At 49.8% G+C, this 93600-nt stretch carries 74 protein-coding genes (1 of these 74 only partly in view); 36 read left to right on the top strand and 38 right to left on the bottom strand.

Going from position 1 to position 93600, the window contains the following annotated elements; genetic code table 11:
• Positions 1 to 209 precede the first annotated feature (209 nt).
• The 6 genes from ACR6Z4_RS12715 to ACR6Z4_RS12690 all read left to right on the top strand — a co-directional run bounded on the left by ACR6Z4_RS12715 (position 210) and on the right by ACR6Z4_RS12690 (position 10025).
• The gene (locus ACR6Z4_RS12715) at positions 210 to 1133 is read left to right on the top strand and encodes a chromate resistance protein ChrB domain-containing protein (protein ID WP_479717638.1); all 924 of its coding nucleotides are present in this window, start codon (positions 210 to 212) and stop codon (positions 1131 to 1133) included.
• Positions 1134 to 1199: 66 nt separating this feature from the next.
• Positions 1200 to 2387: a chromate transporter gene (locus tag ACR6Z4_RS12710; RefSeq protein WP_479717637.1), complete on the top strand. Its 1188-nt coding sequence runs from the start codon at positions 1200 to 1202 to the stop codon at positions 2385 to 2387.
• Positions 2388 to 2565: 178 nt separating this feature from the next.
• Positions 2566 to 3945 (top strand): bifunctional folylpolyglutamate synthase/dihydrofolate synthase, encoded by a 1380-nt coding sequence (locus ACR6Z4_RS12705; protein WP_479717650.1) that lies wholly within the window; start codon positions 2566 to 2568, stop codon positions 3943 to 3945.
• A 418-nt stretch (positions 3946 to 4363) separates the two neighbouring features.
• Entirely contained in the window at positions 4364 to 6364 is a 2001-nt protein-coding gene (locus ACR6Z4_RS12700) for an iron uptake porin (protein WP_479717636.1), read from the top strand.
• Positions 6365 to 7181: 817 nt separating this feature from the next.
• Entirely contained in the window at positions 7182 to 9302 is a 2121-nt protein-coding gene (locus tag ACR6Z4_RS12695) for a hypothetical protein (RefSeq protein ID WP_479717635.1), read from the top strand.
• A 552-nt stretch (positions 9303 to 9854) separates the two neighbouring features.
• Positions 9855 to 10025, top strand: a complete 171-nt coding sequence (locus ACR6Z4_RS12690; RefSeq protein WP_479717634.1) for a hypothetical protein — start codon at positions 9855 to 9857, stop codon at positions 10023 to 10025.
• Positions 10026 to 10131: 106 nt separating this feature from the next.
• Here ACR6Z4_RS12690 and gnd read toward each other — a convergent pair whose 3' ends face one another.
• Positions 10132 to 11547, bottom strand: coding sequence for a decarboxylating NADP(+)-dependent phosphogluconate dehydrogenase (gene gnd / locus ACR6Z4_RS12685; RefSeq protein WP_479717633.1), 1416 nt, complete (start codon positions 11545 to 11547; stop codon positions 10132 to 10134).
• A 290-nt stretch (positions 11548 to 11837) separates the two neighbouring features.
• Between gnd and ACR6Z4_RS12680 the strand changes: the two genes are divergently transcribed.
• Both ACR6Z4_RS12680 and ACR6Z4_RS12675 read left to right on the top strand, forming a co-directional pair.
• Positions 11838 to 12143, top strand: coding sequence for a small RNA NsiR4-regulated ssr1528 family protein (locus ACR6Z4_RS12680; RefSeq protein ID WP_479717632.1), 306 nt, complete (start codon positions 11838 to 11840; stop codon positions 12141 to 12143).
• 399 nt (positions 12144 to 12542) lie between these two features.
• Positions 12543 to 12905, top strand: a complete 363-nt coding sequence (locus ACR6Z4_RS12675; RefSeq protein ID WP_479717631.1) for a hypothetical protein — start codon at positions 12543 to 12545, stop codon at positions 12903 to 12905.
• 55 nt (positions 12906 to 12960) lie between these two features.
• Here the strand turns inward: ACR6Z4_RS12675 and ACR6Z4_RS12670 are convergent, their stop codons facing one another.
• Positions 12961 to 13347: a hypothetical protein gene (locus ACR6Z4_RS12670; protein WP_479717630.1), complete on the bottom strand. Its 387-nt coding sequence runs from the start codon at positions 13345 to 13347 to the stop codon at positions 12961 to 12963.
• Between the two features lie 846 nt (positions 13348 to 14193).
• On the opposite strand from ACR6Z4_RS12670, the gene ACR6Z4_RS12665 reads away from it, so the two are divergent.
• Entirely contained in the window at positions 14194 to 17031 is a 2838-nt protein-coding gene (locus ACR6Z4_RS12665) for a sensor histidine kinase (protein ID WP_479717629.1), read from the top strand.
• Here the strand turns inward: ACR6Z4_RS12665 and ACR6Z4_RS12660 are convergent.
• From ACR6Z4_RS12660 to ACR6Z4_RS12650, 3 genes are all read right to left on the bottom strand, one after another.
• Positions 16964 to 17635, bottom strand: a complete 672-nt coding sequence (locus ACR6Z4_RS12660; RefSeq protein WP_479717628.1) for an ABC transporter permease — start codon at positions 17633 to 17635, stop codon at positions 16964 to 16966. The two genes, ACR6Z4_RS12665 and ACR6Z4_RS12660, sit on opposite strands and share 68 nt — an antisense overlap.
• 118 nt (positions 17636 to 17753) lie before the next feature.
• Positions 17754 to 19550, bottom strand: a complete 1797-nt coding sequence (locus ACR6Z4_RS12655; RefSeq protein ID WP_479717627.1) for a pre-peptidase C-terminal domain-containing protein — start codon at positions 19548 to 19550, stop codon at positions 17754 to 17756.
• Between the two features lie 200 nt (positions 19551 to 19750).
• Entirely contained in the window at positions 19751 to 20500 is a 750-nt protein-coding gene (locus tag ACR6Z4_RS12650; RefSeq protein ID WP_479717626.1) for a hypothetical protein, read from the bottom strand.
• A 433-nt stretch (positions 20501 to 20933) separates the two neighbouring features.
• On the opposite strand from ACR6Z4_RS12650, the gene ACR6Z4_RS12645 reads away from it, so the two are divergent.
• The 6 genes from ACR6Z4_RS12645 to ACR6Z4_RS12620 all read left to right on the top strand — a co-directional run bounded on the left by ACR6Z4_RS12645 (position 20934) and on the right by ACR6Z4_RS12620 (position 27495).
• Positions 20934 to 21875, top strand: coding sequence for a hypothetical protein (locus ACR6Z4_RS12645; protein WP_479717625.1), 942 nt, complete (start codon positions 20934 to 20936; stop codon positions 21873 to 21875).
• A 138-nt stretch (positions 21876 to 22013) separates the two neighbouring features.
• Positions 22014 to 23993, top strand: coding sequence for a hypothetical protein (locus ACR6Z4_RS12640; RefSeq protein ID WP_479717624.1), 1980 nt, complete (start codon positions 22014 to 22016; stop codon positions 23991 to 23993).
• 176 nt (positions 23994 to 24169) lie between these two features.
• Positions 24170 to 25261, top strand: coding sequence for a fatty acid desaturase family protein (locus ACR6Z4_RS12635; protein WP_479717623.1), 1092 nt, complete (start codon positions 24170 to 24172; stop codon positions 25259 to 25261).
• Positions 25258 to 25896, top strand: coding sequence for a hypothetical protein (locus tag ACR6Z4_RS12630; protein WP_479717622.1), 639 nt, complete (start codon positions 25258 to 25260; stop codon positions 25894 to 25896). Before ACR6Z4_RS12635 ends, ACR6Z4_RS12630 begins: the two co-directional genes overlap by 4 nt.
• Before the next feature lie 60 nt (positions 25897 to 25956).
• Complete coding sequence (locus ACR6Z4_RS12625; protein WP_479717621.1) at positions 25957 to 26388, top strand: HHL1-like protein; 432 nt, start codon at positions 25957 to 25959, stop codon at positions 26386 to 26388.
• A gap of 267 nt (positions 26389 to 26655) precedes the next feature.
• The gene (locus tag ACR6Z4_RS12620; RefSeq protein WP_479717620.1) at positions 26656 to 27495 is read left to right on the top strand and encodes a sulfite exporter TauE/SafE family protein; all 840 of its coding nucleotides are present in this window, start codon (positions 26656 to 26658) and stop codon (positions 27493 to 27495) included.
• Between the two features lie 71 nt (positions 27496 to 27566).
• Here the strand turns inward: ACR6Z4_RS12620 and clpB are convergent, their stop codons facing one another.
• Positions 27567 to 30257, bottom strand: coding sequence for an ATP-dependent chaperone ClpB (gene clpB / locus ACR6Z4_RS12615; RefSeq protein ID WP_479717619.1), 2691 nt, complete (start codon positions 30255 to 30257; stop codon positions 27567 to 27569).
• 623 nt (positions 30258 to 30880) lie between these two features.
• On the opposite strand from clpB, the gene gvpF reads away from it, so the two are divergent.
• The 5 genes from gvpF (at position 30881) to ACR6Z4_RS12590 (ending at position 35396) form a co-directional block, all read left to right on the top strand.
• Entirely contained in the window at positions 30881 to 31618 is a 738-nt protein-coding gene (gene gvpF, locus ACR6Z4_RS12610) for a gas vesicle protein GvpF (RefSeq protein ID WP_479717618.1), read from the top strand.
• Positions 31619 to 31717: 99 nt separating this feature from the next.
• Positions 31718 to 32524 carry an Rpn family recombination-promoting nuclease/putative transposase gene (locus tag ACR6Z4_RS12605; RefSeq protein ID WP_479717617.1) on the top strand — a complete coding sequence of 269 codons (807 nt, stop codon included), beginning with the start codon at positions 31718 to 31720 and terminating at the stop codon, positions 32522 to 32524.
• Between the two features lie 268 nt (positions 32525 to 32792).
• On the top strand, positions 32793 to 33059 hold the full coding sequence (locus ACR6Z4_RS12600) for a gas vesicle protein GvpG (protein ID WP_479717616.1): 267 nt from the start codon (positions 32793 to 32795) through the stop codon (positions 33057 to 33059).
• A 292-nt stretch (positions 33060 to 33351) separates the two neighbouring features.
• Complete coding sequence (gene acsF, locus ACR6Z4_RS12595) at positions 33352 to 34428, top strand: magnesium-protoporphyrin IX monomethyl ester (oxidative) cyclase (protein WP_479717615.1); 1077 nt, start codon at positions 33352 to 33354, stop codon at positions 34426 to 34428.
• A 203-nt stretch (positions 34429 to 34631) separates the two neighbouring features.
• Positions 34632 to 35396: a hypothetical protein gene (locus ACR6Z4_RS12590; protein ID WP_479717614.1), complete on the top strand. Its 765-nt coding sequence runs from the start codon at positions 34632 to 34634 to the stop codon at positions 35394 to 35396.
• On the opposite strand, the gene cruG is transcribed toward ACR6Z4_RS12590, so the two are convergent.
• Both cruG and cruF read right to left on the bottom strand, forming a co-directional pair.
• Positions 35379 to 36605 (bottom strand): 2'-O-glycosyltransferase CruG, encoded by a 1227-nt coding sequence (cruG, locus tag ACR6Z4_RS12585; protein WP_479717613.1) that lies wholly within the window; start codon positions 36603 to 36605, stop codon positions 35379 to 35381. The genes ACR6Z4_RS12590 and cruG overlap by 18 nt on opposite strands.
• Entirely contained in the window at positions 36605 to 37534 is a 930-nt protein-coding gene (gene cruF, locus ACR6Z4_RS12580; protein ID WP_479717612.1) for a gamma-carotene 1'-hydroxylase CruF, read from the bottom strand. The genes cruG and cruF overlap by 1 nt, the downstream gene beginning before the upstream one ends.
• 685 nt (positions 37535 to 38219) lie before the next feature.
• Between cruF and ACR6Z4_RS12575 the strand changes: the two genes are divergently transcribed.
• Positions 38220 to 39407, top strand: coding sequence for a F420-0:Gamma-glutamyl ligase (locus ACR6Z4_RS12575; protein WP_479717611.1), 1188 nt, complete (start codon positions 38220 to 38222; stop codon positions 39405 to 39407).
• Between the two features lie 211 nt (positions 39408 to 39618).
• Here ACR6Z4_RS12575 and ACR6Z4_RS12570 read toward each other — a convergent pair whose 3' ends face one another.
• Together ACR6Z4_RS12570 and ACR6Z4_RS12565 are read right to left on the bottom strand one after the other, a co-directional pair.
• Positions 39619 to 40416, bottom strand: coding sequence for an MOSC domain-containing protein (locus ACR6Z4_RS12570; RefSeq protein WP_479717610.1), 798 nt, complete (start codon positions 40414 to 40416; stop codon positions 39619 to 39621).
• A gap of 27 nt (positions 40417 to 40443) precedes the next feature.
• Positions 40444 to 41304 (bottom strand): carbohydrate ABC transporter permease, encoded by an 861-nt coding sequence (locus ACR6Z4_RS12565; protein ID WP_479717609.1) that lies wholly within the window; start codon positions 41302 to 41304, stop codon positions 40444 to 40446.
• 356 nt (positions 41305 to 41660) lie between these two features.
• Between ACR6Z4_RS12565 and ACR6Z4_RS12560 the strand changes: the two genes are divergently transcribed.
• On the top strand, positions 41661 to 42356 hold the full coding sequence (locus ACR6Z4_RS12560; protein WP_479717608.1) for an aldehyde oxygenase (deformylating): 696 nt from the start codon (positions 41661 to 41663) through the stop codon (positions 42354 to 42356).
• A gap of 127 nt (positions 42357 to 42483) precedes the next feature.
• On the opposite strand, the gene ACR6Z4_RS12555 is transcribed toward ACR6Z4_RS12560, so the two are convergent.
• Complete coding sequence (locus tag ACR6Z4_RS12555) at positions 42484 to 46041, bottom strand: response regulator (protein ID WP_479717607.1); 3558 nt, start codon at positions 46039 to 46041, stop codon at positions 42484 to 42486.
• Positions 46042 to 46891: 850 nt separating this feature from the next.
• Between ACR6Z4_RS12555 and ACR6Z4_RS12550 the strand changes: the two genes are divergently transcribed.
• Positions 46892 to 47497 (top strand): GNAT family N-acetyltransferase, encoded by a 606-nt coding sequence (locus ACR6Z4_RS12550; RefSeq protein ID WP_479717606.1) that lies wholly within the window; start codon positions 46892 to 46894, stop codon positions 47495 to 47497.
• A gap of 6 nt (positions 47498 to 47503) precedes the next feature.
• Positions 47504 to 48424 (top strand): histone deacetylase family protein, encoded by a 921-nt coding sequence (locus tag ACR6Z4_RS12545; RefSeq protein ID WP_479717605.1) that lies wholly within the window; start codon positions 47504 to 47506, stop codon positions 48422 to 48424.
• A gap of 257 nt (positions 48425 to 48681) precedes the next feature.
• On the opposite strand, the gene ACR6Z4_RS12540 is transcribed toward ACR6Z4_RS12545, so the two are convergent.
• Positions 48682 to 50217, bottom strand: coding sequence for a M16 family metallopeptidase (locus ACR6Z4_RS12540; protein WP_479717649.1), 1536 nt, complete (start codon positions 50215 to 50217; stop codon positions 48682 to 48684).
• Positions 50218 to 50431: 214 nt separating this feature from the next.
• Between ACR6Z4_RS12540 and ACR6Z4_RS12535 the strand changes: the two genes are divergently transcribed.
• The 3 genes from ACR6Z4_RS12535 to cobJ all read left to right on the top strand — a co-directional run bounded on the left by ACR6Z4_RS12535 (position 50432) and on the right by cobJ (position 54494).
• Entirely contained in the window at positions 50432 to 51460 is a 1029-nt protein-coding gene (locus tag ACR6Z4_RS12535; RefSeq protein ID WP_479717648.1) for a permease, read from the top strand.
• Positions 51461 to 51512: 52 nt separating this feature from the next.
• Positions 51513 to 52313 carry a TIGR03943 family putative permease subunit gene (locus ACR6Z4_RS12530; RefSeq protein WP_479717604.1) on the top strand — a complete coding sequence of 267 codons (801 nt, stop codon included), beginning with the start codon at positions 51513 to 51515 and terminating at the stop codon, positions 52311 to 52313.
• Positions 52314 to 52382: 69 nt separating this feature from the next.
• Positions 52383 to 54494 (top strand): precorrin-3B C(17)-methyltransferase, encoded by a 2112-nt coding sequence (gene cobJ / locus ACR6Z4_RS12525; RefSeq protein ID WP_479717603.1) that lies wholly within the window; start codon positions 52383 to 52385, stop codon positions 54492 to 54494.
• A gap of 6 nt (positions 54495 to 54500) precedes the next feature.
• Here cobJ and ACR6Z4_RS12520 read toward each other — a convergent pair whose 3' ends face one another.
• Both ACR6Z4_RS12520 and ACR6Z4_RS12515 read right to left on the bottom strand, forming a co-directional pair.
• Positions 54501 to 57290, bottom strand: coding sequence for a sensor histidine kinase (locus ACR6Z4_RS12520; RefSeq protein ID WP_479717602.1), 2790 nt, complete (start codon positions 57288 to 57290; stop codon positions 54501 to 54503).
• A 188-nt stretch (positions 57291 to 57478) separates the two neighbouring features.
• Positions 57479 to 57649 (bottom strand): hypothetical protein, encoded by a 171-nt coding sequence (locus ACR6Z4_RS12515; RefSeq protein WP_479717601.1) that lies wholly within the window; start codon positions 57647 to 57649, stop codon positions 57479 to 57481.
• A 536-nt stretch (positions 57650 to 58185) separates the two neighbouring features.
• Between ACR6Z4_RS12515 and ACR6Z4_RS12510 the strand changes: the two genes are divergently transcribed.
• Both ACR6Z4_RS12510 and ilvC read left to right on the top strand, forming a co-directional pair.
• Complete coding sequence (locus ACR6Z4_RS12510) at positions 58186 to 59493, top strand: quinone-dependent dihydroorotate dehydrogenase (protein WP_479717600.1); 1308 nt, start codon at positions 58186 to 58188, stop codon at positions 59491 to 59493.
• A gap of 251 nt (positions 59494 to 59744) precedes the next feature.
• On the top strand, positions 59745 to 60740 hold the full coding sequence (gene ilvC / locus ACR6Z4_RS12505; protein ID WP_479717599.1) for a ketol-acid reductoisomerase: 996 nt from the start codon (positions 59745 to 59747) through the stop codon (positions 60738 to 60740).
• Positions 60741 to 60775: 35 nt separating this feature from the next.
• Here ilvC and ACR6Z4_RS12500 read toward each other — a convergent pair whose 3' ends face one another.
• Positions 60776 to 62200 carry an amidase gene (locus tag ACR6Z4_RS12500; RefSeq protein ID WP_479717598.1) on the bottom strand — a complete coding sequence of 475 codons (1425 nt, stop codon included), beginning with the start codon at positions 62198 to 62200 and terminating at the stop codon, positions 60776 to 60778.
• Between the two features lie 143 nt (positions 62201 to 62343).
• A complete protein-coding gene (locus ACR6Z4_RS12495; protein ID WP_479717597.1) occupies positions 62344 to 62730 on the bottom strand; it encodes a CU044_2847 family protein in 387 nt (128 codons plus the stop codon).
• A 263-nt stretch (positions 62731 to 62993) separates the two neighbouring features.
• Between ACR6Z4_RS12495 and ACR6Z4_RS12490 the strand changes: the two genes are divergently transcribed.
• The gene (locus ACR6Z4_RS12490) at positions 62994 to 63170 is read left to right on the top strand and encodes a 50S ribosomal protein L32 (protein WP_479717596.1); all 177 of its coding nucleotides are present in this window, start codon (positions 62994 to 62996) and stop codon (positions 63168 to 63170) included.
• A gap of 433 nt (positions 63171 to 63603) precedes the next feature.
• Positions 63604 to 64200, top strand: a complete 597-nt coding sequence (locus ACR6Z4_RS12485) for a sulfite oxidase-like oxidoreductase (RefSeq protein ID WP_479717595.1) — start codon at positions 63604 to 63606, stop codon at positions 64198 to 64200.
• Between the two features lie 150 nt (positions 64201 to 64350).
• On the opposite strand, the gene ACR6Z4_RS12480 is transcribed toward ACR6Z4_RS12485, so the two are convergent.
• The 8 genes from ACR6Z4_RS12480 to ACR6Z4_RS12445 form a co-directional block, all read right to left on the bottom strand.
• A complete protein-coding gene (locus ACR6Z4_RS12480) occupies positions 64351 to 65748 on the bottom strand; it encodes an aldehyde dehydrogenase (RefSeq protein WP_479717594.1) in 1398 nt (465 codons plus the stop codon).
• A gap of 194 nt (positions 65749 to 65942) precedes the next feature.
• Positions 65943 to 67772 carry a WG repeat-containing protein gene (locus ACR6Z4_RS12475; protein ID WP_479717593.1) on the bottom strand — a complete coding sequence of 610 codons (1830 nt, stop codon included), beginning with the start codon at positions 67770 to 67772 and terminating at the stop codon, positions 65943 to 65945.
• Positions 67773 to 68155: 383 nt separating this feature from the next.
• Positions 68156 to 69541, bottom strand: a complete 1386-nt coding sequence (locus tag ACR6Z4_RS12470) for a TIGR03279 family radical SAM protein (RefSeq protein WP_479717592.1) — start codon at positions 69539 to 69541, stop codon at positions 68156 to 68158.
• 106 nt (positions 69542 to 69647) lie between these two features.
• Positions 69648 to 70535: an undecaprenyl-diphosphate phosphatase gene (locus ACR6Z4_RS12465; protein WP_479717647.1), complete on the bottom strand. Its 888-nt coding sequence runs from the start codon at positions 70533 to 70535 to the stop codon at positions 69648 to 69650.
• Between the two features lie 358 nt (positions 70536 to 70893).
• The gene (gene smpB / locus ACR6Z4_RS12460) at positions 70894 to 71358 is read right to left on the bottom strand and encodes an SsrA-binding protein SmpB (RefSeq protein ID WP_479717591.1); all 465 of its coding nucleotides are present in this window, start codon (positions 71356 to 71358) and stop codon (positions 70894 to 70896) included.
• 190 nt (positions 71359 to 71548) lie between these two features.
• Positions 71549 to 71815 carry a YciI family protein gene (locus ACR6Z4_RS12455; RefSeq protein ID WP_479717590.1) on the bottom strand — a complete coding sequence of 89 codons (267 nt, stop codon included), beginning with the start codon at positions 71813 to 71815 and terminating at the stop codon, positions 71549 to 71551.
• 382 nt (positions 71816 to 72197) lie between these two features.
• Positions 72198 to 72800, bottom strand: coding sequence for a DUF6962 family protein (locus ACR6Z4_RS12450; protein ID WP_479717589.1), 603 nt, complete (start codon positions 72798 to 72800; stop codon positions 72198 to 72200).
• 300 nt (positions 72801 to 73100) lie between these two features.
• A complete protein-coding gene (locus tag ACR6Z4_RS12445) occupies positions 73101 to 73541 on the bottom strand; it encodes a hypothetical protein (RefSeq protein WP_479717588.1) in 441 nt (146 codons plus the stop codon).
• 1085 nt (positions 73542 to 74626) lie between these two features.
• On the opposite strand from ACR6Z4_RS12445, the gene ACR6Z4_RS12440 reads away from it, so the two are divergent.
• Positions 74627 to 75013, top strand: a complete 387-nt coding sequence (locus ACR6Z4_RS12440) for a histidine kinase (RefSeq protein WP_479717587.1) — start codon at positions 74627 to 74629, stop codon at positions 75011 to 75013.
• Positions 75014 to 75137: 124 nt separating this feature from the next.
• On the opposite strand, the gene ACR6Z4_RS12435 is transcribed toward ACR6Z4_RS12440, so the two are convergent.
• The 4 genes from ACR6Z4_RS12435 to gifA form a co-directional block, all read right to left on the bottom strand.
• Positions 75138 to 76370, bottom strand: coding sequence for a glycosyl hydrolase 108 family protein (locus ACR6Z4_RS12435; RefSeq protein WP_479717586.1), 1233 nt, complete (start codon positions 76368 to 76370; stop codon positions 75138 to 75140).
• A gap of 203 nt (positions 76371 to 76573) precedes the next feature.
• Positions 76574 to 77815, bottom strand: coding sequence for a bifunctional ornithine acetyltransferase/N-acetylglutamate synthase (gene argJ / locus ACR6Z4_RS12430; RefSeq protein ID WP_479717585.1), 1242 nt, complete (start codon positions 77813 to 77815; stop codon positions 76574 to 76576).
• Positions 77816 to 78145: 330 nt separating this feature from the next.
• Entirely contained in the window at positions 78146 to 78628 is a 483-nt protein-coding gene (locus tag ACR6Z4_RS12425) for a peptidylprolyl isomerase (protein WP_479717584.1), read from the bottom strand.
• 539 nt (positions 78629 to 79167) lie between these two features.
• Entirely contained in the window at positions 79168 to 79368 is a 201-nt protein-coding gene (gene gifA / locus ACR6Z4_RS12420) for a glutamine synthetase inactivation factor IF7A (protein ID WP_479717583.1), read from the bottom strand.
• A 609-nt stretch (positions 79369 to 79977) separates the two neighbouring features.
• On the opposite strand from gifA, the gene ACR6Z4_RS12415 reads away from it, so the two are divergent.
• The gene (locus ACR6Z4_RS12415) at positions 79978 to 80826 is read left to right on the top strand and encodes an alpha/beta fold hydrolase (RefSeq protein ID WP_479717582.1); all 849 of its coding nucleotides are present in this window, start codon (positions 79978 to 79980) and stop codon (positions 80824 to 80826) included.
• A 104-nt stretch (positions 80827 to 80930) separates the two neighbouring features.
• Here ACR6Z4_RS12415 and ACR6Z4_RS12410 read toward each other — a convergent pair whose 3' ends face one another.
• On the bottom strand, positions 80931 to 81938 hold the full coding sequence (locus ACR6Z4_RS12410; RefSeq protein WP_479717581.1) for an AEC family transporter: 1008 nt from the start codon (positions 81936 to 81938) through the stop codon (positions 80931 to 80933).
• A 19-nt stretch (positions 81939 to 81957) separates the two neighbouring features.
• The gene (locus ACR6Z4_RS12405; protein ID WP_479717580.1) at positions 81958 to 84210 is read right to left on the bottom strand and encodes an IMS domain-containing protein; all 2253 of its coding nucleotides are present in this window, start codon (positions 84208 to 84210) and stop codon (positions 81958 to 81960) included.
• Between the two features lie 623 nt (positions 84211 to 84833).
• On the opposite strand from ACR6Z4_RS12405, the gene pdhA reads away from it, so the two are divergent.
• A complete protein-coding gene (pdhA, locus tag ACR6Z4_RS12400; protein WP_479717579.1) occupies positions 84834 to 85862 on the top strand; it encodes a pyruvate dehydrogenase (acetyl-transferring) E1 component subunit alpha in 1029 nt (342 codons plus the stop codon).
• A 154-nt stretch (positions 85863 to 86016) separates the two neighbouring features.
• Positions 86017 to 86274, top strand: a complete 258-nt coding sequence (locus tag ACR6Z4_RS12395; protein ID WP_479717578.1) for a CRR7 family NDH-1 assembly protein — start codon at positions 86017 to 86019, stop codon at positions 86272 to 86274.
• 144 nt (positions 86275 to 86418) lie between these two features.
• On the opposite strand, the gene ACR6Z4_RS12390 is transcribed toward ACR6Z4_RS12395, so the two are convergent.
• The 8 genes from ACR6Z4_RS12390 to rpaB form a co-directional block, all read right to left on the bottom strand.
• Positions 86419 to 86988 (bottom strand): cytochrome c oxidase assembly factor Coa1 family protein, encoded by a 570-nt coding sequence (locus ACR6Z4_RS12390; RefSeq protein ID WP_479717646.1) that lies wholly within the window; start codon positions 86986 to 86988, stop codon positions 86419 to 86421.
• Between the two features lie 508 nt (positions 86989 to 87496).
• The gene (locus tag ACR6Z4_RS12385) at positions 87497 to 87790 is read right to left on the bottom strand and encodes a DUF2288 domain-containing protein (protein WP_479717577.1); all 294 of its coding nucleotides are present in this window, start codon (positions 87788 to 87790) and stop codon (positions 87497 to 87499) included.
• 49 nt (positions 87791 to 87839) lie between these two features.
• Positions 87840 to 88466 carry a lysophospholipid acyltransferase family protein gene (locus ACR6Z4_RS12380; RefSeq protein WP_479717576.1) on the bottom strand — a complete coding sequence of 209 codons (627 nt, stop codon included), beginning with the start codon at positions 88464 to 88466 and terminating at the stop codon, positions 87840 to 87842.
• A 59-nt stretch (positions 88467 to 88525) separates the two neighbouring features.
• Positions 88526 to 89410, bottom strand: coding sequence for an ACP S-malonyltransferase (gene fabD / locus ACR6Z4_RS12375; protein ID WP_479717645.1), 885 nt, complete (start codon positions 89408 to 89410; stop codon positions 88526 to 88528).
• A 100-nt stretch (positions 89411 to 89510) separates the two neighbouring features.
• Positions 89511 to 90503, bottom strand: a complete 993-nt coding sequence (locus ACR6Z4_RS12370; RefSeq protein ID WP_479717644.1) for a beta-ketoacyl-ACP synthase 3 — start codon at positions 90501 to 90503, stop codon at positions 89511 to 89513.
• Positions 90504 to 90585: 82 nt separating this feature from the next.
• Positions 90586 to 91656, bottom strand: coding sequence for a phosphate acyltransferase PlsX (gene plsX, locus ACR6Z4_RS12365; RefSeq protein ID WP_479717575.1), 1071 nt, complete (start codon positions 91654 to 91656; stop codon positions 90586 to 90588).
• 263 nt (positions 91657 to 91919) lie between these two features.
• Positions 91920 to 92054, bottom strand: coding sequence for a hypothetical protein (locus ACR6Z4_RS12360; RefSeq protein WP_479717574.1), 135 nt, complete (start codon positions 92052 to 92054; stop codon positions 91920 to 91922).
• 107 nt (positions 92055 to 92161) lie between these two features.
• Entirely contained in the window at positions 92162 to 92890 is a 729-nt protein-coding gene (gene rpaB / locus ACR6Z4_RS12355) for a response regulator transcription factor RpaB (protein WP_479717573.1), read from the bottom strand.
• A 197-nt stretch (positions 92891 to 93087) separates the two neighbouring features.
• Here rpaB and radA point away from each other — a divergent pair, with 197 nt between their 5' ends.
• A protein-coding gene (gene radA / locus ACR6Z4_RS12350; protein WP_479717572.1) for a DNA repair protein RadA crosses the window boundary here: on the top strand, positions 93088 to 93600 show its beginning. The gene runs 1089 nt beyond the window's last position; 513 of the gene's 1602 nt are visible here — the first part of the coding sequence; it begins with the start codon at positions 93088 to 93090; the stop codon falls past the right edge of the window.

Here is a 93600-nt window from a genome sequence, read left to right as displayed (position 1 = left end):
TATGAGGATCCTAAGGGTACAAGGTTCTCGGCGTGGCTGATATGAGCTATGAACTGTGGCGTGAGTGCCGCGCGGAGCCTGGTACTCACGCAAAAATCGTCATCTATCCAGTCGCGAAGTGCTATGGGGTGCTTGCCAACACGCAATGCAACAAACATTGCATTTCCTAGTTACACTTGTTACTCTAGCATTGGATTAGAGGTACTGCTTTGGGTTGGATAGTTTTTGCCTATTCATTGCCATCTAAATTGTCTTCCAGTCCCCGAGTTACCTTGTGGCGGCGGTTACGGCGAATTGGAGCGATCGCCATGAGTAGTGTGCAAATTTTGCCGGATCAAGACCACTGTCTTGAAGCGTTTCAGTGGTTGGCGCAAGAGGTGCGGCAAGCCAACGGAGAGGCACTGATTATGCGAGTCGATGGGTTTGAAGGCATGAGTGATCAAAGCATCGTCAAAAAGTTTCGTGAGGTTCGTCAAGAAGACTATGCTGCACTGGAGACGAAGGTAGTGGAATTAGAGAATGCTTTAACATCCCTTGATGGGATAGGTAATGCTGCCCCAATCCGTGAAGCCCTAGAGAAGCTATATAAACAACATGCTGACATTCAGCAGATCGATTTTTTTGATTGTCCTGAACAAGAAAAAATAGCAGTTCGACTCAAGCGCCTGACGAAAGTGCTTCTTCCCAGCATTCCTGTCGTCTCAGTTACCCCTAAAAACATCGAAGACTATCGTCATGCCCAGTGGGTTACGAGACCTCAACCTCATGTCGATCGCTTAGCATGCATTTGGTTCATTCGACGATTTATTAATCCCAGCGCCACAATCCGTTATGCCAGAACTGTTCATGACAATGAAGTGGCTTTTGATATGGATCAAGGTGAATTTCAACATCAAGGGAACTGGTGTACTTTCGAGGTCATGGTGCAATCGTTTGGGTTAGACGATACCGGATTGCAGACCATTAGCGAAATTGTCCACGAAATCGATCTGCGCGATGGCAGCTATCAGCATCCGCAAATTGCGGGTGTTGACACGTTATTACGAGGTTGGTTACTGGCTGGTTTTGCTAACACCGAACTGGAAACCCATGGCATTGCGTTATTTGAGGGGCTATATGCCGCTTCTTTGTAAACCGCTACTCACGCCACCAACTTTACCAGCATCCACAAAAAATCTTCTACCTAAAACACGGGAACGATGAACCCTACGCCTCTCGACACGGATCAACCCTCCTATTCTCTAAACCAACTAACGCAGTATTTTCTAAAACTAGGAACGTTAGGGTTTGGTGGACCGATCGCATTGATTGGCTATATGCATCGCGATCTGGTCGAAGAGCGCCAGTGGATCTCTGAAACGAGCTACCAGGAAGGATTAACGTTAGCTCAGGTGGCTCCTGGGCCCCTGGCAGCTCAATTGGCGTTTTACTTGGGCTACATTCACTACGGCGTTCTAGGATCGGCGTTAGTCGGCATCGCCTTTGTCTTGCCATCATTCGTGATGGTAGTTGCTCTGGGATGGGCATACACCCTCTATGGCGGTCTGAGTTGGATGCAGGCTGTGTTTTACGGAGTAGGCGCAGCAGTGATCGGCATTATTGCTTTGAGTGCTTACAAGCTAACCCGCAAAACCGTTGGCACAGACTGGTTGTTGTGGGCTATTTATCTGGTTAATGCAGCCGCAACGATTGTCACGGAGTCAGAAAGGGTAGAGCTGATTTTAGCAGCAGGGGTGCTGGTCTGGTTGATCAGGTTTCCACCTAAAAAATGGTTGAAATTCAATAGACTCAATGGTTTCATTGGCTTATCCCTGATTCCCCTACTCGCAACCGTTCCGACTGTCACGGTTGGGTTACTCGGACAGATTTTTCTGTTCTTCGCGACCGCAGGTTCATTCGTATTTGGAAGTGGTTTAGCCATCATCCCTTTTTTGTATGGCGGGGTAGTGAAGGACTTTCAATGGCTAGATGCTCAACAGTTTCTTGATGCAGTGGCAGTCGCCATGATTACGCCAGGGCCGGTTGTGATTACGACCGGATTTATTGGGTTCCTGGTAGCAGGATTTTCTGGGGCTTGTGTTGCGGCGATCGCCATGTTTATTCCCTGCTATCTGCTGACCATCATCCCGGCACCTTATTTTAAGAAGCATGGTAAAAATCCTGGGATCTCTGCGTTTGTCAAGGGTGTAACGGTTGCAGCAACCGGAGCGATCGCAGGAGCTGTTGTGGTGCTGGGACGACAATCTCTCCACGATATCCCCACACTGTTGATCGCGCTTATCACCCTGGCTGCGTTGTGGAAATTTGGCAAAAAGCTACCAGAGCCGCTGACTGTGCTGATCGGGGCTACTATTGGTTTAGTTTTATATCCACTGATGTATCCCTAAAATAGACCCTTATTTCCCATCGTTTAATCCAGCGATGAATTGGGTGTGAGAGCCGCGCGCCGCGCGGCTCTCACACCCAATTCATCGCCCACATCAACAGCGCCACCCATCTGACAAATCACTATTGTCGTTAAGTTGCGATCGCATCGTGAAGCATCAACCCGATCACATTGCCCAGATAGAGATTGAAACGATTCTCAATCGCTTTACCCATTTTGGGGTCGAGCTAGGCTTAGAACGCATTGAACGATTGCTAGACAATTTAGGCAATCCCCATCGCCAGGTGCCGATCTTGCATGTTGCCGGAAGTAATGGCAAGGGTTCGGTCTGTGCTTACTTATCCTCGATTTTGACCCAGGCAGGGTATCGCGTCGGACGTTATACCTCGCCGCATTTGATGGATTGGAGTGAACGAATTCATCTGAATGAACAGGCGATCGCTCCGGGTGAATTACTCGCCCTGTTACAAACCGTGATTGCTGCCATTCGCCCCGATCAGCCTTCTCCGACCCAGTTTGAAGTGATTACTGCCGTTGCCTGGTTATATTTTGCTCAGCAACAGGTTGATATTGCCGTGATCGAAGTCGGCTTGGGCGGACGCTTGGATGCTACCAATGTCTGCGATCGCCCGTTGGTCAGTGTGATTACCTCCCTTAGCCGCGAACATTGGCAACGCCTGGGTCCCACCCTGGCAGACATCAGCCGCGAGAAAGCTGGCATTCTCAAACCAGGCTGTCCTGCTGTCATTGCTCCTTTGCCCCCGGAAGCCGAACCTGTAATTCAGCAACGCATCAACGAGTTGGGCTGTCCCGTGATCTACGTCAAACCTGCCCTTGATTTGGGCAATGGTTGGGCGGAGTATCAGGCAGGAGAGGATGAAGCGCGGCAGAGAGTAGTAGAGCCGGAACCTGAAAAGAACAATCCCATCCGCCCTTCACCCCTTCACCTCTCCACTCCTTCAAACTTCAAGTACCCATTGCCATTGCTCGGCGCTCACCAACGGATTAACTCGGCATTGGCGATCGCCACAATTCAGATTCTCCAGGCAAACGGCTGGCAGATCAGCTCAGAAGCAATAGTAGCGGGCATGGCAAAAACCCATTGGCTGGGTCGAATGCAGTGGATGACGTGGGAAGGTCATGAGCTATTAATCGATGGGGCACACAACTCAGCAGGGGCAGCGATGTTGCGCGGTTATGTAGATCAAAGCGATCGCATCACTCGCCCCGTTAACTGGGTCATGGGCATGTTAGAAAACAAAGATCATGCAGAGGTGTTTCAAGCATTGCTGCGTCCCGGCGATCGCTTGTTTGTCGTTCCTGTCCCCGATCATCTGACTGCCGATCCCGCAGCCCTCACCCAACTGGCAGCTGAAATTTGCCCCACTCTCGCCCAGTGTCACCCTTGCGCCGACGTCTTTGCAGGCTTACGGCAAGCCTTTCAACACGCGACAGAGACAGAGCCTCCCGCCACGACAATACTATGCGGATCGTTATATCTACTGGGTTTCTTTTTAAAACAGGCAATCAGTCAGCCCTCATCAGCGGGCATAGAATAGGGAGGGGTAACACGGTTCAGTCGCGCCACGCATCTCATTTGAGTCGGAACTGAGAAATAAGGGACTCGCAATCCAATCAATTCTGGTTTTGGTGTGGCGCGGCGAAGCCGCGCCACACCAAAACCAGAATTTTGTAGACAGCAGGTCTCGTACGGATTTTGTTTGTAGCAAAACTCCGGTTCCTGAGTTAGATTCTCTTTAAAGTAAGGGAGCGATGTGCCGTCGAAGCCGTAACTACTGTTACAAATTCGAAATCTTACGGACATCGGATGGCATCTCTGTATATTTTGGTGGAACAACGCTTGGTGTGCGTCTGTCTCTATACCAAATTTGGCATCGTCATCTGTAAGCATCGCGTTCGTCTGACTTCGGGTTAACAGGTCAGGCGATCGCGATATTTTGAGGAGTGTAAAGAATCATGAAATCTATGCTGTTGTCTGGAAAGACAGCTTTTTCTCTATCCTTGCTGGCTGCTGTGGGTTGGTTAGCCGGTAGTGGCTTGCCTGCACGGGCTGAGACGGTTTCGGCTGCATCTTTAGCCAGCGAAGTCACCGAAACGCCCGTCGAGTTCACCACCAGCGAACTGTTATCCAGTGCTGACGTGCTTGACACTGACCTCATCCAACCCGCTGAGGGCAACCTGCCAATTCCTCAGGATGACCCAGTGGTTTCCTCCGCAGAGGTTGATCCGGTTGCCTTGCCCGATTCTCCTAACCCATCCGCAGTAGAGTCTGAAACAAGCATTGGCAGTGTTGCTGATGCTTCTTTTTTGGGTTCTGAGCCAATGACAGCCGATCCGGCTGAGGTGCAATTTGCCGATACAACTTCGCCTCGGTCTACTGCCAACGTTTTAGAAGCGTTACAAACAGAGGGACAGTTGAGTCGTCGCGCCCCAACAGCGGCACACCCCAGCATGGCGCAGTTGACATCGGTTTCACAACTTTCTGACGTACAACCCACAGACTGGGCATTTCAAGCCCTTCAGTCATTGGTCGAACGCTATGGCTGCATTGCGGGTTATCCCGATGGCACCTTTAGAGGCGATCGCTCTCTCACCCGTTATGAATTTGCGGCTGGCTTAAATGCCTGCATGGATCGAATCAACGAGCTGATCACAACCACGGTGACTGATACCGTAACTCAGGCAGATTTAGATACCCTACAACGACTGCAAGAAGAGTTTGCCGCTGAACTGGCAACTCTGCGGGGTCGGGTAGATGCCCTGGAAGCACGGGTGTCTGAGGTCGAAGCCAATCAATTTTCCACGACGACCAAGTTGTTTGGTCAGGTGGTGGTTGGGCTTCAAGATCGCAACGACAACACGTTTGAGTTTTTCCGTGACGAATTTGAAGACGACGCCAGTGCAAACGTCATTACCAACGTTCAGCTCAACTTAATCACACAATTCGGTCCTCGCAGCATCCTGCTCACCGGCTTACAAGCCGGATCGGGAAGCACGGCAACGGGTAGACCAGCGCTGACTAACTTTGTCGGGCTGGGTTACGAAGGTGACACCGAAAATGATTTTCAGATCAGCGACCTGACATTCCGACAATTGGTTACAGATGACCTGGCGGTGATTATCGGTGCCGTTGGGGTTAGCCCTGTGAACGTCTTCCGGGGTGCCAATCGCGTCGAAAGTGCAGGCTTTGGTCCACTATCTCGGTTTGCTCAGCGCAACCCCATTATTAGCATTGGCGGTGGCAATGGCGGCGTGGGGATTGACTGGCAAATTGCTTCGCGTCTGAGCTTCCAAGGGGTTTACTCAGTGAGTCTGCCCGGAAACCCAATTGATGGGGGCATCTTTGGTGGAGAAAACGGTTCGACGGCGATCGGCGGGCAACTCGTGGTTTCTCCGACCAATAGCGTGGACATTGCCTTTCAATATGTCAACTCTTACTCTCCCTTTGGCGCACTGGGGGCTGGAGTTGGCGATGACCAGTTGGCAGTGATCGACGGCTCCACGTCTAGAGCACCGATGCAGACCCATGCTTTTGGCTCCAGTTTAGAATGGCGCGTCACCTCTGGTTTAACGCTGGGTGGCTGGTTTGGCTATACCACATCTGATCTGTTGGGCGAGTCGGGTTCCGTAGAAACCATCAACTGGATGACGTATCTCAACTTCCCCGACCTGTTCGGTGAAGGCAACCTGGCAGGGCTATATTTTGGGCAGCCGACCCGCATTGTCAATAGCGATCTGCCGGATGGACGCAATATTCCATCGCTGGTCAACGAGGGCAGTCTCACAGGAGATGGTGGACAACCCTCCACAGCCTTGCATTTGGAAGGGTTCTATCGCCTGCAAATCATGGATAACCTGTACATTACGCCCGGTGTCATCGCCATCTTTAATCCCGGTCACAATTCCGACAATGACACCATCGTCATTGGTTCAATCCGAACCACCTTTACTTTCTAAGGATCACAAATTCAATAAAACCCACACGTTTATCTTTGGAGGCGCGGCGTCGCCGCGCCTCCAAAAATAAACCCTCGGTTTTATCAACTCCACGATCTCAAGAATCGTGGATGGATTGCAGGATAGGGGATTTAAAAAACCCAATCCTTTTTGAGAGAGCGATCGCTCCGCGATCGCCGAATTGCAAGAGGGGGTGAAGGGGGCGCTGCCCCCTTCGTGGGAGTTTTTACCCCCATACCCCCTCTATCCGTAAAAGGCTGAAGTTGCCAAGGGTCATATCTGCCCCGTTTGAATCCTTATCTGGCGATCGCATCTTTCGGTGTCAGTTTTTAAGAAGTTTTAGGGAATCCTTTTGCTACTCAGTAATGTGATTATGAAGTTCACTTTTTTCTTGAAAAGAGTAGGAACTTTTACAAATCTCCCGACTTCTACAGTTCAAATGCATTGATTAGAGCCAGTGCTGACCTCGGTCAAACGTGTAACTTACGATTCACTGATGCTCAGTACAGCCCAACCGATCGCACGAAGCAAACAATCCCCTCCCCATCAACCACTGGCAGGAAGGAAATGCAGGGATTTTATCTTTGCTGGAAGGCAATCTTCCGAATCCCTAATTGCCAGAAAGCGGTTGAACCATCAGGACACTGAAAGATAACTGTGGATTTCCATATCATTGCTTTCGGCGATCGCCAGGGATGCTCAGGGTGATTTTGAAACTTTCTGCTTTGTCAAGCTCAAAACGTGAGTCACCCCATCTTTTCCGTATTCATCAACTTCATCCATTTCGTTCTTCATTCACCCTTAGAGGAACCCTCCTATGGTTAGTCGAACAACAAGATTTGTAATTGGTTTGGGTTTATTGGCTGGAAGTCTGGCGATCGCCCCCAGCGCTCGCGCTCAGCTACAGGTAACAGGCGGTAACACAACCGGACAGGCAGCTTTCTTCGTCCCCACCTTGACCCCCCAAGGCAATGTGAGGCTGTTCGACGTGGGCATCAACACCCTCAGAGTGGAAACACCCAATGGAGTCACCACAACCTCTGTTTTCACCCCCAGTGCTGCCAGTTTCTCGGATGCCGATAACAGTGGCACCCCCAACACAGGTGATACAGGAACATTGCAAGGTTCTCTCGCAGGCATTGCCTTTACGTCATCAGGTTCACCAGTAGCCTTTTCGGGTAGACCAACCCTGCTCAACTTCACCCTCAATAGCTTCACCAATAATCTCGGCACGGTAGAAGGCACCCTCCTCCGCCCCGAAGTGCCAGGAACCGCCTCTCTGGTGTTTTTACCGGGTGTAGACAGCGAAACCTTAACCCTTGATTCCAGTGGGTTTGTCGGTGACGGTGGGCAACTCCAACTGGGCAGCTTCTCCGCTGCACTAGACGACGGTGTGATCGCACTGCCCTCTGACTACGGCTTCCGCGATAGTGGTCCTGCGGTTCCTCTACCGTTTACCTCGTTCGTCCGCCGGATTCGCTACGACTTCCGTGGAGAAGATGTGGTAGCAGGGATTGGCAGCGACTTTGATGTCAGCGACAATACCATCCGCTTTGTTGGAACTGCTAATGAAAAGTTCAAGATTCAAAGCGTTGGCACCAGCGGTGAGCAAGAATTCAAGATCGAAGGCGAAATTGGTGCGGTTGATGTCACCATCAATGGACCCTTTGAAGAAGTCGATCAGGAAAACCTCATCGATAGCCTTGCACCTTTAGATGAATACAAAATTGAAGGCGAAGCCACTGGGCTATTCTCCTTCTACAACGCCGGAACCTATGGCTTTAGCAGCCTGTTTGGTTCAGATACCAAATTCGACTTCCGCCAAGACGATGCTCGTTTAGACGGTCGCACCGAGGGAAATACCTCTTTTTACGCCACGGTTGGTCTGTCTGATGATGTCACGTTTGATGACTTCGACAGCTTCAACTTCTCCAGCACTCAGTTCACCATCATTAACACCAGCTCGGCAGTCAACTTTAGTTGCACACTGTGCGGCAGCACCTTGGTGATTGGTCGTCCGATTGTGATTGCGAATGTGCCAGTGACGGTCGGTAGACCCGTCAGAATTGAGCTTGACGATGATGGCAATGTTCGGGGTGGAAACAACGGCAACGGCAATGGCGGCGGACGTTCCAACCGTTCCAACACCTTTAATGCGATCTCGTTGTTTAGCTTTAACTCTGTTAGCTCTGTCAACACTGATCTGTTTACGCTGGTTGGGTCTTCCAACACGGCGTTATTCCAATACGGCTATCTGGTTGGCTATCGCTACAGGGTGTTGAGAGAAGAGTCCTATCGAGGACAGACATTTGTCAACGTCCTGGATGATGATGGCGAGCGCTACTATGTCGTCACGCAGGGTCACGGCAGAGGTCGGGGTCGGGGTCAGCAAGTGGTAGTGGCTTACAGCCAGGTTGGTCCAGCTTGCCGAATTTTCCCTGGTCTAGTAGGGCTGAGAGAAATTTCGGAGGACGAATTAGACGATCTTGATTTTGGCGATGATATCGGATTAGATGATGGCAGCACCGACGACGATACCAGCACCGATGACGATAGCTTGATCGATGATGGTACCGATGACGATGACACCACCATTGATGACGACACCACCATTGATGATGACACCACCGTTGACGATGACACTACCATCGACGATGACACCACCATTGATGATGACACCACCATCGACGATGACACTACTATCGACGATGACACCACCGTTGATGACGGTACTACAGTAGACGATGACACCACCGTTGATGATGACACCAGCGTTGACGATGACACCACCGTTGATGACGGTACTACAGTAGACGATGACACCACCGTTGATGATGGCACCACTGTTGACGATGACACCACCGTTGATGATGGCACCAGCGTTGACGATGACACCACCGGCACGGACGATGGCATCGAAGGACTCCAAGAACTGTAAGTAAGGCGCTTTGCCCTAATTCGCTTCCTTATTGCATGGGCATCTCGTCTACCGTGATATCGATGCAATAAGGTTGCTTACAGCCCACCATTGTTAATTTTAGTTATACATTTGCCTGTGAAACCAAAGGTTTCACAGGCAAATTTTTATACCAATCTTTTATGAAGTTGCGCCAAACTAGAACCCCCTGTGGTTCCTCTTGCCAAGGGGGACGACGACAGTCGGGGGGTTGAATAAGACGCAGCTTCACATTAAATCGGTATCAGTACTGGATTACGGTACTTAACAAACTTGCACACCGCTATATGGTTCTACGCAATCTAGTTAGGACATCAAGGTGGGGTGGGGGCGGTGCCCCCACGCAGGGGTTCCACCCCTGCACCCCGTCCTAACCCTAATGCGTACCGCTATAGATGATCATGGGATGTTAAGAAAATTGAGTAATCCTAAACCTTAGTTACAAGATAGTCATTCCGATCCAATGCTAAGAACAGGGAATGGTAGCTTGAGGGTTATCAATTTAGATACCCAGATATCATCAAGCTACAGCATATGTATAACGACAAATCCAAGAAAGATTGGGTCAGTGCAGCTGTGATTGCGGCACTCGGAGCCGGTGTAGTGACGTCCTTTGCTATTAGTCAAGGGCAACATCCATTAATTGCCATTGGGATCACGGCATTCGCGACAGCGGCAGCTTTAATTGTGGATCAATTCCTGTAAATAAATGCCTGAACCAATCAATGATCTAGTTATTAGAAAAAACGCGCCTTCGGCGCGTTTTTTCTAATAACTGTCAGGGACTATCGTTGCTGATTTGCAGTTTAGACTAGAACCACTCGGCATGGGCAAATTCGCCTCTGGGCTTGTCTACCCGCTCGTAGGTGTGGGCACCAAAGTAATCGCGTTGTGCCTGGGTGAGATTTTGCGGTAGGCGATCGCGACGGTAGCTATCAAAGTAGTCCAACGACGCACTGAAAGCAGGTACAGGAATACCCAATTTAGCAGCCGTACACAGCACTTCCCGCCAGGCACCCTGGCGATCGAGGATGGTTTGTTTGAATTCGGGAGCCAGCAACAAGTTAGGTAGGGCTGGATTTTCATCAAAGGCTTGTTTGATTTTGCCTAAGAACCGTGCCCGGATGATGCAACCGCCTTTCCAGATGCGAGCGCATTCGCCCAAATCGACCCCGGAGTTAAATAATTCCTTAGAGGCTTTGCCAATCAACGCCATACCTTGCGCATAGGAGCAAATCTTAGAACAGTACAGCGCATCTCGCACCATGTTAATGAACGTAGCGGCATCGCCATCATATTTGCCCGAGGGGCCCGTCAACACATGAGAAGCGGCAACCCGTTCTTCTTTGATCGACGACATGATTCGGGCATTGACTGCCGCAATAATCGTGGGGATGCTCACACCCAGATCTAACGCCGTTTCTACCGTCCAGCGGCCGGTACCTTTTTGCCCCGCTGCATCCAAAATTACATCCACCAGGGGCAGATTGGTTTCACTGTCCATCTTGGTGAAGATGTTAGCAGTGATATCAATCAAAAAAGAGTCGAGTTCATCGGTTGTATTCCACTCAGAAAACACGGCGTGGAGCTGGTTGTGGTCGAGTCCCAACGCATTCTTGAGCAGATCATAGGCTTCCGCAATTAGCTGCATGTCGCCATACTCAATGCCATTGTGAACCATTTTGACGTAGTGCCCAGAGCCACCGGGACCGATGTAGGTGACACAGGGGCCATCATCGACCTGTGCTGCAATTTTGGTGACAATGGGTTCGATTTCCTTGTAGCCTGCTTCGGTTCCCCCCGGCATCAAGCTGGGACCATTCAGGGCACCTTCTTCGCCCCCACTGACACCCATGCCCATAAACCGTAGCCCGGTCGATTCTAAATCTTGCACTCGGCGTTCGGTGTCGGTGTAGAGCGAGTTGCCGCCATCAATGATCATGTCATCCGGATCAAGTAACGGTCGGAGTTGATCGATGACTGCATCGACGGGTGCGCCCGCTTTGACCATAATCATGATTTTGCGGGGACGGTCTAGCGACTGGACAAATTCTTCTAGCGAATACGCAGGTTTAACATTTTTGCCTTGGGCGCGGGTTTGGATGAATTTTTCTGTAACTGAAGCGGTGCGGTTATAAACAGCGATAGGGAAACCATTGCGCTCAACATTGAGTGCCAGGTTTTCACCCATAACTGCCAGACCGATGAGACCAAAGCTCTGTGCCATAAAACTATGCCTGCTCTTGCTTAACTGCTGGGTAACGCGATTGCCGTTGATTTGGGGATATGCACTTACGGATATGCACTTACCAGGTTAGATAACTTTTTCGCTGAGGGGGGTAGCCCAAAGATTTTCTTTAGGACTTTGTCAGGGGATCAGTAAGGGATTTCCGTTTATTGCGAGTCCCTTACAGGTAAACTCCAACTCCTTGCCCCCAATCGCGCCCTCTCCATAACCGTTCCAAAGCACTATAAAATACTGAGGTAAGTATTTATAGCTATGGCTGTTGGCTAAATATGGCGACTGATCAGAATTCTGGTTCACAGAGCACGTTGGGTGCAGATGCGATAGATGTTGCGATCGCCCAGGGGATTGATTTTGACAACACTCCTATCCCACAAGAAAAACTTGACCTGTATCACAGCGTGATGGCGTTAGAAGCAGGTCGGCAGCGCAGTGGCGTGTCGAATACCATGCGATCGCGGATTGTCCGCATTGGGGCAAAACATATTCCTCAGGCAGACCTTGACCAAAAGCTAACAGCGGCTGGCTTTGCGCCTTTAAAGGAAAAAGAGATCGCGTTTTACTATGGCGGTAAGTAGGGAATAGAACCTCGTTTGGTTGCCCTTCGACTCCGCTCAGGGCACAGGCTGGTTGAGCGGGGATTTTACCTCCGTCAGTTGTCCTTCGACTCCGCTCAAGGCGCGGGCTGGTTGAGCGGGGATTTTACCTCCGTCAGTTGTCCTTCGACTCCGCTCAGGGCGCGGGCTGGTTGAGCGGAGTCGAAACCAGCGAGAAATTGGTCACCCCACAAATTTCACCTGCCGACCCAGCGCTGAAGTCAGGAATACCTGGGGTAGACGCAGCAATGCGGTCCTGGAGGGTAGGATAAATATAGAGCCAGGGATTTCAGGTTGATCCAATTGCTGACCCAGACCTGCCCGACTCTTTGGCTTCGCTCTCCACGCGCCTTGCTCCCTACCGTTGATGTTATTTAAGAAATGCCTGATTTAACCCCTATATTTGAGTTTTCTCGGTCTCATTGCGTCGCCATTTGTGCCGTTTTAGTCCCCGCGAACCTGATGGCAACGTTACAAACCTTAATCATGGTCGGGGTGCATCGTCCGGCTTCTCAAGTGCAACTGATGGTTTGGGTCTCTAGCTTTTACGCAGGACTGATGATCGCCCATGTGGGCACCTGGCTGATGATCGGGGTAGTCATGCTACCGACTTATATATTGCTGGGGTTGGGCACGACCTGTTTATTCGTCAATATCTGGGCGATCGCTCAAACTGACCAGGTAGAATATTGGCTGAATCGCCTTAAAACCGTTTTATCAACCTACCGTTTCAGGTTGGGCTAAAGCGGAATCTAAGGTTGCCAGGGTGTCTAAACCGCATCACTGAACCGCGATCGCGTCAGGGCGACTGCACTCGATGTAAAGAGAATTCAGATTCTAACGTCGGCAGCTCGATCGGCGCTTGAGCCAGCCTCTCTAAGTCTGCAATTTTGTGCCGCATCCGCTCAACCCGCTCATTTAAGGTTGCCTGTATCCCCTCTGTCCCGGTGGCAATGCACGCTTGACAAACCTCTCCCCAGACGACATCGTGTTCATCACAGAGAACTGCCAACAGCAGTTGGTTTTGGCTCCCCCGGATGGGGAATGAACGGCGATCGCAAATGGTGCAAAAAACAGGCGCATTTCCGATATAGGCACTTTGCTGCCAAACAATTTTCATGGCAATCCCTCTCAGCGCTTCGTGTTCATTCTGTTCTAGTGTTGCAAACACCAAATTTTGCAACATGGGGGTTGGGGGCGAAGCCCTCAAGAAGGGGTGGAACCCCTTCACCCCTTACAAAACTTTCGTTTTGCTGTACTAGCAACCCTTAAGATGCGGGGAATCTCTGCACCCCATCCTCATCAGCCCTGCGATCGCTTCTGATAGACAATCTTACGAAATCTTAAGCCAAAGCCTGACCAATGATCGTCATCAATTTAGCCATACTGGATTGAGGAGTACTACATTTGAAGGTACATCAACCAAGTCCTATGTTGCCGTAGGCAGCAAATTCTTACACAAACGGCATCTACCTAAAGGATCGTGATTTTAGTCAGGGCGAAGGTTTATTTTTGAGAACGTGGCAATGCTGTGTTTTAAGAAGGCGGAGGTCAGAGCCAGGTGGGGTTATAAGTTCTGTTGAAATACGATCTGAATTTTCTTTAACATTAAAGAATAAAGAAGTAGAGTGTTACCCTTTCCCGTCTTTCAGTACAAACCGGCTAAGTATTAAGTTCTAACCATTCAGAAATTTCATTAATCAGGGCTACCTCAACCGTTATTTTGCTATCTTGGCGCGATGGTATGGCGATCGCGTTCCATGCCAATCCAATCAGCAAATACTACTGAGTTTGGGGCAAATTGTCATCTTCTTGCGCGCAGAGAACCCCCAAATCGGTCAACATTGATCCCTTCAACTCCTAAGGATCGTGGATTGAATACAACCGAATTCTTTTTGAGAGAGTCACAGCGGAGCCGTCACTCTCTCGAAAAGACTTACAGGTTCATTCAGCTGTAATCCTCATCTTTGATACAGACCATTTAGGATACTTCCATACAAACCCATCAGATATATCGATCTCGAAGGTTGCTGTGAAAAATCTTCAGTTCCTGGAAAATCTATTTGACCAACATCAGCACGTCCAAAATCAGCTTCAGGCGTTTTTCCAACTGCCCCCAGAGTTATTGTGTGTCTTACAACCCGATGGCATCTTCCGGCTGCTGAGTCCGACATGGGAAACGGTAATGGGCTGGGATGTCAATCTACTGCGAGGGCAAAATTGGTTGCCCTGGGTGCATGAAGAGGATTGGCAAATCAGCCAACATGCGTTGCAATCATTAATCGCTCAAGGTCAGGGAGCTACGGGCACCCTCGAAAATCGGATACACTCTAGCAGCGGCGATCGCACATTGACCTGGTTGCTAAACGTAGGAGACGACGGGCTGATCTATGCGTCTGCGACGCTCCAACCTGAGCAGGTGAGGCAAGCATCACAAACGGTGCAAGCGGCGATTCATGCGAGTGAAGAGAAGTTTCGCCAACTGACCGAAAACAGCCGAGAAGTCTTTTTCATCTACCCACCCGATTATGGCTATCTCATTTACGTTAGCCCTGCTTACGAGAAGGTTTGGGGCCGAACCTGTGCAAGCCTGTACGACCATCCAACCTCCTGGCTGGATGGGGTGCATCCTGATGACTATAACCAGGTTGTCGAGGGTTTGCGCCAGCAAGCCCTCGGTCAAGAATTTGATTGCGAATATCGCATTATTCGCCCCGATGGAGTAGTGCGATGGGTATCTGCCCGAACATTTCTGATTTATAACCCACAGGGTCAAATTTACCGAATTGCCGGAACCGCTGAAGATATTAGCGATCGCAAGCAAGTTGAAGCAGCGCTCAAGCAACAAACCGAGCGAGAACGGTTAGTCATGACCATTTCTCAACGGATTCGGCAATCGCTCAATTTAGACGAAATTTTAGAGACAACCGTCAACCAGGTTCGCCAACTGCTTCAGGTCGATCGGGTGGTGATCTATCGATTTAACCCCGACTGGAGTGGCGAGGTTATTGCCGAATCGGTCAGTGCCGCAGAATTTGAACTGTTGCATGTCACGATCAATGACCCCTGTTTCAAAAGTCAGTGGCATCTTCCCTATCTGCAAGGTCGCATCAGTGCCATCGAAGACATTCACCAGAGCCACATTCAAAAATGCCATGCGGCTTTGCTGATGCAGTTTCAGGTGCGAGCCAATTTGGTAGTCCCGATTTTGCAAGGCGATTTTCTCTGGGGCTTGTTGATTGCCCATCATTGCTCGGCACCTCGACCGTGGCAAGAGTGGGAAACCTCTCTACTCCAGCAATTAGCCAACCAGTTGGCGATCGCCTTACAACAGTCAGGGTTATATCAACAGGTGCAATTGCTCAATGCCACCCTGGAGTCTCAGGTACACGAGCGCACAGCCCAACTTCAGAAAACCCTCGAATTTGAAGCCTTACTCAAACGCATTACCGATAAAGTGCGGGATTCGCTGGACGAACAGCAAATTTTAACCACCGTTGTACATGAATTGTCTACAGGGTTGGATACGTACAGTTGTGATACCGGACTGTATGACCTGGAGCAGGGAATTTCCAACATCATCCATGAATATGTGCGAGATGATTTTCCCCCCGTTGAAGGCGGCACTGTGCAATTTTGCGACTATCCCGACCTCTATCGACAGCTATTGCGAGGTGAAAGTTTGCACTTTTGTTGGATCTATCCCCTGACCAGCGATGTCCGCAAAATTGCCAGCCAATTCACGGTCTTAGTGCAGCCGTTGATCGATGATCAGGGGGTGATTGGCGATCTGTGGCTCTATAAAGCAGGGGTCAGTGGATTTGACAGTTTAGAAATTCGGTTGTTGCGCCAGGTGGCAAACCAATGTGCGATCGCCATTCGACAAGCACGGCTCTACCAGGCGGCGCAAACACAAGTAGAAGAATTGGAGCGGCTGAATAAACTCAAAGATGATTTTCTGAATACGGTTTCCCATGAGCTGCGATCGCCGATGTCTAACATCAAACTGGCAACCGATATTTTGGAAATTTTGTTGACCCAGGCCGGGGTGATCAGCACCGACGATAGCCCCATCAATCGCTACTTTCAAATTCTGCAAGACGAATGCCAGCGAGAAACCCGATTGATCAATGACTTACTTGATCTGGCACGGTTAGATGCCGACACAGAACCCATCTTGTTGTCTACGATTGAGCCGAAGATGTGGATTTCTCATATCGCTGAAATTTTTATGGAACGAACGCGGAGCCAAAATCAACATCTCCAGATCAATATTGCCGATGCCCTACCGATGCTCACGACCGATCTATCCGACCTGGATCGCATCTTAACGGAATTGCTTCACAATGCCTGCAAATACACCCCCGCAGGCGAAAAAATTATCCTCTCCGCTCACCTCTCCTCCCACCGTTCCAATCCTTCTGCCATCACATCTACAGCCCCAAACTCAGCCCCATCCGATCTAGAGCGCACCCGGATGCCTCCCTGGTGTCATCAGCACGAGTTTCCTTTCTATCTCTATGCCAACGATTCTCAGATGGCTGCGCCTGTCTGTCCGCCGTCACCGATGTTACAAATTTGCGTGACCAATACAGGGGTAGAGATTCCAGAAAATGAACGCGATCGCATTTTTGAAAAGTTTTATCGCATTCCCAATAACGACCCCTGGCGGCATGGTGGCACTGGTCTGGGGCTGGCATTGGTGAAAAAGTTGGTCAAACGGTTAGCCGGGACGATCGCCCTCGACAGCATGACCGGACAAACTAGCTTTCAAATTTTTCTGCCGCTTACCCTGACTGCCCCTAACTCAACCGCAGCCAATGAGCCGATTTCTGCACCGCTCTCATCTGAGTCTGTTTATCAGGATTAAGTCTCCATTCCAATGCCAGCAATGCCCCATTCATTGCCAGTGCCAGAACCGAAACAGCGATCGCCCCTGCCCAGATCTTGTCATATCGTCCGGTCTGAGCAATGCCATCAAACAAGAGTGTGCCTAAACCCCCTGCGCCAAACTTTGCCCCGATCGTGGCGATCGCGATCGCCACGATCGCTGACAATCGCAACCCTGCTAAGAAAATTGGCACGATCAAAGGCACCTGAATCTGCCACCAGCGTTGCCACCCATTCATCCCCATGCCTTTGGCAGCTTCTAAAATGGCAGGTTTAATCGACTGCAACCCCACCACCAAACTCCGCACCAAAATCACCTGGGTATATAGCACCATGGCTATGATGACCGACCAGGCATTTAAACCCAAAATCGGCACCAGCAAAATAATTAATGCCAGACTGGGTATGGTGTAGAGAATGCCTAACGTACTCAGCACAGGGACACTGAGCCACGGAAATCGCGTGATCAATAACGCTAAGGGCACCGCCAGCAAAACGGCGATCGCTAACGTCGAGAGCGTCATTTGCAAATGCTCTAAAACCAGCATCCAGACAGCGATCGGGTGTTGGAAAATATAGGTCATCAAACTAGTCCTGAATAGGCTGATTTTTTTGGAACGGCTCACTCCGTGAGCCGCTCCAAAACGATCAGCTCAGTTACATTCTGTTTACGCTAGCAGTTTACGCCAGCAACATTGCCTACTAACTCCGCTGCAAGTTCAAGGTATATTTATTACCGTCTTGATAGGTATAGACGTAGATGAAATAGTTCCCGGCTACCAAAGTCTCTGAAATCGGACTGCTGGAAGTTGGAGAACCTGACCCAGTGTCAACACTTTCGCCACTATCAATCAATCCATTGTTATTGGAATCGTAGTACAGTGTCGCATACGCTGTACCAGAGGCACCAATAATACTGGCACTAAAGTTAGCACCTGCAGCCAGACTGAACTTGTAATAATCAACTTCATCCAGGTCGCCGACATATTCTTGCGCCGAGAAAGTCGTCGGCAATGCACCAATGTTGTAAGGACTGGTTGCTGATCCTGGATCGGTTGCTAGAGTCCCCGCATTCGCAATGGCGTTGAGCGAGAACGTGTACTTGTTAGAGTCTCCACTGGTGGTGACTTCAACAAAATAGGTTCCTTTCGGCATCGTCTGAGAAACGGGGGCGCTGGAGGTTGGAGAGCCAGACCCATAATCAAAATATTCTCCACTTTCCACCAACCCATTGTTGTTGGCATCGTAGTAGAAGTACATATAGGTCGTGGAATCTGACGCCACCATGCTGGCACTGACATCGCTGATTTGATTCAGCGTGAATTTGTAATAATCAACCTTATCCAGCTCGCCCACATAGTCTTTGGCAACAAAATTAGAGGTTGACGGAATGGTGTAAGGACTGGTTGCCGAGCCCGGATCGGTCGGTAGAGTGCCTGCATTGGCAGTGGTGCTGAGATTTAAATTGTATTTGACCGCATCAGAGTAAGTATAGACAGCCAGAAAGTAATTCCCCTTCGGCAATATCCGCGATATAGGATCGCTAGAGCTGGGCGAACCTGAGCCACTTTCAACGTCTTCTCCGCTGTCCACCAAGCCGTTGCCATTGGCATCGTAGTAGAGGGTCATGTAAGCAGACGAGGGTGAGCCTGTGATGCTGGCGTCAAAGTTGCTGATCTGGTTGAGCGAAAACTTGAAGTAATCCACCTCGTCCAGATCGCCCACATAATCTTTGGCATTAAAGCTAGACAGTGCGCCAATGTTATAGGCAGTTGTTGCTTCTCCCGGATCAGTTGTCAAGGTACCAGCGTTGGCAGTCGCCGTCAAACTCAATGTGTAATTAGTTGCTCCAGAATAGCTCGGCTTCACTTCTACAAAATATGTACCTTTGGGCAAAACCAGTGAAACCGGAGAGCTAGAAGAGGACGACGACCCATAGCCACTTTCAAAATATTCGCTGCTCTCGATCAAACCATTGTTGTTGGCATCGTAGTAAAGGTAGATGTAAGCGGTTGAGGAAGACCCCACAATGCTGCCGCTGAAGTTGCTGATCTGATTCAGCGTGAATTTGTAGTAATCGACCTCATCGGTGTCTCCAATCGAATCTTTTTTCGTATAACTCGATAGCACCCCGATATCGGTGGCATTGGGGGTCGTATCATCGGGTGGTAACACCGCAGAAGCCGTCAACTGATACTTGGTATTGCCGCTGATTCTACGGATACGGACATAGTAAGTTCCTTCATCCAGTATCCGCTTAATAATTTCCGATTTGGTGCCCCCTTTGCGCGAGGCTTTCAGGATACGACCTTTGCTATTGAGCAGTTCAAGATTGGCATTAGCAGTGAGATTTTTGAGGTTAAACGAACAACTCCTGCGACCTGTCAACGTGAATTTGAAAATGTCGATTTTGTCGGATTGCCCAACAAAACCCGATCGCTTTTTGGTCCCCGTCAATTTGCCAAGGCTACGAGCACCGCCAAGTGTATTGTCTGACATGCAAAGGCATCTCCCAGATAAATTTATGCGTAAAACATCATAACCAATCCAGGAATATACGCAAAATTACTGTAAAGATTGTGTGAATAATGCCTCTAAGTTAAATTTTTCTCTGGATTGCACGTATTTACACGTAGGATTGTGGATTCATAAAATCTAATTCTGACACCGCTCAATCCAGCCATGAGATGACGCTTTCCTTATTCGCTTGGGGGCGTCAAATAAACGATCATCTCATTCACAGTAGGCTTCAAAGCCTGCAAATGAGGATCATCTGATAAATACAACGTTTCTCCGATCACCGCTGCGTAATCTTCAGCATATTGTTCAGCCGCTCCGGGTTCTGGTTGCATCCGCAATACTAATAAACCGTCGTATTGCTTGAGTGATGTAGTATCTAGCTGAACTGTGCCACCATAATCCCAGCCAAACCCATATAACCGAAAGTCTCCAATCTTCTCTTGCAGCGTTGCCAAAGAGGTTCCGGTACCAATGCCTTCAGGGGTTTTCCAGGCAGACCCAATATCTCGAATTGCCGTCAGTTTAGTACGAGTTGTATCTGTCCAGACGACACTGAACGATTTGTCTACGCCTAGATTAATTCGCGTTCCTGGTTCAGAAAACCCTTCGCCCACCGGCATATCTTCATCCTTTAGACGCTCTTCACCAAACAACTTGGCTAGATCTTGGCGCGTCATGTTGGGCGTAACAGGACCAAACCGCTCCCCCGGAATCACTACCATATCGGAAGGTTCATCGGGATTGGGCGATGTTGTTGTGCCGGACGTTAAGGTAGGTGAGGTCGCCGTTGCGTCAGGTGCACTGGATATAGTCGCTGTAGGCGACCCTGTTTCTTCTGTAGAGTTGGGTAAAGAGGTACTGCATCCTGCCATGAGTAACAGCGTGGCTGTTAGCAAAATGGGCATGGATTTGGGACGCGAGAGGTTCATGACAAATACCTGTAGATCTATGCCAAGACGAAGATGGTTGCCAGGATTTCAGTCTTGCTTCATTTTCAGCCTAGCGATTGTTCAAGAGAACGGCACAGATCGGTGTGCCACTCCTATCCCCATCCTGTAGATCCGAAACCTGGCAGCTCTGTGTAAACCCTTGCCGCAAATTATTTAAAACGCTTTGTATTAGAAGTAGTAGTCCTAACGAGTTTTGTTGTGCCGTGGGTTTCGCCCGCACATCAGTACGTCTAAGGATCGTGCATTTAATCAAGCCCGCATCTTGTCGATAGCCCGACGGCTGCGCTGTCAGGCTTTCCGCAAGAATTACAGGTTAATTCATTTGTAGCCCTCAATATTGCTAAATGCCATCTGCCCTATGGAATGTGTTAGAGCAAAACGTTCAGGTGCATCAAACGTTTGGTTAGTTTGGGTGAAGCTGTCTTTAGTTTTACTGGTCTGTATTTCCAGTCTGGTGGTGTGGGTTTATCCTGCACAGGCTCAAGCAACCTGGCTGCCAACCACGTTTAATCTTAACCAGCGCATCTATATAGATACCCGGCTAAGCAGCAATCCGACTTATCCAGTGCAGTTTCAAACGCTGAACCAGCAACTCCAACAGGCTGAAACTGTTCACCAATTGAAAATTTATGTGGTCGCGGCACAGCAAGGAACAGAGACTCTTGCACCAGATACCAACTGGGCAGTGATAAAACTGGATGATTTAATTGCCCGTTGGCAAAGTCATCCTAATTTCCCTAAAGACAATTATTTGGTGATCGTTTGGGTGCGTCGCACTGACGATGTCAACAAAGGTTGGGTGGCGGCGAATGGGGGTAATCGACTGCAAACGTGGGGGTTAACCGGACAGCGTTTTTCAGATCCAAACGGGCCTGTAATTTCGGCGTTGCGGCAACATATGCCAACCGATCCAGAAGGGGCGATCGCCGCAATTGTAAACAACGTCAATCAGGAAATCAGTCAATATCAACAACGGCAACCGCAAGCCGCACCACCGGCTCCTTTACCCACGCCAACGGTACAATCAGTTCCTGTACCCACACAACAAGCCGCACCACCAGTTCCTGTACCCACGCCAACGACACCACCGACTCCTGTACCTACGCGACGAGCCGTTTCACCGCAACAGCAACCCAAGGAACTTCGCGATAAAGTATTGACCTATGCGCCTCCCGGATTGATGGGATTGGGTGCCCTGGGCAGTATCAGTTGGATAACCTGGAACTTCCGTCGCCGTCGTCGGGCAGCCCTCAGCTTAATTCAGCAATGGCAGGAACGACTCAACCACGCCAACGAGTTGTATCTCAAGCTGTATAACGATTATTTTGAATTTCTCAAAATTCAAAGCGACTAGTCGAGCAAATTTCAGGGCGTTACTCGAACTCAGTATGAAGCTGCTGTCACTGACTTTACGGACTTTACAGTGCGATTAGAAGCTGCTAATCAGCGGTTACAACAGGCTCGGTCAGCCGTCGCAAATGCGACTTTTCCATTGACAAATCCATTCCTGCGGGCGATCGCACTGCTGACTACTGAACCTGTAGTGATTACGGGACAGGAATTGCCCTCGGACGTTGCCCAGCTCTTTAGTGGCTTAGTTACCCAAACAACCTATCAACCGGAGCAACTGCTCTCAGTTATGGCAGATCTGTTTGCTCGCACCCATCAGGCATTGCAAACAATTGTCCAGGCTGTAAACGGCATTGATGCCAATCAACAAACCCTGAAAACCCTGTACGACGAGATCAAACACTTACGCTCGACTCTAGACAGACGAAAGTTACCACTTCAGCCCTATATCCCTCGGTTGCAAACGATTCAACAGCAACACCAGGCATTTCAAGCCGTTGTGGTTTGCGATCCTCTGACGGCTTATGCCCAGTCTCAGGTACTGATCGAAACAAGTCAGACCTTAAAAACTGACATGGCGTGGGCACTCAGACTTAAAGAAGAGTTGACGGCAGTGGTGGGGCGAATTCAAACGGTAGTTCTGCGCGTGCAATCGCTCAGGTCTCAAGCGTTGCCCTACCAATATCCCCTGGCTGATGATGAAGCTGCACCACCCACAAACGTATCCGTAACATTGACCCTGAGCGAACCGGGCGGCAATCCTGATCGGTTACTGGCAGATGCCAGCAGCCACCAAAAATCTGGTTTAGTTGCCTTGGCTCAAGCCCAGTTGCAGACAGCACAAGACCATCATGATGCCGCGATCGCATTGATTGAACAGGCAACTCAGCTGATCGATACGGTACTCACCGCAAAGCACTATATCGAACAGCAAGTCCCCATTGTCCGACAAACCTTAGTTGGGTTAAATACAGAAATTGTCCGCGCGATCGCTACGGTCAAGCAGCTACAAACAGACTATCTGCCAATTAATTTTTCAGGTGAACCAGAAAAGTTGCAGTGGGCGCAGGCAGATGCCAAAACCATCGCAGATACAGTGCGCAGCCTTCGCCAAACTTACGATCGCCAGCACTACCTGAACACTCGCACAATTTTAGAACCTCTGGAAGGACAACTCCAAAACCACAGTCAACAGTTACAAACGATCCATACTCGTCTGAATAAACTCCAACGGCTTCGCCACCATAGCCGTCAGCTCACCGCCCAGTGTCAAACGATGATCGCGTCACTGGCAGATAAACTTCAGACCTATACATTTACAACCGCAACGACAACAGATACGCAATATCAACAGCTAAAAATACGTCTTCAACAGCAAATTGATTTGATAACGCCAGCGATCGCCAATTGGGTGATGACGGCGACCCAAGCTGATGAGATATGGACAACGTTGCAGACCATTGATCAAGCCATTGATCAGCACTATACCAACTATCAAGCGGCTCAAGCCGGGGTGAAATCTCTGGAATCCAAAACCCAATCGACTTATCAAGAGATCCACAATCCAGACACTCTCCCCGATACCCAGCAGCAATTCTCTCAACTGGAATCTAAATTACACGCCATACAAGCAGCGATCGCTCAACCCAAATCAAATTGGCAGGATATCCTTGCGCACAGTGAAGCCATGGAAACGGCAATTGGACAACTCCAGACGACTGCCCAGGCAGATAAAGCAGCCGCGACAGCAGCACGATCGGCAATTGATCGGGCGCATCAAGCAATTCGATCAGCCGAGCGTATTTGCACCTCTGGTGTCCACGCTGACCTGTCTGACGCCAATAGGATATTAAACAACGCTAAATCTGAACTTCGCGATCGCCGTTATGCCCAGGCAGAGCATCAAGCGCGCCAGGCGATTCATCTAGCTGATATTGCTGAACGTCAAGCCGAACAGAAGGGTGAAAGAATTCGACAGTACCAAGCCGCTAGCAATCATTTTAGCCCTGGCAATAACCAAAGCCATAGTTATAGTAGTCAGAGCCATAGTCATGAGAGCAACCCTGGTAGTCAGAGCGGGGGCGGCAGTTATGACGATCGCAGTGGTGGTGGGGGATACTAAGATACCTGTTTGGAAGGTTCGTTTTTGGCAGCGCAGCGTTGCTGCGCGACTATAGCTAATTGAAGGGTTCATTAGGACAGGGGGCGGGGGCTGTGCCCCCGCCCCCTGTCCTACCTGACCCTGCGGCTGCTATATCAATAAACGTCTAGATGTTATTTCATTGGTGATCCTACTCTATGAAACGATCGCTGTTCTCTTTCAAGGGCGATCGCCCTTTAGCCTCTGGTTCGGCAGCTGTGGCACTCCGTCAACCTATCCCTGCTCACTGGCAACTGTCCCTGCGGATTATTTTGGAAACGATAGTCGGAATCACCCTGCTTGGGATGATGAGCGTTGTTTTAGAGACAGTGTGGATAGGGCAAGAATGGATGGGGCAAGGATGGATAGGGCGATCGCTCCATCCACTCTTGTTTCACGGTGTGCTGGTGGTTCTTTTAGTACTGCTGCTGCTGGTGCAGGGACTTTGTCTCAATCGTTGTTATTTAGTGGGTCATGAAGCTGTTCATCGGAAGCTTTTTCCTCAACATCTCTGGCTCAACGATTTAATCGGCAGTGTGATGTTGTTGCCGATCCTGGCTCCCCTGACGATTTACCGCAAAATCCATACTTTCCACCACGCATATAACCGGGAAGCAGTCGGTATCTCTACACTCGATACGTTTATCAGCCATCACCCCATCACCCCATCACGCCAGCGGTTGTTCTATGGACTCTGGATCTTCCTGGTTTTTGGTGGGGGCTTTTTTCTGCACACGTTGATTTCGATCGTGCTGTTTCTGCTATTGCCCAGCCGCTGGGGTGAACGGCTCTCTCCCGCGTTTCAAAATTGGACGATGATGGCTCGGTTACGAGCCTGGGCAGAATTTACCGTAGGTGTGGGCTTTCATTTAGGGATCTACAGCCTGTTGGGGCCCTCGATCTGGCTATCGGTTTTAGGGCTGCCGCTGATCATGTTTGCCTGGATCTGGTCAATGTTGCTCTACATCTACCACTACCGCACCAGCGTGGGCACACCCACGTGTTATAACGTGCGATCGCTGACTGCCAATCGATTTTGGCGGTGGCTGATGCTAAACTTCAACGAACACACAACTCACCACTCCAACCCTCAAATTCCCTGGTATTTGCTACCGCAAAAGCGGATTGATTTACCGGAAGCCTATTGTCACAATCAGACCGTCACAACCCTGTGGCAGGCGATCGCTCAACAATTAAAGGGTCCCAATCTGGTAGAATCGCAACGCCTTTCGCAGCAGGTATCAGAATGAAGCTCCGTCGGGCAACTGGCGAGGATGTAGACGCAATTCTGGCAGTCAAAGCACAACTCCCTTTACAGTCAACCACAGCCCAACACGGCGGATTTTTACTGGGTTCTTCGGCAGAGCACTATCAATTTTTTATTCAGTATGGGCAAGTGTTAGTGCTAGAAGGAGCGCAGGACAACGACTTAGTAGGCTTTGCCATTGGCTTAGACGATCAGATGTTGCGGCAAACCGATCTGTGGACGCGTCGCCATGCCGTGCAGTGGCAGGATACCCAGGCGGTGTTCCTGGAATCTCTCAAACTTGCGTATATTGAGCAATTAGCAGTTTTACCGGGGTTATCGTCTAGACACTATGCACCCGCGTTAGCGTTGGCACTTGTGCAACACCTTTTTGCTCACCATGACTGGATTTTGACGACAACCGTTATCCAGCCCGTCTGCAATAGGGCAGTGCTACCGTTGTTAGAACGGGCAGGGGCAAAACGGTTGGGCTGGGTCGAAGAAGACTATCCTACAGTCGGCAAAATCACGTCTGCAATTTATGGTCTGGAGCGATCGCACTGTCAGGCACGGTTTAAAACCTCTCAGCAGCATCTCGTTTGTCGCGTTTCACGCACCTTGCAACAGTTCGTTTTATGAGAGAAGGATTGCGATCAATCTGAGAATGTCATAAACTTTTGTAAAGTACTTAATAAAACTATGGCGTCTAAACCCGGATTTGGTAAATCTCAATCTCAGCCTAAAGTCTCGAAGCGATCGCAAGAACGCGCCAAAGCAGCCAGCCAATACGAAAAAATGAAATCGGATGGGACACCTGATTTTGAGATCTACATCCGGATTCAAGGCAAGAAAAACTGGTATCCAGTAGGCGTTGTTGCTGTCAAACGATCCAGCCAGATCAACCGAGCCATCTTCGACAGTCAGGCGCAACTGCTAGAAGGTGCTTTTCGTCTCTACCCGATCTTACGGAAGCACCAAAACCAACTGGAGTATGGATATCGCCTCAAAGAATTTAAAGATGAGCCAATCCAACTGGCAGAAGCACCCAAATCTATGGGTGGCATAGGGCTACAAGGTGCGATCGCAGGTCTAAAAGATCGATTCTCCTCGCTGATCAAGACCCCCAGTTAACGCAAAACCCAACCTGACTCACCCTTAAAGGTGCATAGGCTTCGCGCCTGGATAGATGACGGGTGTCGTGTGAGAGCCGCGCGGAGCGCGGCTCTCACACGACACCGTACTGAATCAACCCGCACAGCGCTATAAACTACAAAGTGTTGGTAATCAGCCACAAAATTCACAGCGATCGCCAATAATTTGGTTAATAATTGCATACCTAATGTTTAAAAGGCGCGACCTTTCTAAGCATTAGGTTATTTATTTTGTCTAGGTACTTAAATGACTACATTAACCTGGGGTTTACTTGCATCAGGGGGGTTTCTCTCAGGCATTTTGGCAGGGCTGCTCGGCATTGGAGGCGGTACGGTATTGGTGCCGATGCTCGTTGCCTTTGGCTATACGCCTGTTCAAGCGGTCGCCACTAGCAGTCTGGCAATTTTGATTACGTCGATTTCGGGAACGGTGCAAAATTGGCGGATGGGCTTTTTTGATGCCAAACGAATTCTGCCACTGGGATTGCCTGCCTTATTTACAGCCCAGATCGGTGTCTTTTTAGCCGATCGCTTCCCGCCCTATCTGTTGCTGGCAGCCTTCGGAGTGTTACTGCTGTTCAACATTTACCTGGTTCAGCTCAAAAACCGCTTAGTTGCCGCGCAAACGTTAGAGGACGCCTCAACATCTCAGGACGGTCAACCGCCATCCATGTCGTCCCACACTGATGAGCCAGCCAAAAAACCACGTCTCAACCCCATGTGGGCACGCCTGATTACGGGCAGTGCGGCAGGTCTATTAGCCGGTCTGTTTGGCGTAGGTGGCGGTGTGATTATGGTGCCACTGCAAATGTTGTTTTTAGAAGAACCGATCAAGGTTGCCATTCAGACCAGTTTAGGAGTGGTCGTCATGACTGCAATCTCTGCCAGCATCGGTCACACCCTCAGCGGCAATGTGGTTGCCCTGGTTGGGGTGGTGTTGGGGTTAGGAGGGTTGATTGGTGCTCAAGTGAGTACGCGGTTGTTGCCCAAGTTACCAGATGCATGGGTGAGTCGGATTTTTCGGATTTTTCTGGGCACCTTATCTATCTATATTTTCTGGCAAGCCTGGCAATCCTGGGCAACTTAAAAGTCTATCTGAATGGATGGTTCGTGCCCTTCGGGCACGAACCATCCATTCAGCATCCTTAATGTGCGTTATTAGCTATCCGTTAACATCGCTTGTGGTACAGCGGTTGCAGGGGGAATCACCACGGTTGGCTTTTTGGTAAAAACGAGGGCATTGTCGTTCAGATCTATCAAAATCGTATCGCCCTCGACAAAAGTATTGTCCAGGATTTTGGTAGCCAGGGGATTTTCCAATTCCTTCTGAATCGCTCGTTTCAGCGGCCGAGCACCATACACCGGATCGTTGCCGACATCAGCAATAAAGTTTTGAGCCGTCGGGGTCAGTTCCAGGGTCATCTTTTGATCTGCCAATAGCCGATGAATCCGCTGAAGTTGAATGCCAACAATTTGGCGCAATTCTTTCAGGCTAAGGGCATGGAATAGGATAATATCATCGACCCGATTAAGGAATTCAGGACGGAAATGCGATCGCAATGCATTCAACACGCGTTTGCGCATCTCTTCGTATTTAGTATCGTCTCCTGATACGTCTAAAATGTGTTCGCTACCGATATTACTGGTCATGACGACAACGGTATTGCGGAAATCTACCGTGCGTCCCTGCGAATCGGTAATCCTGCCATCATCCAGCACTTGCAATAGGATATTGAATACATCAGGATGGGCTTTTTCTACTTCATCCAACAACAGCACTGCATAGGGATGACGACGAATCGCTTCCGTCAGTTGTCCACCTTCTTCATACCCCACATAGCCAGGAGGGGCACCAATCAATCGGGCAACGGAATGTTTTTCCATATATTCCGACATATCAATGCGCACCATCGTGTCATCCGTATCAAACAGACACTCTGCTAGCGCCCGCGCCAACTCTGTTTTACCAACCCCCGTGGGCCCCATAAACATAAACGAGCCAATGGGACGACCGGGATCTTTCATCCCGGCACGGGCACGCCGAATGGCAGCCGCAACGGCTTCCACCGCTTCTTCTTGACCGACCACCCGTTGATGCAAAAAGCTTTCTAGTTGCAACAACTTTTGCCGCTCTGACTCCAGCAACCGATTGACCGGAATCCCCGTCCACTTGGCAACAATTTCAGCAATATCGGCATCGGTGACCTGTTCGCGTAGTAGAGTGGCACCCTTCGACTGAATTTCCATCAGTCTGCCTTCTTTCACTTCTCGCTCTTGTTGGAGTCGAGGCAGACGCCCATAGCGCAGTTCAGACGCCTTAGCCAGGGCATCAAGGTCGCCCAATTCGCCTTTGCGCTCAGATTGCTCCAGTTGCACCCGCAGTTGATTTTCCTGTTGTTTCAATTCTTTAATGGCGTCGAGTAAGTCTTTTTCGTCTTGCCATTGTTGACTGAGCGTCTGCTGCTTTTCTGAAAGATCGGTAATTTCTTGTTCAATTTTCTCCAGTCGCTCTAGAGACGTGCGCACAACAACAGTGCTGAGCTGTTGACCCTCACGCTCTAGCGACATTTTTTCCATTTTGAGCTGGGTCAGACGCCGATCGATTGTCTCCAGTTCGACAGGCTTGGAGGTAATCTCCATTTTCAGCATGGCAGCCGCTTCATCGACTAAATCGATCGCCTTATCGGGTAAAAAGCGATCGCTAATATATCGATCGGACAGCATTGCCGCCGCCACCAGGGCAGAATCTGAAATCTGCACGCCATGATGCACTTCATACCGCTCTTTCAGACCGCGCAAGATCGAGATCGTATCCTCAACCGTTGGCTGATCCACATACACTTGCTGAAATCGCCGCTCTAGCGCCGGATCTTTTTCAATGTGTTTGCGATATTCATCCAGGGTAGTTGCCCCAATGCAACGCAACTCTCCTCGCGCCAACATGGGTTTCAGCAGGTTGCCAGCGTCCATGGTGCCCTGACTGGCACCGGCACCGACAACGTTATGGACTTCATCGATAAATAAAACAATTTGCCCATCGGACTCAATCACTTCTTTCAACACTGCCCGCAGACGGTTTTCAAATTCGCCGCGATATTTTGCCCCTGCAATTAACGATCCCATATCCAGCGTAATCAGGCGACGATTCTTTAACGATTCCGGGACATCGCCATTGATGATCCGTTGTGCCAACCCTTCAGCGATCGCCGTTTTACCGACACCCGGTTCACCAATCAAAACGGGATTATTTTTTGTCCGGCGCGACAGCACCTGCACCACCCGCCGAATTTCCTCATCTCGCCCAATCACCGGGTCGAGCTTGCCCCCTTTTGCCTGTTCTGTCAGGTCACGTCCATAACGTTCCAGAGCATCATACCGGGCTTCTGGATTTTGGTCGGTAACTTTCTGGCTACCCCGCACCGTTTTGATCGAAGTTTCCAGTTGCTTTGCCTCGACCCCCATACTTTTGAAAATGCGCCGCCCCAGGCGATCATCTTCCGATAATGCCAGCAGCAAATGTTCAACCGAAATATAGTTGTCCTGTAAGGTTTTACGGGCCATTTCTGCCTGATCGAGCAAGGCATCTAGACCACGCCCCAAATATAACTGACCGTCCGAAGCGACTCTGGGCTGTCGGCGGGCAAAGTCTTCTACTTGCTGCTTCAGTCGCGCTGAATCAACGCCCGTCCGGGTTAAAAAGGTGCTGGCGGTGCCTTCTTGCTCTAGCAGAGCGATCGCCACATGCTCTACCTCTAGCTGTTGATGGCGATATTGCCGCGCCACATCTTGGGATTTAACGATCGCTTCCCAGGCTTTTTCAGTAAATTTGCTAGGGTCAGTAGGCTGCATGTTGTCAAAACGTCTCTCAAAACCATATTTCCAAGCGACTTCAGTATAACAAGCCCGCCCAACTCTCTGAGCAACAGAGTTAACCAAACCCGTCACTCAGGATGACAAATTCAATAAAATCCGGGTAGTCCTAAAAAAGTCATGATTTTTTGTGGCGCGGGCGTTGCCCGCGCCACAAAAAATCATGACACAAATCCCACTACCAAAATCTGGACGTTTGGTTTTGCAAGCGCGGCGTCGCCGCGCTTGCAAAACTAAATCGTCGGTTTGATTAAATCCGCGATCCTTATCCCTGATATCGGTGGCAAGGCCTTGGAAGAGGATTAACATGGGGGGTGATCAGACGTGACGCCTCCCCCCTTATCACTCACCTGATTGAGGAATACAAATTCAATAAAACCCAAACGTTCAGTTTTGCAAGCGCGGCGACGCCGCGATTCTAAAACTAAATCGTCGGTTCGATTACATCTACGATCCTTAAGGTTGCTGCTCTGATAGAGAATAGTGAACCGCAAGCCTGCCATTTGCTATTCACCATCAGCCACAGTCATGACTCTGCTCAGCAATGCGACCTCGTCTCCATTTCACCTCATCTACACTATTTGAGATATTAAAGATCACTTATGGGATATGGGCTTTACCTCTATGGAATTTTCCCGCCACCGGGACCTGTTGATTTGGAATTGCAAGGGTTAGACCAACAACCTGTGCAAGCTTATGCCATCGATAGTTTCGTCTTTCTTTATTCCGAAGCGCAGCAAGAGCGCTATCTCGCCAGCCGTCGTAACTTATTAGGTCACGAACGGGTGTTAGAACAAGCCATGGAACAAGGCTTTCGTACCCTGCTACCGCTACAGTTTGGGCTAATTGTGGATACGTGGGAAACCGTTCAGACCCAACTGTTGGAAACCCGTGGAGCTGCTCTCAACACATTGTTTGCCAAACTGGCAGGAAAGCGGGAAGTCGGTATCAAGCTGTTTTGGGATCAAACGTCTGAGCTGGAACTGTTGATGCAAGAAAACGAAACCCTCAGAACTGAACGCGATCGCCTCGAAGGGACGTCTCTCAGCATGGATCAAGTCGTCAAAATTGGGCAATCCATCGAACGTGCGATGGCAGACCGCAAAGAGGGCATCATAGAACTATTCCAGAACACACTCAATCCGCTTGCAGATGAAATTGTCGAGAATGATCTGCTGACCAGCGACATGATTTATAACGCTGCCTATTTGATTCCCTGGGACGATGAACCCCACTTTGGTGAACAGGTCGAAGCGCTTGACCAACAATTCGATAGTCGCCTAAAAATCCGCTACAACAGCTTTACTGCACCCTTTAACTTCGCCCGAATTGAAGAGTAGACCGCTTGCATACTTCTTGAATATTGATCATGGGCAGCACTGAAACCGCTACCGACGAGACTATTCAACCCGTTTCCGATCCCTGCCTCCTGACGTTGCATGTCTTTTGATAATCTCTGTAAACTGCTGGCAGAAAAATATCCACTCCGATTTGCGACGTGGGTTTTGGGTGAAGTGCCTGCCTCAGTTACCGTGCTCAAAACTGAACTCAGCATCGAACCGATTCGCGCTGATTCGGTTACGTTTTTACAAATGGCTGGCAGGATCCTTCATTTGGAGTTTCAAACCACTTGGAACTCTGATCCACCCATGCCACTGCGCCTTTTGGATTACTGGGTTAGACTTCATCGCCTTTATCGCCTACCCATCAGCCAAACCGTTATTGTTTTGCTACCGCCATCTGACAACGTAACCATTGAAAACACGTTTGAACTGGAAACCACTCGTCATAGTTTTCAAGTCATCAAACTGTGGCAACAAGACCCAGAAACCTTTCTCCAAGATCCGGTGCTGTTACCGTTTGCCCCCTTAACTCAAACGAAAGACCCTACAGCATTGTTGACACGGGTTGCGCAGCACGTAGAAGCGATCGCTGAATCCCAAGAACGTCAAGAGGTGTCAGCTTATGTGCAGCTCATGGCAGGGTTAAAGTACGATAAAGATGAGATTCGACGGATTTTTCGGGAGGGAATTATGCGGGAATCTTTAATTTACCAAGAGATTTTGCAAGAGGGCAGGCAAGAGGGCAGGCAAGAGGGTAGGCAAGAGGGCAGGCAAGAGGGTAGACAAGAAGGGATTGAAGAAGTTGCGCTGAAAATGCTACTCAAAAATATCCCGATTGAAGCGATCGCCGAACTGACAGGACTGACCCTTGCACAACTACAACAGCTTCAGTCTCAACTTTAAGACTGATTTCAATAGAACTTAGATGAAGAGGTTTTGAAGGCTTAGGATTACAAATTAATTAAAATCCGGACGTTCATTTTTGGCAGCGCGGCTCCGCCGCGTTTCCAAAAATAAACTTCGGTTTTATTAAATCCACGATCCTTAGACAGCCTCAAGCAACGATAAACCTGTTCAGCTGTATCGGCTGTATTGGACAACCCAACGCCTTCCCCCGTACCGCACTAGCTACACCCAGCACCCGATCCCAACCCCCTACCTGATCAACATTATGATTATTGACTTTCTCCTATCCCCCGTTCTTGCGCCGATCAATGGCATCAGTTGGATTGCCGAAAAAATTCTGGATCAAGCAGAAGGTGAACTGGACGAAAAAGAGAATTTAGGCAAACGTTTATTAGCCTTGCAACTGGCGTTTGATATGGGCGATATCCCGGAAGAAGAATTTGAAATCCAGGAAGAAGAGCTATTGATGGCAATTCAAGCTATGGAAGAAGCAGAGAAACAAGCCCGACTAGAAGCCCAGCTAGAAGGATAGTCCTTAAAAAGCACTAAGTTTTAGGGATGCGGGCGACGCCCGCATCCCTAAAACTTAGTGCCATGAATCCCACTCTCAATAATTCATGTTGTGTTGTGTAACGTCGTGTTGCAAGTCTTAACATAAAGACGTATTGCGGTACCCTGCTACCTTGGTAGACTGAAGAACGTGAAATCATAACTTTTACAGTTTCAACTTAGCCTGGGCTGTGTTGTTTTGAGATACATGAAGCTGTATCTTCGAGCAGCGCTGCGATTTGGGTCAGTCACTAATAAACAGAGTACGAGTACCGATGGTAGATTCCCTGAAGAAACCGGAATTTCAAGAACTGCGACCGGGCATTAAGATCCCGGCACAGGAAACAATCCTTACTCCCCGTTTCTACACCACCGACTTTGACGAGATGGAGAAAATGGACATCTCCGTCAATGAGGATGAGTTGCAAGCACTGTTGGAAGAGTTTCGGACAGATTACAACCGCCATCACTTTGTTCGCGATGAAGAGTTCCAAAATTCTTGGGAACACATCGATGGTGAGACCCGACGGGTATTTGTCGAGTTTTTAGAGCGCTCTTGCACCGCCGAATTTTCAGGATTTCTCCTCTATAAAGAGCTCGGTCGCAGGCTCAAAAACAAGAATCCGCTTTTGGCAGAGAGTTTTAACCTGATGTCTCGTGATGAAGCTCGCCATGCGGGTTTCCTCAACAAGGCGTTGTCTGATTTCAATTTGTCGCTCGACCTGGGCTTCTTGACCAAGAGTCGTAAGTACACTTTCTTTAAGCCCAAGTTTATTTTCTACGCGACGTATCTATCTGAAAAGATTGGATACTGGCGTTACATCACGATCTATCGCCATCTTGAATCCCATCCCGAAAATCGCATCTACCCGATCTTCCGGTTCTTCGAAAACTGGTGTCAAGACGAAAATCGTCATGGCGATTTCTTTGACGCGGTAATGCGGGCACAGCCTAAGTTCTTGAATGACTGGAAGGCACGCCTGTGGAGCCGATTCTTCTTGCTATCGGTGTTTGCCACCATGTATTTGAATGACCTGCAACGGTCTGCTTTCTATGCATCGATTGGTCTGGATGCGCGTGACTATGATATTTATGTCATCCAAAAAACCAATGAAACCTCTGCTAAGGTTTTCCCGGTAGTGTTGAATGTCGATCATCCAAAATTCTTTGAGTTGTTGGATGCAGCCGTTGAGAGCAATCAAAAAATTGCGGCGATCGCCAATTCTAAGGCTCCGAAGTTTATCCAATTCTTCCAGAAGCTGCCCCACATTACTGCGATCGCAGTAGATCTGATCCGTCTCTATCTAATGAAACCCATCAACACAGAGATATTGCAGGGCAAGGTTCGTTAATTTTCGTTTCACCCCTCAGGTACAGCGGTTCTGCGTTGCAGAGCCGCTTTTTTAGGGATTAAGGTAGCACCGAGACGCGACCCATTTTGCTGTGGCGCTTCGCGTCTGAATCGATTACGGTGGTTGTGTGAGAGTCGCGCTCTGTGCGGTTCTCGCACAACCACCTGGACTTCACGCCATTGAGACTTGCTATAAATACTGTGATGATGCTTTGGGGTTTACCGATCGCCACCGCTGTGATGGACATACCTGCACACACTCAGGTTTTACAAGAACCGCAGCCAATTTCAGCAGACGCGATCGCCTCTGATACCAGCAATTTATTCTCCCAATCGCTTACTCCTCCGTCCCCCTCGCCCCCAACGCCTGCCGAACAACTCGATCTAGATCCCGCCATCATCGACAGCAGCCCCGTCTTACAACGCTGGTTAGACGGCATCCCCGATGTCCAATCCGAAATTCGCCATGATCCCAGCTTTCGCACCCGGTTGCGGTTGGGGTATTCCCATTTTCCGTCCCAGGACGAAGCGGGGGGATGGCATGTCGGCATCGAAGATGTCTTCATCGGGCGCACCGGGATCACCCTCAGTGGCGATTACCAAACCACGTTTGATGGCGATCTAGAAGCTTATGGTGCCGATATTCGGTACTACACATTGCCGTTAGGGCACTACGTCAATATTGCCCCTGTCGTGGGCTATCGGCATATTCACATCGAAGACCAAACCACAAAGGGGATCAATCTCGGCGCACGACTCATGCTCTCTCTGTCACGCAGCGGAGCTGCTGATATTGCCCTGACCCATACCTGGACGGCTCCCGGCTCAGAGGCAGAGGTTAGCACTACCACCTTATCGTTTGGCTATGCCATCACCGACCACTTGAGATTGGCGACCGACTTCCAACGCCAGGCAGCAAAGCAAGGGTCTGACAGGCGCTTAGGGGTGTCGCTAGAGTGGATGTTTTGAAGTGTAGGTACGTCCACGCCATTGAGTAGGCGATCGCAGGGAAGATAGGATAATTCGCAAGACTGCCAGGGGATCAGCCAGGGGTGACAGCCAAAACAACCCAGAGAGTTTGGCTGATGTCAGATCATAGGAAGGAGCGATCGCTCCTAGCAGGGCAACCCGAATCAATACCAGACCCAGATTGACAGCCAAGGCGATGAACAGGGTTGGAAAACGATTGCCAGCCAACACAGCCATACCCAACAGCGGCAGCAATAACAGCGGCAGCGCTTGAGTCGCTATCAGAAAACCAGCATCGCCCCACTTTTGCGCAACCGAACAGGCATCTTTTAGGTCGAGCGATCGCCCCCATTCTGTCCAGGTTTCCTTAGCCCCTTCGTACATTCTGACTTTTAACAGCCGAGAGCCATCCCAGAAACCCACGTTAGCGCCATAACTGGCAGCATAGCGGGCAAGCGTCACGTCATCACAAAAGGAATGGCGGGCACTGCTATAGCCACCCAGATCTGCCAGAAGCGAGCGGCGGCACAGAAAACATTGACCATTTGCCATGACTCGTTCGGCACCTTCGGCGGCAGCACCGACGGGTCCAAAGCGATAGAGCAGGGTAATCAAAAGAGCCGGTTGCAGGAGCAATTCTCCCGGATAGCGGAGGATAAATCGCGGAGCCAGTGAAACCAGGTCGTAGCCTTTGTCGGTAGCCGCTTGCACCAGGCTGGCAACCAGTTCCGGTTGGGGCTGGGTATCGGCATCGATCCCCAAAATCCATTCGCTGTGTTCAGAACTCTGGAGAAATCCGGTGTGCAATGCCCAGGGACGACCGACCCAACCTGATGGCAGTGGATCATCGGTAATCAGGCGAAAGCGGGGATCACGGGACTGAAACTCTTTGACTACATCAACCGTGCCATCTTGCGATCGGCTGTCAACCACCAGAATTTCTCGAACCTCATAGCTTTGTCGAGTCAACCCTTCCAGGCAAGGTCGCAGCCGATGGGCTTCATTCAGCGTCGGAACCAGAACGCTAACGTTGCCAAATGAACGGAGAGAAGAGGGTTGCCGCCGTAACGGCGGAATGCGACGGGGACCCCGCAGCAAACGAGAGACTAATAAGGCGATCGCAGGCAGTTGAATGACTAATGTCACGACAGCGATCGCCCCTATCCCCAGTTGCACCGGAGCCTGAGCCAGGTTTAATACCGCTAGCATCACTGAATCGTCACTCCGACCGGAGTTTTAACCAACTCGATCAGGGTAGTCGCCACAGGAGCGCTGGCACTCGTCTTGGCTCTCGACCAACACAACACCGCTGGAATCACACCCAGAACCACACCCAGCAAGACGGGTACCCAAATCCCTGCCGCCAAACTCATGATGGTAGCAAAGGCAAAGTTACCCAGATAGATTGCCAGAGGCAGATTGAGTTGCTCACCGTGCAGTTGGAACGAGCGCTTTGCCCAACATATGGCAGCGACCGTCATAAACACAGCACCCGTGCCCATCCAACCGGCAAAGTTTTGGTAAGGCATGCCAAAAAATGCACCCGGTTGGTGCCAATACCAAAACGGCATGGCGGTTTGGCTCATAGCGGGATCAAGGACAAAATCCCACGAGGTCAGCAATAACGCCCCTAGCGCGATCGCCGCAATGTGTTTCAAGCCGCTGACCAGTTTAGCCGCAGGTAGAGTTGCTACCGATGCGCCTAAACCCAGACCCGAGCGTGCCAGCAAATAGGACGATAAGCCTAGATAGAACCAGGACAGTGGAATGGTAAACGGCACTAAATCTGCAATCTTGTAGCCCAAACCGCTGAGATAGCTATAGTGCCCGAAGGGAAAACCAATGCTCGTACCCATTAATTCGCTACTGAGCGATAAGCCCACAGCTGGAATCATGAAGGTTAACCAGCGCCACATGCCCAGCGTTCGATAGGCATAAATCGCAACGGCGATCGCCCCCAGTAAAATATAAGCGACCCCGCCCCCTGCCATACTCCAGGTAAAAAGAGTCTGTCCGAAGGGAAGCACTGTCAGAAACTCTGGATGGGGCATCACCAGGAGTAAACCTGCCAACCCAAACCCCATCGACACCAGATGACCTACCAAACAAAAACGCTCAACCGCAAGCAGTTGCTTCATGCCAGACTCCGCAGAAGGTAACGCTAAACGCGCCCATGACTTTACAAAAAGTTAAAAACCAATGAGAGAATGGTAACGCGGAAAAATAAGATTTGTAAATTTTATTGAGCGAATTCTTTGAGAAATATCAACTTAACAAGATTTCCAATAGGCTGCGAAGCTGATGTACCACTGGGTTCTAGACTGACAAGAGAGTCAAAAGAATCTGCCTTTTGAAAGGTCGGAGATTTCAGATCATCGAGCGTTGACGTTGGAACGTGTGACGTTGTCACACTGCCCAAACCAGATGCCCGGATTTTATTGACCTCGCGATCCTTAAGAATGGGAATTGGACAACGTCGATGATTTGCTGTAGGGGCAAACGGCCGTTCGCCCCTACAAACGATTCAATCGTCAATCTGATTCAATCCCCGATCGCAAAAATCGCAAGTCATGACCCTGTCATTCTTTTTGGGAAAGCGACGGCTCCGCCGTCGCTTTCCCAAAAAGAATTAGGTTTTATAAAATCTTCGATCCTAAGATAGGCTGTGTTTTGGGTTGCTCTAGTCATCTCAAGGTTACCCCTACCCTTTTCGGAATCGGGAGGTTTTCTGGGTTGGGCACGCGTCCCTGCCCTTACCCTACCTTGATAGCAGCAGCAATAACAAAATATCCTCAAATTAACGAGACGTAGTGAGTGTAGGTTGTGGGCATCATCTGGATTATCGTCGGAGTCATTCTCTTGCTTGGGTTAGCCGTCTTGGCGATAGAACTGCAATATCGTCGTCGTCCCGGTAATGCGCTGGAACTGACGGCGGGAGAATGGAACTTGGAGGTTTATGAACCTCACCAATATCTGCTGGTCGGAGAACTGGAGTTACAAAACCAGACCAAGCGGTTAGAAATCATGGTGCCTGAGGTTTCGGCAGAGGTGAAATTGCTGTCCAAAGCCTCTTTAGAAGGTGTCACCACCAAACTTCAGATCCTGCCCAGACATCCCGATGCCATGGCAAGACCTGATGGGTATTGGGTCGGCTACATCGTCAAAGTGGGTAAAACGACCCGCCTGGAAATTTCAGTGGCGATTAAAGGCACTGACCTGTCGCCGCTTCAGGCTGCCTGGATTAAGGTGAACTATGTCACCTATGGTCCCCAAGGTCGCATTCCCAAGGTTCGCCATGTGATTGTGCCGTTGAGTTTTCCTGCCGCAGATGACTCAGCTCGCTGGCGTCCGACCAGTAATGCCGATCTGCTGCCAATTCGTACCCATCTGCTCAGCCATCTTGACGACACGGTAGAAGTAATCCAGCGGTATGTGGTGCCCAAATCACAACCAGGAGATATTGTCACCATTGGCGAAACTCCAGTAGCTCTGATGCAAGGACGATTTCACCATCCGTCCGAAATCAAACCAGGATGGGTCGCTCGACGCATTTGCTATTACTTTATGCCCACATCGAGTCTGGCAACCGCGTGTGGAATGCAAACCTTAGTCAATATTGTCGGACCCGTCCGGGTGGTGTTTGCCTTTGTGGTCGGGGCGATCGCCAAGAAATTCTTGGGTAAACCGGGTGTCTTTTACCAACTGGCTGGCGACCAAGCCCGGTTGATTGATGACGTAACGGGCACACTGCCCCCCTACGATCAGTTCATCGTCTTGGGTCCAGAGAACCCTCAAGATGTGGTCAATCGGATTAAACGAGCCACTGGATTATCAGCGGCGATCGTGGATGTTAATGATTTGAAAGCCGTTAAAATTCTGGCAGCCAGTCCCGGCATATCGTCCAGCTTTTTGGAAGAAGCCTTGATCAGTAACCCTGCTGGAAACGCCGACGAACAAACGCCCATCGTTTTGATTCGCCCGACCGAACCCACGCTCAACGCCAGAGCCTAGTACACCTACCTAAAAGTTTTAGAGGGGGTGGAGGAGGTAAAACCCTCTCTTGGGGGCGCAGCCCCCAAACCCCCATGTTGCAAAATTTCGTGTTTGCAACACTAGCGTTCAGGTTAATTTTTTGCCTGAAACCGTCAAAGTTTTGGGTGGCGCGGGCGTTGCCCGCGCCACCCAAAACTTTGATATGAATACTACTACCGGAACATTAAGCCTACGCCAGAATTTCCACGGGGTCGCCCACCGTCAACACTCCTGAGCCTGCATGAAGTAAATTCTGTCCAAACAAAATATTGCCATCTCGTAAGCGATATTGCGCCAGAGTGGGTAAGGGTTCTTTGCCTGGAATCCCCGTCGTTTGATCCACCGTTGGAATCACACAGCGAGCGCAGGGCTTAACCACATGAAACACGACTGAGCCAATGCGGATTTGTCGCCACGTATCTTCGGCAAAGGCATCACAACCCGACACGACGAAATTAGGACGAAATCGATTCATCGGTAATGGTGTTGCCAAGCGGCTATTGAGATCCTGTAACGACGCTTCGGAGATCAACAAAAACGGGAAGGCATCGGCAAAACTGACGCGATCGCCCACCCCTGAAATAGCATAATTGGGATCTACCGGACGCACCGTTTCATCTGCCATATACACCAACTGGCACGCCAACCCCAAAAACTGACTCAACCACTCTGCCGCTGCTGCACCTGCCGACACTGCCGTACACTGGTCGCGCCACACCTGTACCGACAGCGAAGCTGCCGTTTCTACAAGCGACGAAATCACCAGCGTCGTCATGGCTGGAGCATTCAACACTAACCGATCGGGATACCATTGCACCTGAATCAAAGCCATCTTGGGATGTTGCCGTTGGGTCAAAAATTTACCCGACTCATCGACTACCATCCAGCGGCGATCGCCCTCTAACCCCGTTCTTTCAACCTTTGCCGTCTGTAACGAAATTCCTGCCGCCGACTTCAGCGGATAGACGTTTAACTGCGTTAGCTGCATATGCGACATCCCTGTAGTCTCCCTAACTCAATTTTTAATTCCCGTTGTAGCAATTCCTCGAATGAACTGGCGTTGACCCACTAAAAACAGCAAAACTACAGGGATCGTGGCAATCACAACAGCGGCCATGAGCACCGACCAATCATTGGTAAATTGCTCCTGAAACTCTGCTAACGCCAGTTGCACCGTTCTTAACTCTGGGCGGGTGGTAAATACCAGTGGTTTAAATAAATCATTCCATTCCCCAATAAACGTAAACAAAAACAAGGTGATGAGTGCCGGACGGGCTAACGGCAACATCACTCGCCAGAGAATTTGAAAGCGATTGGCTCCATCTAACGCTGCTGCCTCTTCCAGTTCTATTGGAATTGTCTGAAAATATTGACGCAGCAGAAAAATGCCAAAGCCACTGGCTGCGGTCGGCAAAATTAAAGCAGCATAGGTGTTAATCAGATGCCCCCACTTCAACACCAGGAAAATCGGGATCACCAGGAGCTGAAACGGAATCACCAGAGTACTGAGTAACACCAGCAATAGGGTTTGCCGTCCCCAAAACTGAAATCGTGCCAATGCATAACCCGCCAACGCTGAGGTGATCACCTGGAAAGCCGTCACAGCCAGTGCTACCAGGGTGGAGTTGGCAAAAGCAATGAGAAAATGACCCCGTGCCCAAGCCGCCTGGTAGTTTTCCCAGGTCAAGTGCTCTGTAGAGTTTTCACTCAGGTTTCCGGGGACACTCACCGAGGTCAGGAAAACAGTAATCAGAGGGAACAAGACTAACCCTGCCCCCCCAAACAACACGCCAATATTCAACCAGCGGAGGAGAGCAGCGATCGCCTCTCTTCGCCATAATCGTAAAAGGAAGGGGGGTTTCAGATCGATTGACATCTACATTGCGTTAGCTTATAGATTAGGGATCATCAGCCAGCGGAACGCGGAGCGTTAAAGCAAAAGTGCAACCTCTGTCTTGTATTTTTCAGAGACTCAGCTTCCTGACGGGCAAATTATATCTACCAAAATCTATCCATGCCATTTATCACAACACAATCAATAACCTAACCCTATACCTTTTCGGGGTTAGACTGGTTGAATTCTGATTGGCAAGTTATTGTAAATTTCTGCGCGAAACTAGTAGGGTAGAAATTGGGAATGATCAAGTTATGTGTACTTATTTTTCTAGTTTGACAAACTTGGGATGAGTAGCAGACTGATCCATCTTCACAAGTTTAGGAGACAACTGACATATGCCGCAGCTTGAGGTCACACCAGAGATCGACTTTCAGACCGAGACCTATAAGGATGCGTACAGCCGGATCAACGCTATCGTCATCGAAGGTGAAGAAGAAGCTAACGATAACTATATTCGATTGGCAGACCTCTTGCCGGAGTGCAAAGAGCAATTGCTGGCTCTAGCGAAAATGGAAAGCCGCCACAAAAAAGGATTTCAGGCATGTGGACGCAATCTAGCTGTGATCCCAGATATGGATTTTTCCCGCGAATTCTTCGCAGATCTGCACCGCAATTTCCAGGAAGCAGCGGCTCAGGGTCGCGTTGTGACATGCTTACTGATCCAATCTCTGATTATTGAGTGCTTTGCGATTTCTGCTTACAACATCTATATCCCCGTTGCCGATGACTTTGCTCGCAAAATCACAGAGGGTGTTGTCAAAGACGAGTACATGCATCTCAATTTTGGTGAAGAATGGCTCAAAGCAAACTTTGAAACAGCTAAACGAGAATTGGAAGACGCAAACCGCGAGAACTTACCTGTCATTTGGCGGATGCTGAACCAGGTCGAAACAGATGCCAAGGTATTGGGCATGGAAAAAGAAGCCCTGGTTGAAGATTTTATGATTAGCTATGGTGAAGCACTGAGTAACATCGGCTTTACAACTCGCGACATTATGAGAATGTCTGCGTATGGCTTAGCCGCTGCTTAACCCGGCATATAATTTGCACGTTTTTATTGTGAGGGTGTGTTGCGATCGCAACACACCCTCAATTATTTTGATTATTCTGTACCGCTTTATGGGAGTCGCGCTCTGCGCGACTCCCATCCCATGGGTGCTATGTACCGGGGTTCGGAGAACCTGTCAGGGGCATCTCAGGCGTAATATCGTCTTCGATGCTGCTGGCATCGGTGTGAATGGAAAAGGTCAGAACCGTTTCATCTACCCCTTTCAACGCCAGGGGGCTAAATTTGGTAATGGTGTCCTGGTCAAGATAATCCGCGACCGCCGCAGATACCAATATGGTGCTGGGTTCTGCGGCTTCTTGAATCCGCGCCGCAATATTAACGCTGGGTCCGATCGCTGTATAGTCTGCCCGTTCAGCACTACCAAACATCCCCACAACAGCTGTTCCCTGGTGGATACCGCAGCGGAACTGAACTTTGCTGATGCCTTGTGATTGCCAGCGTTCGTTTAACTTGTCCAAAGAGCGATACATCTGTCGAGCGGCAGCGATCGCCCGTCTGACCTGCTCATTGGGGCTGATCTCTTCGGGCGCACCAAAGATTGCCAAAATTGCATCGCCCATAAATTTATCGACCGTGCCCCCATTCTCAAAAATGGCATGGGTCATTTCGGTCAGATATTCATTCAGCAACTCTGCCACTCGGCGCGATCGCAATGTATTGGAAAGCTGGGTAAAGCCTACAATATCGCTGAATAGGATCGTCACCATTCGCGGTTCTGGGCGTAGGTCAAGGGATAGATTGCCTTTCGACGCTTTCAGCACCAACGAGGGTGGTAAGAAGCGTTTGAGTACCGATTCTGTCAGGTAACTGTTGAGTTCAGCAACCTTCCGTTCGCTTGCCTTCAGTGACAAAAGATTACGAACTTCTGCCAGCAATTCGCGATCGTTAAAGGGTTTAGAAAGATAGGCATCTGCTCCCTTCTCTACCCCTTCTATGCGGGTTTCTTCATCCGCTTTTGCCGTAAGCAACACGATCGGAGTACCCTGGATATCTTCCTGGTTGCGCACCATCAAGATCAGTTCAAGCCCAGACACGACCGGCATCATCAAATCAGTCACGATCAGCTGAGGCCGGTGCGCCATAGCCAGTTGAAAGCCTTCTTCCCCATTTCGCGCCAAAACGATCTGATATCCCATGCGGCGCAACACGCTGGCAACATAGGTACGCAGGTCGGGGTTATCATCCACTACCAGGATTTTCTCAGTCCGCTCGATGACTTTTTCGGCAATTTCAGCGATCGCAGGCACGCCTATGATCGGCGGCAAGTCAGACAGATCTGCCGAGACCGCTTGCTGCGGCTCGGCTTCAATATCCGCCAGTTCAACCGAGGCACGGCTGCCCTCGATTTCAGCAGGGATTTCGATCACCTGGCTACTGGGTAAGTGGGTGGTGCCAGTTTGCAGCCACACCGTGAATGTGGTGCCCTCACCGTAGTTAGAATCCACAGACACCTTACCACCGTGCAAATCCACCAGTTCTTTAACCAATGCCAACCCCAAGCCACTGCCTTCATGGCTACGGCTGGCAGAGCTATCGGCCTGGCGAAAGCGCTCAAACAGGTAAGGAATTTGGTCAGGACGAATGCCCAACCCCGTATCTTTAACCTTGAGTAAGCAATGGTCTCCGATATGTTGCAAACTCACGACGATACTGCCGCCCGCTGTCGTAAATTTCATCGCGTTCGACAACAGGTTATAGAGAACTTTGTCGAACTTTTCTAAATCAAGATATACAGGCGGACAGTCGAACAATTCTGTCAGCAAGGTAATTTGCTTGCGCTCGCAGTACGGCCGGAACGCATCGACAATTTGGGTGACAAAGTCGATCAAATTACAGGGGCGGAAATTGGGTTGCATCCGTCGGGCATCCAACCGTTGCAAGTCAAGCAACTGGTTGACCAGCCGCAACAGCCGCCGAGAATTGCGCAGGGCAATCACCGATTGGTCATACGACAGACCTTGCTGCTGCGAAACAGCAGACTCTAGCGGTCCAATATTGAGGGTAAGGGGGGTACGGAATTCGTGGGAAACATTTTGGAAGAATTCGGTTTTTTGCCGATCCAGCTCCAGCAGTTTTTCGGCTTGTTGTCGGGTTTTTTGATACAGACGAGATTGCTGCACCGCGATCGCGGCTTGAGCTGCCACAGCCTGGGCTAACTCAACTTCTTCGGGTTCCCAACGGCGAGACTGACGGATCTGACGCAAAGAGATGCTACCAATAATTTTGCCATCGTACAGCAACGGCACAACCAGCAACGCCCGAGCAGGCGATCGCAAGGGCAAGTCTAAAATATTCATCTCCGGATGATCGCCCAGATCATCGATCACCACAGGCAACTGGGTCAGCAATAACCGCTGTAAGACTGGGTTGCCGTCGATGGGGACTAAGGATTGGGGCAATTGATGGCGGTGGATGGTGACGCCATCTTCGACCATTGTCACCGTCCGATCGAATTCGGGAGCCAGGGCATCGGTCAGCCCGTCCTGGTCGCCATCATTAGACGCATCGTGTAAGCCCACACACTGGACAAACTCATCGTCTTCTGTCCACAGCGACAGGGCGCAACCATCGGCATAGAGAGCCTGACCCAATTTTTGAGTGATCGCCGCAAAAATTTCTTGAGGGTCAAGGCTAGAGCGAATGGCAGCGGTAATCGTGTTCACCAGGGTTTCTCGGCGAGCCAGCGATCGCACCTGCTCATAGGCACGCGCCTGCGACAGCGCCAAGGCTGCCTGGTCAGCCACCATAACAACCAACTGCACCTCATCATCTTGCCAATCGCGAGATTGTCCATATTGGTGCAGGGCTAACACCGCCATCAGCTCTTGTTGCCAAATCAAAGGTACAACCAGGCTAGAGGCAATATTGGCTTGCTGGTAAGCCTGACAGCGGGCAGCACCCGTATCGGGGTTTTCAATAATACGAGGATCATTGCAAACGTCGTGGATCACCTGCACTTCCCAGGTTTCCCAGATCGTGTGCGCCAGTTGATCGAGATTGGGTTGGGCGATCGCCTCATCCGTAGCTACTGCGGATTCGTTGATGGGTGCTGTGTAGATAAATAGCTCATCCTGAAGATGATCGTCCTGAACGGGACGAAGCAAACAACAATCGACCTCAAAAGTATGCCCTACGGTTTCCACAATGGTTTGCAGAATTTGCCGATAATTTAGGGCACTGCGAATGGTATTGGTCACAGCATTCAGCAGCGACTCTTGCCGCAGAGTGCGGCGCAGCTCATGCGTCCTGGCTTTGAGGACATTATGCGTATCCACAGCCTGACGGACGACCGCCTTTAGCTCATCGTCGTCCCACGGCTTTGTAACATATTTAAATACTTTGCCAGAGTTGATCGCTTCGACCAGATCTCCGACATCGGTATAGCCCGTTAAGATAATCCGAATAATATCGGGATACTGAGTTGCCGTCAGACTCAAGAACTCAGTCCCGCTCATAGACGGCATCCGCTGGTCAGAAATAATGACCGCGACATCGCCTTCGTTTGCCAAAATTTCCAGTGCAGCAGGCCCGCTCTCGGCACGCAACACCTTAAACTCTCGGTGGAATGTGCGATAGAGCAGGTCTAAATTGTCTGGCTCGTCATCAACGACCAGGATTTTAGGTTTGCTGTGATCTGGGGATGTCATGCACCGCTCTCCTGATGCAGGGGCAGTTAGATGAAAAATAACCGTATGTCTTCTGAATAACCAGTCTACTGAGGAGCTGATTGAGTGAGTTGTAGGTCAACACCCTGCTCGTCCTTCTGTCCATCGCTCAGTTTACTGCGATCGCTCCGATACAGGAGTTATTTTTGGCAGCGCACCCCATTTCATCCAATATTACAGCCCTATCGTAGTGGGTGTTTCCAGTGAATGTACGTTGACACAATCAAAGGCATTGCCAATTGGCTCTGCTTTCTCTGGAGACGTCCCTTTTAATCGTAGGTGCAAGCTTAACTATAAATGAATTGTGGATGAATGGTAGTAAGAGGATGTGTGACGAAAGTTGCTAAATCAAGGCTTAAGCCCTGAAACCAGTCAATTGACGACTTAACCTGACCAAAACTTTAAGAGATAACGACAAACGCTCATAAAGAGTTCATAGATGGGTACCTATCGGGAGGCACAGTATTTCCCGGCGGGGATATACCCCCTGAGGATCACCAATTCAATAAAACCGGGACGGTTATTTGTGGAAGCGCGGCGATGCTGTGCTTCTGCAAATGAATCTGCGGTTTTATGAAATTCACAATCCTAATCATTCAAGAGATAAAAATAATTTATCAATTGACCAAAATGTGTTAGTTTTGCATCACACAAAGTACAGAGTGCCCACTTTTGGACTGTGATTGAACTCACCGACGAATGGGCGGGTGAACGTAGCAATAGTTATTGCTACAACCAGAGTGTGATGATCTACTGACACTCTTTCATCCTAATACAGTCGCCAGTTGTAGGTCTCAGGACTAAAATGAAGGGCATTCCCTCTGCCACCACTATGTCTACATCCCCTTCAGGATTTTTTCCGCCTGATGCCGCGTATGGGCAGCCAGGTTGGCGATCGCTTGCCAGTTCTACCTTAACCATTCGTCCTGCATGTCAACCGGATATCACCCGTCTTTCAGACGTATTAGCCAGTAGTTTTCATCGCAAAGATGGTTGGCTGGGCTGGCTGTATCCTCTGCTGCAAATGGGGATTTATGAAGATCTGCGAATGCGATTACGGTTTAGCCCCAAGCATTATGCCTGCCTGGTAGCGACAATTGGTGAGGATGAGGCGGTTGTAGGCACCGTTGAAGTGGGAATTCGGAATGCGAGTGTCTGGTCTAGCCAAGCGGCATCGTGTCTGTATATCTCTAACCTTGCCGTTCAGTCAGACTATCGTCGTCACGGCATTGCTCAGCGATTGTTAGCCGCCTGTGATCAGTTAGCGTTGGAGTGGGGCTATCCAGATCTCTACCTGCATGTTTTGGAAAATAACCACACAGCTCGACGCTTATATCATCGAGCAGGGTACAAGCTCTGCCGAGTCGAAGCAGGGTTTGGCTTCTGGCTCTGGGGACAGCCCAAACAATATTTTTTGTGCAAAAAGTTACATTCTTAGACCCCGATGGTTGCAATTTTTTATAGCCCTGAATTTTTAGAGCACGATACGGGTGGCTATCATCCCGAAAATCCGGGTCGCTTAACCGCGATTATTGAGGCATTGCAAGCGACCCCCTGGGCAGAACAATTAGACTGGCGATCGCCCACTCCGGTTAACCAACAAGGCGATCGCGTTCTAGAAGCGATTAGCACAGTACATCCCCCGCGCTATATTGCAACGGTGCAGAACGTTGCCCAGAGTGGTGGCGGTCATGCTGACCCCGATACTCCGATTTCGGCGCGTAGCTATGATGTGGCAGTGTTGGCAGCAAGCACCTGGCTAGAAGGGGTAGATCATGTCTTGCAGACCCAAAACCCTGCATTTGTGTTGGCACGTCCTCCAGGGCACCATGCGATGCCCAATCGGGCGATGGGGTTTTGCTTGTTTTCCAATGCGGCGATCGCGGCTCACTATGCGCTGGAGCAAGCAGGGGTGAACCGAGTCGCAATTTTAGATTGGGATGTGCATCACGGCAATGGCACACAGGCGATCGTCGAAAACCACCCACAAATTGCCTATTGTTCCTTACACGAAGCGCACAATTACCCAGGTACGGGTGCCGCTGATGAACATGGCAAATTTGACAACGTGCTCAATTTTCCAATGCCCGCAGGTAGCACGCTGACCCACTATCAACCTATTTTTGAGCAACAGATTTTACCGTTTTTGCAAACCTTCCAGCCCGATCTGTTGATTGTGAGTGCAGGTTATGACGCCACCAAAGCCGATTTTTTGTCTCATATCTGTCTGGAACCCGGAGATTACGGCGTTTTCACAGAGTATTGCTTGCAAGTGACCCGTAAGATTTTATTTGGCTTAGAAGGCGGGTATGACTTTAAAGCGCTCGGTCAATCGGTTGTGGCAACGTTAGAACGCTGTTTATAGCCCGACGCAATCGAGTCAATACAATTTACCTTATGCTTCTCAGCGAGTAGCACTGTACAGAAATTCTCAATGGCATGAAACACAGGTTGGCGAGAGAGCCGCGCTCTGCGCGGCTCTCTCGCCAACCGTCATCTATCCAGGTGTGAAGCGTTGTAGAATCGCTCTCTTGAACGTACTTGAGGGCGGAGGCACAGCCTCCGCCCTCAAGCATCCTAAACCCCTTCAGCGGCAACAGGTCACCCGAAACTCGATTCTTCCTATTCCAGGGGCAGCAGGCGTCCGATCGTTAATTTATTCGGCTGGAAGAGATCTTGAGCAATCCGTTGCACATCGGCAGGCGTGACGGCTTCAATGTCCTTCAATTGTTCAAATAAATTGCGCCAATCTCCGGTCGCGGCTTCGTATTCAGGCAATAGCCCTGCCATACCGTCGTTAGAATCTAATGTTCTCAACACGCTGGCACGGGACTGTGTCTTCACCCGATCCAACTCTTCCGTCGGCACCTGTTCTGTTTTCAATTTTTCTAATTCTGCATTTAAAGCCGTCGCAATGTCTTCAACCGTGTGTCCCGGAGCCGTAAGGGCATAAATCATCATCAGTGTCGGATAGCGATCGCCCGGAAAGCCACTGGCAACATTGACATTGAGGGCAATCTGCTGTTGCTCGACCAAACTTTGATATAGACGAGACGTGCGACCCCCCACCAATAGCGACGCAATAATGTCGTAAATCACCCGTTCTGGATCGTTGATCGCGGGAATTTGGTAGCCTTCCAGATACCAGGGCTGAGTGGGTAACCGCAGGGTGACATCGCGGGGTGCCGTTTGTTCGGGGGGTGAAACGTCTAAGGTTGGAGCCTGAGACCGACTTTGATAACGACCGAAATAGGCTTCTGCTAACCGTTTTACTTTTCTAGGATTTACATCACCAACCACGGACACAATAATCCGGTCTGGGGTGTAATAGGTGTCATAAAAGTCCTGGATATCTTGGCGCGTCAGATTTTGAATATCGTCTGCATACCCGATCGTGGGACGACCATAGGGATGTCCGGGGAACGCAGTTTTCAGAAATTCCTCGATCATCTTACCGATTGGGGAATTGTCCGTACGCATCCGCCGCTCTTCTAAAATCACGTCTTTCTCTTCATAAAATTCGCGGAAGACAGGTTCTAAAAAGCGTTCAGATTCCAACGACATCCACAGTTCTAATTTGTTCGACGGAAAACTATAGAAATATCGGGTTGCATCCAGAGATGTAGTGGCGTTTAGACCAACGCCTCCGGCTTGCTCGACAATCTGACCCATCTCATTTTGTTTGACGTACTGAGATGCCTGTTGTCGGACAAAATCAAATTGCTGCTGAAGCTTTTCTACATCCGCCGTTTGTCCTGCGGTTTTGGCGACCTGAATTTGGTCATACAACTCGTCTAACTGATCGAGCAATAGTTTTTCGGCTTGATAGTTGATCGTTCCGATTTGCTGAGTTCCCTTAAATGCCAGATGTTCGAGGAAGTGAGCGGCTCCAGTCTTGCCTGGGGCTTCGTAGGCAGCACCCACATCGACATAGGTCATGAACGAGATCACGGGTGCTTCGTGTCGTTCCAAGACGATGAACCGCATCCCATTGCTGAGGGTAAACTCGGTCACTTGATTGATCACGCGATCGAGGTAGGGTTGGATGGAAGAGGCGGGGGCATCGGGCGGAGCAAATTGGGCAGAGGCGATCGCCTGGGGCATTCCCCACCACAGCACTAGTACCATCACGACCATAGACAGCACTCGCTGAGCCATCTGCCGTGTCGCAGAGATTGCCGCTTGAACAGTTTGAGCGTGACGAGAAGCCAAACAACCAAAGTACAGCATGGAAAAACAGCACCGAGAAATACCACACACCAGCATACTCCGGGATCGCTACTTCAGGCGGATTCCGGTAGAATGGCGGGAATGCTGATTGCAGATTTTCGCACGGGCGATCGCTTCTCATACACATCTGTTAGTTGCCGATATGAACTCGCTGAATAATGCTCTGACGCTGTTTTTCAGCCTCCTGGTAGAAGCTATGCCCTTCTTGTTATTGGGGGTTTTGTTTTCTAGCCTGTTGTTGCTATTTGTCGATGAGCGTAAACTAATTGCCGCAGTTCCCCGCAACCCGATTTTGGCGGCATTTGCCGGAAGTTTAATTGGCTGCTTATTTCCCGTTTGTGAATGTGGCAATGTGCCCGTTGCCCGTCGCTTGTTAATGCAAGGCGCGCCTAGCGCTATGGCGATCGGGTTTTTATTAGCCGCTCCGACCGTGAATCCGATTGTATTTTGGGCAACCTGGACTGCCTTTCGCGATCAACCTGAATTGGTGTTTATGCGCGTCGGCTTTTCCTTGCTGATCGCCACGATCATTGGTTGGATTTTTAGTACTCAGGCAGATCTGCGCCCCCTATTACAGCCAGCCATTGCTCGCGCCATGCCTGCACCTGCTCAATCGCAGCCAAAACGTACGGCAACCGAGGACACGTCTCCTCTGCTACAATCCGGTACCTTTTTGCTGGGGCAACCCGGACAGCAACTGCGGTTAGATGGGGGCTTACAAAATTCCCTATTAATCGCCAACCCCATCTTGTCTAGACCCTGGGGCGATCGCCTGCAACTGGTGCTGGATAACGTGGTCAATGAAATGCGAGAACTGGGTGGTGTTTTGATTTTGGGAACGGCGATCGCTGCCATCGTTCAGGTTGCCATTCCTCGCGAACTGGTGCTGAGCCTGGGACAAGGGCAAATTACCTCTGTCTTAGCCATGATGATGTTGGCATGGGTCGTTTCTATATGCTCAACAGTCGATTCCTTTTTTGCTCTGTCCTTTGCCTCCACCTTTACCAGTGGTGCATTGCTTGCATTTCTGGTATTCGGACCGATGATTGATGTCAAAAATATCAGTCTGTTGCTGTCCATTTTCAAAGGCAGAGCCATTTTTTACCTGTTTGCCCTGGCAGGACAATTAACGTTTTTGCTATCGTTGCTCGTCAATTTATACATCAGCTAGAGTGTGCGGCGGCGTCCTGTTTATCCGTTTCCCTCATACCCCTTGATTGCCAATGTCTACCAGAATTCGTTCGACTGCCTCTCGCCGCTCTCGTCCAGCAAAACCAGGAGCCTGGTTGATTTGGCTAGACATTGCCGCTGTGATGGCTTGGGGAGCCTTATTACTGAAATATTGGCTAACAGGCAAAATTAATATTCTCTTGCATCCCGATTATGTTTGGTTGGCGATCGCCGCTGGCATATTTCTCATCGCTCTGGGGATTTTGAAGAGTGGGCAGATCCTATTCCTCAGCCGTCGGGCAAAACAAAATCCTTTGCCCGATATGCAGCACATGAATATATTTCCGCTGGGCTGGGGCAGTGCGCTATTGCTGATCGCGGCTTGTGTTGGGTTGCAATTTACACCCGAACCGTTTGGCAGCCAGGTTGCCCTGGATCGGGGTGTGACAGATACCCTGTCGATGACGCGATCGCGACCGCAAGCGTTTCGGGGGAACGTTCGCCCCGAAGACCGATCGATTGTGGAATGGGTACGGACGCTCAGCGTTTATCCTGAACCGGATGCCTACGCCGGACAAACGGTAAAAGTAGACGGATTTGTCATCCACCGTCCCGACTTATCCGATAATTACCTGGTGATTTCTCGTTTTGTGATTACCTGTTGTGCTGCCGATACGTATCCAGTGGGTCTGCCTGTGAAACTGGCGCAGAGCCGATCGGCTTATCCACCCGATGCCTGGTTTCGGGTAGAAGGAGAAATGATCACCGAAACACTGGATGGGCAACGCCAACTGGTCATCCAGGCGAAATCACTCACTACCATTCCCGAACCCGAAAATCCCTACGAGTATTGAACTAATTTTTTTGGGAACTGGCGTTTTCCCGTAGGGAAAACGCCAGTTCCCCCATTCAACGAGGTATCAATGTCTGTGTTACAAGAGTTTCAGCCGATTGTGGCGATCGCCACTACCGTTGCAGGTGCCAAAACCCTCAGTCCCCTGTGCCAATCCGCAGATGCTGTTCTTTGGGTGCCAGAGGCGATCGCCGCACAACTTCAGGCTGAACCATTGCCCCTTCGCCATATCCAGGTCTTCACAGGATCGTTGCGAGACCATCTGGCAAGCCTTTGGGGACATCCTCGAAGTTTTGTCTTTAATTTAGCCACGGGCGCAGTTGTGCGGCTGATTGCACCCTTGCTAAGCGACAAAGCCAGCGATCCCGCCGTGGTGGTTGTGGATGAACCCGGACAGGTAGTGATTAGCCTCTGCGGTGGACATCAGGGCGGAGCCGATCGCCTGACCCGTGCGATCGCCCTCCAACTCGGTGCTACCCCCATCCTCACAGGTGCCAGCAATGCCCTCGGCTTACCGGGGATCGATGTTATTGGAACGCCCTTTGGCTGGACAAAAGGTACAGGAGATTGGACAGCTGTGAGCAGTGCGATCGCCCGTCAAGCAACAGTGCAGGTGATCCAGGAAGCAGGCTCTACCCTGTGGCAACAGCATTTGCCCTCGCACCACTCATTTCATTTTGAGCCTCAGCAGCCGGGAGCAGGCATTGGGGATCAAGGGTTCGAGCAAGACTTAAAACTAGAAGAATCGGTCAAAGCAGTCGTCTGGATCAGTCCCTTTGACCGGACGCCTTCTATTCCCCACGTTTCCGACGCTTCATCCCCTCATCTCTCCATCTCCTCTCTCCCCCAGGTGCAATGGCATCCGCGAGTTCTGTGGGTGGGGATTGGGTGCGAACGCGGGACGCCTCGACAGGTGATTGAAGCCGCGATTCAACACGTCTTCCAGTCTCATCATTTAGCCGAAGGAGCGATCGCCGGCATTGCCACCATCGATCTCAAAGCCGATGAAGTCGGATTGGTAGAATTTTGTCGCGATCGCCATTTTCCCTTAGTCTGCTTTCCTGCCGAACTCCTCAAAACCGTCTCCGTCCCCAATCCTTCAGCCCTAGTTGAAACCGAAGTGGGGACACCCAGCGTGGCAGAAGCCGCTGCCATTCTGGCTGGCAAAGGTCAGAAATTAGGAATTAGTCAGGGTTTGGAAAATAAAATACCTGTGCCAGGAGAGAACCCACCAGAAACCTCTCCCTTCACCCCTCCATCCTCTTCACCTCCCTCACCTCCCCCATCCCCCTCATCTCCCTTACCTCCCTCATCTCCCTCACCTCCCCCCTCCCTACTGGTCTCGAAACACATCCATCGCCTCGACGGACAACCTGGAGCCGTAACCGTTGCCGTTGCATTAGCAGAGCAAGAGTATATTGAGCGGACAGGGCAACTTTGGTTAGTGGGCACAGGACCAGGAGCCTTGAACCAGATCACCCCGGCAGCTCAAATGGCGATCGCCCAGGCAGATGTTGTCATTGGCTATTCCCTGTATGTCGATCTGGTGCGACCGTTGCTTCGTTCAGGGCAAATTGTGGAAGCGTCACCGATTACGCAAGAACGTCAGCGCGCCCAACGAGCGATCGCCCTGGCAGAGTGGGGCTTAACCGTCACGGTCATTTCATCGGGCGACTGTGGCATCTATGGCATGGCAGGGTTGGTGCTGGAAGAATTGCAAGCAACGGGATGGGATGGCAATAGTCCTCACGTCCAGGTCTTTCCTGGGATCAGCGCCCTACAAGCCGGTGCGTCACGAGTGGGCGCACCTTTGATGCATGACTTTTGTGCCATTAGCCTGAGCAATTTACTCACCCCCTGGGAGGTGATTGAAAAACGGCTATATGCAGCGGCGCAAGCCGACTTTGTTACCGCACTCTACAACCCCAAATCCCAAACTCGCACCGAACAAATTGCGATCGCTCAACAAATTTTTCTTAAATATCGTGATCCCAGCACTCCAGTTGCTATCATCCATGCTGCCTATCGCCAGGAAGAAACCATTATCCTGACCACGTTGGCTGAGTGTCTGGAAAGTCCGATTGATATGCTGACGACGGTGATCATCGGCAACCAAAGCACCCGACTGCACGACCAGTGGATGATCACACCCAGGGGATATTTAGGGTTTGGCAACATTTAGCAATGCTTATTTCTGTGGACGGGATGGTGGAGTAGCTGCCGCAATGGGAATCACCAGGCGACTGAGAATACGTCCATCTTCTAACCGGAATAGATTGAATTCCCCGCCCATCTGCTGCATCAAGACCTGACACATCGAAAGATGCAACCCAGGTGGATGATCGAGTGCAGACGGTGCCAGCAAATCTTCGGTACGACCGATATGCAGTTCTTCTAACAGACGAGGCTCGATCACACCGTTGTCAGTGATAGATAGCTCCAGCCAGCGCGCATCCAAAGGGCGACACCAGATATCTAAGCGGCTGCCAGCTGCCGAACGGTGACAGGCAGTGGTCAGCAATTCGTGTAAAACAAATTCAATTTTGGCAATGTCGCCCCCAATATTGACACTGGCATCGTTATGAACTTGAGTCCACAGCTGGCGTTGCTTGATCAAACCTTCAACCCGTTCCAGCGATCGCTTTAACAGACTAGCCAGGGGGATCGTTTCATAATCCGTTTGCACCTGCCATTGTTCTTGGCGTAACACAGGCGCAAGGGTCGATAAAATGCCGCCCAGTTGTCGCAGCGTTTGATGATAACGCATACTTGCCAGGGCATCTTTTTGATGGCTCAGCTCATTCAGCTGCTTCACGCCAATGCCCAGGGTGCGATAGGTTTCTTCCAGGCGACGGTTTTTATACCAGTTGAGTAGTTCTAACGTCCGTTTTTGAGTGGCTAACGTTTCAGCAAGGGTAAGGTAGCGCCGCGACCAGGCGAGTTGATTGACCAGAATGCTGAAAGTATTGAGTTGCCGTTCATGCCAATACCGTTCTAAGCGATCGGCAACAATCACCATTCCGGTTGGCTCATGGTCGGGTGCAGTTCGCAATGCCATCACTAGAATTTGCCCAATATCCACACCACTCAACCATTGGCGGGTATCGACCGGGACATCATCGATGCTAACGGGCAACAGTCCATCGGTTTGTAATGCCCACTGAATCAGGGTATCGCTATGCACCGGAATGACAATATCGGTCGTGACCGCAAATTTATTATTGCTGACAATCGGAGACACAATTCGAGCGGCTTGCCGTCCGGGTTGCCACAGCACCAGCGTTGCCATCGGCACTTGCATCACTTGAGTGATGTGTTGCATAGCAGATCGCTCTAACCCTTCCAGGTCATGAATCTGCTGCATCGTCGTCAGACCCCATTGAATGGTCTGAATCAGTTTTTGTTGTTGTTCCGCTTGCCGTTGCAATTGCCACTGGTGCAAAATCACGCCAATTTGCTGGCTGACAATGCGCAAAATATCTCGCTCAGCCCGGTTCCAGGCACGGGGTGATTCATGCCCGACCACCATAATGCCTTCGATCGCATGACCAATGTTGGTACTACAGACTAAAAGCGATCGCACACCCACATCTAGCAACACTTGCCGCCAGGCCATCAGCTTCAAGTCTTCTTCCAGATTTTCAACCGATACCGCCTCAGTGCTGCGTTCTAGCATTTGCCAGTCCACACCGTTCAAGCCATCCAGCGCAGTTGGAATAGGACGACGGTGAGAGGGTTGTGTCTGATAACAAATCTCAAACTTTTCACTATCCTGGTCATACAGTAATAGGATCAGGCGCTCTGCACCCAACCGCGCACATAGACGTTCGGATACTTTTTTGAGGGTTGTATTCCAATCGTCATCGCTGTAAATCGCTTTGGAAACCTCAGCCGTTAAGCTTTGATCTTGCTTAACGTTGTGAATCGCTTCCTCCATTTCTTCTAACGGAGCCGTTAACGCAACCAGGTGGGCAGCGCCTTTGATATAGTCCTTTTCTTCTTCCGTCCAGATCCGAGGCTCTGTGCCCTCAACCGCTAAAAAGCCCAACAGTTCTTCGTGAAATAAAATCGGAGCTGCCATTAGCGATCGCGATCCCAGTTGCATCATCAGCCGCCCCGTCATATCCGCTTTCAGGGAGCTATGGGCTTCTCCAATGGAAACCAGCTGATCGGCAGCTAGTGCCTGATAAAAACTATTAACTTCTTGAGCGGTAATTCCAGAGGATTGCTGGACTGACTCTATGCGCCCGCCACTCATCGTGCTGACGCGTCGCCAAAAATAGCGCCGTTGCGGCTCAAACCAATAGATATTAGTGCGATCGGGGTTAACAAAGCGATGGGTTTCATCCACAATCGCTTCTAGTCGTTGCTTTAAGGTGGGGAGCGATCGCAACTTGGTCAACAACGCCAAAAACGGTTCGGCAGGACGCTTGGTCATTTGCCGTTGTTGTTCTTGCTCCAGCTGATAGAGCGCCGCTGCCAATCCCCCTAAGACTGTTGACAGTCGAGCTTTTTCTTCCGAATGCGGTGAGATTCCCCACAGCATCGAACCCAACAACGTTACGCCAAAGCATTGATCCTTATGGCGAATGGGAAAAATTACCGTTCCTTGAATATTGAGTTTTTGAGCCGCCTTACGCCAATCGCCTGCTCGCGTTTCTTCACGCAAATCCGGCACCCCCAGAGGTCGCTGCTGAATCACCACTTGCTCTAGCAAATCTCCGGGGTTGAGTACGATGCGTTGCTTCAGGATAGAGACTTCGCCTTCCGGGGTAAACCCACCCTTACCAAACAATCGATGTTCTAGCCGATCGTAAAGACCGATCCAAATCAGCGCATAGTCAAATTCTGTTTGCAGATAGCTAAGGGTAATTTCGATCAGCGCATCAGCACTCTCCCCTTCACGCAGAGCCTGAAGAGTCCGTCCCAGAGCAACCACTTGTTTTTCATGAGTTGATGGCTCCTTTTGCGCCCCCATCTTATCTGGCTCCTGCTTTACACAGGCTGCTTATAGTTTTCATTTAACAAAAAGATGCAAGCTAGTGAGTTTGTCTTAGCGTGTTTCAGTAAATTACCCTGCAATCAACAATCATAGTCTCTCAAATTAGAGAAACCGAAATACCGTTTCGAGACTCGCCCTCTGCGTTAGAGAGCAGTAGCACGGGGCTACGCCTCAGTCACATTCGCAATACTCGATTGTATCGTTGTAAATTTGCTCCGCTGCTCTTTAAGATGGGCGTAGACCGACACTACCCTGAACTGTATTTGTAAATCGCCCGAACTGGTGCGATCGCCATGATTGTTAACTTTCGGCGGCTCGGTAGAATTTCCCTCCATGCTTAGTATTACTTAGGATGCCCTGGCGAGACCACACTGCTAACGAACAAATTCGGATTGCTGTTGACTAGCGCTTTGTCAAGGATTTTCTGCCGGGTGCTGTGCCGCGCTTTGCGCGGCACAGCACCCGTTTTAACCGTCCATTTTTACTGGACAGACCACCAATACGATTCAGACCCTGAAGCCCCACGTTGAGTATTAGCAACTGAACACAAACGTAAGCCCCAAAATTTGGCAATATCAGGATAAATCTTAACCAAATGTAAATTGCTTTATAGCTTTAGATTTCGCCAACTCTCTACAGCAATGCTCAATCAGGCGTGAAAGCGCCCGCCCTGCGGGCGGGCGCTTTCATGCCTGATCATTTTTACGAATCAAATAGGATCGCTATACATTAAGAAGCGATCTGAGGAGTTGATATTGCGCGCCCTGTGGGCGCGCAATATCAACTCCTCAGATCGCTTTAAAAATCGCTTTAAAATTGGGATCAGATTGCTTCTTCGTGAGACGTTCCCTTTACTAACCGCTTAAGACCCTTGGATATTTATCAAACCGTTATTCGTCCGCTCCTGTTTTCCGGCTTGAATGCTGATCCCGAATGGCTTCAGCAGCAGTCCATTCAGTTCTTACATCGGCTCGATCGCACGCAACATCAACCCTCTGGACGATGGTATGGCGATCGCTTACGCCATTCCTGTAGTTATAGTCATCCATCTTTACAACAAAGCTTATGGGGTATGGACTGGCATAATCCCGTTGGATTAGCCGCCGGATTTGATAAAGATGGGTTGGCATCAGGGGTCTGGTCGTTGCTCGGGTTTGGCTTTGCCGAGTTGGGAACTGTGACTCTGCATGCACAACCGGGAAATCCCAAACCTCGCCTATTTCGCCTGCTGGAGGATCGGGCTGCTTTAAACCGGATGGGGTTTAACAATCAAGGGGCGGAGGCGTTAGCAGAGCGATTGCGGCAGCGGTGGGGTGGGGTGGGGGATGAAGAGGTGAAGAGATGGGGAGGTGAAGGGGATGAAGGGGTGAAGAGATGGGGAGATGGGGGTGATGGGCGTCGCCGTGAGCGTAGTCGAACGGGAGGTGAGGATGATGGGGGAGATGGGCTTTGCCGTGAGCGTAGTCGAACGGGAGATGGGGGAGGATTAAATGGCTTTGACCGGAGAATTCCGTTGGGGATCAATTTGGGCAAGTCTAAGATCACGTCACTAGAGACGGCAGCAGAGGATTATTTGGGCAGTTTTCGCTTGCTAAAAAATCTGGGGGACTATTTTGTGGTGAATGTGTCCTCGCCTAATACCCCAGGATTGCGATCGCTGCAATCGTCTGACCAACTCGATCGCATTTTGGCGCTCTTGCAGCACGAAAATCAGGCACGAAAACCGTTACTGGTTAAAATTGCTCCCGATTTAGAGTGGGAGGCGATCGCTGCTGTCCTTGAGCTAGCTCAAACTTACCAATTGGCAGGCATCATAGCCACTAATACCACCATTAGCCGCGCAGGGTTGCGCACCCAAATCACCCCTATTACAGGTAAACCTATTGTTGACGAATCGGGGGGGATTAGTGGCGCTCCCTTGCAACAGCGTTCTACTGAAATCATTCGTTTCATCTATCGGGAAACCCAGGGAAAATTACCCATTATCGGTGTGGGTGGCATTTTCAATAGCGATGATGCCTGGGAAAAAATTACGGCTGGCGCTAGTTTGATTCAGGTCTATACTGGCTGGATCTACGAGGGACCCTGGATGGTGCGCCGGATTTTAGCCGGACTGGCAGAGAAGCTCGACGAACAGGGGTTGAGCAGTATTGCAGACGCCGTTGGAACAAAGAATTAAAGCCGTAAGCATAGACTTCTTGTAGATTAGTTTGGGCGAGGGGCAAAGCTCCCGCCCAAACTAATCTCAAAAACTTAACTTGAACAAAGTCTGATGTACAGATAGAACGCTATCATCGCTGGGGAACGGCTAATTCTTGGCAACGTTAACTCGGTTAATTCTTAAGCTCCCTTCCATTCCAGCAGGACCCGATCTTTTGGTAGAATCAAGAGCTTGCACAAAATCAATCGCTTGCTGGATGGAGAGGTGTTATGGCTCGGATGTACTACGACGCGGATGCAAATCTTGACCTTTTAGCCGGGAAGACTGTTGCCATTATTGGTTACGGTTCTCAAGGTCACGCGCATGCCCTGAACTTAAAAGATAGTGGCGTGAACGTGATTGTTGGCCTCTATCCCGGTAGCAAATCGGCAGCAAAAGCCGAAGCCTCAGGATTAACGGTCAAATCTGTTGCAGATGCAGCGGCAGCAGCCGATTTTATTATGATCTTGCTGCCCGACGAAGTACAAAAAACGGTTTACAAAAATGAGATTGAACCGCACCTGACCGAAGGTAAAGTGCTGGCATTTGCTCACGGCTTTAACATTCACTTTGCTCAGGTTGTTCCTCCCAGCAATGTCGATGTCGTCATGGTTGCGCCCAAGGGGCCCGGACATTTGGTCAGACGCACCTACGAACAGGGCGAAGGCGTTCCTTGTTTGTTTGCTGTCTATCAAAATGCCTCAGGTCAAGCACGCGATCGCGCTATGGCATATGCCAAAGGGGTTGGTGGTACCCGTGCCGGAATTTTGGAAACCACGTTCCGGGAAGAAACTGAAACTGACCTGTTTGGAGAACAAGTAGTGCTCTGCGGTGGGTTGAGTGCCCTGATCAAATCTGGATTCGACACGTTGGTAGAAGCCGGATATCAACCCGAACTTGCTTATTTTGAATGTCTTCACGAAGTCAAACTCATCGTAGACCTGGTGGTCGAAGGGGGGTTGGCAAAAATGCGTGACAGCATCTCAAATACCGCCGAGTATGGCGATTACACCCGGGGTCCGCGCATCGTCACTGATGAAACCCGCGCCGAAATGAAGAAAATTCTCAGCGAAATTCAGTCGGGTCAATTTGCCCGTGAATTTGTCCTGGAAAATATGTCAGGCAAGGCTGGTTTCACTGCTATGCGTCGTCGTGAAGCAGAGCACCCGATCGAAGAAGTCGGGAAGGATCTGCGCGCCATGTTTAGCTGGCTGAAAAAAGCCTAAGTCATCTGCAAAAGCGGCACTGTGTGCCGCTTTTGCTATGGCATGGCGATCGCCGGTCGGCGATCGCGTTTTGTTTGTGCCTCTTCCAGTCGTGCCGCTAACGATAACAACGTTTCTTCGGCGGCTGGACGTCCGACTAACTGCACTCCAACAGGCAATCCAGTCGTATCAAAGCCTGTCGGGAACGCGATCACAGGTTGCCCGGTGGCATTAAACGGTGGACAGGGAGCAATCCAGTTGACAATGTTCTCGAAGATCTTTTTGGGCGGCAATTTTGCCCATTCGCCCACCCGAATCGTGGGATGCATATAGGTTGGCAAAACCAACACATCAAAACGGTCGAGTTGGGTAATCAGTCTGCGAGCGATCGCCTGGACTTGACCCACAGCTCGTAAATAATCGCCCCCCGACCGTCGCCGCGATCGCCGCAATAACCAGCGATTAAATTTCCCCATAAAAAAGCCAGGAACCCCCAGATCAGATCCCGCTTGCCAAACTACAGCAAACGGATCGACCAGATCTGTCAGGTTAATCTCAATTTCCTCTACGTCGTGCCCCATGCTTTCGAGTAACCGCACCGTATCCAACACCGCTTTTTCACACACCGGGTGAAACCGTCCGGCAGGGGCTAGGGCACTGAGAAAGGCGACCCGCAAGCTACCGGGCGATCGCTCCGTTGCCGCTAAAAAAGAAGGATTTGGATCGGGAAGCCAATAGGGATCGCCAATCACATAGCCGGACATAACATCGAGTAGAGCAGCAGCATCTGCGACGGTATGGGCTAAGGGTCCATCCGTTGCAAGACCGCTGAGTTTGTCTCCGGTAGGTGCGTTGGAAATCCGACCCCGCGAGGGTTTGATGCCTACCAGACCACAACAAAAAGCAGGCCCTCGAATCGAACCACCCCCATCGGTGCCCTGAGCGATCGCACACAAACCAGCGGCGACCGAAGCAGCGGCTCCACCACTCGATCCGCCGGGAGTATAATCAGGATTCCAGGGATTCCGTGCTGGGGGAAAGCCCTTAGGTTCGGTATAAGGCGTAGATCCCAACTCTGGCGTCGAGGTTTTACCCAACATGACAAACCCGGCATCTCGGATGCGCGACACAACGCCATCATCTGATTCAGCAATGCGATCCTTTAAAACTTTGATGCCATACGAACAGGGCACCCCTTCGATTGGCGTCAGATCTTTGATCGAAATTGGCACCCCAAAAAACGGGGGTAGTTCTCCGTGATCGATCTGTACGTTAGTGCCGCCACTGAGCTGCTCAGTTTTTGCCTTGGCATCTGCGATCGCCTGATCTGCCATGACTGTAAAGTAGCTATTCAGCGTCGGATTAATGTGCTGAATGCGATCGAGATAAAGCTGCGTTAGTTCTAGCGGCGAAATTTCTTTCTGACGAATCAATCGGGCTTGTTCTAACGCAGACGTGAACGCGAGATCAGTAGAATCCATTAGTTGTGAGGAGGAATTGACTCAAAAGAATTGAAAGTAGGAGCACTGATTGAAACCAAAATGGCAAAGCACAGAGTGCCCACCCTCGCTCTTGCTTCACCCTACAACTTCTCCAACCCAATCTGAAACAGCCTGCTGACAGATCAGGAATTGTCTGTCTCCCCAGTCCGTTCCGAAAAATCGCACTCGACAATCACTTTAATATTGCAACCTGCGGTTCCTGTTGCAATATAAGGAACGCCCCCAACTCCTGAGACATTCACACCAAATTCCAACGAGACTTTTTTGACATTGGCAAACGCTGCATCTTCAAAGGCTTTGAGCGTATATTTCGTGTAAGTCTTGATCGTATTTTCAATCAAGTCGAAACTTTTGGGAATTTGTTTGACAAGAGTTCCTCCTTTAGCCGTACGTCCAGTTTCTTCTGAATTGGCTGGAGTTGCTGGAGTCGCTGGAGCTTCCGTATCTTCGACTGGCTCAACGTAAATAATGGTATTTTCGTCCACTTGTATCGGTTGTAGTTGGCGCATCAGATGACCCTGTCAATTTTCAATTAGCTCATTCATTGTGCCCAAACTCCGTCCACCTTGGAAACTGAAGGGTTGACATGATGCAATTTCAGGGTCATCACCCCCTGGGTCAGGCGGCTTGAACCATCGCAGTCCTAGATTATTTCCGATGTGCGCTTCTCTCCTAAATAAATATTTAGCCAGGTTGTGCATGGGGATGCTGATAGATCGGGTTTAGATGCGTTACTATAGAAAGGTTGTGAAAATTTTCAACAGATACGGCTATGGCGGTCCCCAAGAAGAAAACTTCCAGTGCAAAGCGTGATCAACGCCGTGCTACATGGAGAAGAAAAGCAGCTCTACAAGCTCAGAGAGCTCTCTCTCTAGGCAAATCAGTTTTGACTGGACGTTCTAAGAGCTTTATCTATCCAGAGAAAGACGAAGCTGACGACGACGAATAGATTGATTCAAAGACTCACTACTTCAAGATTCCTCAGTCAGGTTTAGGTTGTTCATTGGTTAGAAGCACGTTATGGTTCTATCCAGCCAATCACCGAGGATAATCTAAATATGTTTAATGTGTTAAAAACAGAGGGGTAACATTGCTACCCCTCTGTTTTTGATAGCTTGACACACTCAAGTGATGGATTGAAAAGCGGCGCTCTGCGCACTAGGATTGTTTCTAGGATCGTGGATTTAATAAAACTGAAGATTTATCTTTGGAAGCGCGGCTCCGCCGTGCTTCCAAAGATAAACGTCCGGGTTTTAATTAATTTGTGATCCCTGGTACACCACATTAAAAGTTTTAGAGGGAGTGAAGGGAGTTTCACCCCTTCCTGGAGGCGCAGTCTCCATATTGCAAGATTTAGTGTTTGCACTACTAGGAGGTCTAGGGTGGGAAAATTCTTTCACAAACCCGGTTCTGACTTACAAGATCGGGTGCCCCCTGGTCAACATCTAACCAATGGATTTCCAGTTTTAACTTATGGGCAAACGCCGGTCATTAATTTGCCAGAGTGGCAATTTAAAGTTTCGGGTTTAGCGGAACCTGTGACGCTGAGCTGGGCTGACTTTATGGCAATGCCGCAGAGCAACTTCACTGCCGATTTTCACTGTGTCACGACCTGGTCGAAGCTCGATGTTCAGTGGACAGGGGTTAAGGTGACGGATTTTATGCGTCACATTCAGGTGAACCCCAACGCAGTGCATGTCATGCAGCATTGCTATGGTGGCTACACAACCAATATTGCGATGGAAGATTTTCTGCGAGACGAAAATTTCTTTGCCCATACTCTCTTTGGCGAGCCTCTCCCAGCCGATCATGGAGGACCGATGCGATTGGTCGTTCCTCATCTGTACGCCTGGAAAAGTGCGAAATGGATTAATGGATTGGAATTTTTAGATCACCCCGATTTAGGATTTTGGGAGCGCAATGGCTATCATCATCGGGGTGAACCCTGGGCAGAAGAACGGTACAGTAGCCGCTTTTAGAGCAGGGTTGAGCATCCTTAGGATCGCAAATGAAATAACCTATAATTCTTTTTGAGAGAGCGACGGCGGAGCCGTCGCTCTCTCAAAAAGAATTGGGTTTTATTAAATCCACGATCCTTAGACAATTATTGGGTGAATTGCATCATGGCATCACCCCATGATCTTTTTTAACCAGGCTAGCTTGCTGTCATAGGGCGCATACCGCAGCGGTAGATCTAACCAGAAAGAGCGAGACAACACACTTTTTTGGTGGGAGAAGACTGTAAATCCGGCTTTACCGTGATAGCTGCCCATGCCACTCTGCCCTACGCCACCAAAGGGTAAATCGGGTACAGCTAAATGCATCAGGGTGTCGTTGATGCAGACCCCTCCGGAAGAGGTTGCCTGGAGAATACGGTTTTGAAATTGAGTGTTTTGGGAAAAGATATACAGGGCTAGCGGTTTCGCGTGATTGTTAATTAACGCGATCGCCTCTTCTACTTGACTGTATTCAAGCACCGGCAAAATAGGACCAAAAATTTCTGATTGCATTACCGGATCATCCCAGGACACCTGATCGATAACGGTAGGTGCGATGTAACGGGTACCTGGATCGGTCTCTCCACCCACCAACCGATTGCCGTTCTGCAAGAGTTCACAGAGTCGTGAGAAGTGGCGATCGCTGATAATACGTCCATAATCTGGACTGGTTGCCGGATCGTCGCCATAGAATTCGCGGATCGTCGTGGCGATCGCCTGCATCAGAGCAGGTTTGATGCGCCGATCGACCAGCAAATAATCGGGTGCAACACAGGTCTGCCCAGCATTGAGAAATTTTCCCCAGACAATGCGCTTAGCGGTGACTGCCAGATCAATCTGAGTATCCACAATGCACGGGCTTTTGCCACCCAACTCTAACGTAACCGGCGTCAGATGCTGGGCAGCCGCAGCCATCACCACTTTGCCAACGGCTGCCCCACCCGTATAGAAAATGTGGTCGAATTTTTCGTTGAGCAAGGCTTGACTGACTTCAACACCCCCTTCAATCACATGGATGTAGGCAGGGTCGAAGGTTTTGGCAATCAGATCGGCTAAGACACGAGAGGTTGCAGGCGATAGTTCCGAGGGTTTCAGCAAAGCACAATTCCCCGCCGCGATCGCCCCCACCAGAGGGCCAATCATCAGAGAAAAGGGATAATTCCATGCGCCGATGATCAACACAGCACCCAACGGTTCGGCATAAATTTTGGCAGTCGCAGGCAATTGGGTAGCAGGAACGGACACTGTTTGCGGCTTCATCCAACTGCGGAGATGCTTGATGGCATAGGTGATCTCTTCAACCACACTGATCTCAGCCAGATAGGCTTCAAATGCAGGTTTCTTTAGATCCGCATCCAGAGCCGTAATGATTGCTGCTTCATGCTCTTTCAATGCCTGCTTCAGCCGTTTCAATTGAGCTAACCGAAACTCAAATCCTTTAGTCTCGCCTGTATTAAAAAATTGGCGTTGCCGAGCGATCGCCGACGGCACATCTATCTGATCAATATTGGAAGGCGATAGTTGCACCATATTTAAACCTGATTAAAGAGGTGAAATTGAGGATAGGGAGCCATATTTCTAGATTAAGAGATATCCGCTTTTCTAGACCGTTCTCGTTAAGACATGGTGAATCGTGTCGTTACCCAAACGCTACGCCCTTAACAGATTGGTTAGCTCCGACACAAAATCCGTCAGAATCAGGAGGGTTTAGCTAAAGGGATCGTTCAAGCGATCTCTTCCCCCAAATATCCCCAATCATTGCCGACTTTGACAGCCGCTAGCCCACCATGCAATGACCCGGCATCCTCAAACTGAAGATCGACAATGAAAGCGCCAGTCTTATCGATAAATCCCCATTTATTGCCGACCTTGACTGCTGCTAACCCTTCTGAAAACGGATAGGCATCGTCAAACTGGAGGGCAATCACAATCGCCCCTGTTTTATCGATATAGCCATATTTTTCATTGTTTCTGACCAGCGCCAGATCTTCCGTAAAGCTGAAGGTGTCATCAAACTGCGGCGTAATTTTCAGTTCACCCGAATGATCAATATAACCGTATCGACCATCGACCCGAACTCGCGCCAACCCTTCACTGAAGGTGTGTGCCACATCAAATTTTGCCGGGATCACGACTTTCCCAGTTTTATCAATAAAACCATACTTATCTTGAATGGTGACGCGGGCTAACCCTTCGCCAAATTCATCCGCTGTATCAAATTGGGGCGCAATCACCACCTTGCCTCGTTTATTGATATAGCCATAGCGATGATCAATTTCCACCCCTGCCATATTTTCAGAAAAGCTGGGAGCCGCACTTTCAAACTGGGGGCGAATAATAAAATTGCCCATACGATCGATATAGCCATAGCGATGATCAATCTCTACCCGTGCTAACCCCTCAGCGAAGGTGTTAGCGCTGTCAAATTGGGGTTTGATCACCAATCGACCTTCCGTGTTGATGTAGCCCCAGCGATGGTCGATCGCCAGACGAGCTAGCCCTCCTGAAAATTGATACGCCCCTTCTCGAAAAATGCTCACCGGGTCAAACTCTAAGGCAGGTGGAATGGCTGGCAATCCTCGTTTGTTGATGAACCCTAGTTTTTGATCGACGACAACGGCGGCTAACCCTTCGGAAAAGTTGCGGGCAAAGCTGAATTGAGGGTTGATCAAAATGCCGTAGGACGGTGGCTTTGCTTCTTGTAAGAGAATATTGAAGCTCTCGATCGCAGCCGCACGGGAATTATCAGAAACAGGCAGATCATTCAGCACTTTAGTCACAGATTGATAGCGCTGACTGGGATCTTGGCAGATCATTTGATCGATGATTTTGGAAAGCTCTGGGCTGGCGATCGCCTGGTCATGCCATTGCACATCTTTTGTATCGGGATGGCGCGGTAACTGGTTGGGCAGATAACCCGTCAGGGCTTGCACTGCCATCATACCAACCGCATAAATATCGCTGGATATTTCGGGATGCCCCTGCAATTGCTCGGGAGCCATATAGCCCGGCGTACCCACCATTTTAGTGAACGTGACATCGCCTTGAGGATTGATCATCAAATGACGAATAGTTTTGATGCCACCAAAGTCTATTAACTCTAATTTTTTATCTTTCCAACGGCGGATCAAATTTTCGGGTTTGATGTCTTGATGAATCACCCCATGGCGATGAATGACTTCTAGAATTTCTAAAATTTCGCGCAATAGAACAATGACGGCTTTCTCATCCCAGCGATCGCCGAGTGTGAACGCCTGCCGTAGATCATGACCATCAATTAACTCTTGAACTAAATAAAACTCGCCATTTTGTTCAAGATGGGCATAGACGCTGGGAATTTGATCGTGATCACCCAATTCCGACAGAACAACGGACTCTGCCTCAAACAGCTTTCTGGCTTTTTCCAGCACTGAGGGGAGTTTGGACAAAGGCTGAAGCCTCTTGACGACGCATTTGGGTCTACCACGCCGATACGTATCTTCTGCCAGATAGGTTTTGCCCAATCCACCCCGTCCTAATTCACGAATCGTCTCGTAACGTCCGCCTACTAGCATTCACCTTCCCCAGAATAGCGGCGATCTATGAATTTTTTTCGAAACTGTCTATAGCGCTCGCGCCTGGATAGGTTGCGGTTTTTGTTTTAGAGCCGCGCTCCGCACGGCTCTAAAACACCACCTTGTAGGTTATGCAATTAGAGAATTGCTATATACCAAAGCTATCCGGTCTAGTAGACAGAAGATCTTGGCGATCGCATCCTGTTCCATTATGCCCACCCTTTTCACCCATCTCCCAGAGGTTTGATAAGTTTTGAATTTAACGTAAGGGAATGATAAAGCTTGGGGTGTCAGCCCTCTATGCAACCCGCTCTTCATCGCATTTCACGCCTGGATAGATTGCAGTTGTCGTTTGAGAGAGCGACGGCAAAGCCGTCGCTCTCTCAAACAGGATTAAGGTTCGTTGCGCCCTGATTTATCTGACTAAAATCAGCGGGGGGGAGTTGCACACAGACGGTGATCAAGTCTTCAATGCTGTTCAAAATCCAGATATTCGTATCCAGATTCTGTGACAGATCGGCAACGGTCGTATCATCCAAAAATCGGGTATCCCCATGTCTCAACATCAACGAGGGTAGCAGCAGACCATCACCCAAGTCTTGCCCTGCTAGCACCTGTTGCAAGTCTTGCCCGGTTAACAGCCCCGTGACGGTAATCTCTTGCCCCCAATAGTGGCTGCACGATGCCCTGAGTTTAACCTCCAATCCTTTGACCTGATTTAATCGCTGAACAATCGGTTGAAACGCTTGTTCCACCGCATTGCCCACCACCCATGTCAGGGTTCGAGGCGGTGACACGGTGTCAGGTAAGGTTTTGGCGATCGCTCGAAATTGTTTGAGAAATTGACGGATAGAACCGACCCCATTGCCAATTTGAGGATAGTCTTCATAATGCGATTCTGGAGGCAGGTCTCGTCCTGCAATCAAAAACCACTCGTCGGCTAACCAGGCAAACGTTGTCCCCAATGTCTGCCGGAATTTTGTGGCTAACGCCTGCACTTGATCGATCACTTCCTGAGCTTTCTCTGGAGTCACCGGCACAAGCTCATCTTCACTGGGGCGAAAGCGTGTCAGCCCCACCGGAACCACGGCAACAGAAGCTACGGCAGGCACATCCCCGCGATGAAATTTAGCCAGATCGAGCAACGTTTGTTGCAAATACTCCCCATCGTTAATACCGGGGCATAACACAACCTGCGCGTGGATTTGTAAACGATGGGTTTGAAACCAGCTGAGTTGCTCCAGCAATTGTCCGGCGCGGGGATTTTTGAGCAGACGGCCGCGGACATCGGGGTCAGTAGCATGGACGGAGACATAGAGAGGGGAAAGCCGCATTTGAGCAATGCGATCCCATTCTCGTTGGCTGAGATTGGTGAGCGTCAGGTAACTGCCGTAGAGAAAACTGAGGCGATAGTCATCATCTTTCAGATAAAGCGTTTGCCGCATACCGGGCGGTTGCTGGTCAATAAAGCAAAAAGGGCAGCGATTGTTGCATTGCTTCAAGCCATCAAATAGCGCTGTTTCAAACTCTAAACCCAGATCTTCGTCGTAGTCTTTCTCAATTTCGATGTGGTGGGTTTTGCCCTCTGCATCTAGAACTTCTAGATTGAGTAAATCGTCAGCACAGAGAAATTGATAGTCAATTAAGTCACGCGGGATCTGGTCGTTAATCGAGACGATGCGATCGCCCAGGGTAAAACCAATTTCCTCAGCGATGGAGTTGGGAATGACGCGACTGACAACAGCTGGACGAATAGAAGACTCACTCATACGTTCATATTTTACGTCCAAAGTCCTGGCATTGCCCAAGGAAAGCATCGGCGTTGGGGATTTGCAAACCAACCACAACGTCGATGCTGGGTGAATTTCTACACGCCTAAATGTTGCTAACGCGGTGGGTGGCGATCGCCAATAAAATCGCAATGCCAAAACCCAATCGATACCAAACAAAAATCCAGGTGTTATGTTTTTGCAAATAGCGCAACAACCAGGCGATCGCAACGTAAGACGAAATTAAGGCAGCAATCACACCCACCACAATCGGCAAGATGCCTGCACTCCCTAAACCAGACTCCAGCAAATCAGGAATCTCAGCCAATCCAGCAATTGTGATGGCAGGAATGCCCAGCAAGAAAGAGAAACGAGCCGCTGCCCCGCGCTCCATTCCCATAAATAACCCAGCCGTTAAGGTTGAGCCAGAGCGAGACACACCGGGAACAAGCGCCAAGGTCTGAGCCAACCCCATCAAAATGCCATCCTGGGTGCCCAGTTGGTCGTACCCCCGTTTGCGTTTGCCCAGATATTCTGCAATGGCCAGCAACAAAGACATAACGATTGAGGCAATGGCGATCGCTGCCATACTGCGGAGTGGCGATCGGTCAAAATCGGGAATAAACAGCTTGATCAACACCCCAAAAAATAAGATTGGCAAGGTTCCTAAAATGATCCCTACGCCAATCCGAAAATCAGTGGATTGATAGTCTTTGGTGAGAAATGCTTTTAAGGTTCCCGTAATTACCTGTACCAGATCTTGCCAGAAGTACCAGATAATGGCGGCAATGCTGCCGAGCTGGATGACTGCCGTAAACGAAACGCCCGGATCACCCCAGCCCAAGATCACCGGAACCGCCTTGAGATGAGCCGTACTGCTGATCGGCAAAAATTCCGTTAGTCCCTGGACAATCCCTAAGACTATTGCCTGAAACACGTTGAGCGAGGCTTCGACCGATGCAGTGGTCGGGTCGGTAGTCGCCGCTGCCAGCATTGTCCCAAGTCGATCTATCAGCGAAAATTCAAGGGGACTGACCATTAAAGTACTTACCAACCAACTCACAGGGGGGATTCCTCCATTTAACTCAATCCATTTTCCCAACAGACTATTAGCCTGCGTCAAATCGGTGACAACTGACGCTCAGCCCACCATTGGGTTGTAATCTGTATTCCTGCTACAGCCTAGACGGTCGTGCCGAGCTAGGCAAGATTAATATTTTTTTATTGCAAAAGCTTTATATAGCCGCCAAAGAGCTAGTGGTCTGTAATTAACAATTGACGGTTAAAACGGGTGATGCGCCGCGCTTCGCGCGGCGCATCACCCGTCAGAAAATACTTGAGGCTTCGTAACCCTAATAGTTTTTTATGGCTCGTTCAATCTCACGGTTGGCTTGCTTACGCTTCAAGTCTTCGCGTTTGTCATGCAGCTTTTTGCCCTTTACCAGCCCGAGTGTGACTTTTACCCATCCCTTTTTAAAGTGCAAATTTAAGGGCACCAGGGTTAACCCTTGCTGCTCGACTTTGCCAATTAACTTGCGAATTTCGTCCGCATGCAGCAAAAGCTTACGGGTGCGGCGTGGCTCATGGTTAAACACTTGACTGGCAGTTTGATGGGGTGAGACATGCACGTTGTGGAGCCAGACTTCGCCGCCACGCACGAGGGCAAAGCCATCTCTCAGGTTTACCTTACCCTGCCGAATTGACTTCACCTCAGTCCCTCTTAGCTCAATACCTGCTTCAAAGGTTTCTAAGATTTCGTATTCAAATCGTGCTTGACGATTATCGCTGATAATTTTGTAGCCGTTACTGTCGCTCATGGTAGTCAGGGGTCAGGGGTCAAGAGAATTAGGGCAGGGGAATTAGGACGAAGGAATTGCGATTTGGGGATGAGAACTGAGGAATTGTGATTTGGAAGGCTGAGATGACAGCCGATCTCACCCGGTGGCAAGGGGATGAAACGACGTAGTGTTAGCGTAACCTATAGAATCGATCTGTCTGGGTGTGGATTTACTCAATGACGATTCGCCATTCGTGTAATTCATAAGAAACACAACCATTTTGGATAAGTGGGTCACGGGCAACGATCGCCTTTGCCTCTTCCAGATCGCTGGCTTGAAATAACAACATGCCACCTCCTCTTTCCGCCCAATACCCAGTTTTTGCCTGATATCCTTTGGCAATCAGTTCTTCTACATAGGCTTTGTGGGCAGATACAGACTGGTCGAAGATGGGTTTTTCTACAATACCTTTTTCGATTTTGACAAACCAAGGCATGAATTGACGTCCTTCAACTCAATATAGAAAGCGATATTTAGTACGGCTTTTCACCCCTAAGGATGACAAATTAACCAACACCCGAGGATTTATGTTTGGCAGCGCCGCGACGCGGCGCTGCCAAACATAAATCCTCGGTTTGATTAAATCCACGATCTCAGATCTGGAAACAAGGGGGTAGGGGGTTATATCCCCAGACAGGGAGCATTGCCCCTGCACCCCAATTCCAACCCCAGTTGTGACGAAGTGTACTAAGACTATCGTGAATCGTGTTTGAGTGAGAAAGGGAAGATGAGCAGGAAAAATTAACGTCAAAATAATATGTCTTGCACGACGCATTCAGCAGCAGGACATAGCGGTGCCATGTGTGGAAGCAGCCGAGCTATTCGCGATCTTTCAGCAAGCGGGCACTGCGAAAAAACAGATAGAGTGCGCCCATCTGGATCAGGTGGTAGGCGGTGTCGGGGTTGAGAAATGCTAGGGAAAATTGCCCCCACAAAAAGCTGGCAGCAATACCGGATAGGACTACAGCGGCGATCGCCCAGACCAGGCAGGGGTTGCGATGATGACGGGCAACGTGAATGTGCAACATCAACACCATGAGAATGGCAGAAAAATAATCTGCGATCGCATAGAAAAAGTGACGTTGGGTTGTCGTTAGATAGAAATACAGCAGTAATTTAAGCCCGATGACAACAAACCATATCGGTTGCGATCGCCTGGAGATACAACTCACCACCGTTCCTAGCCATGCAAAAGCACCCGATAGCCCGATCGCATACAGGGTACATTGCCACAGCAATGCGGTCATTGCCGCTGGCAACGCCAAGGCTAAGCCATGATATGTACCGCCTGCGATCGCGGCGACCCCAACCGCAGCAAAACCAAGTGCCCACCATCGCACAGACTGCTGACGACGTTGTACCAACAGCACCGAAAACAGCCATGCTTCTAGAGCGATCGCATAGTCCGTTAGCATTGTCATTGGTTCAGAAATGATCATGCATTCGTCCAATGCAAACGCCACTATTTAGAGCCTATCTGGGAAATTATTTTTTTGGACAAGGGTTTAACCATCACCCTTCACGTTCCCTCAAGACGGTTAGAGGTTGGCGATCGCCAGACAACCTTAGGAATGGGATTAAATAACTCCGATGATTTGTTGTACGGGCGAACGGCCGTTCGCCCCTCCAAACGATTCCATATCCGATCTTATTTAATCCACGATTCTTAGGGAAATACTCCGCTGAGCAGGATACTTGCGCCAAAATACGGCTCTAAATCTTCACCCTTCCTGCGTTACATCATCCCCACTAAACACCGCAAACACCTGACGGCAAAAATGCTTGAGCTTTTCTCCTCGATCGGGCGTGGGGCAGACCGACCCCACAAAATCCCAACTGTCGATCGTAGACAATTGCCATTGCTTGCCCGTGTGGTTAAACCCGGCTAGCTCAATGCCAATCGCCCGATGACAGTCCGTCACAGCATCCGTGTGAAACCGAATTTGAATCAAAATGCTCCGGCTCTGGAGCGAACGACTCCACCCCGGAAAATGAAACCCCAAATCAATCGAGTCTGGGTCAACCAACTCAGTTGTATCGCGATCGTTTGCCCAGGGTTTTAGATCCGCCTTAGCATCAGGAAACTCAGATTTGAACAGGTTGACAATCGTAGCAACTTTGGTAGCAATTTCAAAATTTTTGACCTGTTCAGCAGCATTCACGCGGTAACTCCTTAAGACTGATTAAAAAGAGATGTGTTAAATCAGGATGACGAATTACGTAAAACCAAGTCTGTTGAATGAGAAGGGCTGCTCCGTCGTCGGTCTAACTCCTTTTCACTCAAAACACAGCCGATCATTTGGGATTGTGAATTTCATAAAACCCCTTTCTTGTTGAAAAAGTGATGGGTTCATTAAGCTGTGATCCTTAGAACCTATAGAGAAAGGGTAAGAGGGAGGCTAGGCTCCGTGCCCAAAGGGTATGAAATATCAATGTCTAGATGGGCTCTTAACTCACAATCACCAGGAAATGAGCACCTGAGTCAGTCAAAGCAAAGATCTGACTGAAAACTATCTGACAAACGATTAAATTAATTGAATAAACGTTCAGTCGAAATGTCTCAATATAGCGGTACCCACTTGGGTTGAGTACGGGGTGTGGGGGTGGAACCCCCACGCAGGGGGCGGTGCCCCCTGCACCCCCTGTACTTAATCAACCTGCATATTGCTATATACCTTCGATATGCTTTGTCGAAGTTGCAAAACCATTGTGCTGTTTAAGGATCACAGATTTAATAAAATCAAAGATTTAGTTTCAGTTGGGCAGCGACACTGCCCGTCTGAAACTAAACGTCTGGATTTTATATAATGTGTGACCCTAAATTACTCTGCCTCTAGAGAAACACCTTAAGCAGGGGCATCCTCCGCACACGACCCCGTTATTCCTCAGAATGGAACAGGGTAGTCTTAGAAGATGCAGCACGATGAATTGGATGATCATATTGGTTCATATTAGTAAACCTTCTGAAAAAATCAGTCAAGTTTGCTAACTTCTCAAATTCCTCTCTGCGTCTGTTAAATAAATGAACAGACATCATTACATACCTCATCGTCAGGCAGTGCAAGCCTTTGGCGCACACTGCCAAATCATAGATAATTTATTTTATCTAGAGGCTTTCCAGCCCAAATGAAACCTTGTCCACGTTGCGTAGGGGCTATAGCCCTAACCCCCCTGTGTTTTAACATCTGCCTTTGATTGTGATCCGATGTCAGTATGACCAGGGTTTTGTCGTCAGGAGTTTTAGTTCATGTCTAGCGTCCCGTGCCACATTATCGTCGAAGACAACCCCGCTATCATTTATGCCAGCAGAAACGGTATTCCTGATAAGGTGTTGCCCCTACTCCAGCGTTTTTTAGAAACGTTTTGGCAAGAAAGAGACACCTCGGGTGAATACTGTGACACGCCCGAATGTTTGGTCGCCCAAATTATTGTTCGGTTTGGCTTCGAGATTTGCGAAGACGACTATTCCAACCTCAGAGTTGGCATTCATTACAACCCCGATGCCAAGTATTTATATCTGATTACCGCTGCACGTAACCTGCAAGTTTGGATACCAGAAGCAGCCTATCGCCAAGACCCGAGTTTGGGCATTAAAGGCTGTCGCGAGTTAGTTCTCAATACGGTGCAATCCTGAACCGCAGACCCAGTGGGTGTTGAGCATGGCTGAATAGCAAAAGATTCCGGATGTTGTGAGGGAGCCGCGCAGAGCGCGGCTCCCTCACAACACCTTGTACGTTACACAATGCTCCGGCGATCGCTCAGGCAATATTTGAAATATATCTCATCAGATCATTGTCACGGTTGAGCCAACCTTGCAAAAAGACGCGTTGGCTGGGATCCTGGCTGACCCGGTTATAGCGGTAGTTAATTCGCCCCTGCACGTAGCGACGTGCGGTTGCACTCGTGTTCGATCGCTCTAAAGCAGCGCGGGTCATCGGACCAAACGCACCATCCGGCGTTAACCCCAACGTTTCTTGCAAAAACATGGTGGCACCGCCGACGCCAAAATTCACCGCTGTATCAAAATGGGCGATCGCCAATGCCCGCGTCATTAACGCCGCCTGAGACGGACTCCAGTAGCGATTTTGGTAAATATCTAAGACTTCCGCATCGGTGATGTAGAGAACCGCACGAGTGGGCAACCCTTTGCTTCGGCGATACTCGTCATACACCGTCTGGATAACCCCTTTATTCGTAGCACCACCATAATCATTGGGGTTGTTGGAGTAGCCACCTTCCCATCGCAAGGTAAAGCGTAACGCTTCATCGAAGTGGTTGCCACTGGGTGAGGGTGTCGGCGAGGGACTGGGACGAGGCGTTGGGGTCGGGGTTGGGGTGGGTGCCGGACTGGGTGAAGGGCTAAGATTACCTACTGAGGTAAGAATGAAGCTAGCCGCTCTGGGAGACACCTCATTAGGATTAAATCCATATCTCAGCGCAAAGGCTCGGTAAGCGGCATTGGTGGTGGTGCCCCATCTGCCATCGGCAGTGCCCGCAGAAAAACCTAAACGGTTGAGTGCCGTCTGAATCGGCGTTACCAGACTGGAATAGTTTTGTATAGAAGTAATCGAATAAGCAACTGAGCCACTGGCGATCGCCTGAAGGGTCAGGCTAGACGATGCCGATGCCGCATAGCTTGAGGGTGTAGGAGCTGGCGTAGGGCTGGGTGAGGGTCGAGATGGCGTAGGACTGGGTAAAGGTTGGGGTGTAGGTTGGGGCGTAAAGGTAGGGCTGGGCGTCGCAGTTGTCGGTAACGCATCTAACAGCATCTTTGCCGCTCTGGGCGAGACTTGTCCGGATTCAAACCGATAGCGTTTGGCAAATGCAGTATAAGCATCACTAACATCTCGGCTCCAGGTGCCGTTGACGGTTCCGGCAGAATATCCCATGCGATTGAGTGCTGTCTGGATCGCACGAATCAGATCAGGATAATACTGAACGGTCGTAAGAGGATACGCTGTGTTTCCACGAGCAATGGTTTGTAAGTCCATGAGTTGAGGGAAGTTGAACGCTTCTAAAGTTTAGAGTCAACCGATACACTGCTTCAGCCCATAGAATTTTGGCGATCGGGGGTGGGGCAAAGCCCCCAACCGGGTTATCTCAAACGATACTGCCGCAGTCTATAAAACTGAAGGGTTGGTTTGGGCAGAGCCGCAAAGCGGCTCTGCCCAAACCAACGGTCTGAATTTTAAATTCAGGTTGTATATTCTGCATTAATCTTGACGTAGTCATAACTCAGATCACAACCCCAAGCCGTACCCGACCCATGTCCGGCACCTAAATCGACCATCACTAAAACCGTATCAGTTTTTAGATAGTCTCCGGCAGCGGCTTGCTTCATATAAGCACTGGCAGCACTCCGGTCAAAGGTCAGGGGTTGACCGTTTTCCATCAATAAAAATTCGCCGAGTTTCACCCGCAAATTACCTTGATCAAACGCTACACCAGCACGCCCAGCCGCAGCGGCAATTCGCCCCCAGTTGGGGTCGCGCCCAAAAACAGCCGACTTGAATAACGATGAGCCAGCAATAGTGCGGGCAACCTGACGGGCAGCAGCATCGTTGGGGGCACCCGACACCTGGATTTCTAGCAAGCAAGTAGCACCTTCACCATCTCGGGCGATCGCCTTCGCCATGTGGATGCAAACCTCTGTTAACATCGCTTCTAGCTTTTCCGCCTCAGCGCCCATCTCTGTGATCGCAGGCGTGCGCGACTCTCCATTCGCCAGAGCAATCAGGCTGTCGTTGGTACTCGTATCGCCATCTACCGTAATCTGGTTGAAACTTTTATCGGCTGCCCGACCCAGCATTTCTTGCCAGAGATGAGGTGAAATGGCAGCATCACAGGTGACAAATGCCAACAGCGTTGCCATGTTGGGGTGGATCATCCCCGACCCCTTACAAATGCCGCCAATCCGCACCGGACGACCACTAATCGTGGCTTCCAGGGCAATGGTCTTTGGCACCAGATCTGTGGTCATAATTGCCGTTGAAGCCGCATCCGACCCCGCTTCTGATAGGGATGCAATCAGTTTAGGGATGCCCGATCGCAAGGCATCCATGCGAATGCGCTGCCCAATCACCCCCGTGGAAGCCACCAAGATAGATTCGGATGAGACTGCCAGGGCATCTGCAACCAACTGGGCACTTTCTAAAGCATCAGCCCAGCCCTGAGCACCTGTTGCCGCGTTAGCCTGACCGGCATTACACAAAACGGCACGGGCAGTTGCTTTTGCCTGAAGCCGTTGACGGCAATAGTCTACACAAGCCGCTTTCACCTGACTGGTGGTAAAAACTCCAGCGGCGATCGCCTCTACGTCCGATACAATTAACGCCAAATCTGGCGCACCCGATGGCTTCAAGCCTGCCGCAATCCCTGCCGCTTTAAACCCCTTCGGAGCCGTCACCCCACCCGAAATTTCCTGCCAATCTGCCATTCAGTTCTCCCTGAAACACTAGTAGACTCAATCAAAATTTTTACAACGGGGTGCAGGAGGAAACCCCTGCATGGGGGCGGTGCCCCCACCCCCCATGTTGCAAAATTTAGTAGTTGCAACACTAGCTGTTAGCTATTGACCACTTGCTAATAGCTATTAGCTATTAGCTATTAGCGGTTCACCCGTCCCCAAAGATTGTGAATTTAATCAAACCGACGATCGACTTTGGGAAGTGCAGCAACGCCACACTTCCGAAAATGAACGTTCGGGATTGAGTTAATTGATGATCCTAAGTTTTGGCTGACAACCTGAACGCGGCTACCCAAACTCTTATGCTTCCACCTTGACCGACAAAATCTTGTCGCCTTTGCGAATAGCCTGCACAACTGCAACGTCTTCAGTCTTACCAAAGGCAGCATACTGACCATCGAGAAACGGAGTTGCGTCCAGCGTAATAAAAAACTGGCTGGTCGCACTGTTGGGGTCGTTCGTTCTCGCCATCGAGATCACACCTGCGGTGTCATGTTTGACAATGGGTGTTTGACCTCGGCTTAATACACGCCCAACGGTTGCTTCCGCGTCGCCTTCTGCCCAAATTTCCAGTGGAATCGACTTCTCTGAGCCTCCTGTGCCATTGCCTCGGGGATCACCCCCCTGAATAACAAAGCCTGGTTCGACCCGATGAAAGGTTAAGCCGTCATAAAAACCACTGCTGGAAAGCTCTACAAAGTTTTTCACAGTGATTGGAGCTTCCTGATCAGATAACTCCAGATGAATTGTTCCCTTTTCGGTTTCCATAATGACGCGCGTCATGATTGCTCCTCATCTACGTGAAGCCTAGTGTATGCCAATCTTTTAATAGATAGAAACAGCTTTGTAATTGTTAAGGAATACAAATGCATTCAAAGCCCAATTTTTTGGAGTTATAGCAATTGAGTAGAGGGTTAAGACAGTGGGGGTGTGGGGGCTGCGCCCCTAGCTAGGGGCGCAGCCCCTGCACCCCGTTCAACCAGCCTCTCGGCTGCTATAAAACGAGTGCAATATCGTTTTTGCGACAACTTTACAGCAAAAAATAAGAAGGGCATTCTCCTGATTTCAGGAGAATGCCCTTCTTAAAGACAGAGTCAATCAATAGGATTTGGGCTTCGACTCCGCTCAGCCCACGATCTGGCTCAGCCCATGACTCCGCTCAGCCCACGACTTCGCTCAGCCCATGACTTTGCTCAGCCTATGCTTTACTTAGCCCGTAGATCCCGATCATTGAGCGGCGTCGAAACGCGACAACACGGGATTTAGATATTTTCTTTAGCAGATATCTCTATTAGATCGCTATTGCTGTACCAGCACTGCATCTAGCTCAGAGAGGCATGACTGCGATCATAACTGGCGGAGCTAGCACTGGGCTTACCCTGGATTGTGCTCCAGTAGTGAGCCGCGTCATCAGCTGTCAGTCCGACTTCAACAGCAGAACGCCCCAACATAGATTGTTGACGATGCTTGATGGAGTGGTGGTGGCGGTGCATCAGTGCGCGAGCTTGATCTTGAGTAGACATGTCAGGTTCTCCTTGTGAGTGCAGAGGAAGGGTGAAAGGGGGATTGACAAAATATTTAGATATTTAGCGTGGTGGGCTGTGTGTCGGGTACAAATGGAGCCAACCCAGGCACTTAGGATTGAGAGAATCGAGAGATATTTCGAATCTCTACTAACTAATATATCAAAATATTCTGTATCGAAAACTACAAAACCTAGTAGATCATAAAAATTTACGGGATCACTCTCGATAATTAGGCGATCGCCCTTCTGTCCCAACTCAACTGCATTAGGAACGACCATCCTCCATCACCTCGACGGGTTGACTTGCCGCCGGTATCCGCTCGGCAGTAAGCTCTAGCAACAACTGAAACTTGGACATGACTGATTTGACCTATTTTTACAGGTAAAACCGAAGGTTCCACCTACAAAAATATCTTTCAACTGAAACGTGGGCATGACTGGTTTGACATAGGGTTGAACCTGAAACCTTTAGTTTCATCTGTAAAAATATCTCTCAATTCATCCAGGTTGATGGTTGAGAGCCGCGCTCTGCACGGTTCTCAACCGTAATCTATCTCAGGGCAAAGCGTTATAACCGTGTATTTCGTACGACAGAGGAGCACAGGGCGTGGCAGTTACAGAAAATGTACTGGAAGTGGGAAAGCTGAAATGGTTTTATCGGGAAGCACTGCCTGTCAACCCGACCGAAAAACCTCCCGTAGTGCTGCTGCATGGCTTAGTGTCCCAGAGCTATGGTTGGCGGAATACACTACCCGAACTGGCAGATCAAGGGTTCCGGGCGATCGCTCCTGACTGGATCGGCGGTGGATTCTCCTCTAAACCCGATCGCCGTGAATTTGCTTATACTCCCGCTGCCTTTGTTACAGCCTTTGCCGAATTTATCCAAGACCTTCAGATCGATCGATTGTCTTTAGTGGTTCAGGGGTATTTGGGGACGGTGGGCTTACAATATGCCTTGCGCCACCCAGAACGGATTGAACGGCTGGTGATTCTCAATGCTCCGATCACACCTGCGGCTAAAGTCCCCTGGAAAATCCAACAATTTTCGGTTCCTTTTTTAGGCGACGTCGTGACTCAAGACCCACTCCTGGTAGATCGCACCTTAGAAGGTGGAGGCGGTTATCGGGTTGAAGATGATGATTTAGATGTGTATCGTCGCCCCTTTCTCAAGAGTTCTGATGCCGGACGGGCACTGTTGGCAACGGTGAAAAACCTGGATTTATCCACCGTCACCGCTGAGATTCAGGCAGGCTTTGCGACGTGGCAACAGCCCATCCTGGTAGCTTGGGGGATGCGCGATCCCTGGTTACCGATGGCGATCGCCGAGAGCTTCGTCCAATCAGTACCACAAGCAGAATTAAGCAAACTCGAAGAGGTTGGGCACTATCCTCAAGAAGATTGGCACGAAAAAGTCAATGCCGTCTTACTCAACTTTTTACGCAAGCAAATTGTTTAGGGGTTATCCCTGCTTTAGTGTGGCGCGGCTCCGCCGCGCCACACTAAAGCAGGGATAACCAGCTTTTTTTGAGAGAGCCACGGCTCCGCCGTGGCTCTCTGGTTCTAAGCAAACAGCAACAGCCAGAGTGGAATTGTCACCAACAAGGCGATCGTACTTACCACAATGCTGCTGGCAATAATTTCTCGATCCAGCTCATACTCTTCTGCCAAAATCAGCCCTGCAAACGCAGAGGGCATCCCCGACATCAGCACTAATGCCAGCCGGGGATAGGGATCTAAATGAATCAACGTAGTCATTAACCCAACCAAACTGGGCAAAACCAATACCTTCAGTGTTGCCGGGATCATGCCTAACCGTAAGCTCTTCCAACCTTGCAATTGGCTCAACCGCATCCCCATCAAAATCAGAGCAATGGGGATGACGACCCAAATGGAAGTATGTAAACCTGCCTCGACTACTTCTGGAACCGCGATCGCATGCGTCAATATCCCCAATGCAAATGCCCACAACGAGGGAACCGTCAGGACATCTCGAAACTGGAGCCACCAGCGGTTATTTTCTACAGGACGTCCATAAAAGCTAGAAAGAAACACCCCCACGCCATAGGTGCCAAACACATTCTGGGTAATGCTATAAAACACAATCCAACCCAGATAATGCTCATCCACAAACGGCGGCACGACCGCCAAGCCCACAAACCCTGTGTTGCCGAGCATCGACGAGAGAATAAATCCTCCTTTCCAGGCGGCTATTTGCCAGGGTTGACGCTCATCGGGCAGATCTGAGGAGCATTCTAACAGCGGCGCTTCGGCTGCTGGCTCTACTGGTTTACTCGACCGAGTGCTCAATCGATTTAACCCCTGTAAGCAACCCCAGGCGATCGCCAGACCTATTAAAACCGACGCGATCGTTAGAGCCGGGACCAACCCAATCCGACTCGACCAACTCGTTTGTCTAGCTAACGTAAAAACTTGTAACGGCACACCGACCCAATACAACGCCCGTCCTAAGAAACGCGGAAATGCCTTGGGTAGAAATCGAAAAAGAATTACGCCCAACCCCGTCCAAAATAACAGGGGCACATAAGCCTGGAACAGGGTATCGGTCATGCTGGTAAAAACGCTCTATCTACTGCACAACCGCCATATCTTGTACCAGCCATTGGTTATTTTGGCGAATCAGACTGTACTGCACCTGGAGATTATCGTCATAAGAAGACTCAGTATCAATTTGCCCATCGCTGTAGAATTTTGCAGTTTCCGTTACATCTGCAATGACCTCGGCTTCGTCAGGGCTATCAGGCGTCACCGTTACCCCTGTGACCTTCAATGTGTGCTGGTATTCGGCATAGCGATTCTCTGCTTTCGATTCTTCGGCATTACCCCGCCACTGGGACAATACAGGTTCTGCCAAAATAGTAGAAAGCTGATCAATATCGTGGGTTTCACCCATAGCAGCCGCTTTCGCCTGCAACCAGGTTTGAATAATCTCTTGAGCTTTCTGTTCGGTCATGGGTGCCGTCGGATCATCGGCAACGGGTACCGTTCCCCACGACTGCGGCACAGCAGCTAAGCCAGGTTGCAATGTTTGCAGAGATGACGCACCGCCCGATGAGGCTTGAGTCAACTTACTGCCTAAAAACACCAGAAACCCAATCCCCAAAAACCCAACAGCGAACAAGAACAACAGGCGGTCGAGCCGCAGCGATCGCCGCTTACTGCCAAATCGATAGGATGACACCGATCCGGGTTGTGTGACTCGTAAACTGTTAATGCCCTGACCGCGTTTTGAGGTTGAATAAGTCTGAGGCGATCGCCCTGAACGCCCTCCACCCGTTGACATAGCCGCACCTCCATTCAAATTTGCTTCGGGAGATAATTGAGAAACTCGCTCTGCGGCTGGCATATTGCTGTTAGCAGCAACAGTCGCCGTACGAGGTTCTGCTTCTAAAGTCGCGGTTGCCGACGCTGAAGCAGATGCACCTACTCTACCCTGTCCGCCCTGTTCAATTGTGTGTTCGCTGTAGCGGCTTTTGGGTTGATAAGCCGCCGCCGTAGCCCGACCATTGGTGGCAGATTGGGGCATCCGCCAGGGGGTCACCTCTGGCTCATTTGGCAATTCTTCCAGATATGCTTGCACATGCTCATTGGCAAAATAATCTTTCAGAGATGCCCGCTTTTCTACCAAATCCTGAAACTGAGGAAAGACTTCATTTTGCAGCCACTGTTCTGCATACAGGCATAACCCCGGCAATAGATCGGGGGAACCTTGCGAATGCTCTCGAATAAAGGCGATCGACTCATATTCCTGGCTTAGCTCTAAGGCACGGCTGGCTTCTTCCGTTTGCCCCAAAAGCAACGCGCAAATTGCCTGCTCTAAATGAACATCCTGACGACTGCCCAACCGTGCCAGCATCAGCTTTGCCCGCCGAATTAACGCCGGTTGTTCTTCCGCAAACCCTCTTGCCAGCAACGCATACACCGTTAAATACGTCGCCACAGCTGAAGGACGACGAGATTCTACTTCAAAGATCGACTGCTGTTCGGCAGCTGTTAGATAGCTGCGCAATTGTTGGATAAATCGAAGGAAGTCATCAACACTCAAGCCCGACTGATCCTCGCCATTGCCATCGATGCCGCCTCGGTCTTGCAGCATCTCTTGCAACAAGAGCAAGCCCCTTTGGCGCTCGCTGACACGTTCGTCGGACAATGCCAGCAGTTCTAAAATCCGATAGGGTCGAAGCTTATATAAATCTGCTTGCATTTCTCCCCGGATACTGGCGAACAACCCTTCGTGTAACAACAATTCTTGACCGATTTGCAGCGATTCTGCGGCATTTTCATATTGCGCTTGCTGCCACTGTTCTCGTCCCAGCTCCAGGCACGCCAGCGCCACTGTTAAAACGACATCTGCCAAAACAATATCAGGCTGACCAAACTTACCGTTACCTAGACTGCGGTTACCACTACTGAGGTAGGGGCGTCCTAGCTTTAACACCAGTTCGTATTCACCCAGCTCTAGCAAAATCAGCAATGCGCCGACCAGCTGCTGAGGCTCGATATCAATACTGGGTGTATAGGGATCAATGCCCGTGTCTACGGCAAACGAGGGACTGGGTGTATCTGCCTGACTGTCTGTATAGTCGGTATCCAGCTCGTAGGATTTTGCCAAAAAAGCAGCATCGTAAGCTTGCCGTTGCTCAACATCCGAAAGAACGGCGTATGCCTCGTCTAGTAATTGCTTACGCGCAGTGATGGCTGCCTCAGAATACTCACGACGAGGAAGTTGCAAGGCGCGATCGCGATGAGCCTGCCTGAGCTGCTCAGCAGTCGCCTGAATCGGTAATCCCAAAATCCGGTAGTAATCCAGCGGAACTCGCACAGCCTACTTCCCCAGCAATAATTAATTCATAATTTTATGATTGACTTCACCCTTATACACCCTTCAGGATACTTTTAAAGGTGTAGTTTTACCATAATTAGAAGCATTTGACTTAATTCATCCATTCAGCATAGACAAAATATCGATAAATTTAACCTGATTTTGACAATCTGGAACTTAAGAATTCGAAAATCTTGGGTTAAGGTCTGTCGCTGAGTCCTGCTAAATGCAGCAGATAAGTCTTGCAAGGCTGATTCTGGCGACAATTTTGCTCTATCTAGCAAATTTGTTGTCGGGGAACGGACGCAGGCTCGGCATCCGTAGACACCTCCAGCGATCGCAACATTTCGACATCTTAGGATCGGTCAACCTTAGCCCCTGTCAACAGCTATGCAAGGCAGTAGACCAATCCTGGTGGGGGTCTAAATCCGTGATTACAGGGTTGGGGAAGGTGCGCGACGCGCGCCTTCCCCAACCCTGTAATCGCCCAATTTGACATGCTGCCGTTGCCTGTGTGTGGGTCTGTTGTTAAAGTTCAGGCGAGAGTAGATTTGGGGTCTAAACCCTGTTACCATTGGGGATTGCGTAGCTCATACGCGATCGCAGTGAGGGGATTTATATCGATGGTTCAGGAACGGACACTCCCGGTTTTTCAGGCTTCTTCAGCGTCGATCACGAAAGAGGTAGGGTTACGACTCTACGAAGATATGGTCTTGGGGCGCATGTTCGAAGATAAGTGTGCTGAGATGTACTATCGCGGCAAGATGTTTGGCTTCGTCCACCTCTATAACGGGCAAGAAGCCGTTTCCACTGGCATTGTCAAAGCTTTGCGTCAAGATGATTACGTTTGCAGCACCTACCGCGATCACGTCCACGCACTCAGCTCTGGTGTTCCTGCCCGCGAAGTCATGGCAGAGCTATTTGGCAAAGTAACAGGGTGCAGCAAAGGGCGGGGCGGCTCGATGCACCTGTTTTCATCAGAGCATAATCTTTTGGGTGGATATGCCTTTGTCGCCGAAGGAATTCCCGTCGCGACGGGTGCCGCCTTCCAATCTAAATATCGCAAAGAAGCGCTGGGTGATCCCAATGCTGACCAGGTGACGGTTTGTTTCTTTGGCGATGGTGCAGCAAACAACGGACAGTTTTTTGAATGTCTGAACATGGCTGCACTGTGGAAGCTACCGATCCTCTATGTGGTCGAGAATAACAAGTGGGCGATCGGCATGGCGCACGAACGTGCCACCTCTCAACCGGAAATCTTTAAAAAAGGCGCTGCCTTTGGCATGGCTGGGGTTGAAGTCGATGGCATGGATGTTTTGGCAGTTCATGCGGTTGCAGAAGAAGCGATCGCCCGTGCCCGTGCAGGTGAGGGACCAACCCTAATTGAAGCTCTGACCTATCGGTTTAGAGGTCATTCCCTGGCAGATCCCGACGAGTTGCGCAGCAAAACTGAGAAAGAATTTTGGTTTTCCCGTGACCCGATCAAAAAGCTAGCGGCACACCTGATCGAGCATGAATTGTCTACCGAAGACGAGTTGAAAACCATCAGCCGTCATATCCAGGCGATCGTGGATGATGCGGTGCAGTTTGCTCAAGATAGCCCAGAACCCGATCCGAAAGATTTGTATAAGTACATTTTTGCCAACGATTAAATGCTCAGGATCGTGGATTTAACCAAGACATTTATGTTTGGAAACGCGGCGACGCCGCGTTTCCAAACATAACGTCCGGGTTTTATTTGATTCGTGATCCGGATCCAGTACCGTTTAGGCTGGTAAAGCTCAACCCTCAAAGTCAAAGCCGACCATGTCTAACCCCATCATGTACCGTGAGGATGCGTTTGTTGTTCTGGAAACCAATCAACCAGAGCAATTTCTAACGGCAGACGAGTTGTTAGCAAAATTGCAAGAAATTCTAGCCACCCGACAAGATGATTTGCCAAGGGACTTGCAAAAATTCTCGACGGTAGCAGAGCAAGCTAAATATTTAATGGACAGTTCCTGTGAGCTAGATATGGGTCCCGGAGCCTATCTCCAGTGGTACGTTGTCCGCTTAGAAAAATAAGGTGTCGCACATCAAAACGTGTAGATGGCTATGTCGTCTTACCTGCTTCTAATTTCGTGTTGAGAGAGCGGTGGAGCCGCTCTCTCAACAAGAACGCCACATTTATTTATCTGTGATCCTGAGCAACATCTACCCAAAGTCAATTCATTGGGATTCAAGGAGATTGATTCGGAGTTGCCCATTCTCTGGGGTAACTTCTAACGTTTGGAACGTCCATAACCCTGCACGAAGTTCAGCTAAGACATATAGGCGCGCCCTACCTTTTGGTCCCTTGAGTGGAATCGACAAATTAGCCTCTCCCCTGGAATTACCATAAGTACTTATTGAACCAGACGTGAAGATTCCGTCTGTGATGGGTGAACCGATCAATTCGATGGTACGAGGATCTGTTTGAGCTCTTTGAAGCGCTTGCTGATATGCCCCTGAATTTTCAAATGAGGTACCTATGATCAGCCATGTAGCCAGAAGAAACCCAAAAAATCCGAGGAGTACGGCACCCAGAATGCTACCGATCCGTAGCCAGCTCCTCTTTCGAGCAACGGTTGTAAACCCAGTTGAAAGGGGCACATTAGCAAAGGCAGTTGTGCAGTATGGACAGACCTTGGCATTGAATCGAACTTGTTCTCCACATTCGGTACAGCGCTTCTGAGGAGAAGCAAATTGGAGAACCAGGTAGGCAATCCAGGCACCCACAGGATGTATCCCAAACCACATCCAGTGGGGTGAACGGTTATTTTGCTTGGCAGCTCTGATACCGAGAACAACAGGTAAAACCCAAAGACAAAAGACTGCGACTAAAAAAGTAAGAGTTGATAGAAAAACCATTTGGCTTGAACTTAGAGTTGAGTAATACATGGCACTATTCGGTTAGAAGCAATCACCTGCCATACCCCGATTGCGTAAGGCTATAGTGATTGTTTTGACACCGATCCCTAATGTTGTATAGGGGTGAAGCGCCCGTAATACGACATCCTAAAGGATGAATGCTGCATTTTCAGAGCAATTTATACCAATTTTTAATTTTTATATAGCAATTTAATGGTTCATTAGAACGGGGTACAGAGATGGAACCCCTGTCCGGGGACACAGCCCCACGCTCTTGTCCTATAGAATCCTTCGTCTGCCCTATAAAGCTAAGCTCCATAGATTAGCGAACCAAGGGTCTTGAACCTCTGCAATCCTAGACACCTTTTATCCGTCGTGTATTGGGTTTAAACAGGTATCAATTGAATTTGTTTTGAATCAAAACATAGGGCTGAACGATTAAGGCATGAAATCGTTTGTCTGGAATGCCACTCCAATCGCTCAGTTGTTCGGGGGAAGGCTTATAGAGCAGGGCTTGACTAACCCAACCGCTGACCGACGAAATATTATCAGTGGCGATCGCCACCCCCACGTCTAATAGATCCAGATCATCATCTACCACCAGCAGCGCATCCCGTTTGGCATGAGGCATCAACCATTCCCATTCCGCCTCATCTACCATCTCTGCTAACTCGCCCCGCAAATCCGCCATGCTTTTCCTGCGCTTTCCAGCGAAATAATTGTGCCAGACTTCAATCAGTTTATCGTCCTAAGTCATGCAGCGCGTGGATAGTATCTACACACTGCCGGGTCACCGCTTCCAATGCAGCCCGATCAGTCACCGCCGGTGGATCAATCAACTCCCCAAATCGAATCGTAATTGGGACGCTACGCGGTGGATTTTGGATTGCCTGGGTTCCCCACAAACTGACGGGTAATAAAGGGACTTGCGCTTTCGCAGCAACCATCGCAGCACCCAACTTGGGATTGAGAATCCGACCATCTTCTGTCCGTGTCCCTGTAGGAAACACGCCAACCGCCCAACCATCTTGCAATTTTGCCAACGCTTCCCGAATGGCACTGCGATCGGGAGACCCCCGTTTTACGGGATAAGCACCATACAGTTGAATTGCCTGACTGAGCACGGGCACGTCAAATAACTCTTCCTTTGCCATATATGCCACCGGACGACGCACAGCAGCAGACAAAATCGGTGGATCGAAATGGCTGGCGTGGTTACTGACAATTACCAGGGACCCTTGCTGGGGCACCCGCTCTGCGCCATAGATTCGACCCCGAAAATAGGTGTGAAACATCGGGCTGACAACCGACCATTTAAACAGGTGGTAAAGCAGCAAGCTAATTCGAGGTTCACGGTTTTTGCCCATAGGGGAGCGGTTGAAGGGTTAGGGGTCGGGGGTCGGGGTTAGCTAATGGCTATTAGCTATTAGCTATCACTTAGATCTGCCAGGCTGCTGATGTTCTGTAAAGTCAGATCGGGGCAGGTACGCTTGATCAAGCCGGTTAGAACTTTACCAGGCCCAATTTCGATCACGGTGTCGATCCCTTCTTCAGGCAACCGCAGCGATATCTCGCGCCAACGGACTGAACCTGTCATCTGGCGGATCAGTCGATCTTTGAGCAGCGATGCATCCGTAGTAGGGGTCGGGTCTACGTTTGAGAGCACCGGGACTTGAGCCTGGGCAAAGGCAACCGCATCTAGAACGGTTTGAAATTCTGCGGCGGGACCTGCCATTAAGGGCGAATGAAACGCGCCACTGACATTGAGTTTAACCGCTCGTTTGGTTTTGATGTTGGCAATCACCGCATCCACAGCGTCAGTCGTGCCGGAGATCACCACTTGCCCCGGATTGTTATCATTCGCCAACACAACGCCATCGGTTTGGGCAATTTGCTGATCGAGTTGTTCTCGATCGAACCCCATCAATGCCGCCATAACGCCTTCAGATGCCTGATTCATTAACTCGGCACGACGTTTTACTAAATTTAACCCTGATGCAAAATCAAATACGCGAGCTGCATACAGGGCAACATATTCACCTAAGCTATGCCCAGCCACCACATCGGCAGTGTGTCCCCGGTCTAGCATCAGATCGACCAGAATACTTTCGATCACATACAAACAAGGCTGGGTATATAGGGTATTAGAAACCTTGTCGTCTTCGCTCTGGCAAATTTCTGGAACAGACCAACCCAACAGTTGAGCGGCTTGTTCAAATTTTTCTTGGGCAACCGGCAGATCATAAAGGTCTGACCCCATTGCGATCGCCTGAGACCCTTGCCCAGGAAACACCCATGCAGTCTTAGTCATACTCATTAAAAAATTTCAGATTTCACGTATAGTGGGATTTTTTTGAAACGCTCACGACGTGAGCGTTTCAAAAAAATCCCACTACCTCTAGACCATTATCTCACCGTCCCCACTGGAAAATCGCTGCTCCCCAGGTTAAGCCTGCGCCAAAGCCTGCGGCAGCAATCACGTCTCCGGGTTGGATTTTGCCGTCCCGTACCACTTCATCTAATGCCAACGGCACAGACGCGGCTGATGTATTGCCATACTTAGCCATATTGCTAATCACTTTGGCACTGGGGATACCCAAACGGGTTGCCACGGCATCTAAAATACGCTGATTTGCCTGGTGCAACAGCAACCAATCCACCTGATCTACCGTTCGATTAGCTCGAAACAGAGCTTTTTCGAGCACTTCAGGCACTTTTTTAACGGCAAACCGATAAATTTCTTGCCCATTCATTGTGATCGGTTGAAAGGTGCCTTGACCCACAGAAACCGATTCGGTCAATTCTCTCGGCTCTGCCCGATATGCCAGGTTGAGCGAGCTATTTTGGCTACCATCACTGCGCAACTCAAACCCCAACAGGCGATCGCTCTCATTTGCCTGCATCACAATTGCCCCAGCCCCATCACCGAACAAAACGCAGGTACGGCGATCAGACCAATCTGTCCACCGAGACAGCACATCTGCACCGATTAATAGAACGGTCTGGTAGGTGCCTGTGCGAATAAATTGAGCCGCTGTGACAATGCCAAAGATAAACCCAGAACAAGCAGCCGTCAGATCGAATGCAACCGCTTTGGTTGCGCCCAGTTCGGCTTGAATTTGGCTGGCAGTGCCAAATAAATCGTCGGGTGTAGACGTTGCCAGCACGATCAGATCAACATCGGCAGCAGCAACGCCCGCCATATCTAATGCATTTTGAGCCGCTTGAGTGGCGATCGCCTTCAACGAGTCCTGAGCCGTTGCCAATCGTCGTTGCCGAATTCCAGTCCGGGTTGAGATCCACTCATCCGAGGTTTCGACGACCCGACTCAAGCTCTCATTATCCAACGCCGTAACGGGGACAGCCGAACCACTGCCCGTTATTGCAATCCCCATTTGTGTCAGTTGCATCATCCGGTAAACCCCTTGCAAGATTTCTATTAATTGCCCTAGAATGCGTGCCTTTTAGACCGTTCTTGCAAGAGGGTCAGTTGCCGCCCTCAGATTTTTCACCCGACTGAGACGATTGCCCGTCGGCAACCGAAATCACAGATTGACGATACTGAGACTGAATCCGTTCTAGAACTTGGTGATCGACCGCTTCTTTGGCAAGGCGCACCGCATTAAAGACAGACGGAGATTGCGAGCTACCATGACTGATAATACAAATTCCGGCAACACCCAACAGTAGACCGCCGCCATGTTCAGCGTGGTCAATCCGTTGGCGAATTCGCCGCAAATTGGGCTTCAAGATAGAAGCACCCACAACACCGCGTAACCCTTGAGGCAGTTCTTCTCTAAAAATTTGTAGCAATACTTCGCCGATCGATTCGGCAAATTTCAGTAGCACATTGCCTACAAACCCATCGCAGACAATGACATCAAACTGACCCGACAATACATCTCGACCTTCAGCATTGCCGATAAACGAGATATTTGGATTTTCTTGCAACATCTGATGCGCGCGCACTGCCAGATCGTTGCCTTTGGTCGATTCTTCTCCGATATTGAGCAGACCCACCTTCGGCTCATCTACCCCTAAGACGTACTTAGAGTAAATGGTTCCCATGACAGCAAATTGCTCTAAGAACTTGGGACGGCAGTCTACATTGGCACCGACATCTAGAATTAACACCGCCTTATCAGCAATTAAGGTCGGGAACACCGCACCAATTGCCGGACGATCAATTCCAGGTAAACGCCCTAAGCGCAACAGCCCCGCAGCCATCGCTGCACCCGAATGCCCCGCAGAAACAACTGCATCTGCCCGCCCCCGTTTGACCAAGTCCATCGCCACATTAATCGAGGCTTTGGGCTTGCGTTTCAAGCCGCTGAGGGGTTCTTCATGCATTTCAATCACTCCCTCAGATGGAACGATTTCGATCTGAGAGGGAAGATTTTGATGTGGCATGGAGGCTCTGATCTGGTCTGGATCGCCCACCAGCAGAACATCAACCGCTAATTCTTCCTGTGCCCTTACGGCTCCAGCGACTATTTCAGCAGGGGCATGGTCCCCACCCATCGCATCGATCGCGATTCGTGCCCGACTTAAACCCATTGAATCAATAGTTATAGAAACCTAAAAAATTCTATCAGATGGACTCTACCGATGACGGTGAAAGTTTTCAGCCTAAATTATTTTGGATAGTTTCCTAAGAACAATGAGGCGATCGAACTCACCTGGGCATAACCCATTTATTCTGATTATTTCAGTATCTCCTAATTGTTGAACGTTGCTGAACCGAGTTCAACATTCGTGGCGCAATTTATCTGCCTGAAATGGCTGTATATCAATAAATTCAAGGATTTCAGACTATATATTCATTGCTTCAGAGAAATAAGCGATCGCCTTCTACCACCCTCGATCGCTTCCCTTTGCACCCAACACACCCGACGACTGAGACGATGAGTTTTTGCCAGCTTAAATTTTGCCGACAACCCTGCGGTTGACAACACCCTGATATCTAACAATGACGCACAACAAGCCATGCCGCTCTAGAAAACATCCAGGAACACACATCTCAAAGAAGATTTCTAAATTTCTAGAGCGATATGCTCCTGAATTATTCTTCTCCCGGTGGCACAATGCGTTGGAACGAATATCCGGTTCCTCTAGCGGTGAGAATCAGTTCGGGGTTGCTCGGATCGTCTTCTAACTTGGCACGTAAGCGAGAAATATGAACATCTACAACCCGTGTATCTACGTGCCGTTCGGGTGTGTAGCCCCAGACTTCTTGCAAAATTTCTGCCCGCGAGAACGGTTCTCCAGAGCGACCGACCAGCAACTCCAGCAAACTGAACTCCATCCCTGTTAAGCGGATGCGTTCGTCGCCTTTGTAAACCTGGCGTTTGTTGGTGTCGATGCGAATGTTGTTAATTTGGATCACGCCCGAACTGGGGATGCCAGACGTGCCCACCTTTTCAACCCGGCGCAACACCGATCGAATACGAGCTTCTAGTTCTTTAGGCGAAAACGGTTTGACGACATAATCGTCGGCACCTAGCTCTAACCCGGTAATGCGATCGGCAACATCTCCCAATGCGGTCAGCATAATAATGGGAACATCCGACTCCTTCCGCAACTCTTGGCAAACCCCGTAACCGTCGAGTTTGGGCATCATCACATCCAAAACAACCAGGTCTGGATTTGCATGCCGGAAGGTCTCCAAGGCTTCTTCGCCATCGGCGGCAGTGACTACGTCATAACCGATCATTGAGAGACGAGTTTCTAAAATGCGTCGAATACTAGCTTCGTCATCTACGACTAGAATTTTTTCCTTGTGAGTTTCCAACTTCCTTAACACTCCTTATGGCGAGTTTTTGATCATTAATTTTTGTCAGTTTATCATTAAGATATTACCCTATTAGCTCTTGAAGGGATCGCTAAAAAACTGATTACAACTACGCTTCAGGGTTTCTTAAGATTCGCCATCCACTTAATACTATCCTAAACAAAAACTCAACAATCTAAATCTTTCCTGAATCTATAATGCCTAAGCAGCGATCGCTATATGTGTGCAATGAATGTGGGGCTGAGTCGGCTCAACTTTTTGGCAAATGCCCCTTTTGTAATAGCTGGAACTCCCTGGTAGAGCAGGTTGTTAGCACTTCAGCTAATAGTTCTAGTCGCATCGGGGTCAGTGCGGCGACCCGCCCCGGCAACAAACCCCATGCCCCATCGGGCACATCCAGTCCGCCACAACCCCTGGCGTCTTTGATCCTGCCGCAAATTTCTGACTATCCCTTAGCGCGTTTGCCCTCAGGTTATACCGAGCTGGATCGGGTGTTGGGCGGTGGCATTGTCCCCGGTTCTCTGGTGTTAATTGGTGGCGATCCTGGGATTGGTAAATCAACCTTGTTGCTTCAGGTTGCCAATCGGCTGGCGCAGCACTATCGCATCTTATATGTCTGCGCGGAAGAATCGGGACAGCAGGTGAAATTGCGGGCGCAGCGGTTGGGTGTGAGTGAGGGGAAGGGAGATGGGGGAGGTGAGGGAGATGGG

It is taken from the genome of Calyptranema fuscum S582, from assembly GCF_055793305.1.
The sequence above is the reverse complement of the archived record's forward strand: the minus strand, read 5'-3'. Positions and strand labels throughout refer to the sequence as shown.

Bases quoted from the DNA above. Each gene is read 5' to 3' on its own strand.
- ACR6Z4_RS12395 (WP_479717578.1), top strand. From the start codon at position 86,017: ATGTCTAACCCCATCATGTACCGTGAGGATGCGTTTGTTGTTCTGGAA.
- argJ (WP_479717585.1), bottom strand. From the start codon at position 77,815: ATGGCAGATTGGCAGGAAATTTCGGGTGGGGTGACGGCTCCGAAGGGG.
- ACR6Z4_RS12625 (WP_479717621.1), top strand. From the start codon at position 25,957: ATGGCGTCTAAACCCGGATTTGGTAAATCTCAATCTCAGCCTAAAGTC.
- ACR6Z4_RS12600 (WP_479717616.1), top strand. From the start codon at position 32,793: ATGATTATTGACTTTCTCCTATCCCCCGTTCTTGCGCCGATCAATGGC.
- ACR6Z4_RS12495 (WP_479717597.1), bottom strand. From the start codon at position 62,730: ATGCGCCAACTACAACCGATACAAGTGGACGAAAATACCATTATTTAC.
- ACR6Z4_RS12590 (WP_479717614.1), top strand. From the start codon at position 34,632: ATGATGCTTTGGGGTTTACCGATCGCCACCGCTGTGATGGACATACCT.
- ACR6Z4_RS12675 (WP_479717631.1), top strand. From the start codon at position 12,543: ATGCCTGATTTAACCCCTATATTTGAGTTTTCTCGGTCTCATTGCGTC.
- ACR6Z4_RS12550 (WP_479717606.1), top strand. From the start codon at position 46,892: ATGTCTACATCCCCTTCAGGATTTTTTCCGCCTGATGCCGCGTATGGG.
- ACR6Z4_RS12700 (WP_479717636.1), top strand. From the start codon at position 4,364: ATGAAATCTATGCTGTTGTCTGGAAAGACAGCTTTTTCTCTATCCTTG.
- ACR6Z4_RS12515 (WP_479717601.1), bottom strand. From the start codon at position 57,649: ATGGAGGGAAATTCTACCGAGCCGCCGAAAGTTAACAATCATGGCGAT.
- ACR6Z4_RS12605 (WP_479717617.1), top strand. From the start codon at position 31,718: ATGTCTTTTGATAATCTCTGTAAACTGCTGGCAGAAAAATATCCACTC.
- plsX (WP_479717575.1), bottom strand. From the start codon at position 91,656: ATGGGTTTAAGTCGGGCACGAATCGCGATCGATGCGATGGGTGGGGAC.
- gvpF (WP_479717618.1), top strand. From the start codon at position 30,881: ATGGGATATGGGCTTTACCTCTATGGAATTTTCCCGCCACCGGGACCT.
- ACR6Z4_RS12570 (WP_479717610.1), bottom strand. From the start codon at position 40,416: ATGCAGCTAACGCAGTTAAACGTCTATCCGCTGAAGTCGGCGGCAGGA.
- smpB (WP_479717591.1), bottom strand. From the start codon at position 71,358: ATGAGCGACAGTAACGGCTACAAAATTATCAGCGATAATCGTCAAGCA.
- ACR6Z4_RS12410 (WP_479717581.1), bottom strand. From the start codon at position 81,938: ATGACCGATACCCTGTTCCAGGCTTATGTGCCCCTGTTATTTTGGACG.
- ACR6Z4_RS12680 (WP_479717632.1), top strand. From the start codon at position 11,838: ATGGCGACTGATCAGAATTCTGGTTCACAGAGCACGTTGGGTGCAGAT.
- fabD (WP_479717645.1), bottom strand. From the start codon at position 89,410: ATGACTAAGACTGCATGGGTGTTTCCTGGGCAAGGGTCTCAGGCGATC.
- ACR6Z4_RS12555 (WP_479717607.1), bottom strand. From the start codon at position 46,041: ATGACATCCCCAGATCACAGCAAACCTAAAATCCTGGTCGTTGATGAC.
- ACR6Z4_RS12690 (WP_479717634.1), top strand. From the start codon at position 9,855: ATGTATAACGACAAATCCAAGAAAGATTGGGTCAGTGCAGCTGTGATT.
- ACR6Z4_RS12520 (WP_479717602.1), bottom strand. From the start codon at position 57,290: ATGGGGGCGCAAAAGGAGCCATCAACTCATGAAAAACAAGTGGTTGCT.
- ACR6Z4_RS12560 (WP_479717608.1), top strand. From the start codon at position 41,661: ATGCCGCAGCTTGAGGTCACACCAGAGATCGACTTTCAGACCGAGACC.
- ACR6Z4_RS12620 (WP_479717620.1), top strand. From the start codon at position 26,656: ATGACTACATTAACCTGGGGTTTACTTGCATCAGGGGGGTTTCTCTCA.
- ACR6Z4_RS12710 (WP_479717637.1), top strand. From the start codon at position 1,200: ATGAACCCTACGCCTCTCGACACGGATCAACCCTCCTATTCTCTAAAC.
- ACR6Z4_RS12660 (WP_479717628.1), bottom strand. From the start codon at position 17,635: ATGACCTATATTTTCCAACACCCGATCGCTGTCTGGATGCTGGTTTTA.
- ACR6Z4_RS12425 (WP_479717584.1), bottom strand. From the start codon at position 78,628: ATGACGCGCGTCATTATGGAAACCGAAAAGGGAACAATTCATCTGGAG.
- ACR6Z4_RS12530 (WP_479717604.1), top strand. From the start codon at position 51,513: ATGTCTACCAGAATTCGTTCGACTGCCTCTCGCCGCTCTCGTCCAGCA.
- clpB (WP_479717619.1), bottom strand. From the start codon at position 30,257: ATGCAGCCTACTGACCCTAGCAAATTTACTGAAAAAGCCTGGGAAGCG.
- ACR6Z4_RS12650 (WP_479717626.1), bottom strand. From the start codon at position 20,500: ATGAACCTCTCGCGTCCCAAATCCATGCCCATTTTGCTAACAGCCACG.
- ilvC (WP_479717599.1), top strand. From the start codon at position 59,745: ATGGCTCGGATGTACTACGACGCGGATGCAAATCTTGACCTTTTAGCC.
- cruG (WP_479717613.1), bottom strand. From the start codon at position 36,605: ATGCTAGCGGTATTAAACCTGGCTCAGGCTCCGGTGCAACTGGGGATA.
- ACR6Z4_RS12450 (WP_479717589.1), bottom strand. From the start codon at position 72,800: ATGACAATGCTAACGGACTATGCGATCGCTCTAGAAGCATGGCTGTTT.
- ACR6Z4_RS12695 (WP_479717635.1), top strand. From the start codon at position 7,182: ATGGTTAGTCGAACAACAAGATTTGTAATTGGTTTGGGTTTATTGGCT.
- ACR6Z4_RS12635 (WP_479717623.1), top strand. From the start codon at position 24,170: ATGAAACGATCGCTGTTCTCTTTCAAGGGCGATCGCCCTTTAGCCTCT.
- ACR6Z4_RS12380 (WP_479717576.1), bottom strand. From the start codon at position 88,466: ATGGGCAAAAACCGTGAACCTCGAATTAGCTTGCTGCTTTACCACCTG.
- cruF (WP_479717612.1), bottom strand. From the start codon at position 37,534: ATGAAGCAACTGCTTGCGGTTGAGCGTTTTTGTTTGGTAGGTCATCTG.
- ACR6Z4_RS12480 (WP_479717594.1), bottom strand. From the start codon at position 65,748: ATGGTGCAACTATCGCCTTCCAATATTGATCAGATAGATGTGCCGTCG.
- ACR6Z4_RS12455 (WP_479717590.1), bottom strand. From the start codon at position 71,815: ATGCCTTGGTTTGTCAAAATCGAAAAAGGTATTGTAGAAAAACCCATC.
- ACR6Z4_RS12385 (WP_479717577.1), bottom strand. From the start codon at position 87,790: ATGGCGGATTTGCGGGGCGAGTTAGCAGAGATGGTAGATGAGGCGGAA.
- ACR6Z4_RS12490 (WP_479717596.1), top strand. From the start codon at position 62,994: ATGGCGGTCCCCAAGAAGAAAACTTCCAGTGCAAAGCGTGATCAACGC.
- cobJ (WP_479717603.1), top strand. From the start codon at position 52,383: ATGTCTGTGTTACAAGAGTTTCAGCCGATTGTGGCGATCGCCACTACC.
- ACR6Z4_RS12435 (WP_479717586.1), bottom strand. From the start codon at position 76,370: ATGGACTTACAAACCATTGCTCGTGGAAACACAGCGTATCCTCTTACG.
- ACR6Z4_RS12440 (WP_479717587.1), top strand. From the start codon at position 74,627: ATGTCTAGCGTCCCGTGCCACATTATCGTCGAAGACAACCCCGCTATC.
- ACR6Z4_RS12655 (WP_479717627.1), bottom strand. From the start codon at position 19,550: ATGTCAGACAATACACTTGGCGGTGCTCGTAGCCTTGGCAAATTGACG.
- ACR6Z4_RS12500 (WP_479717598.1), bottom strand. From the start codon at position 62,200: ATGGATTCTACTGATCTCGCGTTCACGTCTGCGTTAGAACAAGCCCGA.
- ACR6Z4_RS12565 (WP_479717609.1), bottom strand. From the start codon at position 41,304: ATGTCAATCGATCTGAAACCCCCCTTCCTTTTACGATTATGGCGAAGA.
- gifA (WP_479717583.1), bottom strand. From the start codon at position 79,368: ATGTCTACTCAAGATCAAGCTCGCGCACTGATGCACCGCCACCACCAC.
- ACR6Z4_RS12670 (WP_479717630.1), bottom strand. From the start codon at position 13,347: ATGTTGCAAAATTTGGTGTTTGCAACACTAGAACAGAATGAACACGAA.
- gnd (WP_479717633.1), bottom strand. From the start codon at position 11,547: ATGGCACAGAGCTTTGGTCTCATCGGTCTGGCAGTTATGGGTGAAAAC.
- ACR6Z4_RS12535 (WP_479717648.1), top strand. From the start codon at position 50,432: ATGAACTCGCTGAATAATGCTCTGACGCTGTTTTTCAGCCTCCTGGTA.
- ACR6Z4_RS12465 (WP_479717647.1), bottom strand. From the start codon at position 70,535: ATGCTGGCAGCGGCGACTACCGACCCGACCACTGCATCGGTCGAAGCC.
- ACR6Z4_RS12630 (WP_479717622.1), top strand. From the start codon at position 25,258: ATGAAGCTCCGTCGGGCAACTGGCGAGGATGTAGACGCAATTCTGGCA.
- ACR6Z4_RS12475 (WP_479717593.1), bottom strand. From the start codon at position 67,772: ATGCTAGTAGGCGGACGTTACGAGACGATTCGTGAATTAGGACGGGGT.
- ACR6Z4_RS12470 (WP_479717592.1), bottom strand. From the start codon at position 69,541: ATGAGTGAGTCTTCTATTCGTCCAGCTGTTGTCAGTCGCGTCATTCCC.
- ACR6Z4_RS12545 (WP_479717605.1), top strand. From the start codon at position 47,504: ATGGTTGCAATTTTTTATAGCCCTGAATTTTTAGAGCACGATACGGGT.
- pdhA (WP_479717579.1), top strand. From the start codon at position 84,834: ATGGTTCAGGAACGGACACTCCCGGTTTTTCAGGCTTCTTCAGCGTCG.
- acsF (WP_479717615.1), top strand. From the start codon at position 33,352: ATGGTAGATTCCCTGAAGAAACCGGAATTTCAAGAACTGCGACCGGGC.
- ACR6Z4_RS12390 (WP_479717646.1), bottom strand. From the start codon at position 86,988: ATGTGGTTTGGGATACATCCTGTGGGTGCCTGGATTGCCTACCTGGTT.
- ACR6Z4_RS12540 (WP_479717649.1), bottom strand. From the start codon at position 50,217: ATGGCTCAGCGAGTGCTGTCTATGGTCGTGATGGTACTAGTGCTGTGG.